The organism is Embleya sp. NPDC025285 (assembly GCF_055558835.1).
The window spans coordinates 1-106,401 of the sequence record NZ_JBVHLU010000023.1 but is presented as its reverse complement, the minus strand read 5'-3'; the positions used below and the strand labels follow the sequence as shown (position 1 = coordinate 106,401).

Here is a 106,401-nt window from a genome sequence, read left to right as displayed (position 1 = left end):
CACGGGGCCCCCGCCCATTCTCCCTCCCCCCCCCCCCCCCCCCCCCCCCCCCCCCCCCCCCCCGGGGCCGCGTGTGGGTGGGCGATGGGCCGCGTCGTCCGCGCGGCGGGCGGCGTTGTCCACAGAGCGGACGGCGTTGTCCACGGAGGGGCCTCGGGTGTCACCGACAGCTCTTAGACTGCTCGGATGACAGCGCTCGACGACGGTCCCCAGATCAGCGAAGCGCTGCAGGTTCTGCATCGCGTCTTCGGTTACGACTCGTTTCGCGGGAGTCAGCAGGAGATCATCGACCACGTGATCCGGGGCGGCGACGCGCTCGTCCTGATGCCGACCGGTGGCGGGAAGTCGCTCTGCTACCAGATCCCGGCCCTGGTGCGAAAAGGCGTCGGGGTGGTGATCTCGCCGCTGATCGCGCTCATGCAGGACCAGGTGGACGCGCTCACCGCACTGGGAGTGCGCGCCGGATTCCTCAACTCGACGCAGAACCCGGACGAGCGGCGCATGGTCGAGTCGGAGTTCCTGGCCGGCGAGCTGGACCTGCTCTACCTCGCGCCGGAGCGGCTCAAGGTCGACGCCACCCTGCGGCTGCTGGACCGGGGCACCGTCTCGCTGTTCGCGATCGACGAGGCACACTGCGTGGCGCAGTGGGGTCACGACTTCCGGCCCGACTACCTCACCCTCTCCCAGCTCCACGAGCGTTGGCCGGACGTGCCCCGTGTCGCGCTCACCGCGACCGCGACCGAGGCCACCCACGCCGAGATCGCGTCCCGGCTGAACCTGCAACAGGCCCGGCACTTCGTGGCCAGCTTCGACCGGCCCAACATCCAGTACCGGATCGTGCACAAGGACAAGCCGCAGAAGCAGCTGCTCGACCTGCTGCGCGCCGAGCAGGCCGGCGACGCGGGCATCGTGTACTGCCTGTCCCGGGCCTCGGTGGAGAAGACCGCCGCGTTCCTGGTCGACAACGGCATCGAGGCGCTGCCGTATCACGCGGGTCTGGATTCGCGGGTGCGCGCCGCCAACCAGTCCCGGTTCCTGCGCGAGGACGGCATGGTGATGGTCGCCACCATCGCCTTCGGGATGGGCATCGACAAGCCCGACGTGCGCTTCGTCGCGCACCTGGACCTGCCCAAGTCGGTCGAGGGCTACTACCAGGAGACCGGCCGCGCCGGTCGCGACGGGCTGCCGTCCACCGCGTGGCTGGCGTACGGCCTCCAGGACGTGGTGCAGCAGCGCAAGATGATCGACGGCTCGGAGGGTGACCTGGCCCACCGCCGCCGGCTCGGCACACACCTGGACGCGATGTTGGCGCTGTGCGAGACGGTGGAGTGTCGACGGGTGCGCCTGCTCGCCTACTTCGGCCAGCAGAGCACCGCGTGCGGCAACTGCGACACGTGCCTGTCGCCGCCCGCGTCCTGGGACGGCACGATCGCGGCGCAGAAGGTGTTGTCGACCGTGTGGCGGCTCAAGCACGAGCGGCGTGGGCAGAAGTTCGGCGCGGGCCAGATCGTGGACATCCTGCTCGGCGCCAAGACGGCCAAGGTGATCCAGTTCGACCACGACACGCTGCGCGTCTTCGGCATCGGCACCGAACTGGGCCGGACCGAATGGATGAGCGTGGTACGGCAGTTGCTCGCGATGAAGCTGATCGCCGTCGAGCCCTCGTACAACGCGCTCGTGCTCACCGAGGAGAGCGAGGAGGTGCTCGGCCGGCGGCGCGAGGTGATGTTGCGCCGGGAGCCGGAGCGGCCCGCCCGTGCGGCGAAGGCCGACAAGGCGGCCAAGGGCGGCAAGGGCAAGGCCGCGCCGGTCGAGCTGCCTGCGGAGGCCGCGCCGATCTTCGAGGAGCTGCGCGCGTGGCGTGCGGCCACCGCGAAGGAGCAGGGCGTGCCCGCGTACGTGATCTTCCACGACGCGACGCTGCGCGAGATCGCCGGCACCCGGCCGAGCACCCTGGCCGAGTTGGGCACGATCAGCGGCATCGGCGAGAACAAGCTCGCCAAGTACGGTCAGCCGATCCTGGACACGCTGGCCGGCTCCACGGCGGCCGGCCCCGCGCCGGCGCCCGCTTCCGTACCGGCGCCCGCGCCCGCGCCCTCGGCCGCGCCCAAGACCGCACGCGCCGCCGAACTCACCCGTGAACCGGTGCCCGAGCTGATCCGCGAACCGCTGCCGGACTACCAGCCCGACTACGAGCCGGACTTCGAACCGGAGCCGGAGTACTACCCGGAGTTCGAGCCGGACCCGGACTACCGGGGCTGACCGGTCGGGCGGCCGGGCCGGCCGGTAGGGGGCGCAAGCCCGTCCCGGCCCTGCTCGGGCCGGCCACCTCCGAACGCGAGAGTGGCCGGCCCCGGAGTCGATCCCCGGGGCCGGCCACTCGCGAAGCCGATGTTCGGTCAGCCCTTGGGCGCCGGACCGTCGCCGCCCTGTCCCGCGTCCAACTCGGCCAGCTCCGCCAGGAAGCGCTCGATCACGTCGCTGTCGGCCACCAGCGTGCCGACCGGCTCGCCGAGCACCTTGCCCGCGAGCTCCGTCCCGATCAGGCCCAGCTCCGCGTGCAGGGACGCACTCGCCAGGGCGATGTCCGCGTCCAGCCGCTCGTGGCCGGAGGTGACCAGCTCGTCCTTGATCCGCTGCCCCTCGGCGCGCGCCTCGGCGATCAGCCGGGCGCCCTCCTCGGAAGCCTGCTGCCGGACCAGCGCGGCCTCCTTACGGGTCTCGACGATCTGCGCGCGCAGTTCGGCGAGCGCCGCCTCGCTCTCCCGCTGGAGTTCCGCCGCCCGGTCGAAACCGCCTTCGAGCGCCGTGTGCCGCTTGGCGATCGTGTCCGCGATGCGCGGCAGCAGGATCTTCGCCAGGATGGCGAAGACCAGCACAAAGGTGATGAATCCAAAGATCAGTTCGGCGATATCCGGCTTGAGAGGTCCCATGCCTCGAAATCCTCGAACACGGCCGAGAACAAATCAAGTTCCGATCACCCTCGTGACCACTCCCGGTGTTCGCCGAACTCCGCCGCGCAGCCGCCGAGCCGGGCCGCGGCCCGAGTACCTCCTGCGTACGGCCTGCGGAATCGGTTCGCCTGATCGCCTCGGCGCACCCGCCCCGGCCCGGTCCACCCGTCACGCCCGCCCGGCCGGGAAGTCGAGCAGCACGATCGGCTCCCCGCTCGGCTCCGCGGATCCGCCCGGCGGCTCCACGGTGACCCCGACCCCCGACGCCCGGTCGATCGCCGACGCGAGCAACGCCGTACCCGGCCGGATCACCCCGATCGAACGCATGTGGCCGTTGTCGTTGTACCAGCCCTGATATACCCGCGCGTTCGGCAACGTCGGAAGGCCGGACATCAGCAACACCGTCCGGTCGAGCGCGCGGGACACGATCATCCGCGCCGTACCGCCACCGGCCACCGGCGCGGACGCCTGGACCGCGTCCGGCGCGGCGAGTACCGCCTCGATCCGCGCGCTGCGCTCGCGCTCCGAACTCACCGCGCGCTCCGCCCTGCGGGCGTCCTGGTACTGGTCGATCGCGACACCGCCGAGCGCACCGAGCGCGGCCAGGCACGCGGCGAGCACGAAGGCCGTGAAGCGCCGGGCCCGACGCCGCGCGGTCCCCACGACCGGCAGTCGCACGGGCACCTCGGGCGGCAGTTGACGTACGGTCACGATGCCGTCCAGCACTCGACGCCTGAGCTCCGCGGCAGGCGTCTCGGCAACCGCCGAGGCCAGCCGCGCGGCGGTCTCCCGGAACTCCCGAACCTCCTGCGCGCAGGCCGGGCACACGGTCAAGTGCCGCTCGAACTCCCGCTGTTCGTCCTCGTCGAGGGCGTGTACGGCGTACGCCCCGGTCATCGTGTGCAGGTCGGCGGGGGTCATGTGCCCACTCCCAGGCAGTCGCGCAGGCGGATCAGGCCGTCCCGCAGGCGGGTCTTGATCGTGCCCAACGGCACGTCCAGGAGGCCGGCCACCTCACGATGGGTACAGCCTCGGTAGTACGCCAGGGTCACCGACTGCCGCTGCAACTCGGTCAGGGTGCGCAGGCAACGCCGCACCTGCTCGCGTTCGAGCCGGGCCTCGACCTCCTCGGTCACTTGGTCGTACTCGGGCGTGTGGTCGCGTACCGCGGTGCGTTGTTCGCGATCGGTGGCCGCCTGCGCCGAGCGCACCCGATCGACCGCGCGGCGGTGCGCCATGGTCAGGATCCAGGCCATCGCGCTGCCCTTGTCGGGCCGGAAACGGGCGGCGGTGCGCCACACGTCGAGCAACACCTCCTGCGCCACCTCCTCCGATTGCGCGGGATCGCGGACCACCCGGCGCGCGACCCCGAGCACCGCGCCGATCACCGCGTCGTACACGGAGGCGAAGGCCTCCTGATCCCCCTGCGCCACACTCGCGAGCCGATCCTCCAGGGTCGGCCCGCGATCATCCGACGAGGCGATGTGCACGACGGTCCTCATCCGTCCTCACCACACATCCCGGCGCCACGGGTCACGAAGCCTCTCGCCGCGTAATCGCACAACCCGGTGCCGCGCATCGCGAATCCGCGCGCCCCGAAACCGCGCTCCCCGAACCCGCGCGTCCCGAAGTCGCGGGCCCCGAGTCCACGCCTCCCGGCACCGCGGCCGGTGCCGCCGTCGCCCCCGAGGCCGGATCCGCTCGCGGCCGCACAGCCGCCCCGGCGGCGGTGCCCATACCGATCACCCATGTCCCACTCCCGCTCGAGCCGCCCCGAGGACGTCACCCGTGGTGGGATTGCCCCAGCACTCCCGAACCACGCGTCCGTCCGGCACCGGATGCGGCTCCGATCGAACCGCGTCGCACCGGCGTCCGCCAGGTATTCGATGCCGAACGTCGAACGGATTGGTGCCCACGCCGGTCGATTTCCGCACCACGGGAGAGGACCCGGCGCACCCACGTCCCTCGATCGGATCGGCCCGACCCGATTCGGGTGAACGACCAATCCGCACGACCGTCGGTCGCGAATGGCCCGACGTGAAGGCAATCGGAACTCGCCGATGGACGCGGGCCGGACTGGGCGCGCTGAGCGGACTGCTGTCCGCCGGCGCCGCACTGGCCGTCGCCGAACTCGGCGCCGCGTTCGTCCGGCCCGAGGCGAGCCCAATCCCGGCCGTCGGGGGAGCGGTCATCGACCGCACTCCCCCGGCCATCAAGGACTGGGCCGTCCGGGAATTCGGCGACAACGACAAGTTGATGCTCCAGTCCGGAATTCTGGCCATCCTCGCGCTGATCGCACTCGGCCTCGGCCTGGTGTCGCTGCGGCTGCGTCGCACGGCGATGGCAGGCGTGTTCGCGTTCGGACTGCTCGGCGCGTTCGCCGCCTACCACCGGGCCGGCGCCGGTTTCGCGGACACCGTGCCGTCCCTGCTCGCCGGGGTCGCCGGGGCTGCCGCGCTGTGCCGGCTGACCAGGCCGGTGGTCGGGGTGTGTGCGGAGGATCGCGCGTTCGACCGCCGCGCCTTCCTGATCACCGCCGGCGCGGTGGCCCTGGGCTCCGCGGTGTCCGGCACCACCGGTCGGATCATCGGCAACGGGAAGCGGGCCTCGATCGCCGCGTTCCGCGACCGGATCCGACTGCCCACGCCCGCCGAACCGGCCCCGGCGCTGTCGGTCGGCACGGATCTGCGGTTGCCCGGCATGTCCTCGTTCACCACCACCAACGCCGACTTCTATCGAGTGGACACCGCTCTCGTGGTGCCGCGTGTGAACGTCGGGAACTGGTCGCTGCGGATTCACGGCAAGGGCGTGCGTACGCCGTTGACCTTCTCCTACGACGACCTGCTCCGGCGCCCACTGATCGAGCGCGACATCACCCTGACCTGTGTGTCGAACGAGGTCGGCGGCCCATACACGGGCACGGCCCGGTGGATCGGCGTACGACTCGCGGACCTGCTGCGGGAGGCGGGCGTACGGCCGCCCTCGCGCGGCGGCCCCGCCGATCAACTCGTCTCCCGCTCCACCGACGGAATGACCATCGGCACGCCGGTCGAGGTCGCCATGGACGGGCGGGACGCGCTGCTCGCGGTCGGCATGAACGGCGAACCGCTGCCGTTCGAGCACGGCTACCCGGTCCGGATGGTGGTGCCCGGGCTGTACGGATACGTGTCCGCGTGCAAGTGGCTCGAGGACCTCGAACTGACCACGTTCGCCGCGTACGACGCCTACTGGGTCAAGCGCACGTGGTCGCGGGAGGCGCCGATCAAGACCCAGTCGCGGATCGATACCCCGAAGCCGTTCGCCCGCCTTCGGATCGGCACGCCGGTACCGGTCGCGGGCATCGCGTGGGCCCAACACCGGGGCGTGTCCGCCGTCGAGGTCGGCGTGGACGGCGGCCCGTGGCAACCCGCCCGGCTCGCCGAGGCGCCGAGCGTCGACACCTGGCGCCAGTGGGTGTGGGAGTGGACGCCGACCACGGCGGGCTCGCACCGGATCGAGGTCCGTGCCACCGACGCCGGCGGCGCCGTACAGACCGACAAGCGGGTCGGCACGGTGCCCAACGGCGCCACCGGCCGGCATTCGGTGGTGGTCACCGTCACCTGACCGACGCCCCGAAGTCCAAGCGCACACCCGAGCCCGAAGCCTCATCGCTCACACCCAGGCTCCGGCGCCTCACGCCTCACACCTCACGCCTCAAAAAAGGAAGTCACCGATGACCACCATCCGTCTCCCCCGCACCATCGCCACCGTCGCGACCGTGGCCGCCCTCGCGATTCCGCTGGCCGCCTGCGGCAGCGACGACAAGGACGACTCGGCCAAGAAGACGGAGACCTCCGCGCCGGCCGCGGCGCCCTCGTCGGCCGGCTCCCCCTCGTCGGCCGCCGGCGCCCCCGGCGGCGCGAACCCGGCCTCGGCGCCGTTCGGCAGCGCGTGTTCGGCGGTGCCCGCCACCGGCGCGGGCAGCTTCACCGGCATGGCCATGGACCCGGTCGCCACCGCCGCGTCGCACAACCCGGTGTTGTCCACCCTGGTGACCGCCGTCCAGACCGCCGGGCTCGTGGACACCCTCAACACGGCGCAGAACATCACCGTGTTCGCGCCGACCAACGACGCGTTCGCCAAACTCCCCAAGGAGACCCTGGACAAGGTCCTGGCCGACAAGGCGATGCTCACCAGGATCCTGACCTACCACGTCGTCGGTCAGCGGCTCGCGCCCGCCAGGCTGGACAACGGCTCGTTCGAGACGCTGGAGAAGCAGTCGCTCACCACCAAGGGCTCGGGCGAGACGTACACCGTCAACGGCACCTCGAAGGTGGTCTGCGGCAACGTGCAGACCGGCAACGCGACCGTGTACCTCGTCGACACCGTGCTGATGCCGCCGGCCTCCTGACCGGCCCTGCCCGACCCACCCGACCCGGCCCGGCCGGGTGGTGACCGACGGGCGGTCGTGTCCCCGCGCGTGGGGACACGACCGCCCGTCGGCGTGCCGAGCGCCCCCGGGCCTCTCCCTCCCAGGTCCGCGGGCGCCGGCCGCCGAGCACCGGTCGGAACCGCCCCCATCGGTCGGCCTGCACGACCCGGCGCCCCGAGTGCGTCTCCACCCACCACGTCACCGAGGTCGGCTGACCTCACCGTCGAAGCTGAAGCCCCTGTCCAGCCCCCCGCGCCGGACAGTCGTCTTCCGCGTCTTGGGCGGGCTCACCGGTTGATCGGTATCCGTGGCGGGTGGACGTTGATATCCGGGCACGTACACCCACGCGGTCTCGTCGACCTCCTTGGCTCGCACGTGCACCTCCCCATAGGCCGCGCTCTCCAGGCCGCCACGCTCCGGGACGACCACCGCCTCGTGCCACGAACCGGACACGATCAGCGCCAGACACGCGCGCTCGGCGGCGGCCAGCACCGCGCGCAGCGGGTCGGCGTTGACCAGGCGGCAGGCGGTGTTGATCGCGCTGCCCGACCAACCGCGGATGTCCTGCACCACGTCGCCCGCGTGCAGGGACACCCGCAGCCGGATCCGCGCCTCGTCGCTGGCATGCCGGTCGTGGTTGCGCAGCCCGGCGTGCAACCGGTCGATGAACAGATCGGTCAGGTCCTCCTTGGGCACGTTCGCCGGGATCAGCAGGATCGCGCCGTCGCCGCGGTCCTCGACCACGCACGCGTCCCACGCGATGCCCGCCGATTCGAGCGCGGAGTGCAGCAGTTCGTACAGCCGCCCGCGCACCCACTCCTGCGTCACGTCCGAACGCCGGCCGAATCGCTCGACGTCGAGCACCAGGATCGACATGTATCGCGACTTGGCTCCCACGGATTCCCCCAACCGCCTACCGCGCCGTGCGCTCGCGCGCCTCGCTACCTGCCCCTCAAGGAGTACTCCGGCGACGGCCGGTTGTACGCGTCAGATGACACACAACGCGTTATCCGTCGGCCCATTCGCGCAACGCGGGCGGATCGGGCACCACGATGCTGCCGCGCCGGGTCCGCACCAGCCCGGACTCGTACAACACGCGCAGCGCCCGGACCACGGATTCGCGCGAGATGCCGATCGCGTCGGCGAGTTCCTGCTGCGTGGTCCGGATCACGTACGGCCCCTCGGCGCTGCCCAGGGTGCGGTCCGCCAACGCCCGGGCCACCCGGCGGCCGGTGGCCAGCGCGCCGTACTCGACCCGCCAGCGGTCCGACTCGCGAATCCGGGAGACCGTGCGGATCAACACCGCGTACACCAACGGAGCGTTCGTGTTGAGCAGTTCGCGAAACCGGGACAGCGGCACCAGGACGGCCACCACCGGGCCCAGCGCGACCACGGTCGCGGACCGGCCCCGCCCGTCGATGCAGGCGAGCTCACCGACCAGCTCGCCCGGTCCGCGGACCGCGATGGTGACCGCCGAACCGTCCGAGGTCGCCCGTTCGATCTTGACCTGCCCGTGCTCGATCAACACCACGTGACGCGGGTGGTCGCCCTCCATGAACAGCGCGTCGCCGCGGTCGTAGCCCAACCGCCGGCCGGACTCGCGCAGGACGTCCCGGAGTTCCTTGGGCAGTGCCCTCTCGTCCTCGGCCACACCCGCTCCTCCGTCGCCCGTGCCGCCAGAGCTTAACCACGCGCATTCCGATCGGTCAGGCGTTCGCGGATCCCGCCGGTGGGCCGGGATCGAGGTCGGCCCGACCGCTCCCGAGCCGTCCGCGTGGCGTGGTCGGCCCTTCGGTGGGTGTACCCATCCGGGCCGACGGACCGACCGGGCGGGAGTGGATCGGCCCGTTCCCGGGGAGGGATAGGACTCGCACGCGGGCGGAGCCCGGCGACCAGGAATCGACGAGTCGAACGGTGGCACGATGGACGCACGGATGCTCTACACCCAGGTCGTACAGGACCTGACCACGGGATCCACGAACCGGTTCGTGGACCGGGCCGAGGCCGGCCAGGTCGAAGCCGAGGCACTGCGCCGGATCGCCGGCGAGGAGTATCGGATCATCCTCAGCGATCGGCGCTCGTTCGCGTTGCTCGCGGCCCGATTCCCGGACGCCGCGCCGCTGTTTCTGGCCCTGGCCGACGGCGAGGGCCGAGCGTTGCAACTGCTGATGCCGTACGCGGAGGCGGTCGGCCTGACCGCCGCCGACCTGCTCGGGTACGCGCCGAACGCCGCCGCCCAGGGCTACCCGCATCACCTGGCCTGGCTCGCCCAGTTCGGCTCGCGCGCCGAGGTGGCCCTCGCGTTGTTGGCCAACTTCGGTTTCTGGGGCGGTTATTGCGAGCGGTTCGCCCGGGCCCTGCGTACCCACCACGAGTTGACCGAGGATCAGGTCGCGTTCTTCACCTTCTTCGCGGAACTGCCCCCGGGCTTCGAGGACGCCGCCCTGACCCTGTTGCAGACCGGACTGGACGCGGGTGACGACCAGGAGGGCGCCAAGACCGCCGCTCGCCTGATGCAGAGCTACGAACTGGCCTTCTGGGACGCCCTCCCGACGTCCTGACGCAACGAGCGCGGCCGGCCCGGCCGACCGCACCGCGCCCGTGCGCCCTACTTCGACTCGGTGAGCCCCGCCCCGGCCGCCCCCTCGGAGAGCACCGCCTCCACCACGCTCGACCGCGCGGCCTCCAGCAGCGTCCGGGTGTCCGCCGGGGTGCCCGGGTCGGCCAGTGCCTTGTTCACGTCCAGGATCCGGAACGGCGGCCCGGGGTGCGAGTACAGCGGGCGGAACCGCGCATCGGTCACGCTCCACGTGCCCGCCGCGTCCCGGGAGAACGTGAACAGCCCGGCCGAGCTGTAGTTGCCCCTCGGCTTGTCCGGGAAGTTGGCGAGTTCGTCGCCCATCCCGTAGATCACCCACGTGCCGTTGACCTTCTCGTAGGCCTGCGGCACGTGGTTGTGCGTGCCGATGATCAGGTCGAAGTCCTTGCTGCCGTTGTCCGTCGAGGCGGTCAACTCCCGTGCCAAGGTGCGCTGTTGCTGGTCCGGCTCGCGCTGCCACTCGGTCCCCCAGTGCACGCTCAGCAGAACCAGCTCGGCGCCGGCGGCCCGAGCGGCCCGGGCCTGGGCGATCATCCGCTGCTTGTCGATCACGTTGACCGACCACGGCTTGCCCTCGGGCAGCGGGATCCCGTTGGTGTCGTACGTCCAGGACAGGTGCGCGACCTTGACGCCCTTGACGTCCATGATGGTCGGCGCGGCCTCCTGCTCGCTGCGCGCGCTGCCCGCGTGCCGCACCCCCGCCGCGTCCAGGGTCTCCAGCGTGCGCTGGACTCCCTTGAAGCCGCCGTCGAGGGTGTGATTGGACGCGGTCGAGCAGCCGTCGTAGCCGGTGTCCGCGAGCGTGCGGGCGATCTGCGGCGGCGCGGCGAAGATCGGATAGCCGGTGAACGGCCCCTCGGGCGGGGCGTATGGGGTCTCCATGTGACACAGCGCCAGATCGGCCTGCTGCACCAGCGGCACCACGTCCGCGAAGATCTTGTGGAAGTCGTTCCCGGAGCCGCCCGCGTCCCGCTCGGACTGGGCGATGATCGTCGGGTAGGCGAGCACGTCGCCCGTGGTGGTCAGGGTGAGGGTCATCGGCTGCCTACCCTGAGCCGCGGGCGTGGGCGCGGGCGCGGTGGGCGCCGAGGCGGCCGAGTCCTTGCGGGCGTGGTTCCCGGTCCGGCCGGAGTCCCAGACCAGGGTGATCAGCCCTGCCAGCAGACCGAGTGCCACCAGCGCGATCGCGGCGCCGTATCTCTTGCGTGACGTATCCATGGCCGCGTATTCCCCCCACGCGAGCGCCGCAGCGAAAGAGCCGCCGATTGGCGGAACTCTGCCGGCCCGCTCGTGACCGGCCAACCCTGATCCGCCCGGCCGTAAGCGGGATGTCGAGGGCTCGCGGCGCACGTCGGATCACTCGCCCGCCCGGGTCCCGAGGCGGGCCGGGGCAACCCGAATCGGCGGCGCATGGCACGGGGGGAGCCATGCGCCGCCTCGCGAGGCGCGCGCGGCCGAATCCCGGGTGGGGACAGGATCGGGGCCTGTCCCGGGGATCTCGGCTTGGTCCGCGCCGCCCGGCATGGGCCCTAGCCGCAGGCCTCCAGGTACTTGTGCAGGACCAGCTTCGCGACCGAGGTGTGCGCACCGATCGGCTCGGCCGCCGTACACCCGGCCTGGGCCGCGACCTCGGCGATCCGACCGGCTTCGACATCGGGACCGAGCACGTGCGGCGCGAGCGCTATCGAGGCCGCGCCCATCTCGCGCAGCCGCTCGGCGGCGACCGACACCGTCTTCGGGTCGCCCAGGTCGGCGGTCATCACCGGCAACGCGAGTCGGGCCGCGAGCAGCACACCGGTCACCTCCGCCGCGGCGACCGCCTCCGGGCCACCGTCGGTGACCAGCACGATCCCCTCGGCGGCGGTGGCGACGCTGAACAAACGGGCCCGGTCGGCCCGGGCCAGGCCGGCTTCGGACAACCGCTCGTGCAGCACCTCGGCCAGCAGCGGGTGCGGACCGAGCACGCCGCAGCGCAGGAACTCGCCTTCCGCGGTGGCGAGAACGGCCTCGGTCCGGGCCGCGGCCTCGGCGTCGGGACCGAGCAGGAGCGGGACGACGACCGCCGACGGCGCGCCGCGCAGGACGGCGGCGAGGTCGGTGCCGCCCTCCTCTATCACCACCGGCCGGATGTCGAGTCCGGGCAGATCCGCGCCGGCCAACAACGCGACCTCGCTCACCAGGGCGAGCAGGTCGGCGTTCGCGGGGCCGGGCACGGCGAGAATCAACGGTTTGGCGGCCTCCGGGAGTTCGTGGGAATCGGGCCGACGGTGCCGTCCGCCCTGACGGGGTTGCGGCACCCGGGTGGGCAGACCTGGAGTGCGGGCGGGCAGCGGGGACGCTGCGTCCGAGGAGGAGCTCATGGGATCGAATTTTATGGAATCCGGCCAAAGCCTTCACAGCAGGACGACAAGAGCAACAGGACTGTTACGGCCATGATCACCGCCGGCGCTGCCGGTGGCCCGGATTTCACGGCTCCGGCGGCGGCCGACCCACCGTCGACCGGGTGCCCGCCCCGCTCAGATTCGGGTGGCCAACTGTGGATAGTCCACCACCAATCCCTCCCGATCCACGAGCAGATCGCTGCGGAAATCACCGGACTCGTAGCGCACCCGAGCCCCGTCGGGTTCCACGCCCAGGTGCGTGTACGTCTGCCAGGACGGTGCCACCACCAACTCCGGCACGGCCACGAAGGCCATCAGGAAGCGGTGCCGGCCGGCCTCCTCGTGCAGCCCGTGACGCAGGATCGGCATCGTGTTGGTGAGCGGACACAGGCCCAGGTCGCAGTCGAGCGCGTCGGCCAGGTCCGGCCGGGGCACGCCGTCCACCGTCCAGCCGTCCGCCGTGCGCCGCAGGTCCAGCCGTCTGGTCTCACCCGCACCCTGCGCGACCACCCGCAATCGGGTGGTCACGTAGTCCTGCCCCGTCTCCAGCTCGTAGGTGAGCCGATACGACCGCGGCGTCGTGCCCAGGGCCTCGCCCCGCGCGGAGAGCCACGACTCCCCCAACTCGACCCACGAGGTCTCCTGCCCGCCGCTCTCGGTCACCTGCCACGTCAGTACGCGCTCATCCGTCACGTGTGCATCGGTACCCCGATTCGGCCATCCGCACCAACGCTTTTCCGACCCCGGCACGGGCCCCGTTCAGCCGGCCGCGGCAGCCGCGGTGGCGAACAACTCGGGCAGTGTCCCGGCGAACGAAGGGGCCATCCGCGCGGCGATCACCCGGGCTTCCAGGCCCTCACCCAGGTATTCGCGGATGTACTCGGCCATCCGCGCGCGCTGCGCGGCGGCCGACTCCGGTTCCGGCGCGTAGCGCTGGATCCGGTCGTACAGCTCCAGCGCCCGCTCGGCGGGCGTGGCGGCGATGAACACCCGCTCGGCCAGATCCGGAATCTTCGTCAGCTCGACACGCAGCCGACGCACCTCCTTCGTGTAGCTGTCGTCGTGCGGGTACACCCGACGCCATCCGCCGCCGACCGGCCACCGCTCGCGCAGCGCCTCGCCGTCGTCGGCGGCCTCGGCGATCGGGGCCGGACAATCCGGAAGCGCGGTCAGGTAGCGCGCGGTCGCGGCCGGCAGCGGCGCCTGGGCGTGCGCGGCCTCCAGGGCCGACCAGGCGGCCCGCGGATCCCAGGGTGCGCCGATCAGGAAGCCCTGCGGCACCCGCGGGGGGTCCGACCGGGGCGACCGCCGGGCGAGGCCGCGCTCGTACTCGGCCCGCAGCCGCGCGCGGCCCTCCTCGCCGGCCTCGAACATCGCGCGCAGCTTCGCCGCCGGCCCCTCCCGCAGCGGCAGGTCCTCGACCAGGCTCGCCGCCCCCGCGACACCGTGCCGATCCCACAGGGCGAGCAACGCGCCGAGCAGGACCGCACGATGCACGGGCACCACGAACGGCTCGTGCTGCCGCCTGTTCCCGAAGGTGTCGCGGAACAGCGGGCGCAATGCCTGCGTCCCGCCCTCCTCCCACGTCCGGATACACGTGGACACGCTCACGTTCGCCTGCCGCACCCGCAGCAGCGCGGCCCGCACGAGCGTCGGATCGCCGGACCACACCCCGGGGCGCCGGTAGCGGATGTTGTCCGACCGGAGCGCCCGCGTCCTCGTGTCCGGGTCGAGCGGGACGGTGCCGGCGGCGGCCATGATCCGGTTCCGCTCGCGGTCGCCCGCCCTGGGGTTGTTGTAGACGGCCGCGTTCACCTCCGGGACGCCCAGATCGATCAGCGCGTCGTGCGCCTCGGCGCGCACCGATCCGGCGGCGGCCAGCGCGAGCCGCTGCTTCGGCGTCGCGCGACGCACCACCTCGGCGACGATCGGCCCCGGCAGCAGGGCGCCGAAGTGCACGAGGTCGAGCACCGTACGCGGGCGCAGGTGCGGCACGAGCGCGGTCAGCAGCTCGGGGCGGGCCGACAACAGCAGTTGCCGCCATTCGGTGGCCACCGTGCGCGGCGGGGTCGGGATCACCTCGGTGCCGCCCGTACCGACGCCGGCCGCCTCGACGAGTTCGGCCACGGTGCCCTGGCAGTCGGGCAGCAGTGCCAACAGCCGTGACCACGCGCGCGGGTCGGCCCCCAGGTGCCGCTCCAGAAGCGCGGTCACCTCGGTGGTCGGCCGCAGGTAGGAGAAGGCGTCGTGCGCGGCGCAGTGCCGGAGAAAGCGCAGTGCCGCGACGGCGGGTCGCGCCTCGGCGAGAACCTCGGTGGTCACCCGGATGTTCGGGTTGCGCGCCGCGGCCCGGATCAGGTCGGCACCGGTGCCGTACCGGATCACCGAGGTGATCAACGCGGCCGGGAGTCCGCGCGCCTCGCCCAGGTGCGGGGCGTAGGTCCCGCGGACTCGGGCGAACACCTCGCCGTCGGCGTTGTCCAGCGCGGCGAGCAGCGCGAAGGCGGAGGCATAGTGCATGTCGGATGCCCTCTCGGGAGTCGTGGCCCACTCGGGGACGAAGGGTGGTGGCACACACGGGAACGAGCGATGGGGTCCGCCGGGGGACCGACGGTGGTGGCCTGCCCGGGGGGACGACGGTAGTGGTCCGCCGGGGGGCGAGCGGTACGAGGACGGATGTACGGGTCAGCCGCGGGCGGCACCGGCCGCGGTGGTGACCAGTTCGGCCAGACTTCCCTCGAAGTGCGGGAGCAGGCGCAGGGCGACCGCCGCGAAGGCCGCACGGTCCGCCGGTTCCACCTGACTGTCGATCAGTTCGCGGAATCCGTCCCGAAGTTCGCAGGCCGTTCGGGTGTCGGGAAGGATCGTCTCGCGCAGCCCGAGCAGTTCCGCGGCCAGGGTGGCCCGTCGACCGGTCAGGACCTCGGCGATCGGCAGTCGGCCGGCGGCGAGGTCGCTCGCGATCCGGAACTCGGCCTCGCCGCGCCGCCGTGACCTCGGGTCCCACCACTGGACGGGGGCCGGCCAGGGCCCGCACCGGCTCATCTGTGCCGAGGGCGGGCCGAATTCGATCTCGCGGCGCAACTCGTCGGGACAGCCGTCCTGTTCGGCCAACAACGCCAACGCCCGAGGCGGGAACGCGCTGCGGCGGTGCGCTCGGCCGATCCGCGCCCAATCGGGGGTACTCGTCTCCAGCATCGGCCACTCGAAGGCGGGCACATACCGGCGCAGGCGCCGGACCAGCGGTGGGTCGCCGATCGACCTGGCGATCCACGCGCGCAGTTCGGTGTCCGCGGCGGGCGAGGTCAGCAGGTCCCGACAACGGTCGGCCAACCGGGGTTCCGGCTCCATTTCGTCCAGCAAGTGCAGCGCGGCGCGGGCTCCGGCGCATTCGTACAGCCGCAGCAGGGCGATCAGCAACAGCGAGCGATAGCGCGGCCTCCGGAACACCCGCGGTCGGGTGCCGTCCCCGCGCGGCGGGAGGGTCCGCAGGTGCGCGCGCAGCCCCTCGATGCCCTTGTCCTGCCAGATGGTCAGGCACTCGGGCAGGGTGATCGCCATCGCTTCGCGGTTGAGCAGCGCGGCGCGCACCAGTAGCGGATCGCCCGACCACAGCGCGGGCAGACGGATCGTGCTCGCCCAGTCGTTGCACACCCGTTCCACCAGAGTCGGGTGCAGCGGCGTCGAGGACGCCATGATCCGGGCCCGGATCGCCTGCCCGGTACGCGGGTTGAGGTAGAGGGCCGCGTTCGTCGCCGGGTCCGCCAGGGCGAGCAGCGCGCCGGCCACCTCGGGCCGGGTCCGCCGGGCGCGGGCCAGCGCCAGGCACTGCGCGGGGGTGGCCCGGGCGATCACGTCGGCGAGCACGGCGTCCGGCACCCGGGCCCCGAACCGAAGCAGGTCGCGCACGATGTACGGAGGCAGCGCGGGCAGGAGCTCGGCCAGGCATGCCGGCGGCGCGAGCAGCAGCAGGTGGCGGAACTCCACCCGCAGTTCGACCGGTACGCGCAGGCCGGGCGCCTCCTCGCCCGCGCCCGCCGCCTCGATCGCCGCGCTCAACGGCCCCGCGAAGGTGGGCAGCGACGCGAGCAGTCGGCCCCACGCGGGTGCCGAACCGCCCAAGTGCCGCGCCATCGATTCGCGGATCCCGCGGGTGGCCTCGGTGTAGGCGCGCGGATTCCCGGGCGCGAGCGAGCGCAGCGCGCGCAGGGTCGGCAGCGCGGGGCCGGTGTACAACTCGGGCAGCGCGCCGCGCGGAAGGCCCAGGTTGCCGGCGATCGCGAACAGCGCGGCGTCGTCGCCCGCCCGCAGTGCGCCGAGCACCACCGAGGGCGGCAGCACCTCGGTGTCGCGAAGCGCCGCCGGCATCTCGTCCCGGATCCGTGCGAAGATCATTCCGTCGGCATCGTTCAATTCGGCCAGCAGCGCGATGATGGCGGTCTTCGACACTCGTGCACCCTCCGTGGCGTCCTCACCTGGACGCTACGGGGTCCGGCCGACAACCACTCGGCCGAGGTGCACCCACGCGCCCGGCGCGCGCGGGTGCACGCCGCCCGGCCCCGGTCACCCGCCGTCGCCGACCGGCCCCGGCCTGCGGGCAGTCGCGCAGGCGCACCGGCGGATGTCGAAGTCGGGGATTGCCGTGGACACATGGCGCGTCGAGCACCCGCCGGTGATCTCCATCGCACCGAAGAACCGGTCCTCGACCGGCGCCGCGCCCGGGGATCGGGTGAGGGCGCGCCGGGCGGGTGAACGACCCCGGTGGCCGACCCGCGAGTCGGATCTGACGCATGGTCAATTCGACGACTCCGTGGTTCCATCGCGCTGTCGATCACCACCTTCGGAGGTCTCGTGGCGGAACGTGTTGCCCTCGTCGTGGGTGCGGCCGATCTCGGCGAGGCGGTCGCGCACCGGCTCGCCGCGGACGGTTGCGAACCGATCCTGTGCGATCCGGGCGATCCCGGCCCGGCCGCCGCCCGCATCGCGGCGGCGCGCGGCGGGGTGGAGCCGGCGACCGTACGCGCCGCGCTAAAGGACCCGGACGAGTTCCGGACCGTCGTCGCGGCGGGCCTGCGCGCGGCCGGACACGACGCGGTGGACGTGCTCGTGTACACGCTGCTGTCGGCCGACGCCTTGTCGCCCCGGCCGCTGGCCACGCTCACCGAGGCCGAGTGGCACCGGCTCGCGGAGGACCCGGTCCGGCACGGCCTGACGGTGCTTCAGGTGGCCCGCGAACTGCTTGCCCCGCGCCGGGGCCGGTTCGTCCTGGTCGTGCCCGCCATCGCCCTGGAGGGCGCCGCCGATCTGGTGCCGGCGGCCACCGCCGCCGAGACGCTGCGCGCGCTGGCCAAGTCGGCGGCCCGGCGCTGGGCGGTCGACGGGATCACCGTCAACATCGTCACCCCGGACGTGTTCGCCTACGGCGCGGAGCACTTGCGCGGCACCGACGTGGACCGGGGCGAGGCGGTACTGCCCGGCCCGAGCACCGCGCGGGACGTCGCGGACGCGGTGTCGTTGCTGCTCACCCCGGCGGCGGCGCGGCTGACCGGGACCACCCTGATCGTCGACGGAGGAGCGCTGATGACGCCGTGACCGAACACGTGGCGTTGGTGACGGGTGCGGCGGCCGGCCTGGGCAAGGGGATCGCGCTGGCCCTGGCTGCGGCCGGTTCCACCGTCGTGGTGACCGCGCGCAGACTGGCTTCCGCCGCCGAGGTGGTCGAGGAGATCACCGCGCGCGGCGGCAGCGGGTGGGCGACCGAGTGCGACGTGACGTCGGCGGAATCGGTACGTGCCGCGGTCGAGGCGAGCGCGGCCCGGTTCGGCGGGCTGCACGCGGTGGTGCACAACGCGACCTCGCGCCGCTCCAGCGAGCCGGTGGACTTCGAGCGGGCGCGTCCGGAACTGTGGCGCGAGCACGCCGACGTCTCGCTCACCGGTTCGTTCACGGTGGCCCACGCGGCCTACCCGCGGCTGTGCGAGACGCGGGGCGCGTTGTTGTTGCTCACCTCGCCCGCCGGCATGCGCGGCAGCGCCAATCTGTCCTTCTACGCGGGCGTCAAGGGCGCACAACGCGGCTTCGTCAAGGCGCTGGCCCGCGAATGGGGTCCGAGCGGCGTCCGGGTCAACGGCCTCGCGCCGCTGGCCGTGACGCCCGCGCTCGCGTCCGCGTTCGAGGCGGACCCGACCATGGAGTCACGGATAGCGGACAAGGTCCCGATGCGCCGAGTCGGCGATCCGGAAACCGACATCGGCGCCCCCGCGGTCTTCCTGTGCGGCCCGGGCTCGCGCTACATCACGGGGCAGACGCTGATCGTCAACGGAGGTCGGGATACTTTTCTGTAGGGCGACTTCGTCGCCGGCTCGCGAGGCACCGCTTTATTGGGCGACTTCGTCGCCGGCTCGCGAGGCACCGCTTTTTCGCTCCCCCGCTTCGCTCCTCCGCGAAAAAGTGGCGCCTCGCTCGTGACTTCGTGTCCCTGCGCTTCGCTCCGGGGCACGAAGTCAATGCTTGCGGCTCCGCCGCTCTCCGCGCTTCGCGCGTCGATCACGAGGTCTCGCCCCCGTCGTGGGCGCTGACGCGCCAAGCCGCAGCCGGCTTCGGCGACCCGGGGAAAGCCCGACGCGTCACCGGAGCCAACCGGCCACGCGCGGAAGCCCAATCCGTCTCCGCAGCCGCCGCAAGCGACCGCGGGCGGCCACGTCGGGGGACGCGGGGTCGGAGCAGGCTCCCTCGCTGCCTGTGAAACCCCAACCTCCGCACCGGAGGCAACGGGTGGAGCGACCCAAGGCAACCCAGGACACGAGTGCGGCATATCGATCGAAACCGGACCGTACGTAGCACGGCGATGCCTATCCCCACAAGGGAGAACACCGTGTGGTAACCGGCCGATCACACGTCTAGCCTGTCCGGATCGCCGAGCGGAACGAGGGGGCGCCCGTTCCATGTCCAGCACCGCGCCGCACCGAAAGCATCGCCCGAAACCACGTCTGCCCTCGACCACGCCGGGCCGCCTCGTGGCGCTGGCGCTGCTCGTGGTCCTCGCCCTGGTCCCCGTGTTAACGCTGTCCGTGCTGATCGCGAACCGCTCCGAGGCGACCACCGCGGACCTCAAGGACCGGCGCATCCCGGGCGCACTGGCCCTGGACCAGGCCGCGTCCGCGCTGACCGAGGCCGACCGGGCGACCGCGACAAGCCTGGTATCGGGCGCGTTCTCGTTGACCGGACCGGGACAGGACTACCAGGACGCGGTCAAGCGGGCGAACCAATTCCTCACCCTGGCCACGGATTTGCACCGGAGCGATACGACCGCGCGGTCGCGGCTGACCGGCGTCAACGCGCTCATGGTCGAGTACACGATCATGGTCGGCCTGGCCCAGACCGGCGGCGACGGGCCGCTGTCCCTGGCCAACGTGTTCTACGCGTCCGACCTGCGGCGCTCGATCGTGACCAGTCTGTACGAGCAGCGCCAGGCGGACCTGGCGGACATCCGCGCGGCCCGCTCGACCTGGTGGGTGGGCGCGTACGTGGCGGTCCCGTTCGGCGCGACCGCGTTCGTGGCGCTGCTGCTGGTCCTGGTCGCACACGCCTATGTGCGGCGCCGCTTCCGGCGCCGGACCAGCCCGCTGCTGCTGCTCGGCGCGGCGGCGTTGGCCGCCCTGATCGCCTGGACCGTGCTGCACGCCCAGACCACGCACGACCGGCTCGCCGAGGGTGCCGGACGCGGGGTCACCGAGCAGTCCGCGCTGTGGCAGGCCCGTACCGCCGTGCACGAGGTGGTCGGCTCCGCGGCGCTGGAGATCGCCTCCGGCGGCGTTCCGCGCGCGACCGACGTGAAGGCGGGCCTGACGTTTCGGGATCTGGCCGACCCGCTGCCGTCGGCGGCCGAGATCGACGGCCTCAAGGCCGGCGCGGATCCCAGGTTCGGCGGTCTGATCGCCACCGCCCTGGCCGAGGACCGCTCGCCGACGCTGCGCGGGGCGGGCGCTCGGGCGCTGACCGCGCTCACCGCGCTGCGCGACGCCGCGGAACGGGCCCGGGCACAGGCACCGCCCGGTGGCACCCGGGACGGCGGGCCCGGGACCACATTGCTGACGGGCCGGGCGTCGGACCGGGTGTCCGGCGCGGCCGACGACGCCGACACGGCGTTGACCGACGCGCTGATCATCGGCCGTGCGGCGGCCGATGAGGCGTTGGCGGAGGCCGCCGACGACGGCGGGCTCGCCCTGGGCGGCCCGGTGGTGTGCGCGGCCGTGCTCGTCCTGACCCTCGCGGGCCTGTCGGTCCGTCGTTTCGAGTACGGGAGGCTGCGGTGACCCGAACCGGCGGGTCCAGGTCGGTGTTCGGCGCCCTGCTGCTGCTCGGCGCCGTGCTGGCACCGGTGGCGTGCGCGGCCGACGATCAGCCCCGAGTGGTGCACGTGCTGGGCACCTGGGAGGGCACGGAACAACAGGCGTTCGAGGACGTGGTGGCGCCTTTCGAGCGGAAAACCGGCATCGACGTGCGCTTCGAGGGCACCCGCGATGTCGCGGCGGTGCTGGCCGGTCGGGTCGACGAGGGCGATCCGCCGGAGATCGCGGTGCTCAGTTCGCCGGGCGATCTCCTGCACTACGACAAGATGAACAAGCTGGCGCCGCTGGACGGGATCCGGCCGGGCTACGCGCCCGAGTGGTTGGCCCCGGGCCGGGTCAACGGTCGGCAGTTGGCGGTCGTACTCAAGGCCGCGCTCAAGAGCACGATCTGGTTCAATCCCGGCAAACTCTCCCGCGCGGGCGAGCCGGTGCCCACCTCGTGGGCACAACTCCAGGCCACCACGGCGCAGTTGCGCGCCGCCGGGATGACCCCGTGGTGCATGGGGCTGGCCTCCAGCACCACCTCGGGTTGGGCCGGCACCGACTGGATCGAGGATCTCGTGTTGGCCCGCTCGGGCCCGGACATCTACGACGCCTGGGCGCGCGGCCAACTCTCCTGGCAGGCACCGGAGATCCGGGCCGCCTGGCAGAGTTGGGGCGAGTTGCTGAACACTCCGGGCAGCGTTCTGGGCGGGCCGATCAACGCCCTGTTGACCGGCTTCGACAAGTCGGCCGAACTGCTCGACGCGCGCGGTGGTTGTGTGTTCGACCACCAGGCCTCGTTCGTGTCCGGCGGCTACGCGGCGCGGACGCCGCCGGGGGCCCCGCGAGACTACGAGGTGTTCGCCTTCCCCGGCTTCGACACGCCCTCCCCGCGCGAGGTGGCGGGCGACGTCGCGGCGATGTTCCACGCGACCCCGGCCGCGCGGGAATTGCTGAACTACCTCACCGGCACGCAAGCACAGGAGCTCTGGGTCCAGTCCGGCACCGCGCTGTCCCCGGACGCCAAGGTGTCGCCGAACGCCTACCGCGACGACGTGACCAGACGACTGGGCACCACGCTGGCCGGCGCGCCCTCGATCCGCTTCGACGCGTCCGACCTGATGCCGACCACGATGCGCAGCGCGTTCCAACGGGCCGTGTTGGCCTACGTGTCCACGCCCGCGGACCTCGGCCGGATTCTGGACGACCTCGATCGGGTGCGGGCCACCGCGTACTGACCGGCGGAACCGGCCGTCCCGGCGCGGGTGTCGGCCGGGCCGTCGATCGGTGGTGGGGTGGTCGGCTCGAGGCGGTGTGTACACGCCCCGGCACTGCCGGGAAGGGACGACGCGGGCCCGCCCCGGCCGGGCCCGCCTCGTCTCAAGGTGTTCGCCACGCTCCCTGGCGAACACCTGCAATCTTGGCCCCTCAACCGGCTACTCATGCGTATCCGGGGTGAAGTTCTTGATAATTTTACCTTTCCCCGCACAACCATTGAGGTATTTGTCCCGATTTTCGGGGTTCGTTCCAGGCGGAACCTCACTCCTTCAGCGTGTCCTGGGCAATGTCTGCCAAACCGGTTACCAGGGACACGATCCGCGCCCGACGCACACCGGACGGATTCGTCCCGCGACGCAGCGCACCCGCGCAGACGATCGCCAGCTTGATCGCCGCGAAGGCTTCCCAGAACGGGATATGACGGCTGTTCAGCTCGATTCCGGCGAATCGTCGGGCGGTCTCGGCGTACTCGGCGACCAGTTCGCCGGCCGAGGGCAACCCGGGATTGGCGTCCGGCAGATGCCCCCCGCGTTCGGCGAACAACAACCGGCCGGCCGGACCCCAGTACGCGCGCAGTTGACCGAGATCCGCCGCCGGCGGCCCGAGCGCGGCCATTTCCCAGTCGAGCACCGCCAGCACCCGATCCGGGCGGTCCCGTTCGTACATCACGTTCGCCAGGTTGTAGTCGCCGTGCACGATCCGCTCCCCGCCCGCATCGGGCAACCGCTCGGACAGCACGCTCAGTACCCGGTCGACCACCGGCACCGGATCCGCGCCGGAGGCCGCCCACTGCCGCCGCCAGCGCCGCAACTGGCGTACCGGATACGGCTCGGGCCGCGCGTACGGGGCCAGTCCCACCGCGAGCGGATCCACCGCGTGCAGCGCGGCCAGGGTGCGCGCCAGCGCGCGGCCCGCCGCCGCGGCGATGTCCGGGGGCAGATCGCGCACGGTCTCCGCCCGCGCGTGCACGACCCCGTCCAGCCGGCCCATCAGGTAGAACGGCACCCCGATCACCGACGGGTCCGCACACGACGCCACCATCGGCGCGACCGGCACCGCGCTGCCCGCCAGCGCGCTCTGGAACCGGTACTCGCGGTCCATGTCGTGCGCGGTGGGCAACCCGCCCCGCACGGGCGGCGTACGCAGCACCAGGTCCGCGTCGCCGCCCCGGACCCGGTAGGTCGGATTGGACGACCCGCCCGCCAGCGGCTCGATCCGCACCTCGACCCCGGGGGCGAGCACACCGCACGCCACCGACCACGCGGTCAGCGCCCGCACGTCCGGCGTCCCGGGCACCCCGGCGCCCACCGCCGTCACGGCAGGTCCAGCCAGGTCGCGTAGCGCTCCTCCGCGGCGGCGCGGCGGGTCGGGATGTGCTCGCTCGGCCAGCCCTCCACCGCGGTGTGGCCGCGCAGTGCGAGCTTGGCGACCTGCGCGACGTGCACCTCGTCCGCGCCGTCGGACAACCGGAAGTTGCGCGCGACGCGGTACATCTCCTCCAACGGCAGGTCGGTCGAGTAGCCCAGCGCGCCGTGCACCTGGATCGCCCGGTCCAGCACGTCGTGCAGCACCTTCGCGCCCCAGTACTTGACCTCGGAGACCGCCTGCCGGGCCGCCTTGGGGCCCTGGTGGTCCCACGTCCACGCGGCCTTGAGGGTCATCAGCCGCAATGCCTCGATCCCGATCGTGGACTCGGTCACCATCTGCTGCACGAGTTGATGCTCGGCCAGCAGTCGACCGTGCGAACGGCGCGACAGGGCCCGCTCGCAGAGCATGTCGAAGGCTCGGCGGCACTGACCGATCCAGCGCATCGTGTGGTGGATGCGGCCGGCGTTGAGCCGCTTCTGCGCCAGCGTGAACGCGTCGCCGGGAGCACCGATCAGGTGCGCGTGCGGCACCCGGCAGCCCTCGAACCGAATCTCCGCGTGACCGCCCAGGTGTGCGGTCTCGGCCCCGTCGTAGGGGTGGTGCATGGTGTGCACGTCGCGCACGATCCGCATCCCGGGCGTGTCCCGTTCGACCACGAACATCGACGCCCGGCGGTGCGGTTCGGCCTCGGGGTCGGTGACCGCGAAGACCAGCACGAAGTCCGCGCGGCGCGCGTTGGAGGCGAACCACTTGTGCCCGTCCAGCACCCACTCGTCCCCGTCCCGCACCGCCCGGGTGCGGATCCCGGTCGGATCGGACCCGGCCGTGTGCGGCTCGGTCAGCGAGAACGAACTGGTCAGCCGGCCCGCCAGGAGCGGCCACAACCAGCGCTCCTTCTGCGCGTCGGTCGCGCCCACCGCGAGCAGTTCACCGTTGCCCGAGTCCGGCGCCTGGTTGCCGAAGATCGCCGGGGCGGACGGCGTACGACCGAGGATCTCGTGCATCAGGGCCAGCCGGACCTGGCCGAAACCGCCGCCGCCGAGCGCCGGGTCCAGGTGCGCGGCCCACAGGCCGCGGTCCTTGACCGCCTGCTTGAGCGGGTCGGTGACCGCCCGCCAGTTCTCCGCGCTCATCCGGGCCCGGACCAGGTCGAGCGGTTCGATCTCCTCGACCACCAGCCGGCGGATCCAGTCGAGCTCGGCCGCGACGTCGGGGTCGGTGCTGAAGTCCCATGCCATGATCGGACGTTAACCCGGTTAATTAACAGGGTCAATCATCTTCTCGGGCGAGGTGGGCGCGGCGTCCTCACTCCTCGTCGAGCGGCCCGCGCAGGTCCGCGACCAACCGCTGCATGCGATCGGCCAGATCGTTGAGTTCCTCGGCCGTCCAGCCGGACAGCTGCCGGGCCAGCATCGTGTCGTTGGCGGCGACGAACATCCGGTACGCCTCCCGCCCGCGCTCGGTGGCCTCCAGCAGCGCGACCCGACCGTCGTCGGGGTCGGTGACCCGGACCGTGTAGGCGCCCTCCTCCAGGATCCGGATCTGCCGGCTCAGCGCGGCCGGTTGGATGTCGGCGCGCTCGGCCAACTCGGTCGGCCGGATCGGCCCGAAGTCGATGATGCGATGCAGCACACCGATCGCGACCAGGCTCAACGGCACGCCGGAGCGCTCCACGTGCAACGCGTCCAGTCGGCGGCTGCTCATCAGTCTGCGGATCGAGCTGATCGCCTCGTTGATCCTGCGTCGGCTCTCCACGTCGGTCATGGGCGCCAGCGTACGGCCGCGCCGCCGGTGACGAACACGCGCCCGAGAAGCCGGTCGAACCGGGCCGCGGGCCACACGTTCGAGCCAATCGACGCCGCACCCCTGTCCGGACCGGGCCTTCGTCCCCAAGACTGATCATCGTGCATGCCGAGGTGGTCGTCGACGACCCGCGAAACGATTCCGGGGCGCGCGCGTTCGCGCTCACCTCGCCCGAGGCCGCCGTGGTCGTGGCCGCCGCGCTGACCGAGCCGGTGGGCGGGTGCGGGCACGGCATGGACTGGTTCCTGCGCCGGCTGGGCGTACATCTGCTGGCCCGGTTGACCGACCGCCCGGACCGGGGCATCGCGGACTGTCTGGCCGACACCATCGCCGAGACCGCCGCACTGCACGGGGCCCGCTGCGACCTCGCGCACGACGCCACCCCGGCCGCCTCGGTGGTCGCCTGTCGGGTGCTCGGGCACGACCTGCAATACCTGATCCTGGGCCCCGGCGTGGTCGAACTGCGCCACGCCGGCGGCCCGCCCAGCCGGATGACCGGCCCCGACGGCCCCCTCGCGGCGGCCCGGGCCCGCCCGAGCGTCGCCGCCCACGCCGGCACCGGCATCGCCCGCCTGCACACCCTCACCGGCGCCGCGCTGACCGCCGACGCCACCGCTCGACCGGGCGCCCGGATCACCCTCACCTTCCGACCCGGCAGCGCGTACCGCCCGGCCTAGCAGGAGGGGCTCGAGGCGCGTGCCCCCGAGCCCCACCACCGCCGAACCGCGCCGCTATCCCGCCGCGGGCAGCTTGTACTCGTGCACGGCCGGCACCTCGAACGCTTCCTTGGCCACCACCAGGTTGCCCGGCGCGGCCTTGCTCGGCTTGAGGATGTACGACTTGTAGCTCGCCGGCTTGGCCGGGTCGGAGAAGTCCTGCGCCACTCCGAGCCCGGTGTCCATCTGCTTCTGCTTGCGGTGCGCGGCGATGATCCCGGCGTGCGAGAGGTCCTTGTCGGCACACGCCGCCTTGAGGTCCTCACCGAAGATCTTCATCGCGTTGTATCCGGAGATCACGCCCTGATCGAGCGTCCCGTCCGGGTACTTGGCCTTGTAGTCCGCGGCCAGCTTCTTCACCGCCGGTGTGTCGGCCCCGATCGCCGGCGCCGCGCTGACCACGTACAGGAGTTGCTCCAGCGCGCCCGCCGCGGCGCTGGCCATCACCTGGGGGTGGAAGCCCGGCGCGCTGGTGAGCACCGGCACCCGCAAACCGGCCACCGCGCCGAAGCCGACCAGGGTCGCGGTCTGGGTCGGCCCGGCGCTGATCAGGATCGCCTTCACCCCGGCGCCGCGCAACGCGGCGATCTGCGCGGTGAGATCGGTGTCGGTCGCCTTGATCTTCTGCTCGACGATCTGCACCCCGGTCTTGCCGGCCGCGAACTTCGCGCCCGCCAACGCGTTCTCGCCGTACTCGCCCTCGAAGTAGACGTGCCCGACCTTGTCCCCGGACTTGAGCTGGGCGGCCTGGCCCAGGAAGTCCATCGCGTTGATCATGTCGACGTCGTACGTTGTCCCGACGATCTGGATCTCGCGCCGATTCAGCAGCGTCGCGGCCCACGCCTGCGGGAAGGTGAGGATCTGATCCTGTTTCAGACTGTCCTGCAACGCGGTGACCACGGCCGAGCCGATCACCTGCGGGAAGCCCGCGACGCCGCCCTTGATCTCGGTGTAGGCGGCCACCGCCTTCTGTACGTCGTAGCTGTGGTCGCGCACCGTCACGGCCAGTTTGCGACCGCAGATCCCACCCTGCGCGTTGATCTCGTCCACGTACAACTGCTGCGCGTTGACGATGCTCTTGCCCAGCGGCGCGTACGGACCGGACAGGTCGGTCAGCGCGCCGAGCGTGATGGTGGTGTCGGTGATCCCGGGTCCGGTCTTGACACCACCGGACTGCTTGTCCTTCTTGTCGTCGTCACCCTTGGTGCTGCACGCCGTCGCGGCCAGCACGAGCGCCGCGAGCGCCGCCCCCACGCGCACGCCATTCCGGAGCCTCACTGTGTTACCCCTTCGAGCCGGTACGGATGGAGCCCTTGGTACGTCCGAGTCGTGCGGTGCGGCGGCCCGCGGGACCGCCGCCGGGCCGGCCGCGCAGCAGGCCCACCAGGCCGCCGGGCGCGAACAGCAGGACGAGCACGATCGCCGCGCCGTACAGGTAGCGCGCGGCCTCCCCGGGTCCCACCCCGGAGTCCGGGCTGCCCGGCGCCACCACCAGCGGCAGCGTGTCGGCGTACTTGCTCAGCACCTGCGGCAGCATGGTCACGAACACCGCGCCCACCACGGCGCCGCTGACCGAGCCGAGACCGCCGATCACGATCATCGCGAGATAGTCGATGGACAGCGCGAGCCCGAAGTAGTCCGGCACCACGCGGTTGAAGATCATCGCGATCAGCGCGCCGGCCAGACCCGCGTACATCGACGACACCACGAACGCCGCCGAGCGGTAGCGGGCCACCGGAACTCCCATGACGGAGGCGGCGATCTCGCTGTCGCGCACCGCGCCCAGCGCCCGGCCCGGACGTCCGCGCAGCAGATTGTGCGCGGTCCACGCGGCGACCAGGACCAGCACCAACGCGAAGTACCAGAGCCGCTCGAGCTGTCCGAACGGGATGCCGAGCACCTCCAGGCCGTCCGGGTCGCCGTCGGTGAGCGTGAAACCGCCGAACTCCATCGGGGTGACCGAGCGTCCGTTGAACCCGCCGGTCACCGACTTCGCGTTGAGCATGACGTGGTGTCCGATGAACACCAGGGCCAGCGTGGCCACGCCGAGGTACATCCCGCGCAGCCGGCCGGAGATCGGGCTGAACAGGCCGCCCACGATGCCCGTCAGCAGGACCGCGAGCACGAGTGCGACCAGCGGCGGCAGCCCCACCCCGCTGAGCTGTTGGATGCCGACCTTGCCCGAGTCGCCCGCGAACCACACGTAGCCGTACGCGCCGCAGGCGAGGAAGAACGCGTGCCCGAGCGAGAGTTGGCCGGTGGTGCCGGACAGCAGGTTCAGGCCGATCGCGCCGATCGCGGCGGCCATCGCGAACAGGCCGGTCTGCAACCAGAACGCGGTCACGTAGAACGGCAGCACCAGCAGGACCAGCACCACCGCAGCCAGGACACCGGGGCGGGCCAGCCGGCGCAGTCCCGAGGCGGCTGTCGAGGTGTGCCGGGTCGGCACCGACTCCGCGGGCCTGGGCACCGTCGGGGACAGGCGGTCAGACACGGGCACGCTCCTTCGAGCCGAGCAGGCCGGTCGGCCGCCAGATCAACACGAGCAGCATCACGACGTACGGGGCGACGTCGCCGAGATTGGCGCCGAGCCAGGTCATGTCGCTCTGGTAGCCGGCCATCAGCGCGGCGGTCAGGCCCACCACGAGGCTGCCCACCAAAGCGCCGGCCGCCGAGTCCATCCCGCCCAGGATCGCCGCCGGGAACGCGGCGAGCGCGATCTGGCCGGTGGAGCGATCCAGGCCGGCCGAGGGGAACGCGGCCAGGAACACCGCCGCGACCGCGGCCAGGGCGCCCGCGACGCACCACGCGATGAGTTGCACCCGGCCCAGCCGGATGCCCATCAGCGCGGCGGCCTCGCGGTCCTCGGCGGCCGCGCGCATCGACAGGCCCCACGCGGTGAACCGGAACGCGGCGAAGAACGCGCCGATCAGCACCACCGCCACCACGATGCACGCCAGTCGGGCGTCGGCGACATGCACGCCGCCCCAGTCGCGCACGCCGGCCTTCCACGGATCACCCGTGCCCAGCACGTCGGAACCGATCCGGCGGGTGAGTTCGGTGGTCAGCAGGATGTCCACGCCGATGGTGAGGATGGTCAGGGTGTGCACCTCGGTACGCCCCAGGCCGCGGATGAACAGCACCTCGACCAGTCCGGCCACCGCGGCCGTCACCAGCACCGCGACCAGCAGCGCGAGGGCGAACCCGAGGTCCTCGTGCAGCTTCGCGACGGTGAACCCGCCGAGCAGCAGCAGCGACGCGTGGGCGAAGTTGATCACCCCGGACGCCTTGAAGACGACCACGAAACCGAGTGCGATCAGGGCGTACACGGACCCGAGGGCGAAGCCGTTGAGGATGATCTCGGCGAGCTTGGTCATGTCGGGACCTCCCGGTCGGTGGGATCCGCGGCGACACCGCCGACGACCTCGTCGTCGGCCTCCTCGCCGGTCCCCAGGTAGGCGCGGATCACCGCCGGGTCGCGCTGGACGTCGGCCGGCGCGCCGCTCGCGATCCGGCGGCCGAAGTCCAGCACGGTCACCTCGTCGGCGATCCGCATCACCAGGCCCATGTCGTGCTCCACCAGCACGATCGAGATGCCGAGCGACTCACGGATCGAGGCGATCGCGTCGGCGGTCTCGGCCCGCTCCTCGGCGTTCATCCCCGCGACCGGCTCGTCCAGCAGCAGCACCTTGGGCTCCATGCACAACGCGCGGGCCATCTCGACCCGTTTGCGCATGCCGTACGGCAACAGCCCCACCGGCGCGTCGAAGACCGCGCCGAGGTGCATGAACTCGGCTATCTCGCGAGCCCGTTCGCGATGCCGCCGCTGCTCGCGGACGGCCCTGGGCAGCCGCAGCGCGGTGGCCGCGAACCCGGAGTCGGTCAACACGTGCCGGCCGAGCAGCAGGTTGTCCGCGACCGTGCCCTGGGTGAGCACGATGTTCTGGAAGGTACGGGCCAGGCCCAGCGCGGCGATCCGATGCGGCGGCAGCCTGGTCAACTCGTGCCCGCCCAGGTGCACGGTGCCGCGGTCGGCCCGATACACCCCCGAAAGCACGTTGAAACAGGTCGACTTGCCCGCACCGTTCGGGCCGATCACCGCGTGGATCGTGCCCGGCGTGACGGTGAAGCCGACCGCGTCCAGCGCGACCAGGCCGGCGAAGCGCACGGTGACCGCGCGTACGGTCAACTCGGGCACGTCGAATTCGCGCCCGTCGGCGGTCACGGTCGTGGCGGCGGTCATCCCACCCACCTCCGAAGCGGCTTGCGCGGGGTCGGACGGGCGGGCGCGGAAGCGGCGTCCGGGGCGGCCGTCTCCTCCTCGCCGAGGTACAGCCGGCGCACCTCGTCGGTACGCGCGAGGTCGGCGGACGAGCCGGCCAGCCGGACCTCGCCGACGTCGAGCACATAGGCCTTCTCGGCGAGATCCAGGGCCACCGTGACGTTCTGCTCGACGAGCAGTACCGCCACGCCCTGCGCGGCGATCTCCCGAATCACGCCCGCGATCCGACCCACCATCCGCGGCGCGAGACCCAGCGAGGGCTCGTCCAGCAGCAACAAGCGCGGCGAGGCCATCAACGCCCGCCCGATCGCCAACATCTGCTGCTCGCCACCGGACAACAGTCCGGCCCGCTGCTCGCGCCGCTCGGCGAGCACCGGGAACAGGTCGAAGACCCGCTCGCGGTTGCTCCGGATCAGTGCCGAGCCGCGGGTGCTCAGCGCCCCGGCCTGGAGGTTCTCGTCCACCGAGAGGTTGGCGAACACCCTTCGCCCCTCCGGTACCTGCACCACGCCGGCGCGCACGATCAGGGCCGGATCACGACCCGCGAGCCGTTCGCCGGCGTAGCGGATGGTGCCCGCGGCGACCGCGCCCCGATGCAGGGCCAACGTCCCGGAGACGGCCCGGAGCAATGTGCTCTTGCCGGCCCCGTTCGCCCCGAGTACCGCCACCACGCCGCTCACCGGCACATCGAGCGATACGCCGCGCAGGGCCCGCACCGACCGCCCGTAGACGACCTCGAGCCCCTCGACGAGGAGCGCTCCCGATTCCATCGCACCCCTCCCCCGCTGTTGGAGTGACCGCGATCACAGCACGGGCCACGATGGGAGTCCAGATCCCGGCCGCACAACGGGGCAACCGACCAACCCGACGGCAACGCTCTTGTGCAGCGGCACAGAACGGGGCCCGGTGCGTGGGTACGGGGTCGGTGCCACGGGTGGGTGCGCCGCTCGGCCCCCCTTCGCGGGGGCCTGGGTCGGGCCGGGGGCTCAGGTGCTCAGGCGGTGCGCGTCCAGGGCCAGGGCCAGTTCCACCAGGTCGCGCGGCAGGCCGAGTTCACGGCCCGTGAGCTGTTCCAGCCGGCGCAGCCGATTGAGCACGGTGTTGCGATGGCAGAACAGCCTGCGGCCCGCGCGGACCGCGGAGCCGCCGGAGTCGAGCCAGGCGCCGAGTGTGCCGAGCAGCAGATCGCGGTCGACCGCGTCCAGCGCGAGAATCGGCCCGAGCACGCGTGCCGCGAGGTCGTGCGCCAGGTCGGGCTGCGAGGCAACCAGCGCGGCGGGCAACCGCTCGTCCAACCGGGCGCACTCACCGTCGGCGGTACAGGTACGCAACGCGATCTCGGCGAGCCGCCGAGCCCGGCCCAACGCGGCGAGCCCGTCGACGATCGGGCTGATGCCGGCGCGGGACCCGGCCGCCGGGCCGAACGTTTCCGCAATCTCGTCCAGCCCCGCCGTGCCGAGCAGGACGACCGCGAACTCCCCCTCCGCGCGGGCCCGCCAGACCACCCGAATCCCGCTCGGCGCCACCCGCCGAGGCGTGTCGTGCACCCCGGTTCCGGGCAGCGGATGGCGCAGCGCGACCACGGCGTACCGGCCGCGCTCCGGCAGATCGAGCACGGCGGCAGCGGCGGCGAGATCGGCCGCCGGCGCCCGGCCGTCCAGGAGGGTGTCCAACAGGGCGTGCACACGCTCGTCATGACGATTCGTCAGTTCGGTCTCGACCCGCCGATACGCGTCGGCGATCGCGCTCGCGTGCCGATCGACGAAGTTCCACACATCCGTGGCCACATGCACCAACAGCCGCACCTCGTCCGGCTCCTGCTCCGCGGCGACCTCGACCAGGCTCTGCCACAACAGCACGCCACCGAGCCGATAGGCGTGCAACAGCGCGTCCAGCGGCACCCCCTGCTCGGCCCGCCGACGCGCGAGCCGCCCGGACGCCCATTGGCTGCCCTCCAACTCGCGCGGCCACACGGCGAGCGCGCCCACCCCGACCCGCAACGCCTCGTGCGCACTCTGCCAAAGCTCGTCCGGCGGCACCCCGCGGTCCAGATAGGCGGGTTCGAGCACCTGCAGCTCCGCCACGAGCCGATCCGTCAACTCCGGCAACCGCTGCGGCAACACCCGAGCGGCCCGACGCAACAATGCGGTATGAGCAGATCTGTCAGACAACTCGGTCTCCCCCTTTTGGGCGACTTCGTCGCCGGCTCGCGAGGGGCCACTTTTCTGCTCCCCCGCTTCGCTCCTCCGCAAAAAAGCGGCCCCTCGCTCGAGGCTTCGCGTCCCTCCGCTTCGCTCCGGGCCACAAAGCCCAAACCCGCGGCTCCGCCGCTCTCCGCGCTCCGCACGTCGATCACAAGGTCTCACCCACATCGTGGGCGCTGACGCGCCAATCCGCAGCGCCCTTGTCGAGCGACTTCGTCGCCGGCTCGCGAGGCACCACTTTTCTGCTCCCCCGCTTCGCTCCTCCGCAAAAAAGCGGCCCCTCACTCGGGGCTTCGCGTCCCTCCGCTTCGCTCCGGGCCACAAAGCCCAAACCCGCGGCTCCGCCGCTCTCCGCGCTCCGCACGTCGATCACAAGGTCTCACCCACATCGTGGGCGCTGACGCGCCAATCCGCAGCGCCCTCGTCGGGCGACTTCGTCGCCGGCTCGCGAGACACCACTTTTCTGCTCCCCCGCTTCGCTCCTCCGCAAAAAAGCGGCCCCTCACTCGGGGCTTCGCGTCCCTCCGCTTCGCTCCGGGCCACAAAGCCCAAACCCGCGGCTCCGCCGCTCTCCGCGCTCCGCACGTCGATCACGAATACCCACCCACATCGTGGGCGCTGACGCGCCAATCCGCAGCGCCCTCGTCAGGCGACTTCGTCGCCGGCTCGCGAGACACCACTTTTCTGCTCCCCCGCTTCGCTCCTCCGCAAAAAAGCGGCCCCTCACTCGGGGCTTCGCGTCCCTCCGCTTCGCTCCGGGCCACAAAGCCCAAACCCGCGGCTCCGCCGCTCTCCGCGCTCCGCACGTCGATCACGAATACCCACCCACATCGTGGGCGCTGACGCGCCAATCCGCAGCCGAACTCGGCGACTCAGGGAAAGCCCGCCTCGTTCTCGTGGCCGACCCACCCACCCGCGAGCAGCCCCACCCGCGCCAGAGAGGCCGACCCAGGCGCCTCAGCCCCAAAACCCCACGCCGGCCACACCAAGCGCCACACCGCCCCGAAATCCCCGACCACACCGGGGATCCACGAAGCCGGGGAGCCGGACCCCCCGCCCCCACACCGCCCCTGACGCCCCAATCCCACCCGCCCGCGACCGGCCACACCGGAGGCCGCGGGGCCGGAGCAGGTCACGCCGCCGCCCGTAAAACCCCAGCCTCCGCACCAAACGCAACGGGTGGAGCGGGTGGGTACACAACCCAAAGCAACCCGAGGCGCAACCGCAGCACCATGCGCCCAAGCCCGCAGCAGCCACACCACATGCTCAACAGGCGGACCGGGCCCACCGGTCACCAAAAACCCGCAGCCATCGAACACACGCAACGGGTGGGCGGGTGGGCACACCATCAAAGCCGAGTGCCTCGCGAGCGCAGCCAAGCGAACCCGAGCCGCATGGACCCATCAGGGCCACGCGGCCACGAGCATGGCTACCGGGGCCAAGCGAAGCGCGGGGCGCGTCGTTCCGTGAAGGCGGCCAGGCCCTCCCGGACGTCGGCCGAGCCGCGGGATTCGCGCTCCCACGTGTCGCGCCACGCGGCGAGCCGTGTCGGGTCCGTGGTGTCCGTCGCCAAAAGGTCCTTGGCGGCCCGGATCGTCAGTTGGGAGCGGGACGCGATCGTGCGGGCGAAGCCGTAGACCTTCTCGTCGGCCTCGGTCGGGTCGAAGACGTCGTCCACCAGCCCGACCCGCAGCGCATGGGCCGCGTCGATCAGTTCGGCCGAGAACAGCAGGTACTTGGCCGTCGAAACGCCCACCAGCCGGGCCAGCCGGGCCGTGGAGCCCGCGTCGTAGACGATCCCGAGCTTGGCCGGCGTCACCCCGAATCGCGCCGTCGTGTCCGCGAAGCGCAGGTCGCAGGCCCCGGCCAACTGGCATCCGCCGCCCACGCACGGGCCCTGCACATACGCGATCGTCGGCTTCGCGAACGCCGCCAACGCCTGCTCCGCGGCCGAGTTCAGCGCGTGGTAGGCGTCCGCCGCCTCGGCCGTCGCGTAGTGACCGCGCAGTTCGCGGATGTCGGCCCCCGCCGAGAACACCCCGTCGGTGCCGGTCAGCACCAGCACGCTCACCTCGGGGTCGGCCTCCAGCGCCGCCAACGTCCCCGGCAGCGCCTCCCACATCGCGGCGGTCAACGCGCCGCGGGCGTGCGGGCGATCGATGCGCAGCGTCGCCACCTCGCCCTCGACCTTGACCACGAGCCCATCGACCCCGGTATCCATCCCGCCGCCCTTTCCTCACCGCCGCACAACCGACGCACATCCGCGGCCACGCTACGGGCCACCGGCCCCCATCCGCCCGGCGCCCCGAACCGACCCGTCCACCCGAGCCGGCCGGACCTCCGGACCCCGGCCGCCGACCCGGGCCCCGGGTCGCCGTGCCATCGGCGATCACCCGACCATGCTCGACCCCACGATGTCGCCCGCCCCCCGATCGGTCTCGCCCGGGCACGGCGTGGTCGGCGACACCGTGACCCCCTCGTCCCGAACCGGATCGCGCAACATCCGCGCGCCGGCGCCCCCACGTCCCTACCGCCCCGTCCCCACCTCCTCGTGCCCCGGATCCAGCGGCGGCCCGGCCATGTCGCAGCCCACGCGCACGCACGGCTTGGCCCGCTCGGCCTCCGGCTCCGTCGGGGCCAGCGATTCGGGCGTGATGGTGAACCAGGCCACCGCCGAGCCCAGCACCAGCAGACCCGCACAGATCCACAGGGCGCGGTCGAAGCCCGTGTCCACCACGCCCGGGTCCCGATAGCCGTCACCGGACAGGCCGACCAGGGCCGGCAGTCCGGCGACCGTGAGCAGGCCCGCCGCGCGGGCCGCCGCGTTGTTGACCCCGCTCGCGATGCCCGCCCGACTGACGTCCACCGACGCCAGCACCGTCGCCGTCAGCGGCGCGACCAGCACGGCGAGCCCCAGGCCGAAGATCAGCACGCCGGGCAGTACGACGGCCGGGTAGTACGCGTCGGGGCCGATCCGCAGCAACGTCAGCAGGCCGCCCGCGCACACCAGCGGGCCCAGCGTCAGTTGCGGGCGCGGGCCGATCCGCCGGGCCAGGTCGCCCGACCGGGCCGAGAGCAGCAGCATGACCATGGTCACCGGCAGCAGCGACAAGCCGGCCTGCTGCGCCGAGTACCCCGCGACCGTCTGGAGTTCGAGCACCAGCAGCAGCATGAACGCGCCCAGCGCGCCGTACACGAACAACGTCACGATGTTGACCGACGTGAACAACCGGACCCGGAAGATGTCCAGCGGCAACATCGGCTCGCGCGTGCGCTTCTCCACGGCGACGAACACCACGGCCGTCGCGACCCCGGCCGCGCCCGCGAGGCCCGCCGCCACCGGAGTGGTCTGTGCCTCGACCAGGGCCCAGGTCACCCCCGCGAGCGCCAGCGCGGCCAGCACCGCGCCGGTCACGTCGAAGCGGCCCCGGGGTTGCGGGTCGAAGGTCTCCGGGACGGTACGCAGCGCCACCACGATGGTCACGGCCGCGAGCGGCAGGTTGATCAGGAAGACCCAGCGCCAACTGACCGCGTCCACGAGCCACCCGCCCAGGAACGGTCCGATCGCGCTCGCCACGCCGCCCAGACCCGACCAGGTGCCCACCGCCCGGGCCCGGTCGTCGGCGTGGAAGGTGGCCTGGATGATCGCCAGCGAACCGGGCGTCAGCAGCGCGCCGCCGATGCCCTGGAGCGCACGGGCGGCGATCAGCATGTCCACGTTCGGCGCGATCCCGCACAACAGCGAGGCCACCGCGAACCAGGCCACGCCGATCACGAACACCCGGCGCCGCCCGTACCGGTCCCCGAGCGCGCCGCCGAGCAGGATCAGTCCGGCCAGCGTGAGGGTGTACGCGTTGATCGTCCATTGCAGCGCCGCGAGCGAGGTGTCGAAGGAGTTCCCGATGCTGGGCAGCGCGACGTTGACCACGGTCGAGTCGAGCATCGCCATGCCTGAGCCGAGCACGGTGGCGAGCAACACCCACCGGCCGGCCGGGGTCTTGGCACGGATGCCCCCGGAGGGGAAGGTGACGGGCATCTGAGCATCATGCCCACCGCGACGGCGGGGAACTCGGACCCACTCGATCGGCCGCAACCGGCGACCCACGGGTTCGACCACGACCGGCGGCGCCCGCCCGCGCCCTCGCGGCCGGGACCTGTCCGGGGAACCGCCCCCAGCCGGCAGTCCGCGGCGCCGAGGTCCGGAAACTGCCCCCGGCCCGCCATCCACGGCGCCGGGATCCGGGGGACTGCCCCTAGCGCGCTATCCGCGGCGCCGGGATCGGCCGGATCAACCCGCGCTGCGTGGCCCGATCCGGCCCGGGCAGTACCGCCAGTGCGAAGATCATCAACAACACCGCCACCACCGCGTCCATCCAGTAGTGGTTCGCGGTCACCACGACCACCAGCAGCGTTATCGCGGGGTGCAGCCAGACCGCCCAACTCGCCACCTTGCGTCCGGAGCCGGCCGTGTGCCACACCGCCGCGACCCCGAGCGCGACCACCACGGCCCAACCCACGTGCAACGACGGCATCGCGGCGAACTGGTTTGCGATCTTGGCGCCCGCGCCGGAGTACGGCGAGTCGCCCGCGTCCATGCCGGTGTCGGTGAAGCCGGGCATCTTCCGCGGCGGCGCGAGCGGGACCAGGATGTGGATGATCAACGCGGCGCCGGTCATCATCGCCAGTATGTTGCGGACCCACTTGTAGTGCTCGCGATGGCGGATCCACAACCACAGCAGGAACGCGACCGTCGCCGGGAAGTGCACGTAGGCGTAGTACTTGTTGCAGAACGTCACCGCGGCGTGCGACTGCATGAACCAGTCCTGGATCGCCGCCTCGTCCGGCAGGCGCAGGTCCTTCTGCATGGTCAGCAACTGCTTGGCGTTGGAGAACGCGGTGCCGGTCTCACCCGAGGCCAGGCCGCGCCCGAGCTTGTAGACGCCGAACAGCAGCGCGACCAGGAACAGTTCGCGCGCCGCGTCCTTGAGCGTGCGCATCCGGCGGGCCTTGGCCGCCGCGGCCTGCGCGGCCGGGTCGGTCGCCGCCCGGTCCGACTTGCCGACCCCCGTCACCGAAGCCGCCTGCGTGGTCGGCGGCGCCTGTTCGCGCCGATCGACCTCGTGGGAGGGGCCCTCCGTGACGTTGCGCCGCACCAGATCCCCCATGCTGTCGGTTGTCTCGGTCTACCGTCGTCGGTCGGCCGCGTTCGATCCGCGCCGTCGCCACCCGGGTCGTGGACCACTGCCCGCACCGCCGCCCCGGATCACGGGTGCGGTGTTCGGCGGCAACGCTTGAGCCAGGGTAGACGGATCAGGTTAGACCGATCCTCCCCCTGAAGTACCAATCGGGGCCGGCTCCCGCGGGGTACTCCGGTCCTGCCTCTCTCCTCTGGACGTCGTAGCGGCCTCCCCGGTTCGAGGGAGCCTCACCAAGTCGTGCGCACGGCCCGCCGACGGTACGTAGGCTGCGGGTATGACCGACCCGACGGGGGAAAAGCGGCTCGTACTCGTGGTCGAGGACGAGCCCATGATCGCCGACGCGGTGGCCGCCCGGCTGCGGGCGGAGGGCTTCGGCGCGATCACCGCACCCGACGGCCCCTCCGCGCTGACCACGGCCACGACCACCCGGCCCGACCTGGTCGTGCTCGACGTGATGCTGCCCGGACTGGACGGCCTGGAGGTGTGCCGTCGGCTCCAGGCGCTGCACCCGGGCCTGCCGGTGATCATGCTGACCGCGCGCGACGACGAGACCGATCTGCTGGTCGGCCTGGCGGTGGGCGCCGACGACTACATGACCAAGCCGTTCTCGATGCGCGAGTTGGTCGCCCGGGTGCACGTACTGCTGCGCCGGATGGAGCGCGCCGAGGCGGCGGCCCGCGCGGTCTCCCCCGAGGCCGCGTTGAACCTGGGCCGGTTGCGGATCGACCGCACCCAGCGCCGGGTCCGGCTCGGCGTGGACGAGGTGCACCTGACCCCGACCGAGTTCGACCTGCTGGTCTGCCTCGCCTCGCGCCCGCGCGCCGTGCTCTCCCGCGAGCAGTTGCTCGCCGAGGTGTGGGACTGGGTGGACGCGTCCGGCACCCGGACCGTGGACAGCCACGTCAAGGCGCTGCGCCGCAAGCTCGGCGCCGAGTGGATCCGGACCGTGCACGGCGTGGGCTACGCGCTGGAGGCACCGTCCTGAACCCCGCCGATTCGCGTCCCACCCGGCCCCGCCCACGGCCCCGGCGCCCGCGCCTGCGCCGCGGCAACCTGCGGCCGCTGGATCGACTGCGCTCGATCAAGGCAAAGCTCGGCGTGCTCGTGATCGCGTCCGTGTTCGTCTCGACGCTGCTGATCATCCTGGGGCTGCGGGCCGAGGTGCGGTTCCGGTACATGCTCGTGTTCACCTCGCTGGCGTGCCTGGCGGTGACCCTGGTGCTCGCCCACGGGATGACCTCGCCGCTGCGCGAGATGACCGCCGCCGCGCAGGCGATGGCGCGCGGCGACTACTCCCGCCGGGTGCGCGCCACTTCGCGCGACGAGGTGGGCACCCTCGCCGGCGCGTTCAATCGCATGGCCGCCGACCTGGAGGCGGTGGACCGGCACCGGCGCGAACTGGTCGCCAACGTCTCGCACGAATTGCGCACGCCCATTTCCGCGCTCCACGCGGTGTTGGAGAATCTCGTGGACGGCGTGCAGAAACCCGATCCCGACACGCTGGGCCTCGCGCTCACCCAGACCGCGCGCCTGGGCCGACTCGTGTCACAACTCCTCGACCTTTCCCGGCTGGATTCGGGGGCCGTGCCGCTCCAGGCGCGCGAGTTCGCGGTGGGGCCGTTCCTGGCCGCGCTGACCGAGGAGACCGGGGCCCTGGGCAGCGACGTTCGCTTCCGGGTCGACGTACGACCGACCGATCTCATCGCGATCGCCGACCCCGAGCGGCTGCATCAGGTTGTTACCAATTTGGTGGCGAATGCCTGCCGGCACAGCCCCGTCGGTGGCACCGTGAGTCTGCACGCACGACGCGACGAGGGCCCCGGAAGCCTGTGCCTGGAAGTCCAGGACGAGGGACCCGGGATCCCGTACGGCGAGCGCGGTCGGGTCTTCGAACGGTTCACCCGCGGCGGCGAGAGCTCGTCCACCGACGGGGGCACCGGACTGGGCCTCGCGATCGCCCGCTGGGCCGTGGACCTGCATGGGGGTGATATTTCCGTAGCCGAGTCGAGCCATGGGTGCCGTATCCGAGTGCTCCTGCCCGGTGACCCGAAGTAATCGGGTGATCGGACACTTACTGCACGGGACGATCCCGACATGACGTTCCGTGACCACCAATACGGCGGGAAGCAACAAACGCGACTAAACGGTCAACCGTTTGTGATCTACGCGACGCGGAGGCCGAGGGGCCTGCGCGACACCGGTCAAAGGGCGTAGCCTTGTTTCCCGCTGTCCACCACCCCAGGAAGCGGAAGAGGGCGGTTGCCGCCGTGTCGTCACAGTCCCCTAGCAACCCGATGGCCAGCTTCGGCCCCAACGAGTGGCTCGTCGACGAGATTTACCAGCAATATTTGCAAGATCCCAACTCGGTGGATCGTGCTTGGTGGGACTTCTTCGCCGATTACAAGCCCAGCGAGCCGTCGACGCCGTCGACGCCCGCCGGCCAAGCCACCGTGGCAAGCCCGAGCGGCCCCACACCAGTGAGCGGTACCACGAACAACTCTGGAAACATCCCCGCGCCGAGCCCGGCGCAACCCCCCGTGACGGCGGCTGTGTCGTCGACCGCGACGGGGACGACGACTCCGGCCCCGGCCCCGAGCCACCCGATAATGACGAGCGGTGTACAGGACGCGGCGCCTTCGCCCACTCCCGTCCCGGCCGCCGATCCGGCTCCGGTCCAGGCCGCGCCCGCCAAGGTCGCCGCACCGACGCCCGCGCAGGCACCCGCCCCCAAGGCGGCCGCCGCGCCCGCGAAGAAGCAGCCCGCCGCGCAGCCGGACGCCGTCCAGCTCAAGGGCCCGGCGGCACGTGTCGCGATCAACATGGACTCGTCGCTCGCCATCCCCACCGCGACCAGCGTGCGGGCCGTGCCGGCCAAGCTGCTGATCGACAACCGGATCGTGATCAACAACCACCTCAAGCGCGCCCGCGGTGGCAAGGTCTCGTTCACCCACCTCATCGGCTACGCGCTCGTCCAGGCGGCCAAGTCGATGCCGTCGATGAACCACTCCTACGAGGAGCGCGAGGGCAAGCCGTTCCTGGTCAAGCCGGCGAACGTCAACCTCGGCCTGGCGATCGACCTGACGAAGGCCAACGGTGACCGCCAGCTCGTGGTGGCGGCCATCAAGAAGGCCGACGAGATGGACTTCTTCGCCTTCTGGCAGGCGTACGAGGACATCGTCCGGCGAGCCCGCTCGAACAAGCTCACGGTGGACGACTTCGCCGGGGTGACGATCTCGCTGACCAACCCGGGCGGCATCGGCACCGTGCACTCGGTGCCGCGGTTGATGCCCGGTCAGGGCACGATCGTCGGCGTGGGTGCGATGGACTACCCGGCGGAGTTCGCGGGTGCGTCCGCGGACACCCTGTCCCGCCTCGCGGTCAGCAAGACACTCACGCTGACCAGCACGTATGACCACCGCATCATCCAGGGCGCCCAGTCGGGCGAGTTCCTGCGCCGGATGAACCAGTTGCTGCTCGGTGAAGACTGCTTCTTCGAGGAGATCTTCCGTTCGCTGCGCATCCCGTACGAACCCGTGCGCTGGGTGCAGGACATCTCCGCGACGCACGAGGACGACGTCAACAAGACGGCACGTGTGCAGGAGCTCATCCACTCGTACCGGGTTCGCGGTCACCTGATGGCCGACACCGACCCGCTCGAGTACAAGCAGCGCCGGCACCCGGACCTCGACGTGGTCGAGCACGGGCTGACGCTGTGGGACCTCGAGCGCGAGTTCGCGGTCGGCGGCTTCGCCGGCCAGGCGCTGATGACCCTGCGCGACGTGCTCGGCGTGCTGCGGGACACCTACTGCCGCACCGTCGGCATCGAGTACATGCACATCCAGGACCCGGACCAGCGCCGCTGGATCCAGGAGCGGGTCGAGGTTCCGCACGCCAAGCCGGACCGCGAGGACCAGCTCCGCATCCTGCGCCGGCTGAACGCGGCCGAGGCGTTCGAGACCTTCCTGGCCACCAAGTACGTCGGCCAGAAGCGCTTCTCGCTGGAAGGCGGCGAGACCACCATCCCGCTGCTCGACGCGATCATCTCGGCCGCGGCCGAGGACGGTCTCGACGAGGTCGCGATCGGCATGGCGCACCGCGGTCGACTGAACGTGCTGACCAACATCGTCGGCAAGTCCTACGCGCAGGTCTTCCGCGAGTTCGAGGGCAACATCGACCCCAAGTCGATGCACGGCTCGGGCGACGTGAAGTACCACCTCGGCGCCGAGGGCACGTTCTCCTCCGAGGACGGCGCGCAGGTCAAGGTCTCCCTGGTGGCGAACCCCTCGCACCTGGAGGCGGTCGACCCGGTCCTGGAAGGCGTCGTGCGCGCCAAGCAGGACATCATCGACATGGAGGGCGCCGACTTCCCGGTGCTCCCCCTGTTGCTGCACGGCGACGCCGCGTTCGCGGGCCAGGGCGTGGTCGCCGAGACGCTGAACATGTCGCAGCTGCGCGGATACCGCACCGGCGGCACGATCCACGTGGTGATCAACAACCAGGTCGGCTTCACCGCCTCCCCGGCCTCGTCGCGCTCGTCCATCTACGCGACCGACGTCGCGCGGATGATCGAGGCGCCGATCTTCCACGTCAACGGCGACGACCCCGAGCAGTGCGTGCGGATCGCGCAACTCGCGTTCGAGTACCGGCAGACGTTCCACAAGGACGTCGTGATCGACCTCATCTGCTACCGGCGCCGGGGTCACAACGAGGCCGACAACCCGTCCTTCACGCAGCCGCTGATGTACGACCTGATCGACAAGAAGCGCTCGGTGCGCAAGCTCTACACCGAGGCCCTCATCGGTCGTGGCGACATCACCGTCGAGGAGGCGGAGCAGGCGCTCAAGGACTACCAGGACCAGCTGGAGAAGGTCTTCTCCGAGGTCCGGCAGGCCACCGCGCCGCAGGCTCCGCAGGCGACCCCGGCCGCGCCCGCGGCGGACATCGCCTTCCCGCGGATCGACCCGACCGGGATCCCGCACGAGACGGTCAAGCGGATCGTCGAGTCGCAGGTCTCGCTGCCCGAGGACTTCGCCGTGCACCCGCGTCTGCAGCCGCAGTTGCAGCGCCGCGCGGCGATGGTCGAGGACGGCACGATCGACTGGGCGATGGGCGAGACGCTCGCGTTCGGCTCGCTCCTGATGGAGGGGCGCCCGGTGCGCCTGGCCGGTCAGGACAGCCGCCGCGGCACCTTCGGCCAGCGGCACTCGGTCCTGGTGGACCGCGCGTCCGGCGCCGAGTACACGCCGCTCGCGCACCTGTCCGACGACCAGGCCAAGTTCACCGTGTACGACTCGCTGCTCAGCGAGTTCGCCGCGATGGGCTTCGAGTACGGCTACTCGCTGGCCCGGCCGCAGTCGCTGGTGTTGTGGGAGGCGCAGTTCGGCGACTTCGCCAACGGCGCACAGTCGATCATGGACGAGTTCATCTCCTCCGCCGAGCAGAAGTGGCACCAGCACTCCGGTGTGGTCCTGCTGCTTCCGCACGGCTACGAGGGCCAGGGCCCGGACCACTCGTCCGCGCGCATCGAGCGCTACCTGCAGATGTGCGCGCAGAACAACATGACGGTGGCCGCGCCGACCCTGCCGAGCAACTACTTCCACCTGTTGCGCTGGCAGGCGCTCAACCCGCACCACAAGCCGCTCGTGGTGTTCACCCCGAAGTCGATGCTGCGGCTGAAGGCCGCCGCGTCGAAGATCGAGGAGTTCACCGGCGGGCAGTTCCAGCCGGTGATCGGCGACACCACGGTGGACCCGAGCAAGGTCAAGCGCGTGGTCATGTCCTCCGGCAAGTTCCACTACGACCTGGCCGCCGGCCGGGCCAAGGCCGGTCGCGACGACGTCGCGCTGGTGCGGGTGGAGCGGCTCTACCCGCTGCCGGTGGCCGAGCTCAAGGCCGAGCTGGAGCGGTACGGTCTGGACCGCTACGGCAAGGACCTGGAGCTGGTCTGGGCCCAGGAGGAGCCGACCAACCAGGGCGCGTGGCCGTTCATCGCGCTCAACCTGGTCGAGTACGGCCTGCCGGCTCCGCGTCGGATCGCGCGTCCGTCGTCCTCGTCGCCCGCGGTCGGTTCGGCCAAGCGGCACGAGGCCGAGCAGCAGGGTCTGGTCGAGGAAGCGATGAGCTGATCCTCGGCTTTCGCTGATCCACCGACTCCGCCCCGGCCGCGTACGATGCGCGCCGGGGCGGAGTCGCGTGCCCCGGGTAGCGCGCACCCGAACACCCACCGGACACACACACCGGAGTCGGAGAACATGTACTTCACGGACCGTGGCATCGAGGAGCTGGAGAAGCGACGCGGCGAGGAGGAGGTGTCCCTCGCGTGGCTCGCCGAGCAGTTGCGCACGTTCGTGGACCTGAACCCCGAGTTCGAGACCCCCGTCGAGCGGCTCGCGACCTGGCTCGCCCGGTTGGACGACGACGAGGACGACGAGTAGCCGAACCCGCCCGCGCGTCGGCGGGCCGGTCCGCGGTCCGCCGGGTCCCGGTCAGGCGTCGCCGGCGCGCCGGAGCGTACGGGTGTGCCACAGGGCCCAGCCGGCGCCGTACAGCACCAGCCCCACCGCCAGGCCGCGGCCGAAGCCGGTCGCGGCGCCGAAGCCGAGCACCTCGAAGGCGGGCACCCGCCCGTCGGGGAACGGCAGCAGCGCCTTGGCCGCGCCGAGCGCGCCGACCAGCACCAGCGCGCCGAGCACCGCCCAGCGCCCGGCCACGGGCATCCGCAGGCCCGTGATCGGCCGTGCCGGCAGCCGGCCCACCCAGCGCCACGTCCACACCGCGCACGTGGTCAGCCCGACCACCGTGCTGACGTGCTGGAGCAGCACGTAGCCCGGCCGCAGGCCGAAGAATTCCCGGCGCAGCTCGGGCAGTACGTGCGCCACGCCCGGGTCGTCGTGGTGCGTCCAGGCGTCCCACGCGATGTGCGAGAGGCCGCCCAGGATCGCGGAGACCACCAACCACACGCCGACCGCGAGGGTTTCCCGCAGGAACGGCCGCCCGGCCCGCGCGGCGGCGTACAGCCGGCCCGGCAGGCGCGGTCTGAGCGGCTCCTCCAGGGCCGCCCGGACCCGATCCGGGCACAGCACCAGCAGCGGTCTCGCGAGCAGGTGGAAGACGAGTACGAGCAACGCGGTGAGCGCGATGTTCAGACCCAGCACGCCCGGCCACAGTTCGTGGGTGGCCTGCCGGTCGGCGCGCATCGGCAGGAAGTCCAGGGACACGAACAGGATCACGTCCGGTGCCATCGCCCCGAAGGCCAGCGCGGAGGCAATCAGCGGCCCGTGTCGGCCCGCCCCGTCCCCGGCCGTGGTTCCGGTACGGGTGGCGCCCTGGAGCGGCAGCACCGCGGCGATGTGGCTGAGCGTGAATGGCATGCGTGGTGCCCCCGTGCTGGATGCCGTAGGCGGGCGCGCCCGCTCGCGCGCACGCGCGCGCCACGGGCACGACGCGCGGATGAGCGAAGTCCCTCGGCTTCGAGAAACGCGGAAAGCAGACCCGATGGTTCCCTTGACGTGCGGGAGACGCGATATATCGTGAATGCCAGAGCTTCGCGATATATCGCGTTCGGCACTCCGACCCGAAGGGGAGGGTCCATGTCCCGATGGATGATCGAGGAACCACAGGACCTCACACTCGACCCCGTGCGCGTGCTCCGCGTACGCACGATCGGCGGCCTGGTCGACGTCGTGGGCACCGACGGACCGCCGCGCCTGGAGGTGCACGCCGTCGAGGGGCCGCCGCTCCAGGTGACCCATGACGAGGTGAGCGGCGAACTGGTCGTCTCCTACCCGGACTTGACCGGGAAGCACCTGATGAACTGGTTCCAGAGCGCCCGGCGGCGGGCCGACTTCAAGGCGTTCATGGCGGACGGGCGCGCGCTCGGGCGCCGGCACGCCGAGGTCTCGCTGGCCGTGCCCTGGGACTGCACGGTGGAGATCGGCGTGGTCTCCGCGCACGCGACCGTCTCCGGCATGCACGGCGACACCACCGTGCGCAGCATCGGCGGCGACGTGACCCTGGTCGGGCTGACCGGCACGGTCGACGCCAACACCGTCTCCGGGTCGGTGGACGCCGAGTCGATGGCCGGCGACCTCGGCGTGGTGACCGTGGCCGGTTCGCTCACCGTGATCGAGGGCACCGGCGGCCGGGTCCGGGCCAACTCGGTCTCCGGCTCGATGACGCTCGACCTGGACGCGGTCGGCCGCAGCCACGTGCAGCTGAGCACCGTCTCCGGCGAATTGACGGTACGACTGCCGCACGAGGGCGACATGCACGTGGACGTGCGCAGCGCGGTGGGCTCGGTCGACTCGGTGTTCGACGAGCTGACCACGAGCGCCAGGTTCGGCGCGAGCCACGTCAGCGGCAAGCTCGGCGAGGGCTCGGGACGGCTCCGGATCAACTCGGTATCGGGCCCTGTGACGTTGTTGCGTCGCGCCCCGGAGGGAAAGGTGATCGCATGACCCCGGTCTTCGGGCACGGCCGCCTGCGGCTGTACCTGCTCAAGCTGCTCGACGAGAGCCCCCGACACGGCTACGAGGTCATCCGGCTGCTGCACGACCGCTTCCTGGGCCTGTACGCCCCCTCGGCGGGCACGGTCTACCCGCGCCTGGCCAAGCTCGAACAGGAGGGCCTGGTCGAGCACGACGTGGAGGGCGGCCGGAAGGTCTACCGGATCACCGCTGCCGGCCGGGACGAGTTGGCGGCTCGCCAGGAGGAATTGGCCCAACTGGAGGCGCAGATCCGGGAGTCGGTCTACGAGCGGGCCCGGGAGATCCGGGACGAGGTGCGCACGTCCGCGCAGAACCTGCGCGAGGAACTGGGCCGGGCAGCCCGCGAGGTCCGCAAGACGCCCCGCACCACGACCGAGGAACGCACCGAGCCCAAGGGTTGGGAGCCGATCTTCTCGCAACGCATGGCCGATCTCGCCGAGGGCCTGGCGCACAACCTGGTCGACCTGGCCGGCAAGCCTGGCCTGCACGACCTGGAGCGCGAACTACGCCGCCGCTTCGGCGCCACCGACCCGGAACCCACCACCGCCCGCGCCCGAGCCGAAGACGCCTGGTCCAAGGAAACCGACCGCCCCACCCGCGACACGGACTCCTTCGACCTCGAAGCGATCCTCGACACCATCCGCACCGAACTGACCCCCCTGGCCCACCGAGCCGGCATCACCCCCGACCAATTCGACCGAGCCCGCACGGTAGTGATCACCGCGCTAAACGACCTCCGCCAAATCTTCACCGAAGACCCCCCACCCTGACCCCACCCCCAGGCCATCACGCAAGTCCACCCAGCCCGGCCGGCGCATGAGGCCACTCAGCCCGGCCCGGGCGCCCGAGGTCAGCCGAACCCAATCCAGCCCGGCCGGCGCATGAGGCCACCCAGCCCGGCCGGCGCTTGAGGCCAACCCAGCCAAACCACGCCCGAGGTCAGCCGAACTCCCCTCAGCCCGGCCGGCGCTTGAGGCCAACCCAGCCCGACCGAGCACATGAGGTCAGCCGAACCCAATCCAGCCCGGCCGACGCGCATGAGGCCAACCCAGCCCGCCCAACCGAGTTCAGCCACGCCGATGGAGCGTCGCCAACTCCACCCGCCCCAAGCCCATTTGCCGCACGTCCACCGACTCGACTCGCCCGCTCCGCCCGACCGCGACCTTCGGATACACCGGCGGCAACACCACCGCGTCGCGCGCCACGATCTCCCCCGCCACCCGCGTGAGTGTCGCCCGCCGAGAGGTATCCGCCGTCCCCCAGGCCCGCTCGACCAAGCGATCCAACTCGGGATTCACATACCCCGTGCTCTCCGGACTCGTCGACACCGCCGCCGACAACACCGCGAACCCCGTCCGCCCCACCGCGTACGCGGACCCCCGCAGGTCGACCAGCGCGACATCGAAGTCCCCGACCCGCCGCCGCGCGACCCACGTCGCCGGATCCACCCGCTCGACCGTGACGGTGAACCCGACCCGGTTCCACCCCTCGGCCAGCACCCGCGCCACGTCCGGCAGTTCCGCCGCCTCCCCGACCACCGCGAGCAGCGTGAACCGCACCCCGGGCGGCACCGGCGCCTCGCCGAACATCGCGGTGACCCGCTCCGGCTCCACGGTCGGCCCGGCGGTCGCGCTCGGACTCGGCTTCGGGGACGCGGTCGGACTCACCCCGCGGCCGTACGGCGTGTACTCCGGGTCCCACCCCTCGTTGCCCGGCCCCAACGGCCCTTGCCCGATCACCGCGTCGCCCCGGTACACCTCCTGCGACACCCGGGTGCGATCCATCCCGAACGCCAGCGCCCGCCGCACCGCGACGTTGTCGAACGGGGGCCGGCGCAGATTGGGCAGCACCACCAGGTCGGCCGGCCCGCTCGCGGTCTGCACGTACGTGTCGTCCGAGCGCCGCAACCGCCGCACCTGGTCCGGTGTCGGACGCGGGTACACCGCGAGCCGACGCGCCTTCAGGTCGGCCACCGCGTCGGTCGAGGCACGGAAGTCGATGCCCTCCAACGGCACCGCCTTGCCGCGGTGGTCCGGATCGCGCCGCAGCGCCACCACCGCCCCGTCCGCACCCGCCAACCGGAACGGCCCGGTGCCGACCAGCGCCCGCGGATCGCCCAGCGTCGCCTGGTGCGGGATCGGCAGGCAGGCCAGCAGGGCGCGCAGCGCGCCGAACGGCCGCGGCAGCTCGATCCGTACGGTCCGCGCGTCCGGCGCCTCGATCGCGCCGAACCGGCCCGCCAGCCACGGCGCCCAGTCGCCCGCCGTCGCCGGATCGCCCACCCGGCGCAGACAGGCCACCACGTGCTCGGCGGTGAACGGGTCCCCGCCGTGGAAGCGCACGTCCGGCCGCAGCCGGATGGTCCAGCTCAGCCCGTCCGGCGCGATCTGCGGATCGGCCCCGGCGAGCACCGGCCCGATCGTGGTGTCGTCCCGGTAGGTATAGAGCGCCTCGACCACGGGGTCGGCGATCCAGCGCACCGGCTCGGCCGTCGCGTACACGGGGTTGAGCACATCCGGCAGGCGGGACACGCCGACCGTGAGCGTGCCCCCGGAACGCAGTTCCCGGCCCGTGCAGGAGGCGAGCAGGCCGGCGGACACCGCGGCCACCCCCGTACCGGCCCCGAGGGCTAGTACGCGGCGACGGGACAACGGCATCCGGCGGTCCTTCCGAGACGACCCGGGCACGTGCGGACCGGCGTGATGATCAAGGGGTGAGGACGATCTTGCCGAACAGATCGCCCCGGGCCAACCGTCGGAACCCCTCGTGCGCCTCGGTGAGCGGCAGCACGGTGTCGATCACCGGCCGCACCCCGCCGTGCGCGCACAGCCGGAGCAGGCCCGCCAACTCGTCCCGGTCGCCCATCGTGGAGCCGACCACGCGCAGTTCCTGGAAGAAGATCCGGGTCAGTTCCGCGGCCGCCGGCCGGTCGCCCGAGGTGGCGCCGGAGATCACGATCGTGCCGCCGGGCTTGAGGCTCTTGACCGAGTGCGACCAGGTCGCCGCGCCGACGGTCTCCATCACCGCGTCGACCCGCTCGGGCAGTCGGGCACCGGACGCGAAGGCCGCGTCGGCGCCGAGTTCGATCGCCCGGGCGTTCTTCGCCTCGTCCCGGCCGGTCACCCACATCCGGTAGCCGGCCGCCTTGCCGAGCACCACGAGGGCCGTGGACACACCGCCGCCGGCGCCCTGGACCAGCACCGTGCCGCCCGGGCGCACGCCCGAGTTGGTGAACAACATCCGATACGCGGTCAGCCAGGCGGTGGGCAGACAGCAGGCCTGCTCGAAGGACAGTTCGGCGGGCTTGGGCAGCAGGTTCCAGCGCGGTACGGCGACCTTCTCGGCGAAGGTGCCCTGGTAGCGCTCGGTCAGGATGGAGCGGGGCTCGTCGGTGCCCGGGCCGCCGATCACCGAGTGCACGACGACCTCGTTGCCGTCCTCGTCGATCCCGGCCGCGTCGCAGCCCAGGATCATCGGCAGTCGGTCCTCGGTGATGCCCACGCCCTTGAGGGTCCACAGGTCGTGGTGGTTGAGCGAGGCGGCCTTGACGGTCACGGTCGTCCACCCCGGCGGCAGCCCGCCGTCGTGGCCGGGCTCGGGGTGCTCCCCGAGCCGGAGGCCGGACAGGGGGTCCTGGGCATCGATGCTCACGGCACTCACGGCAAACATGGGAGGCACCCTACTGACGACGTGTGCGGTCCGCCCGGTCGGGCGGACCGCACACGTCCACGGGTCGCCGTGGATGCGATCGCGTCGTCGAACGGTCGGCGAGGAGCCGTCGGACGATCACCGATCCACGGACCGCGGCTCAGATACGCGCGACGCCGTCCTGACGGGCGGCCTCGGCCACGGCCTTGGTCACCGCCGGTGCCACCCGCTCGTCGAACGGCGACGGGATCACCTTGTCGGGCGAGAGTTCGTCGGCGACGACCGCGGCCAGCGCCTCGGCTGCGGCCACCTTCATCCCCTCGGTGATGCGCTTGGCACGCACCGACAGGGCGCCGGCGAACACACCCGGGAAGGCGAGCACGTTGTTGATCTGGTTCGGGTAATCGCTGCGCCCGGTGGCCACCACGGCCGCGTACTTGTGCGCCAGGTCCGGGTCGATCTCCGGGTTCGGGTTGGCCATCGCGAAGATGATCGCCTGCGGCGCCATGGTCGCCACGACCTCCTCGGGCACCTTGCCCGCGGACACGCCGAGGAAGACGTCGGCGCCGCGCATGGCCTCCTCGATGCCGCCCTTGAGCTTGGCCTTGTTGGTCAGCTCGGCGATGATCCGCTTGATCTGCGTGAGGTCGTCCCGACCCTCGTGCACGATGCCCCGGCTGTCCACCACGCACAGGTCGCCGATGCCCGCCTCGATCAGGATCTTGGCGATCGCGATGCCCGCCGCGCCCGCGCCGGAGATGACCGCGCGCAGGTCGGAGAGCCGGCGCCCGGTCACCGTGGCCGCGTTGCGCAGCGCGGCCAACGCGACGATCGCCGTGCCGTGCTGGTCGTCGTGGAAGACCGGGATGTCCAGCCGCTCCTGGAGCCGGCGCTCCACCTCGAAGCAGCGCGGCGCGCTGATGTCCTCCAGGTTGATGCCGCCGAAGGACGGCGCGAGCCGGGCGATGGTGTCCACCAGCTCGTCCACGTCGGTGCAGGAGAGCGCGAGCGGCACGGCGTCGATGCCGGCGAACTCCTTGAACAGGATCGCCTTGCCCTCCATCACCGGCAGGGACGCGGCGGGCCCGATGTCGCCCAGGCCGAGCACCGCGGTGCCGTCGGTGACCACGGCGACCGTGTTGGAGACCCACGTGTAGTCGTGGACGAGTTCCGGGTTCTCGGCGATGGCCGTGCACACACGTGCCACACCGGGCGTATAGGCGAGGGACAGATCGTCCCGATTGCGCACCGGGACGGTCGAGCGAACTTCCATTTTCCCGCCCCGGTGCAGGGCGAAGACCGGATCGAGTTCGTCCGTCGCCGTGCTGTCCGTGGGGATGATCTCCGCTGCCACAGTGACCCCTTTGTAGACATTGTCAGTAGAAGTGCAGCTCTCGGAGCGCGATCGCAGGCTGCATGCCTCAGCGACATCGGCGCTTCGTGCAGCGCACATGATCCGGCTGAGGTTACGGGGGTCACCCGTGACGCCGATTTTGGCATACCCCCCGAATGGCGGAGCGCCGGGGCGATGAGCCGATTACCACCTTTTTGTGATGGCGCGTCAGACCCCTTCTCGCAACTGGCCAAGACGCTAGTGCCACGCGCAGTAGGCTGACAGTAACCGCCGCCACATCCGACCCCGTCGACCCGTGCGAACCTCGGGCGCGACAGCGCGCGGAAAGCACGCGCCCGAAGCGAAGGCGGCGACCGCGACCGAAGGGCAGTCGTTGGATCTCTCCTCCTACGCCGAGCACGCGGTCCGCCTGGTCAACACCGAACAACCGGCGCGCGGCGAGGATCTGCTGCGCTCCCCCGAGGACGTGCTCGCGCTGATCGCACCCGTTCGGCGGATCCCGCCACGGGTGACCGACGCCGACGTGACCCGGCTGCGTTCGGTCCGCACCCGCCTGCGCGCGGTCTTCGTGGACGCCGCCGCCGGACGCGAGGCGGACGCGGTCGCCACCCTCAACGGCCTGCTCGCCGAGTTCCCCGTACATCCGCGCCTGACCGGCCACGACGCCAGCGCGTGGCACCTGCACCTGGCGGGCGACGCGGTGGGCGCGGCCGAGGGTTTCGCCGCGATAGCCGGCATGGGTCTGGCGGTACAGCTCACCGCGCACGGCATCGACCGCCTGGGTGTGTGCCAGGCACCTCCGTGCCGGAACGTGTTCCTGGACCTGTCCGCAAACCGCTCCCGCCGGCACTGCTCGGACCGCTGTACCTCGCGCACGAACGTCGCGCTGTATCGGGCCAGACGCCGGGCCCGCGAGCCCGAGCCCGACCGACATACCTGACATTGGCGGGTTGGCGAGTCGCGGACTGTGGCACATGTACATGGACGGCGTGATCTCGCGGTGCGAAATTACCAAACTCAGGTACACTACGTACTCGTCAAATCACATATCGTGACGTACCGTCGTGTACACAGCAGCCTCGGTCGTTCCCGCACCCGTTCCCGCATCGGTGACGACAGTTCTCGGCCGGCGCGGTAGCGTCGCTGGGGTTCCCCCGACATCGGTGGTGACCGCCCGCGGCGGCGGCCACCCACAGCAGCACCTTGGAGGTGAGGGTGTCCCAGCGATCCGCACACACGGCGGACGAAGCCGGCACCGGACAGCGGGACTTCGTCGAGGTCCGACTGCCTGCCGAAGGTGCCTATCTCTCCGTCCTGCGCACCGCGACGGCGGGCCTCGCGGCCCGGCTCGACTTCACTCTGGACGAGATCGAGGATCTGCGCATCGCGGTCGACGAGGCGTGCGCGATGCTGCTCGACCAGGCGGTGGCCGGCGGAGTCCTCTCCTGCGTGTTCAACCTGGTGGGCGACGCGCTGCACGTCACCGTGTCCGCGCCGACCACCGACGGCAGAACACCCGCGCGCGACACGTTCGCCTGGACCGTCCTGTCGGCACTCGCCGGCGAGGTGGACGCGACGGTGGACCAGGACAAGGTGGTCAGCATCAGCCTGCACAAGAAGCGCGGTGGCGGGCCGGAGCAGACGTGAGCAGTGGTGTTGAAGGCGCGGCCAACGAACCGCAGCCGAGCGCGGCCTCACCCGACGAGGCCGCCGGGCGCGGCCGAGGGGAGGGTGAGGGCATGGTGAGCGACGCGAGCATGACGATGGACGGTGGCGTCGAGGCGGCGGGGCCGGACGGACCGGCTCGACCTGCCGGATCCGCCGGGCCCACGGGTCCGGCGGTGCCGAACCGGCGGCGTGCCGGTTCCGAACGCCACGCTCACGACCGGGAGATCGCGCGCGGGCTGTTCGCGCAACTCGCGGTGCTCGAATCGGATCCGCCCGCGCGGGCCGCGGTGCGCGATCGGCTGGTGGAGATGCATCTACCGCTGGTGGAGCACCTCGCCCGCCGGTTCCGCAATCGCGGCGAGCCGTTGGACGACCTGATCCAGGTGGCCACCATCGGCCTGATCAAGTCGGTGGACCGATTCGATTCGGATCGCGGGGTGGAGTTCTCCACGTACGCGACCCCGACCATCGTCGGCGAGATCAAGCGGCACTTCCGGGACAAGGGCTGGGCGGTCCGGGTGCCGCGCCGGCTCCAGGAACTGCGGCTCGCGCTGACCTCGGCCACCGCCGAGCTCTCCCAGCGCAACGGTCGGTCCCCCACGGTCGCCGAGCTCGCCGTGCAACTCGGGATCTCCGAGGAGGAGGTGCTCGAGGGCCTCGAGTCGGCCAACGCCTACAGCACACTGTCCCTGGACGTACCGGACACCGACGACGATTCCCCGGCCGTCGCCGACACATTGGGCGCCGAGGACGACGCGCTCGAAGGTGTCGAATACCGCGAGTCGCTCAAGCCGCTCCTGGAGCAGTTGCCGCCGCGCGAGAAAAAGATCCTGCTGCTGCGCTTCTTCGGCAACATGACGCAGTCCCAGATCGCGCAGGAGGTCGGCATCTCGCAGATGCACGTCTCGCGGCTGCTCGCGCGCACCCTCGCGCAGCTGCGCGAGCGCCTGCTCGTCGAGGAGTAGTTTGCTTGTTTGGGCGACTTCGTCGCCGGCTCGCGAGGGGTCGCTCTATTGGGCGACTTCGTCGCCGGCTCGCGAGGCGCCGCTTTTTCTTTCCCCCGCTTCGCTCCTCCAAGAAAAAGCGGTGCCTCGCTCGGGACGGTGTGTCCCTCCGCTTCGCTCCGGGCCACACCGTCCACATTTGCGGCTCCGCCGCTCTCCGCGCTTCGCGCGTCGATCACTGGGGTGGGGGTGGGTCGGGGGCGCTGACGCGCCGGGGGGGGGCGTGGGGCCGGCGGCGGGTGTTCAGGCTCGGCGGGCCTGGTGGCGTGCTTCGAGCGCGTTGTACATGCCGGGTGTCGCGAGTGCGCCGATGGTGATCACACCCGCGATCATGGTCAGGATGCCGATCACCAGTTGATCGGCCTTGATCAGATACCAACCCATGCCGACCACGATCAGGTTGGCGGTGATCGCCGGCGATCGGCTCCAGCGTCGGCCGCGCAGCATGCCCACGAACGCGGCGACTATCCCGGCGGCGAGGATCAGCAGGTAGATGCCGATCGCGACGCCCTCGGACGCGTTGGTCGGATGGCCGAACTCGCTCCGGAAGGTCAGATAGAGGGAGTATCCGAGGAGTGCGAACGCCTCGACGCCGACCACTGCGGTGCAGATGCGCCAAGTGAGGGGGAGGGCCCCGGCGGGGTCCGACTGGTCCTGGGCGGAAGGGCTCTCGGTCACCACACGACTGTAACCGGGGCGGGCGACCGTCCGGCCCATGGGAGCCCTACCCACCGGTAGATACGCTGGGGGTATGCGCGCCCTTCTCGTCGTGAACCCCAAGGCCACGACCACCAGTGAGCGAACCAGGGACGTCCTGGCGCACGCGCTCGCCGGCGACCTCAAGCTCGACGTGGTGAGCACCGAGCACCGGGGCCACGCGGCGGAACTGGCCCGGCAGGCGGCCGACGACGGTCTGGACCTGGTGATCGCGCTGGGCGGCGACGGCACGGTCAACGAGGTGGCCAACGGCCTGCTCGTGGCCGGACCCGCCCCCTCGCTGCCCGCGGTCGCGGTGGTCCCGGGCGGCAGCACCAACGTCTTCGCGCGTTCGCTCGGCATGCCCAACGATCCGGTCGAGGCGACCGGTTTCCTGCTGGAGGCGTTGCGTGCCGGCCGCAGCCGGGAGATCGGCCTGGGCCTGGCCGACGAGCGCTGGTTCCTGTTCTGCGCGGGCCTGGGTTTCGACGCCGAGGTGGTCGGCCGGGTCGAGGAGCGCCGGGCCGACGGGCGGCGGGCGACGCCCGGCCTGTACGTACGGTCCGCGCTGCGCCGGTTCTACGGCGGGCGGGACACCCGCAAGCACGGGCCGCTGACGCTGGAGGTGCCGGGCCGGGACCCGATCGAGGGAATCTGCCTGGGGATAGTGCAGAACACGGTGCCGTGGACGTTTTTGCGCGACCGGCCGCTGAATCCGTGTCCACAAGCGTCATATGACACCGGATTGGACCTCTTCGCGCTCACCCGGATGTCAACACTGCCCACATTGCGCCATCTGGCCCAGATGCTGGGCTCCACGGGTAATGCTCCACATGGGCGTCACGTCGTGTCCCTGCACGACTGCGATGCGTTCACTCTTCGGACTGAAGAACCTGTTTCCCTTCAGGTCGATGGGGACCATCTGGGAGAACATCGGAGTGTGACCTTCCGGGGGGTTCCCCGTGCACTGCGTGTGATTGTGTGAGTGGAAGGGCCTTTTGGCCTTTCACTCGAACGCCAATCCCGGGTTCATCCCTTCGATGTAGTGGTGTGACCTAGTCGACACCGATGATTTAAAAAATCCTGGCCCAAGGGGGTTGTATCGGCGGCCGAGGTTTGTAAGGCTCTACGAGGCGGCAGGGACGTGGCCGAAAGGTCATCTTCACCGCCCGAATCCACTGCCAAACCTGGGGACCGACTTCGTCGGCCCCTTGCTTGTCGGGGGGTTCGTGAAAGCGTTCACATTCACAAGCCACAGCGGGGCCGGAAGCCCCCGCTGACCCACGAGGAGTTGGACCGCATGGACTGGCGCCACGTTGCTGCCTGCCGTGACGAAGACCCGGAGCTGTTCTTCCCGATCGGCAACACCGGTCCCGCTCTGCTTCAGATCGAGGAGGCGAAGGCGGTCTGCCGCCGTTGCCCCGTGATGGAGCAGTGCCTGGGCTGGGCTCTCGAGTCCGGTCAGGACGCGGGTGTGTGGGGCGGTCTGAGCGAGGACGAGCGTCGCGCTCTCAAGCGCCGCGCCGCCCGCAACCGCGCACGCGCCTCCGCCTGATCAGTACGACAGGCTGAACACTCCGGAGACTCAATCACCGGAACACCAAAGCATTGCCCGCAGTTGCCCCGCCAGGGTCCGATCGGACCAGGGCGGGGCAACTGCTTTCCCGGGTTCGGGTGTTCGTCGGCGCGGCGCGATCCCGTCGGTGGGTGACCGCGGCGTCGGTGCGTCGGCGGCGTCGGCGGGCTCGGCTCCGGGAGGCTCAGCGGCGTTGGCGGATCTGTAGGTCCAGCGTGACGATCGTGCCGCCGGCCGGATTGGGCACCATGTCGAAACGGCCCGCGAGTTCGCTGCCGACCAGGGTGCGCACGATCTGCAGGCCCAGGTTGCCGGAGACCTGCGGATCGAAGTCGGCCGGCAGGCCGATCCCGTCGTCGGTGACGGTGATCAGCAGGCGTTCCGCGCGGCGTTCGGCGTGCACCTCCAGCGTGCCGGACCGGTCGGTGAAGCCGGGATCCTCGAAGGCGTGCTCCAGGGCGTTCTGCAACAGCTCGGTCAGCACCATCGCCAGCGGCGTCGCGGTCTCCGCGATCAGTTCGCCGAAGTTGCCGTGCCGGGCGGTGCGGACTCGCACCGAGGACGCGGCCACCTCGGTGACCATGGACAACACCCGGTCGGCGATCTCGTCGAAGTCCACCCGCTCGTCCAGCGTCTGGGACAACGTCTCGTGCACGATCGCGATCGAGCCGACCCGGCGGACCGCCTCCTCCAGCGCGGCCCGGGCCTGTGGCGCGTCCATCCGCCGGGCCTGCAGCCGCAACAGCGCGGCCACCGTCTGGAGATTGTTCTTCACCCGGTGGTGGATCTCCCGGATGGTCGCGTCCTTGGTGATCAGCTCGCGCTCGCGCCGGCGCAGTTCGGTCACGTCGCGCAGGAGCATGATCGCGCCGATCCGCTGGCCACGCGGCTTGAGCGGGATCGCGCGCAGTTGCACCACCGCCGCGGGCGTCTCCACCTCGGTCTCGCGCGGGGCCCACCCGCTGGCGACCGCGGAGATCGCCTCGTCCACCGGTCCCTCGTGCGGCGCGAGTTCGGCGGTGATCCGGCCGAGGTGGCAACCGACCAGGTCGGTGGTCAGGCCGAGCCGGTGGTAGGCGGAGAGCGCGTTCGGGCTGGCGTACTGCACGACGCCGTCCGCGTCGAGGCGGATCAGCCCGTCGCCCACGCGCGGCGACGCGTCCATGTCGAGCAGCTCACCCGCGTGCGGAAACGTCCCTGCGGCGATCATCTGCGCGAGGTCCGCGGCGCTCTGGAGGTAGGTCAATTCCAGCCGGCTGGGAGTGCGCGCCGTGAGCAGGTTGGTGTTGCGCGCGATCACGCCGATCACCCGGCCCTCCCGGGAGACCGGGATCGCCTCGACCCGCACCGGTACGTCGTCGCGCCACTCCGGATCGCCCTCGCGCACGATCCGGCCCTCGTCCAGCGCCGCGTCCAACATCGGCCGCCGCCCGCGCGGCACGAAGTCGCCGACCAGGTCGTCCTGGTGCGAGGTGGCCCCGGTGTTCGGCCGCATCTGCGCGACCGCGACGTACTGCCCGTCCCCGGTGGGTACCCACAACACCAGGTCGGCGAAGGACAGGTCGGCGAGCAGTTGCCACTCGGACACCAACAGGTGCAGCCACTCCAGGTCGGCGGCGGGCAGCGCGGCGTGGCGGCGGACGAGATCGTTCATCGAGGGCACACCGGCAGCGTACTTTCCGACCGGCCTGCGATCCTGGGCGCCCCACTCCGCCGCACCTGTGAGGTCTCGATGTCCACCGAATCGCCCACGTCCCGGCAGTCCATCGGCGGCGGCGGTCACCCGCTGGACTGGCTCGACGTACGGGAGAAGGAGCGGGTCGAGGCGGGGCTGCGCCGCCGGCTGCGACCGCGCGCGGCGACGGCGGGCGGGTTGGATCTGGCCGGAAACGACTACCTGGGGCTGTGCCGTGACGACCGGGTGCTGGAGGCGACGGTCCGCGCGGTGCGCACCTGGGGCGGCGGCTCGACCGGGTCGCGGCTGGTGACCGGGTCCACCACGCTGCACGCCGAGTTGGAGACCGCGTTGGCCGAGCACATGGGCGCCGAGGCGGCGCTGGTGTTCTCCTCCGGCTACCTGGCCAACCTCGGGGTGATCGCCGCACTGGTCGGCAAGGGCGGCCTGGTCGTGTCCGACGCGATCAACCACGCGTCGATCGTCGACGCGTGCCGGCTCTCCCGGGCCCGGGTGGCGATCACCGGGCACCGCGACGTCGAGGCGGTGGCCCGGGTGCTGGCGGAACGGGCCGAGGAACGCGCCCTGGTGGTCGTGGACGCGGTTTTCTCGGTCGACGGGGACATCGCCCCCCTCGCGGAGCTCGCGGCCGTCACACGGCGATATGGCGCCGTGTTGCTCGTGGACGAGGCGCACGGCCTGGGTGTGGTCGGTCCGGGCGGCCGGGGCGCGGTGCACGCGGCGGGGCTGGCGGGGGCCGACGACGTGGTGCTGACCGCGACCCTGTCCAAGGCGCTGGGCTCGCAGGGCGGCGCGGTGCTCGGGCCGGCCCGGGTGATCGAGCATCTGGTGGACGCGGCGCGGCCGTTCATCTTCGACACGGGGTTGGCGCCGGCGTGCGCGGCGGCGGCCCTGGAGGCGTTGCGGATCCTGCGTGCGCAGCCGCGTCTGGCCGACGCGGTCCGGGCGAACGCGCGCGCGCTGTCGGCGGGCGCCCGTCAGGCGGGTCTGCGGGTGACCGAACCCGAGGGTGCGGTGGCGTCGGTGCTGATCGGCGACGCGCAACTCGCCTTCGACACCGCCGCGCGCTGCGCGGAGGCCGGCGTCCTGGTCGGCTGCTTCCGCCCGCCGTCGGTGCCGGACGGCATCTCCCGACTGAGGCTCGCGGCCCGCGCGGACCTGACGGCGGCCGACATCGCTCGGGCGGTGACGGCGCTGGAGGCGGCTACTTCGGCGTGAGCGCGCCGGGAGGCCGGGCGCCGTGGTTCGAGTGCCGCGTCTTCGGCGTGAGCGCGCCGCGAGGCCGGGCGCCGTGGTTTTGCGCCGCGTCGGGGTCTCGGGTCGTCACTTGTGGGCCCCGCGCCGGTGAGCCCTGCACTTGTGCGCCCTGCGGTTCGTCGATGTATGGCCCGATATCAGCCGGTATACGTGGCATTTCCCTCGACATTGGTCTAGACAACTAGGATTGGTCTGAACCAAAATGGGCGGCGGCCTCCCGGCCCGCACCGGGAGGCCGCCGAACGTTCGGCCGCGTAGCGGTCCCGCAGGGAAGGAAGGGCACGCGTGGCCGGCATTGGGGCACCTCGCGTGCTTGTGGACGGGACGCTTGTCGGCCCGGCCGAGGTGGGTGTGGAGCAGGGCCGGATCACCGGCGTCATCGAGGGCCCGGGCGGGCCCGACGGCCTGCGACTGCCACACGGCGTGCTCACCCCCGGCCTGATCGACCTCCAGCTCAACGGCGCGTTCGGACACGACTTCGTGGCGGCCGACGCGACCGCGTGGCGCGAGGTCGCCGCGAAGCTCCCCTCGACCGGGGTCACCGCGTTCTGCCCGACCTTCATCACCGGCGACCTGGACACGCTCACCGCGGCCCTCGTGCGGGCCGCGGAGCTGCGCGCCAAGTTCGCCCAGGAGCCGATCGCCCGCGACCTGGGCGTGCACCTGGAGGGGCCGTTCCTGTCCCCGGTCCGGGCCGGTACGCACCCACCGCAATACCTGCGCGAGCCCACCGCCGAACTGGTCGACCGCCTGCTGCTCGACGACGTGGTCCGGGACGCGCTGACACTGATCACCCTGGCGCCCGAACTTCCCGGTGCGCTCGAGGCCATTCGACGCATCGTCGCCACGGGGATCCGAGTCTCGGCCGGACACACGGACGCGACCGCCGCCGAGATGTCCGCCGCCGCGGACGCGGGCGCGACCATGGTCACCCACCTGTTCAACGCGCAGCGCGGCCTGGGCCACCGCGAACCGGGCGTGGTCGGCGCGGCGCTGAGCGACCCGCGCCTGACCCCCGGCCTGATCGCCGACCTGCACCACGTGGTGGGCCCGGTCTGCTCACTGGTCCTGCGAGTCGCCGGCGAGCGCACCGCGCTGGTCACCGACGCGATGGCCGCCGCCGGCATGCCACCGGGCCGCTACCGCCTCGGCGACGTCGACGTGACCCTGGTCGAGGGCGACGTTCCGCGCAACCCGGACGGCACCATCGCCGGCTCCGCCCTCACCCTCGACGTCGCCGTGCGCAACCTGGTCGGCCTGGGCAACCCCCCGGCCCGCGTCCTCACCTCCGCCACCCGGGTGCCCGCCGACGCCCTCGGCCGCACCGACCTGGGCCGGCTCACCCCGGGCGCCGCCGCCGACCTGGTCTGGTGGAGCGACGACTGGACGGTGCTCAAGACGTGGGTCGGCGGCGTGGTGGCCTACGAAGCGGGCATCTGACCGCCGCCGCCACACCCCACGCCGGCGGCTCGGCCGGCGTGGACCCGCCCTCCCGGGGCAGCCGCAGGACATGAACACGACTGCCAAGGCACTGCCCTATCGCCCGATCGGCCTGCTCGCCGGCATCGGCGCGGGCATGCTCGCCGGAAAGCTCGCCGACCACACCTGGACGACCCTCACCGGCCGCGACGACGCAGCCGACGCGTGGGACCGCGACCGGGGTTGGACCGAAATCCTGCTCACCGCCGCGATCGAGGGCGCGATCTTCGCCGTCACCCGCACCGCGGTCGAACGCGCGGGCGCTCTGGGGGTGAAGCGGGCCACGGGGTCGTGGCCTGGGGCGTGAGGGGGAGGGGGTAGTGGGGAGCGGGGAGCGGGGAGCGGGGAGCGGGGGATGGGGGGAGTCGCGGGCGTGGGGAACGGGCACGGCCGGAGTCGCAGGCACGGCGTTGCTGCTTGTTGGGCGACTTCGTCGCCGGCTCGCGAGGCACCGCCTTTTTTCTCTCCCCCGCTTCGCTCCTCCGAGAAAAAAGGCGGCCCCTCGCTCGTGACTTCGTGTCCCTCCGCTTCGCTCCGGGGCACGAAGTCAAAGTTCTGCGGCTCCGCCGCTCTCCGCGCTTCGCGCGTCGATCACGAGGTCTCAACCGCGTCGTGGGCGCTGACGCGCCGGACCGCAGCCAAGCTCGGGGGCCCAGGGGAAGCCGATTCCTCGCCGCGGCCAGCCCACCCGACCCAGGCAGCCACCCCGGGGTCACAGGGACGGGCCAAGTCGCCTCGGCGCTCCAAGCCCTGCGCCCGACCTCGTGCTTCTCGCATCGGTCACGAGGTCTTGCCGGGCCAGGCCAACCCGCCCATGTGCGAGCAACCACTCCGGAACCCCCAATCCCACCCGCCCGCGGCCGGCCACGCCGGAGGCCGCGGGGCCGCGGGGCCGGAGCAGGTCACGCCGCCGCCCGTAAAACCCCAACCTCCGCGGCAAACGCAACGGGTGGAGCGGGTGGGTACACAACCAAAGCAACCCGAGGCGCAACCGCAGCACCGTGCGCCCGGCCCCGGAACCATCAGGACATGGTCACCGGGCCGGACCGGGCCCACCCCCAAGGAACCGCAGCCTCGAACGGACACGCAACGGGTGGGCGGGTGGGCACAGCAGCAGAACCGAGTGCCTCGCGAGCGCGGCCAAGCGGACCCGAGCCGCATGGACCCATCAGGGCCACACGGCCACGAGGTCAGTGGGTCTCCGTGACCTTCGCGAGTGCGCGAGGCGCGTCCGGGTCGAGGCCGCGGGCCATGGTGACCTCGTAGGCCAGGAGTTGCAGCGGAATGATCTCCAGGATGGGCTGGACCTCCTCGGCGACGCCTTCGGGGAGGGCAAAGCCCGCCGAGGCGCGGGCGACCTGGTCGGCGGTACCGATCACCATCAGGTCCGCGCCGCGGCCGCGGAGGCGTTCCAGGACGGGCTGGAGGGCGTCACCGCCCTTGCCGTCGGGGACCACCGCGATCACCGGGCTGACGTTGTCGACCATGGCCAGCGGACCGTGCAGCAGGTCGGCGCCGGAGAACGGCTGGGCCGGGATGTAGCTGGTCTCCATGATCTTGAGCGCGGCCTCGCGCGCCGTCGGGTAGCCGTAGCCGCGCGAGGTGATCACCAGGCGCTGCGCGAAGCGGTACCGCTGGGCGAGTTCGGCCACCTCGTCCCGGCGGTCCAGGACGTCCTGGGCCAGCGCGGGCAGCAGGTCGGCCGGCGAGGTGTCGCCGGCGCGCAGCCCCTCGACGAACAGGTACAGCGCGAGCAGTTCCGCCGTGTACGTCTTGGTCGCCGGCAGCGCCTTCTCCGGGCCGGCCAGCACGTCGATGTGGAACTCGGAGACGGCGGCCAGCGCCGATTCCGGGTTGTTGGTCACCGCGAGGGTGATCGCGCCGGCCTTGCGGGCCGCCTCGGTGGAGGCCACCAGGTCGGGCGAACCGCCCGACTGGGAAACCGTGATCACCAGGCAGTCGGACAGGTCCGGCTTCGCGCCGTACGCGGTGGTCGTGGACATCGAGGTCAGTCCCGCGGGCTTGCCCAGCAGCACCTCGATCAGGTACTTCGCGTACAGCGCGGCGTTGTCGCTGGTGCCGCGCGCCGTCAGCAGCACGAAGCGCGGGTTTCGCGCGGCGATCTCGGCCGCGATGGCCCGGATCGCCGGCGCGCCCTCGGTCAGGATCCGGCGCAGGACGGCAGGCTGCTCCGCCATCTCGGCGGACATGATGGTGCCCCGGTCGGGTCCCAGGGCGTCACGGTCGTCGGTGGCGGACATGGTGCGGCCTTCCGTTGATTCCACTTGCTGAATTTGTTCGGTGTCGGTGGTTGTCGCCGGTCGGGCGTTCGGTGCGGCGGGTCGAGGGCCGGGTGATCGGTTGGTGTTACCGGCGGGCACGAGGGAATCCCGGCGCCGGTCACGCTGGCGGCCGGAGCCACGGTTTTGGGCCGACCACCGTTCCCAGTGTCCGCCGGCAGCGTGTCCGACCGGTTCACAGCGTCCGGACGCTTCGTGGCCGATCGGCGTGCCGAGCGTGTGTCGGCGCGCTCAGCCCAGCCGCCGCGCCGTCAGGATCTCCGTCGCCGCGATCCCGCAGACCGTGGCGGCGCCGTGCGTGGCGAGGTGGGCGGCGCCCGGAGTGGCAGCTCCGGGGATGCCCATCTCGACCACGACGGCGTCCGGCCGGGCGGCGAGCAGGCTCGCCACGATTTCGGTCGCCCAGTCGTGGTGGTCCAGATTGCGGACCACCAGGACCAGGGGGCGGTCGGTCGCCGAGCGCAGCGCGTCCTCGACCAGTTGCGGGTCGGCGGTGCGGGCGCGGGTGACCGTGGTGCCGGGCAGGGCCTCGGTCAGGACCGGGGCGATGCCCCACGGGGTCTGCTCGCCGACCGCGATGTTGGCGGTGGGCGACAGCTCGACCACGTGTGCGGGGGTGGTGATCGGGACCACCGTGCCGGTCACCCGAATCGCGCGGCGGGCCGCGTCCAGGCCGAGTGCGTAGTCGACCGGTTCGGCCGCGCCGACCTTGGCCCACGTGGCCAGCGCGTGCACCCGGCCGGCCGCGTCCACCAGGCGTTCCTCGGCGAGCCGGCCCTCGCGGACCGCGGTCACCAACGCGTCGCGCAGGTGCAGCACGGTGTCCTCGTCGCACAGTCCGCCGCCCACGCACACCGCGTCGACGCCGGCCGCGATCGCGCGCACCGTGCCGTCGGCGATGCCGTAGGTGTCGGCTATCGCGCCCATCTCGATCGCGTCGGTGACGATCAGGCCGGTGTAGCCCAGTTCCCCGCGCAGCAGGCCGGTCATGATCTTGTGCGACAGCGTCGCCGGGAACTCGGTGTCGTAGGCCGGCAGCAGGATGTGCGCGCTCATGATCGCCTTGCTGCCCGCCGCGATGCTCGCGTGGAACGGGACCAGCTCGCGCGTGGCCAGCGTTTCGCGCGAGACGTCCACGAGCGGCATCCCGTGGTGCGAGTCCATCGCGGTGTCGCCGTGGCCGGGGAAGTGCTTGACGCACGCGGCCACACCGGCCGCCTGCAGGCCGGTCACGTACGCGGCGGTGTGCCGCGCGACCAGTTCGGGGTCGGACCCGAAGGAGCGCACACCGATGATCGGGTTGTCCGGGTTGGAGTTCACATCGGCGGACGGCGCCCAGTTGAGGTTGACGCCGCACGCGGCCAGCTCGCGCCCGAGCCCGCGTGCGACCGCCTCGGTGGTCGCGATGTCGTCGACCACGCCCAGCGCCAGGTTGCCCGGCCAGTGGCTGCCCGTGTTCACATGGATGCGGGTGACGTCACCACCCTCCTCGTCGATCGCGACGATGAGGTCGGGGTTCTCCCGGCGCAGTTCCTCGGTCAGCGCGGTGACCTGCTCGGTGGTCGCGATGTTGCGACCGAACAGACCCACCGAGCCCAGCCCGCCGGCGATGTGTCGGCGCAGCCACTCGGGCGCGGTCAGACCGTCGAAACCGGGCTGCAGGACGGCGAGCGCGAGGCGCTCGAGACGTTCGGACATGGTCGATCAGCCCTTTACCGCGCCGGAGGTGAGACCGCCGGTGACCTTGCCCTGCAACACCAGGAAGATCGCAAGCACCGGAAGCATGAACAGGGTGGAGGCGGCCATGATGGCGCCCCAGTCGGTGGTCAGACCGTTGCTGAACGAGTTGAGCCAGGTCGGCAGCGTGCGCTGGTTCGGGTTGTTGATCAGCAGCGCGTTGGCGAACGCGAACTCGTTCCACGCGGTGATGAAGCCGAACAGCGACGTGGACAGCAGGCCCGGGGCCAGCAGCGGGAAGACGATCTTGCGGAACGCGGTGAACCGCGAACAGCCGTCCACCCGGGCGGCCTCCTCCAACTCGACCGGGATGCCGCCGAGGAAGCCGCGCAGGGTCACGATCGAGAAGGGCAGTGTCATCACGAAGTAGATCGCGGTGAGCATCGGCAGCGAGTCGAGCAGGTCGTTGTCCCGCGCGATCAGGTACATCGGGATCATCAGCGCTTCCCACGGCGCCATCTGCGCGATGAACACCATCAGGATGAAGGGCGCCCGGCCCTTCCACTGCATGCGGGCCACCGCGAACGCGGCGAAGCACGCGACGACCAGGGCCAGCAGTACGCCGACGCCGGCCACGATCAGGCTGTTGCGCCAGTAGTCCCAGAAGAACGGCTGGTTTGTCGCGGTGTCGAAGTTCTTGAACGAGATCGAGCTCGGCCAGAATTTCGGGGTCGGCGACTGCACGTCCTTGGCCGGCTTGAACGCGGTCAGGACCATCCAGTAGACCGGGAAGATCGACACGGCGAAGACCAACAGCGCCGCGACGTTGAGCGGAATCCGCTTCAGGGTGCGCGCCTTCACTTGTCGGCCTCCCGCTCCTGCTTGAACATCTGACGGAAGTAGAAGACGAGCATCACCACGAGGATCAGCACGGTGATCGTCGAGATCGCCCCGGCCATGTCGAACAACTTGAGCGACATGCCCTGCTGATACGCGTACACGGGCAGCGTGCGCACGTCGTTGATCGGTCCGTTCTCGCCCGCGATCGCCCAGATCTGGGCGAAGCACTTGAAGATCCAGATCACTTCGAGCGAGGCCACCAGCGCGAAGATCGGGCGCAGGATCGGGAAGGTGATCGAGCTGAAGATCCGCACCGGACCCGCGCCGTCGAGCCGCGCCGACTCGTACACGTCGGTGGACACGGTGGTCAGGCCGGCGTAGATGGTCAGTGTCGCGAACGGGATCGACTGCCACACGATCAGCAGGGTCACCACCACCAGCGTGGAGGTGCCGTGCGCGAACCATGTGTAGTTCTCGTAGTCGAAGCCGAGCTTGACCAGCGCCCAGTTGACCACGCCGTTGTCCGAGCGGAAGAGCCACTTGAAGATCGTGGTGGCCGCGATCACCGGGGTCGCCCACGCGGCGACCAGGCCGATCAGCACGAGGATGCGCATGAACTTGCCGAGCTTCATCAGCATCAGCGCGCACAGCGTCGAGATCACCATGATCGCCACGACGTTGACCGCGGTGAAGTAGAACGAGCGCCGGGTGACTTCCCAGAACTCGCTGTCCTTGAAGACGGCGTCGTAGTTCTCCCAGCCGACGTACTCGGCCGACCGCGAGATGAGCTGCTTGAAGCGGTAGTGCTGGAACGACAGCATGACGTTCCGGACCACCGGATAGAACAGCAGGAAGGCGATCCCGAGGATCGCGGGCGCGACAAGCAGGTAGGGGGTGACCAGCTTGGCGATCCCCGACGGCTTGCGCGGGGGCTTCGTTGCGCGTCTGGCACCGGTCGGTGCCGCTTTGCGCGGGGGCTGCGTAGGTGTCGCGACCACCGCATCTGCCTTGGAGGCTGACACAGCTGCCTTCCCGTTGTTCGGTGTCGGGGGTCTGCGGCCCGTCCGGCCCGATGGCGGGACGTGGCGAGAGCGCGGAGCCGGCGGCGGGGAACCGCCGGCGGGCCGCGCCGAGTGGGCCGAGCCGGTCCCGCCGCGAGGGTGTACCCCGCGACGGGAGCCGGTCGTTCGGCCCGGTTGCGCTTCACCCGAGGCGCTCAGCGGTTCGGGTGCACGCGCCGGGTCAGTTCTTGGTGTTCAGCGTCTTCTCGATCGACGCGTTGGCTTCCTTGCCGGCCGCGGCCGGGTCGCCACCGGTCAGCGCCTTGGTGAGGTACGCCTTGATCGGGTTGTTCTCCTCGACGGAGGCCCAGTTCGGCGAGTTGGGGGTGGCGAAGCCGTTCTTCGCGCCCTCCATCATCGCGGCGCCACCCGGGTCGGCCGTGACGGCGCTGGCGAGCGTGGTCTTGTTCGGGAGCTGCTTGGTGGCCTGCGCGAGCTTGGTCTGCCACTCGTCGCTGTTGATCAGCTTGATGAAGTCGTAGGCCAGGTCCTGGTTCTTCGACGCCTCCGGGACCATCAGGTCGGAACCGCCGGTGAGCACCGCGCCGGCCTTGCTCGCGTCCTTGCCCGGGATCGGGAAGAAGCCGAACTTGTCCTTCAGGGCCGGGTTGGCCTTGGCGATGGTCTCCGCCTCGGCCGGCACCGCGACGAACTGGGCGATCTTGCCGCCGTCCGCCGCGAGGACCTCGGGCTGCGTCTTCTCGTCGCTGTCCTTGGGGCCCTTGCCGAGGGCCTGGAGCTCCTTGTAGAAGTTCGCGGCGGCCACGGCCGGGGCGGCGTCCAGGTTGGCCTTCCAGGCGCTGCCGGACTTGGTGGCGATGTCGGCGCCCTCGTCCTTGAGCAGGCCCGCGTAGAAGTACCAGTTCTGACCGGGCAGGTAGATGCCCTGCTGGTCGCCGGTGTTGAGCTTCTTGGTGTTCTCGATCCACTCGGCGCGCGTCTTCGGCGGCTGGACGCCGGCCTTGGCGAAGAGCTCCTTGTTGTAGATCACGACACGGTTGGCGGCGTAGAACGGGATGCCGTACGTCTTGCCGTCGACCTTGCCCGGGTCGGACAGGCCGGTCAGCCAGTCCTTGCCGGCGAGCTCGGTGACCTTGGAGCTGAGGTCCTTGAGGCCGCCCGAGGCGCCGTACTGGGCGATCTGGGTGTTGCCGGCCTCGATCACGTCGGGCGCGTCGTTGCTGGCCAGCGCACCGGTGACCTTCTGGCCGATGCCGTTCCACTGCTGGATCTGCACGTCCAGCTTGGCGCCGGGGTGGTCCGCCTCGAACTTCGCCTTGAGCGCGGCGATGTAGTCGTCGGGCGCGGAGCCCTTCATCAGCCAGACGCGGACGGTCTTGCCGTTGCCCGCGGCCGGCGCGTTGGACGCCGCCGCCGGCTTGTTGTCCTTGTTGTCATCGCTGCTGTCGGATCCACAGGCGGCAACACCGGTCAGCGCCGCCGCGACACCGGCCGCGACGAGAAGACGACGCTTCACTACATCCTCCTCAGGATGTCGGGCACCGCAGTTCGGTTTGGAGTTGCCGATGTCCCCCGTCGGATCCGTGAGGTGCGCGGACCGACCGAGTCCCCCACTGGGGAGGGGACTCGAATGGGAAAACACTGACGCACCAGGGACGAGGGTTGCGCGGTGACCATCAATGGTTTAGACCATTTCGGAGGTTGGCATAGACCAATTGGGGTGTCAAGGTTCCGTAGACGGCGAACCCGCGCTGTTATCGGACCGACATCCGCACTCCTGGTCCTGGGGGGATCGGTGGTCGTGCCACGATGGGGACCGAACGTGTCAGGAGGGCACCGGTGACGGCGGAACACGCGACCACGACCGCGGCGGACAGTGCGATGGCAGGAGGCGACGCCGGCCTCGAGTCGAGCGCGCGCGTGCCCAAGTACTACCGCCTCAAGCGCCATCTTCAGGAGCTGACCAACACCCAGCCACCGGGTACGCCCGTGCCGCCCGAGCGAACCCTCGCGGCGCAATTCGACATCTCGCGCACCACCGTGCGCCAGGCGCTCCAGGAACTGGTCATCGAGGGCCGGCTCGAGCGTGCCCAGGGCCGGGGCACCTTCGTCGCCAAGCCCAAGGTCGCGCAGAGTCTCCAGCTCACCTCGTACACCGAGGACATGCAGGCACAGGGCCTGGAGCCGACCTCGCGACTGATCGAGATCGGCTACATCACCTGCGACGACCACCTCGCGGAACGGCTCGCGATCCGGCCCGGCAACCGGGTGCTGCGGATAGAGCGCCTGCGGCTGGCCAACTCCGAGCCGATGGCGATCGAGACCACACATCTGTCCACCAAACGATTCCCGGGCCTGCGCAAGCACCTGGCCAAGCACAACTCGCTCTACCGGGCCCTGTCGGCCGGCTTCGACGTACACCTGGCCGAGGCCGAGGAGACGATCGAGACCGCGATGGCCACCCCGCGCGAGGCGGGCCTGCTGGGCACCGACGTGGGCCTGCCGCTGTTGCTGCTGTCCCGACACAGCTTCGACACCGAGGGTGAACCGGTCGAGTGGGTCCGGTCCGTGTACCGGGGGGATCGATACAAGTTCGTCGCCCGCCTGCGCCGCCCCCAGGAGTGAACCCGGCGGCGATCGGCCCCGCCGCATGCCATCGGCCGGGCGATCCGGGTCCGCCCGGGTCGCCCGGCCGATCGCCGGAGCAATGCCGTTCGCTCCCACAGCCCCGTGCAGCGGGCCGCCGAATCGGCGAGTGAGGCGGCTCCGCCGAGCCGCACACCCACCACCTCGATCATGCACCCGCACCCGGGTCGCCCACCGGGGCCACAGGTCCACGAACCGCAGGCCCAAGGTCCCTCTAGGCTGAACCGCCATGAGCGTTCTCGTGGTGACCGGTACCGACACCGGGGTGGGCAAGACGATCGTCACGGCGGCCGTCGCCGCGATCGCGGCCGTGCGCGGTGGCACGGTAGCGGTGGTCAAGGCCTCGCAGACGGGCGTGGCACCGGACGAGCCGGGGGACCTCGCGGACGTGCGGCGCCTGGCCGGGGTGACCGACCTGCACGAGTACTCCCGCTACCCGGACCCGCTCTCCCCCGCCGCCGCGTCCCGGGTCTCCGGCCTGCCGCCGGTGGATCTGTACGGCGTCGCCGACCGGGTGCGCAGGCTCGCCAAGGAGACCGACCTGGTCGTCATCGAGGGCGCGGGCGGCCTGCTCGTGCGCTTCGACGACGACGGCACCACGATCGCCGACCTCGCGCACGAGCTCAAAGCGGGCGCGCTCGTGGTGGCCAGGCCCGACCTGGGCACCCTCAACCACACCGCGCTCACCCTGGAGTCGATGGCGCACCGGGGCGTGGACCTGGTCGGCGTGGTGATCGGCTCCTGGCCCGCCGAACCCGACCTGGCGATGCGCTGCAACGTCCGGGATCTGGAGACCCTGGCCGCCCGCCCGCTGGCCGGTGTCCTGCCCGCCGGCGCGGGCTCGCTGCACCCCGCCGACTTCCTGCTCACCGCCCGCGCGAGTTTGTCCCCCGCCCTGGGCGGTACCTTCGATCCGGCCGCGTTCCGCGCCATACAGGATCCGACCGCGAGGTGAGCGACATGACGGAAACCCTCGACAGTGACCGTACGCAGACCGTGAACGACGACATCCTGGCGGTGGCCCGGCACCAAGTCCTCGACGAGGGGCGCGGCTTGGACGCCGATCAGGTGCTCGCCGTGCTGAACCTCCCGGACGACCGCCTGGAAGAGCTGCTCCAGCTCGCGCACGAGGTCCGGGTCCGGCACTGCGGCCCCGAGGTCGAGGTCGAGGGCATCGTGTCGGTCAAGACCGGCGGCTGCCCCGAGGACTGCCACTTCTGCTCGCAGTCGGGCCTGTTCCCGTCCCCCGTACGGGCCGCGTGGCTGGACATCCCCTCGCTGGTGCAGGCCGCCCGGGAGACCGCCGCGACCGGCGCCACCGAGTTCTGCATCGTGGCCGCCGTACGCGGCCCGGACGAGCGGCTGATGAAGCAGATGCGCGAGGGCGTCGCGGCCATCCGCGAGGCCGTCGACATCAACATCGCCGCGTCGCTGGGCATGCTCACCCAGGAGCAGGTCGACGAACTCGCGGACATGGGCATCCACCGCTACAACCACAACCTGGAGACGGCCAAGTCGTACTTCACCAACGTGGTCACCACCCACACGTGGGAGGAGCGCTGGGACACCCTGCGGATGGTGCGCGCGGCGGGCATGGAGGTGTGCTGCGGCGGCATCGTCGGCATGGGCGAGTCCGCCGAGCAGCGCGCCGAGTTCGCCGGTCAGCTCGCCGAGCTGGAGCCGGACGAGGTACCGCTGAACTTCCTCAACCCGCGCCCGGGCACCCCGTTCGCCGACCAGGAGGTGCTGGAGCCGCGCGAGGCGCTCAAGATCATCGGCGCCTTCCGGCTCGCCCTCCCCCGGACCATCCTGCGCTACGCGGGCGGCCGGGAGATCGCGCTCGGCGACCTGGGCACGCGTGAGGGCCTGCTCGGCGGGATCAACGCGGTGATCGTCGGCAACTACCTCACCACCCTGGGCCGCGCCGCGGACGCCGACCTGCAACTGCTCGAGGAACTGAGCATGCCGGTCAAGGCGCTCAACCAGACCCTGTAGGGCGCCCCTGCCCGAGCCGCCGACGGCCCCGCCCCGGGGCCGTCGGCGGTCGCCCCCTACTGCCCGGTAGCGCACGCGGATAGGTTTCCCTCCGGCACGACGGTGGCGGCGTCTACGGCGACGGAGGCCGGACATGCGCGCACGACGAGGGGACCAAGAACGCGAAACCGGCGACGGGCGGGTCGAGGGACACGGTGGCACGCTGGCCGTCGCGGCCGCCCGGGCGCACGGGATCGACACGATGTTCACGCTGTCGGGAGGCCACGTCTTCCCGCTCTACGACGCCGCGGTCGACACCGAGCCGCCGCTGCGGGTGGTGGACGTACGGCACGAGCAGACCGCCGTGTTCGCCGCCGAGGCGACCGCCAAGCTCACCCGCCGACCGGGACTGGCGGTCCTGACCGCGGGGCCCGGCGTCACCAACGGGATCAGCGCGGTGGCCACCGCCTGGTTCAACGGCTCGCCGATGCTGGTGCTGGGCGGCCGGGCACCCGCGTTCCGCTGGGGCTCGGGGGCGCTCCAGGAACTGGACCACCCGCCATTGCTCGCGCCGGTCACCAAGCGCGCGGCCACCGTGCACGACACCGACCGGATCGCCGCCGAGGTGAACGCCGCGCTCACCCTGGCGAACAGCCCGCACCGGGGTCCGGTCTTCCTGGACGTGCCGATGGACGTGCTCTACGACCGGGCCGAGGTGGCGCTGCCACCCGTCGAGCCGCCCGCGCCGGTGCCTCCCGACCCGGACGTGGTCGCCGAGATCGCCGACCTGCTCGCCCGCGCGCTGCGACCGGTCCTGGTGCTCGGCCAGGACGTGTGGATCGGCGGCGCCGAGCAGGCCGCGCGCCGCGCCGCCGAGACGATCGGCCTGCCGGTGGTGGCCAACGGCATGGGCCGCGGTGTACTGCCCACCGGCCACCCGCTGCTCGCCGGCCGGGCCCGGGCGGCCGCGCTCGGCGGCGCCGACCTGGTCCTGGTTGCGGGCGCGCCGCTGGACTTCCGCCTCGGCTACGGCAGCTTCGGCGGCCGGGCCGGCGGCCCGCCCGCCCGCGTCGTGCACCTGACCGACTCCGCGCCGGGGACCGGCCCGCACGCGCACTGCGGGATCACCGCCGCCGCCGACCTCAGCGCCCTGTTCGACGCGCTCACCGTCGCATGGGCACGGGTCGGCCGGGTCGGCATGTACCGGACCTGGTCCACACACGTGCGCGCCGCGGCGCACACCGCCGCCCAGTCCGACGCCCCGCTCCTGGGCAGCGCCGGCCGGCCGATCCACCCGGCCCGCGTGCACGGCGAACTGCTCCGCGTCCTCGACGAGGACGCGGTGGTGATCGGCGACGGCGGCGACTTCGTGTCCTTCGCGGGCAAGTACATCGAGCCCGCGCGCCCGGGCGGCTGGCTCGACGCCGGCCCGTACGGCTGCCTGGGCACCGGCCTGGGCTACGCCCTGGGCGCCCGGCTGGCCCGGCCCTCGGCCCAGGTGGTGCTGCTGCTGGGGGACGGCGCGGCGGGCTTCTCGCTGATGGACGTGGACACCCTGGTCCGGCACCGCCTCCCGGTGGTGCTGATCGTGGGCAACAACGGCTGCTGGGCGCTGGAGAAGCATCCGATGCGGATGTTGTACGGCCACGACGTGGCCGCCGACCTGGCCCCGGCGACCCGCTACGACGACGTGGTGCGGGCGTTGGGCGGCGCGGGCGAGACGATCACCCGGCCCGAGCGGATCGCCCCCGCGCTGCGCCGCGCGTTCGCCTCCGGCGTGCCGTACCTGCTGAACGTGCTCACCGATCCGGAGGCGATCTACCCGCGCGCGACCATCGGGGTGTGATCCGCAGCGTAAACTGGACGGCTATGAATCCTCCTGTCTCCGCCGCCGCGGCCCGACCCCACGATCGGCACCCCGCTCCCGCCGGCGTCCACATTCGCCAGGCCCGTCCGGAGGAGTACGAGGCGGTGGGGGAAGTGACCGTCGCGGGCTACGCGGGTCTGCTCGCCGCCGACCGGGACTACGTCGAGGATCTGCGCAAGGCCGCGCACCGCGCGGAGAACTCCGAGCTGCTCGTGGCCGTGGACGAGGCCGACGGCAAGATCCTGGGCACCGTCGCGTTCGTGCTGCCCGGCAGCGCGTACGCGGAGGTCTCCCGGGAGGGCGAGGGCGAGTTCCGGATGCTCGCGGTCGACCCGGACGTGCGGGGGCGTGGCATCGGCGAGGCGCTGGTCGAGGCCTGCCTGGAGCGGGCCCGCAAGCACCACTTCACCGCCGTCGCGATCTCCACCGTGTGGGACATGCGCGCCGCACACCGCCTCTACGCGCGGATGGGCTTCCACCGGGCGCCCGAGCGCGACTGGTGGCCGGTGCCCGAGGTGGAACTGATCTGCTACCTCAAGGACCTGCGCGAGACCCCGCGGACCTGACCCGGCACGCGTGCCGCGGCCGCCGGGAGGGCCGGTCCGGCGTTGGGGACGCAGGCCGTAATCTACGGCCGTGACCACCATTGCAGCCTTCTGCGACCACTGCGGCGAACAGCTTGCCGGCGCCGCGCACGACGACTGTGTGCGGCGCCGCGAACTCGAACCGCCGCGCTACTGCGGACAGTGCCGGCGGCGGATGACCGTACAGGTGACCCCGCGCGGCTGGACCGCCAAGTGCGTCGAGCACGGAGTGCTCACGTCGGCCTGACCGGCACGAGGGGCCCGGTGCGCGCGGCTCGACCCGGCGCGCTCGACCCGGGCGCGAGCGGTCGGCCCGACCCGGCCGGGGCGCCCCCCGCAGGACACCTCGGCGGGGGCGGCTACTCGATCACCGCGATCGGGTCACCCTCCTGGATCACGTCGCCCTCGGCCACGGTGATGCGGGCGATGGTGCCCGGGAACTCGTTGAGGACCGGGATCTCCATCTTCATCGACTCCAGAATGACCAGGGTGCTGCCGGCCTCGACCGTGTCCCCCTCGTGGGCGACGACCTTGGCCACGTTGGCCACCATCTCCGCCAGGACCTGCTCGGCCATCGTCGTTCCTCCTTCGGGCCCGGGTCGGGCCGTTGTGAAGCGCGTGTCGGGCGGGGCGCGATCGCGCCCCGCCCGAAATCCAACCACGGGAAGCCGCCTGCGGCGGGCGTCATCGACGACAAGGCCGGCCCGCATCGGCAGCCGGCCTCCCGCTCAGTCGGCCCGCTCCAGCACCTGCGCCAGCGCCTCGACCACCCGCGGGTCGTACGCCCCGGCCGCGTCGGCGCGCAGCCGCGCGAACACCTCGCGCCGCGCCCGCGGGTCGTCGGTCGGCGCGATCAGGTCGTCGTAGGCGTTGACGACCTTGATGATCCGGCTGGCCAGCGGTGGCGGCGGCCCGGCCGCGTCGTCGTGGTAGGGGTCGGCCTGCGCGGCCACGATGGTGGCGACCCGGTCCAGCACGCCGCTCTCCCGGATCACGTCCGCGCCCAGTCGGGCGATCCGGCGCTGTTCGGCCTCGGGCAGATCCAGCGTGGTGCCGCCGGGCACCGGGTCGACGAGCGCGAGTTGCCCGATGTCGTGCATCTTCGCCGCGTACGCCAGCTCGCGCAGCTCCACCTCGCCGAGCCCGAGGTCCACCCCGACCGCGTGCGCGAGTTCGCCCACCCGGGCCGCGTGCCCCGGCGACCCGCACCCGGCCGCCTCCGGCAGCCGGGACAGCGCGTCGACGGTCTGCCGATGCACCATCCGGATCGCCGTGTAGCGCCGGAAGGACAGCAGCACCAGCAGTGACGGGACGCAGAACACCGGCACCGCCCACAGCCCCAACGCGCTGGTGGACAGCGCGATCAGCATCCCGGTCGCGCCCACGGCGGTACCGATCCCGGTCAGCCCGCAGGCCCTGTTCCCGGTGCCCTCGCCATCCGGCCCGATCCGCTCGGTGGGGCTCAACCCCGCGCACAGCGCCCGCAGTTCGGCCAGCAGCACGGGGCAGAACGGGCCGCCCACCCGCACTATCGCGGCCGCCACCGCGTCGCACAGCGACGTCAACAGCACCACCAGGACCAGGAACGTGCCATAGGCCCACCCGCGCGCCATCACCGGATCGAGCCCGCCGGTCGCGTACAGCGGCCGAAACAGCGTCGCCGCGAAGCCCGCCGCCAGCAACCGGCGCGCGACGTACCCCGGCGCCGGCGCCCGACCGCGCGCGACGTGCGGCAACGTCCCGGCGAGCAGCGCGACCCCGACCACCGCGACCACCTGGAGCACACCGTGCCGCGACACGGTGCCGTGCACGTCCGGGAGCAGCGCGTACGCGAGCGCGCCGGCCGCGCCCAGCGGAGCGGTCTCCCGACCGTCCGGCAGGCTCACCCGGGCCATCTCGCCGACGGCGATCACCGTGCCGAACACCAGGGCGTAGGACGGCTGCACGACGCCTCGGGCCGCGGTGGCGGCCAGCGCGGCGACGGCGGCGAGCGCACCGAGCACGAGCACCGCGGTACCGGTGTGCGCGCGCAGTCGCCCGGTCGTACCGCCCCGTTCGGGCCGGACCTCGGTCGCCGTCACGAGTCGCCACCGACCCGTCCGCGGGCCACCGAGTGGGTGTCGACGGGCGATTCCCCGCGTGGCCCGGGCACCCGGTCGCGCAGCTCGCCCGTCGGCTTCGGCGTCCGGGCCGGCTCGCCGCCCTCGGCCGGCTCGCCCTCCGGCCAGCCGTGCCGGTCCAATGCCTGGGCGAGTGCCTCGACCATCCTGGGGTCGAACTGGCTCCCGCTGCACCGCCGCAGTTCGGCCATTGCCGCGTCCGCGCCGCGCGCGGGCCGGTAGGAGCGGGTCGAGGTCATCGAGTCGAACGCGTCCGCGACCGCGATCACCCGGGCGAACTCGGGGATCTCGGCGCCGACCAGGCCCGCCGGATAACCGCGCCCGTCCATGCGTTCGTGGTGGTGCAGGATGCCGCCGTGCGCCTCGCCGAGGAAGGTCAGGTCGGCCACCATCTCGGCGCCGCTGACCGGGTGTCGCTGCATCTCGCGCAGTTCGTCCGCATCCAGCCGCCCCGGCTTGGTCAACACCCGGGTGGACACGCTCAGCTTGCCGACGTCGTGCAGGATCCCCGCGTAGCGCAGCCGGACCACGCGGTCCTCCCGCATGCCCAGCCGTCGGGCGATCAACACCGAGGCCCGGGCCACCCGTTCGCTGTGGCCCCGGGTGTAGCCGTCCTTGATCTCCACCGCGCGCACCAGGGTGCGCACGGTCGCCTCGTGCGCCGCCCGCTCGCGCGCCTGCTGGGCGTAGGCCCAGAAGGCCACGTACAGCGGGAGCAGTACGAGCACGGCCGCGAACACGCCCAGCCGCTGCTGCCACAACACGGCCATCATCAGCGCGATCGGCACCGAGCCCAGCCGCCAGCCGGCCGAGCGCACGAACACCTCGCGCAACACCGGGAGTCGGGCGGCGCCCTGGGTCGCGGTGCACAACCCGGCGTCCAGCAGCCCGCTCACCACGTACAGCGCCACTCCCGCCACGGCCGTCGGCACCAGCTTGGCGGGTAACTCGGAAGCGGTCGGATATCGCGACCCGTCCAGGAGTTCGTACACCCGGGAGGCGACCGCGACGGACAACACCAGATGCGCGGCGTTGACCACGGGAGTGACCGGGTCGGCGGCACGGGCCCGCGCGATCAGTACGCCGGGCACCACGATCGCCGCCGCCGCGCCGCCGGGCAACAGCGGCACGGCCGCGCACACCAACGGAAAAAGCGCCCCGTCGGGGGCGCCGCTCAGGCCGGTGAGTCGGGCTCGGGCCACCGCCCCGAAGGCGATGAACAACACCGCCAAAGCGCCCAGTCGATCGATGTCCACGCCCGACCACGGCAGCAGGATCAGCGCGGGCACGGACCCGCCCACCACGATCCCGACGTGGATCCGGGCGCTCGGCGGCAGCGTGCGCATGCGACTCCTCGGCTGGTCGCTCGGACCACCGAGAATAGGGCGCCCCACCAACGGCCGAAGGGCGCATGCCCGGTTTATCCCGGCCATGCGCCCTGTTTTAGCTCGTTCGGGTCAGCCACCCGCGCGGGTCGGCCACTCGATCGGGTCGAGGACCCGACGGCGCCGGCGCGTCGGCCGGGTCAGGACCGACCCGGTCGCTCTATCTCGACCACGGTCTCCTCGACGGAGACCCGCTGCGCGTCCACCTCGACCCGCACCAGCTTGATCCGCTCCAGCACCTTGTTGCGCAGCTCCGAGGGGACCTCGTCGCGCCCGCAGCAGCGGTGCACCAGCTCCTTCACCTGCTGCTCGAGCCCGTACTTGTCCAGACACGGCGAGCACTCGTCGAGATGGGTGCGGATGCTGGTGCAGTCCGCGTCCGCCAACTCGTTGTCGATGTACTCGTACAGGTGCCCGAGGATCTCGGAGCAATCCACCTCGTGGTGGTCACCGCAGCTCATGAGTCCGAGCCTTTCCGGTCGGTGCCTGCGGGGACGAGGCCGCGCTCACGTGCGTAGTCGGCCAGCAGATCGCGAAGCTGGCGCCGCCCGCGGTGCAGGCGCGACATCACGGTCCCGATGGGAGTACCCATGATGTCCGCGATCTCCTTGTACGCGAAGCCCTCGACATCGGCGAGGTACACCGCGATCCGGAACTCCTCCGGAATGGCCTGCAGGGCCGTCTTCACGTCGGAGTCCGGCAGGTGGTCGAGCGCCTGCGCCTCGGCCGAGCGCAGTCCGGTGGACATGTGCGACTCGGCGCGGTGTAGCTGCCAGTCCTCGATCTCCTCCGCATGCGATTCCAGCGGCTGCCGCTGCTTCTTGCGGTAGGAGTTGATGAAGGTGTTGGTCAGGATGCGGTACAGCCAGGCCTTGAGGTTGGTGCCCTCTTTGAACTGGTGGAACGACGCGTACGCCTTGGCGAACGTCTCCTGGACCAGGTCCTCGGCATCCGCCGGGTTGCGGGTCATCCGCAGGGCCGCCGAATACAACTGATCGAGGAACGGCAGGGCGTCCCGCTCGAACCGCGCGTCTTGCTGCTCCAAGGTCTCCGGTACGAGACCCACCTCCTTCAAGCCAGGAGTCGACGATATCGCCCGAGGCTGATCGGTGCCCGCACCCCACTCGGGCCAGGCGAGAAACGGTGCCTCGTTTCGGACAACCGAACCTGCGGCCTTGAGCATGGGAGCGACCTCCACTCGTCGACGCTTGACAGTTGGGGGAACACGTCGCCGACACGGATCATTCCCGCCCGCTCGCGGCCACCAGCCAATCGCCGACACCCGCTGTGATCAGGGCCAATGCCGCTTCCTGGGTGATCTCGGCACGCTTGGGCACGGCAAATCCGTGGTCCGCGAAGGGCACCGCGAGCACGCTCGGACCCTCCTTTGGGAACTCCGTCGGACCCCCGAACGAGTCGCGTTCGCCCTGGACGACGAGGGTCGGCACGCCGGCGCCGAGCAGTTCAGCCAAGCGCGAACGCTCCGGCCGACCGGGTGGATGCAGCGGGAAGGCCAGCGCGACCACACCCGCCACACCGGTCTCGCCCGCCATCCGGCACGCGACCCGCGCACCGGCACTGCGGCTGGCCCCGAACACCGGCAGCCCCTCGACCCGGTTGCGCCGGGAGATCTCGGTCAGCACCGGTCGCCAGCCCGCGTCCAGGGTCTTGGGCGCGGGAGCCAGTCGGCGGCCGGCGACCCGCCACGGCTGTTCCACCAGGGCCACGTGCATGCCGCGCGCGGGCAGCGCCGCCGCGAGCGCGACCAGGTCGCGCGCCTCGATCCCGCCGCCGGCGCCGTGGCTCGCCACGAACCACGCCCGGGCCGGGCCGCCCGTCGCGCGGTGCACGCTCACCCGCGCGGCGCCGACCGGCGTGTCCACCTCGAACACCTCGGGCGCCGCGGGCCCCCGGGTCGCCTCGGGCGCGACGGCGTCCGCCTCGACGCCGACGTTCTCCACGCGGACGGGCCCGGTCGGATCAGAAGAGCGTCGCGTCAACGGTGACCTCGTCCTCGGGAATCGCGTCGAGCAGGTGGGGCGCGTTGTTGCGCACGTTGTTCACGTCCGTCGAGACCGGGCGGGCGGTCATGAACCCGGTGGGCGGCGGCACCAACAGGCCGCGGACCTCCTCGGGCTCGGTCCACGCCGGGTCCAGCCACTCGTCCCACTTGTCCCGGATCAGCACCAGCGGCATCCGGTGGTGGATCCGGGACAGCTCGGGATCGGCGTCCAGGGTCAGGATCGTGCACGTCCACAACCACGCGAGCGGGTCGTCGTCCGCGCGCCCCCGGTCCCGCCACCACTCGTACAGCCCGGCGAAGGCCACCTCGGAGCCGTCCGCCGCGTGGATCCAGTACGGCTGCTTGCGGGACGCGCCCTTGGGGCCGTCCGGCGCGGTCTCCGGGGTGTGCCACTCGAAGTAGCCGTCGGCCGGGAGCAGGCACCGCCGCGCGGCGAACGCCTTGCGGTAGGCCGGCTTCTCGTGCACGGTCTCGGACCGGGCGTTGATCATCTTGGCGCCCATGCCGGGGTCCTTGGCCCAGGACGGCACCAGGCCCCACTTGACCGTGCGGAGTTGCCGGGCGGGCGGGCCACCGGACTCGACCGCGCGCTCCAGGACCGCGTAGACCTGTTTGGTCGGCGCGATGTTCCAGTCGGGTGGGAGTTCGTCCGCGGGGTCGAAGCGATCGACCTCGAACATCTCGACGAGGTCGTCGGGGCTCTTGCTGGACGCGTACCGGCCACACATGGCGTCCAGGGTGCCACGTACCGAATCGAAATCGGGGGCGGGCCCGCAAACGACTAGGCTTGGACCGTGATGTCTGCGTTGTGGTCTGCCCCTGTCGCCTCCGCTCCCGTGACCGCCACCGTCGAGGTGCCCGGGTCCAAGTCGGTGACCAACCGCGCCCTCGTGCTGGCCGCGCTGGCCGACGGTCCCGGCTATGTCCGCCGCCCGCTGCGCAGTCGCGACACGCTGCTGATGGTGGCCGGCCTGCGCGCGCTCGGCGTGGTGATCGAGGACCGCGGTCAGGACTGGTACGTGCTGCCCGGCGGGCTCACCGGCCCCGCGACCGTGGACTGCGGCAACGCGGGCACGGTGATGCGCTTCCTGCCGCCGGTGGCCGCGCTCGCCGACGGGCCGGTGCGCTTCGACGGCGACCCGCGCTCGTACGAGCGCCCCCTGGGCGGCGTGATCAACGCGCTGCGCGACCTGGGCACCCGGATCGACGACGAGGGCGAGGCCCGGCTGCCGATGACCGTGCTCGGCGGCGGCGGGGTCGAGGGCGGCGTGGTGCGCATCGACGCGTCCTCGTCGTCGCAGTTCGTCAGCGCGCTGCTGCTGTCCGGGCCGCGCTTCAACCTGGGTGTCGAGGTTCGGCACACCGGCAGCTCGGTGCCGTCGATGACGCACATCGCGATGACCGTGGACATGCTGCGCGCGGCCGGCGCGCGGGTCGACGACGCCGAGCCGAACGTGTGGCGGGTCGCCCCGGGCGCGCTGCTGGGCCGCGACATGGTGGTCGAGCCGGACCTGTCCAACGCCGGGCCGTTCCTGGCCGCCGCGCTGGTCACCGGCGGTTCGGTGACCGTACGGGACTGGCCGGAGTACACCACGCAGCCCGGTGACCGGCTGCGTTCGATCTTCACCGCGATGGGCGGCTCGTGCGTGCCGACCTCGGCGGGCCTGACCCTGACCGGCGGCACCGCGGTGCACGGCATCGAGGCCGATCTGCACGACGTCGGCGAACTGACCCCGGTGATCGCGGCGGTCGCGGCGCTGGCCGACGGCCCCAGCCGGCTCACCGGCGTGGCCCACCTGCGCCTGCACGAGACCGACCGGCTGGCCGCGCTGGTCAAGGAGATCAACGACCTCGGCGGCGACGTGAACGAGATCGAGGACGGCCTGGAGATCCGGCCGCGCCCGCTGCACGGCGGCGTCTTCCACACCTACGACGATCACCGGCTCGCCACCGCGGCCGCCGTGCTGGGCCTGGTGGTCCCGGGCGTGGAAGTGGAGAACGTGGAGACCACCGCGAAGACGCTGCCCGACTTCACCGGCCTGTGGACGCGCATGCTGAGCGCGCGACGCGGCTGAGGGGCTCGGGACGATGGCGGGACTCGGCTCCAACCGACGCAAGGACCTCGACGAGGACGACATCCGGATCCGCCCGGGCAAGCGCGGCTCGCGCCCGCGCACCCGGACCCGGCCCAAGCACGAGGACGCCCGCGAGGGGCGGGTGCTGACCGTCGACCGGGGTCGGTACACCTGCCTGCTGGAGGACGAGGACGCGCCGGACCGCTCGATCACCGCGATGAAGGCCCGCGAGCTGGGCCGCAAGGGCGTCGTGGTCGGCGACCGGGTCGGCATCGTCGGCGACCTCAGCGGCGAGGACGGCTCGTTGGCCCGGATCGTCCGGGTCGAGGAGCGCCGCTCCACCCTGCGCCGCACCGCGGACGACGACGACCCGTACGAGCGGATCATCGTGGCCAACGCCGACCAGCTCGCGATCGTCACCGCGCTGGCCGACCCGGAGCCGCGCCCGCGCCTGATCGACCGCTGCCTGGTCGCGGCCTACGACGCGGGCCTGGAACCGCTGCTGGTGTTGACCAAGGCCGATCTCGCCTCTCCCGACGACCTGTTGGAGATGTACGGCGCACTCGGCGTCGAGCACGTGGTCACCAGGAGCGCGTCCGACTGGGACCTGAACCCGATCCGCGCGCGCCTGGCCGGCAAGATCACCGTCTTCGTCGGTCACAGCGGAGTCGGCAAGACCACCCTGGTCAACGAGCTGGTCCCGGATCACCAGCGCGCGGTCGGACACGTTAACGAGGTGACCGGTCGCGGCCGACACACCACCACGTCGGCGCTGACCCTGCGGCTGCCCCCCTTCGCGGGCGAGGCGGCCGAGCCCGGCGAGGTCCGCGGCTGGGTCGTGGACACCCCGGGTGTGCGCTCGTTCGGCCTCAACCACGTCGACCTCGGCCGGGTGATCAACGCCTTCCCCGACCTCGCGGCGGGCACCGAGGACTGTCCGCGGGCGTGCTCGCACGACGAGCGGGACTGCGCGCTGGACGCGTGGGTCGAGGCCGGGCACGCGGACCCGGCCCGGTTGTACTCGCTGCGCCGGCTGCTGAGCACGCGCGAGCGCGACGAGGGCGACTGACTCCGGGTGTCACCCCGGGTGTCCGCGCGGGTCAGCGCGGCGCCGCGAGGCTGTTCTGCACCGTGGGTTCCCAGACCGCCTTCGAACCGGACTCGCCCACCCGCACCACCTGGACGACCGCGAGCACCGCGGCGACCACGGTCAACGCGGCCACGATGGGGACCACGATCGGCGGTATCGTCCGCGGCCGGAAGGTCGCGGCGGCCCGATGCCGGGCGACCAGCAGCAGCACCAGCGTGACGCCGAGCAGGCCGAGCGCGTACCAGAGCATGTCCGCGCCCCGGTCCACGTGCGTCTGCACGGCGGCGTTGCGCGTGCCGTCGCCGAGTCGGTCCAGCCGGGCGAGCAGCTTCTCGCCGCTCTCCTTGGCGACGAAGGTGGTCAGCGCGGCGGCGGCGTCCAGGCCGACCACCCACCACCCGACGCGCAGCAGCCAGGGCCGGCGGACCGCCACGAGCACGCTCGCGATCGCCGCCACCGGCACGATGACCACCGCCAAGTGCACGACCAGGACGTGGAGGGGCAGGCCGGAGACGGTGTCGAACATGAAACGGCACTCCTAAGCGGTCGGGACCCGAGGGCGGGAACGACCCTCGCACAGACCAACGGCTCCCAGAGTGCCCGGGTTCAGCGGGTGTCGAACACTCGTCCCGCCCGATCCGTCACGGTCCGCTCAGGGGGGCCAGCCCTACCCCCGGTTCGGGTGACCGCCGGATGCCGGGCCCGGGCCCGCCGCTCATACAGTTTGGACAGCTTCGGATCACCTGTCGGGGAGAGTGTCATGAAAAGGCCGCTACGGACGTCATTGATCTTCTTCGGTGGGGTGTTCGCCATCGGGGGGATCCTGCTGGCGGCGTGGACCGGGATCACCGTGCTCTCCAGCCACGACGTGCGCGACCAGAGGGCCTTCACGCTGAGCAGCGGCAATCTGGTCATCGATACGGACAACGGCGGGGTCACCCTCGAAGCGGGTGAGCCCGGGAAGATCACCGTGGACCGCAAGGTCACCCACAGCATCAACGGCCCCGACCCGAGCTGGACCCTGGTGGGCAACCGGCTCGAGCTCCGACTGCACTGCCCGGGCTTCGTCAACGTCAACTGCGGGGGGTCGTACCGGATCAAGGTCCCGCTCGACGTGCCGCTGCACGTCTCCACCAACAACGGCCGGATCAGCGCGAACGGGCTGCGGCAGGACATGCGCTTCGATACCGACAACGGCGGCATCGATATCAGCGACAGCACCGGCGACCTGACCCTGGGCACCGACAACGGCGGCGTCTCCGTGGCTCGGGTGAACGCCGGCCGGATCTCGGTGGACACGGACAACGGCGGCGTCCGCCTGCGCCTGGACACCGCGCCCACGAACGTGAAGGTGCGCACCGACAACGGCGGCGTCCGGATCAGCGTGCCCGACGACCAGAACACCTACCGGGTCTCCACCAAGACCGACAACGGCGGGGTGCGCAACGACGTCGACAACGACCCGCGCTCGAACCGGGTGATCGACGTGGCCACGGACAACGGCGGGATCGACATCGAGCGGGTTCCGGCCCGCTAGGCACATCGCGCGAACCCCGGCCCGCCGGACACATCGCGCGGGCGGGCCGTTCAGACCACGAACGACCCGCCCGTGCGCCAGTAGACCCCGCCCTCGCGGCCGAGGAAGCCCTCGTCCACGAGGTGCCTGCGCAGCGCGGCGTGGTCGTCCATGAACCGGTGCAGCGTCTCCTCGATCTCGGCCTCGTCGTAGCGCACACCGGGTTCGAAACTGCTCGCGACGTGGTCGAGGACCACCAGCCGCTTGGCCCGCTGCACGGGCAACTGGCGGACCCGACCCCGGGCGAGGTAGGTGCGCAGCACCGCCGCCTCGGCGGGGCCCCGGTCGGCGAACGCGTCGTCCGGTTCCTCGCCCATCCCGGCCGCGGCCTGGGCGAGCGCCTCGGGACACGCGTGCCAACCGTCCCCGGAACGCGCGACCAGCCCCGCCGATTCCAGTCGGGCCAGCGCCTTGATCGCCTCCCGGAGCGAGAGCCCCGTCCGCTCGGCGATATCGGAGCTGAGACGGGCCTCCAGCACCAGCGCGGCGAACACCTTCAATCGGGTGTCGTCGGCGAGGAGACGGAGCAGTTCCGCAGGTTCGTCGGCCGGACCCATGTCTCCAGGGTAGGACGTCGGGCTCCGGCCGGGACGCGTTGGCGGACAGGATCACCCGGATGCCCGGGGCACGGTCAGTCGCCGCGTACGCCCAGCTCGTCGATGTGCGCGAGCAGGTCGCCCGGCTCGTCGTAGACCCGGAAGGCGTGCGCGCGTTCGAGCTCGTCCGCGCCGTAGCCGCCGGAGAGCAGCCCCACGCCCAGTGAACCCGCTCGGCGCGCGGCCAGCAGGTCCCAGATGCTGTCCCCGACCACGACGCACTGTGCCGGGTCGACCCCGAGCTTGGCGGCGCCGGCCAGGAACAGGTCGGGGTCCGGCTTGGCTCGGGCCACCTCGTCGCGGGTGACCATCGCCAGGTCGGCCGGCGCGCCGAGCTTGGCCAGCATCGGTTCGGCGCCGGCCCGCCGCCCGCTGGTGGCGATGGTCCACGGGATGCCCACCCTGGTGAGGTGGCGCAGCAGCTCCGGGGCACCGGGCAGGGGCTCCACGAACGGCACCCGGGCGGCGTAGTTGCGCCCGTGCGCGTCGGTCAACGCCTCGACCTGCTCGGGAGACAGGTCGATGCCCGTCTCGCGCTGGATGCCCTTGACGAACAGCCCGCCGCTCATCCCGACCTTGCGGTGGATCCGCCACATCGCCAGGTCGATGCCGGCCTCGCTGAGCGCCTCCTGCCACGACATGACGTGGTGGTAGACGCTGTCGACGAGGGTGCCGTCGAGGTCGAAGACGAAGGCGGGCGGGCGGGAACGCACAAGATCGGTCATACCGAAAATCTAGCCCGCTCTAGTCCTGAGCGCCCAGGTCCACCATGTCGGTGACCTCGGCGGCCCGGGCCCGTTCCTCCGCGCGGATGCGCCGGTCCCGGTCCAGCGCCTCGGCCTGGTCCTCGTCGTCGCGCATCATCCGCTCGACGTTGGAATCGCCCATGTCCAGCACCCCCATCTCGGCGAAGGTCTCCCGCGCCCTGGGCCCCCACAGGCCGATGTCCTTGATGCACGGCACGATCCGGCTGAACAACAACCGGCGGAACTCGCGCAGGTATTCGGAGTTCTCGGTGGCCTCGCGCGCCTCGACCTTGTCGATCTGGAAGTTCTCCCACACCTCCTCGTCGCGCAGCCGGTCGCGCATCAGGTAGCAGCCCTCGACCACGAACTCCTCGCGCTCGCCGCGCTCGGCGTCGGTCAACTCGCGGTAGTAGTCGCGCAGCGCCATCCGGCCGAACGCGACGTGCCGGGCCTCGTCCTGCATCACGTAGGCCAGGATCTGCTTGGGCAGCGCGACCGTGGTCAGGTCGCGCAACATCCCGAAGGCGGCCAGCGCCAGCCCCTCGATCAGCACCTGCATTCCCAGGTAGGGCATGTCCCAGCGAGCGTCCGACAGCGTGTCGTCGAGCAGCGACTTCAGGCTCGGGTTGATCGGGTAGTACAGCCCGACCTTGTCCTTGAGGAAGCGCGCGTACACCTCGGCGTGCCGGGCCTCGTCCATCACCTGGGTGGCCGCGTAGAACTTCGCGTCCAGGTCCGGGACCGACTCGGCGATCCGCGCGCTACAGATCAACGCGCCCTGTTCGCCGTGCAGGAACTGGCTGAACTGCCAGGCGATGGCATGCCGACCCAACTCGTCGCGCTCGCCCTGGGACATCATGTTCCAGCTTCGGGTGCCGTACAGCGTGTGCAGTTCCTCGGGCATGCCCAGCGGGTTCATCGGGTCCACCGGCAGATCCCACTCGATCCGCCGGGCGGCGTCCCACTGCTTGTCCTTGCCCTTGGCGTACAACGACAGGAGCCGGTCGCGGCCCTCGTCGTACTCCCAGTTGAAGCGGGCGGCCCCCGACGCGGGGACCTCCCAGACGGTCATGTCGGCGGGCAGCGCGTACAGGTCGTGCGTCGACACGGGCGTTCTCCTCGCGGCAGACGTGTGACGTGCGGGCGGCGGTAGCCGTGTACCGCTGTCCTACGCCCTCATCGCGCGGACCGGAACCCCTTCGGGACGATCGATTACCAGCGAGTAGCCTGACCGGTCCGCGATCCGCCCTTCGACTCGGCCCCGGGCGCCGCCCCGGCCCCTTCCCCGCCCGGCACCGGGGGCGGCGTGCCCGGCTTGGCCGGTATCGACAACGCGGTCCTGGCCTGCGCCGGGATGGCCGCGGCGGGTCCGGCCGCGGCGCCCAACCGACTGCGCAGCCGCTGCCGGCGCCGGCCCAGCGATCGGGTCGCGGCGGGATTGGCTCGGCGCACCTCCTCGGGCAGCGCGAACCACACCTCGACGACGGCCAACGCCTGCGGCCGCTCGCCCGCGCGCTCCAGCAGGTCGGCCGCGCGCTCGTAGGTCCACGGGGTGCGCATCTCGGCCCCGACACCGTGCAGCAGGGTGCCCAGTTCGCGCAGATCCTCGCGCTCGAAACGGTCCGCGAGCGGGGTGCCCTCCAGTGTCCAACCGTCCAGACTTCGACGCGGTTGGACGAGACCGGGTCCCGGTACGGCCTCTTTGCCGTGTGTCGCTCTGCGCCCGACCCCGAACAGTGCCATCGCGGTCCCGCACCCCCTCCGCCATCGACTCGTACTCGTAACACGCGCACCACCGACGAACGGTTGTCGACTCTCGCCGGCCGCGCTTGCTTGTCTGCCTAACGAGCGTACGAGGCCCCGGCGACGGCGCGTAAGTGTGTCCCTGCGCGCGGGGCGCGCGGACACCCGCGCGAGCCGCCGGTACTGTTCGGTCATGCCCGGCTATGACGACGACCTGCGCTTCGCCCACGTTCTCGCGGACGCCGCCGACGCGACCACCATGGACCGCTTCAAGGCGCTCGACCTGCGGGTCGAGACGAAGCCGGACATGACCCCGGTCAGCGACGCGGACAAGGCCGCCGAGGAGATCATCCGGCATCAACTCGGGCGCGGTCGGCCGCGGGACGCGGTGCTGGGCGAGGAATTCGGCTCGAGCGGCCACGGCCCCCGGCGCTGGGTGATCGACCCGATCGACGGCACCAAGAACTTCGTCCGCGGCGTTCCCGTGTGGGCGACGCTGATCGCGCTGATGGACGGCGACGAGTCGGTGATGGGCGTGGTCTCCGCGCCCGCGCTGGGTCGCCGCTGGTGGGCCGCGAAGGGCGCGGGCGCGTGGACCGGCCGCAGTCTGTCCCAGGCCTCGCGCTGCCGGGTGTCGAAGGTGGCCGCGATCGAGGACGCGTCGTTCGCGTACTCGAGCATGGGCGGTTGGGAGGAGCGCGGCCGGATGGACGACTTCCTGGACCTGACCCGGGCCTGCTGGCGCACCCGCGCCTACGGTGACTTCTGGTCGTACATGCTGGTCGCCGAGGGCGCGGTGGACATCTGCGCGGAGCCCGAGGTCAACCTGTGGGACCTCGCGCCGCTCTCGGTGATCGTCGAGGAGGCGGGCGGGCGGTTCACCTCGCTCGGCGGCGCTCCGGGCCCGGCCGGCGGCACCGCGGCCGCGTCCAACGGCCTGTTGCACGACGAGTTGTTGGATCGGCTCGGCGACCCGCACGGGCACGCTTGAGCGGATTCCGACGAATCGTCGGGTCCCACCCGAGCTACTCCCTTCGAGCGAGTTGCCCGCTATACCTTCCCTTGACCTTCCCGGGCATGTGACCATGTGAAAACAGGGCTTGTGAACTTGTGAATTCTTTCTCGAGCACACCCCCGCCCTGACATCCACGCCCCGACGGAGGTGGTGTCACATGTTCGTCCGCGACGGCATGAGCACGATCGTTCTGACCATCGGCCCCGCCCACACACTCCGCGCCGCGGCGCGCCTGATGTCCGCCCGCCAGATCGGCGCGGCGGTGGTGATCGACCCGGACACATCCGGTCTGGGCATCCTGACCGAGCGGGACATCCTGATGTCGATCGGCGCGGGCCAGGATCCCGACACCGAGTTCGCCGGCGACCACCTCACCTCGAACGTGGTCTTCGCGACCCCGTCGTGGACCCTGGCGGACGCGGCGGCGGCGATGACGCGCGGCGGCTTCCGCCACCTCATCGTGCTCGACGGTTGCGACGTGCTCGGCATCATCTCGGTCCGCGACATCGTGCGCTGCCAGATACACGAGGCCCAGCGGACCCAGGAGTTGGTGGGCTGAGCGCGGCGGGCGACCGGAGGCGGCCCGGTCGCCCGCGTCGGCCTCAGCCGACTCGCTCCCCGACGGCGCCCTCCCGGGTCCGGAACAGCCGGGCGGGCAAAGCCCGTTCGAACGTGCGCGAGTGGGTCGCGGCGAGCGGCCCGAGCACCGCCATCACCAGCACATAGCCGGCGATGAACGGCGCGAGTCGCGCGTCCAGACCGCCGGCTCCCGCCGCGAGCGCGGCCAGGACCAACGCGAACTCGCCTCGGGACAAGATCGTGAACACCACGTTCGATGCCTGCGACCGGTCGAGTTCGCAGATCCGCGCGGCGGCCACACCGGCGATGCCGTTGAGCACGATGGTCAGCAACACCGCGAGCGCCACCGGTCCGGCCACCCTCGCCAGGTCGCCCGGGTCGATCGAGAGCCCGAACGAGAAGAAGAAGATCGCCGCGAAGGCGTCCCGCAGTGGGTGCACCAGCGCGCGGATCCGCGGCGCGCTCTTGGTGGCGCCCAGGATCAGGCCGATCATGAACGCGCCCATCGCGTCCGAGACGCCGAGTTCCTCGGCCACCCCCGCGGTCAGGATCGCCAGGCCGGTGAAGATCACCACGAGCAGTTCGTCGTCCCTGGTCGAGATCAACCGGCCGACGATCCGGGTGCCCCAGCGCGCGATCGAGGCGAGCAGCAGCAGGAAGCCGAACGCCTTGCCGACGTCGAGCGCCGCCGCGCCCAGGCCCTCGGCCTCACCGAGCACCGGGGTGAGCACCGCGAGGTAGAGCGCGAGGAAGACGTCCTCGATCACGATCACGCCCAGGATCAACCGGGTCTCGGGATTGCCCAGTCGGCCCAGGTCGACGAGCACCTTGGTGACGATCGCCGACGAGGAGATGCCCAGCACCCCCGCGAGCACCATCGCCTCGCGCCATCCCCAGCCGAGCGCGAGCCCGAACAGGAAGCCGCCGCCGACGTTGAGCAGGAGGTAGAGCGCGCCCACGCCGACCAACCGGCGGCCACCGGCCACCAGGTCGTCGGTGTGGAATTCGAGCCCGAGGTAGAACAGCAGGAAGACCAGGCCGAGCGCACCGAGCAGTTGCAGGTCGGCCGGGTTGTCGACGAGGGCGATGCCGGGGGTGTTGGGGCCGAACAGGATGCCGGCCAGCATGAACAGCGGGATGGTCGGCAGCCCGATGCGGGCGCCGGTGCGGGCGAGGATTCCGGCGGCGAGGAATGCGCCGCCGAGCGCGATCAGGGCCTCCGCGAGATGCACGAAGATCACCGTCCTTCCGGGGCGGTGGTCGGGTCCGGGCGTCGTCGGGGACGGCTGGCGTCGGCTACGCCCTGTCCGGCGGTTCGTGGTGGATCAGCCGGACAGGGCCTGGGGCCGAGCGTCAGGTCCCGGCGCGGACCGGTGGTGCTCGTGCGGGAGGCGGGCGCGGGCCGCGGCCGGCGGGTGGATCGGTGCGCGTCCCGGCGACGGGCGGCACGGGTGTCGCCCGCGGCAGGCACGCGCCGGCGGCGACGAGGGTCGCGAGGTCGGGGTGCGGGTACGGGTCCGCCTCGGGCCGATCGAGTTCGCTCGCCGCGGGCAGCGCGGGGGTCGCCGAGGCGGGCCGGCAGTCCTGGGGTCGTTCGGGGCCGTGCGGGCCCCCGGGCACCGGGGTCGCGTGCACGTTGGCCGCGGCCACAGGCAGCGACCCGCCGGCTCCCTCGCCCCGGGCGAACCCGGCGCCGAAGGCGGCCACCAGGGAGAGCACGAAGAGCAACGCGACGACCGGCGCCGACCGGCGGTTCGGCCGCTGCGGCACACGTGCTCCCCTCCGCCCGGCGGGGCGCGTTCGATCGACTTGGCGAAAACTTTACCATCCGACGATCCGTGGGCCGGATCCGCGTGCACACCGGATCCGCGTACACATGAGCGCCGCCCGGTACCGATTCGCGGCTCAGGTACCGGGCGGCGGTTCCGGGGGGCGATCAGGCGCGCAGGTCCTTCACGGCAGCCGCGATCCGATCGCCGTAGGCCTGGTCGGCGGCCCGGAAGTGGCCGACGACGCGGTCGATGATGTCCTCTCGCGAGACCTGCGCCAGGAAGCCGGAGATGTTGGCCACCAGGCGGGCCTGCTCGTCCGCCGACATCAGCCGATACAGGTCGCCCGCCTGCACGTAGTCGTCATCCTGGGCGTGCGCCGGGGCCTCGTGGGTTCCGGTCGCGCCGGCCACCCCGGTCGGCGCCCACAGCGGCACACCGCTCTCGTACGGGCCGCCGAAGCTGTTCGGCTCGTAGTTCTTGGCCCGACCACCGGGGTTGGTCGCCATCTGCCCGTCCCGCCCGTGGTTGCGGGCGACCGTCGCGTGCGGCGCGTTGACCGGGAGCTGGGTGTGGTTGACGCCCACCCGGTAGCGGTGCGCGTCCGCGTAGGCGAACAGCCGGCCCTGGAGCATCTTGTCCGGGCTGGGGCCGATCCCCGGCACGAAATTGGCCGGGTTGAACGCCGCCTGCTCGACGTCGGCGAACACGTTCTCCGGATTGCGGTCCAGAACGAGCCGACCGACCTCGATCAGCGGGTAGTCGGCGTGCGGCCACACCTTGGTCAGGTCGAACGGGTTGAACCGGTAGGTCGCGGCCTCCGCGACCGGCATGATCTGCACCTTCAGCGTCCACGACGGTGCGACGCCGGCGTCGATCGCGTTGAGCAGGTCGCGCTGGTGCGAGTCGGCGTCGGCACCCGCGAGCGCGGCGGCGGCCTCGACGGTCAGGTTCCTGATGCCCTGGTCGGTCTTGAAGTGGTACTTCACCCAGAACGCCGCGCCCTCGGCGTTGACCCACTGGTAGGTGTGCGAGGAGAAGCCGTCCATGTGCCGGTACGACGCGGGGATGCCTCGGTCGCCGAACAGCCACGTGACCTGGTGGATGGCCTCGGGCGAATGCGACCAGAAGTCCCAGACGTTGTCCGCCTCCTGGCTGCCGGTGTACGGGTCGCGCTTCTGGGTGTGGATGAAGTCCGGGAACTTCAGCGGGTCCTTGATGAAGAAGATCGGGGTGTTGTTGCCGACGAGGTCGTAATTGCCCTCCTCGGTGTAGAACTTCACCGCGAACCCACGCGGATCGCGCACCGCGTCCGCCGAGCCGAGGTTGCCGGCGACGGTGGAGAAGCGGGCGAACACCTCGGTACGACGGCCCGGTTCGGCGAGGAAGTGCGCCCGGGTGAACCGGGACACGTCCGCGGTGACCTCGAAGTGGCCGAAGGCGCCCGAGCCCCGCGCGTGCACCACGCGCTCCGGGATGCGCTCGCGGTTGAACCGGGCCAACTTCTCGATCAGGTACTGGTCCTGGAGCAACAACGGCCCGCCGGGGCCCGCGGCCTGGCTGTTCTGGTTGTCGGCCACCGGTGCGCCGGATTCGGTGGTCAGCGTGTTCGGCTGCTGCGACATGGTCTGCGTCTCCCCTGGCGTTGCTCGTGCTGTGATCCGACGCCCAACCTAGAGCCAAGTTTGGACTTTGTCCAGAATAGTATTTAGACCAGTTCCAATCATGGACGTGTATCTTCGTTCCCATGAGCGACCTTCTGGAGCGACTGCGCGCGCGGGGATGGCGCCTGACCGCGCAACGTCGTGTGGTGGCCGAGGTCCTGAACGGGGACCACGTGCATCTGACCGCCGACGAGGTGCACGCGCGGGCCGGCGAACGGCTGCCGGAGATCAGCCGGGCGACCGTCTACAACACGCTGGGCGAACTCGTCCTGCTCGGCGAAGTGCTGGAGGTGGGCACCGACAAACGCGCGAAGCGGTACGACCCCAACGCCCACACCGCGCACCAGCATCTGGTGTGCGGCGCGTGCGGGACGATCCGCGATGTGCACCCGGACTGCGACCCGGTCGCCGGCCTCCCCGAGGCGGAGCGCTTCGGCTTCGACATCTCCGGCGCCGAGATCACCTTCCGCGGCATCTGCCCGGACTGCAAGCGCCCCTGAAGTGGCAACACCCGCGCCGGGGCACGGGTCAGGGGGACGCGGTCCGCCGGACCAGGTGGACCGCGCCGGCCCGGGCCGCCCGGCGCAGCGCGGACCGCTCCGCGTCCAGGTGCGCGTGCAGGATGTCCAGGTCCTCGTCGCCGCCGCACTCGGCGAGACCGAGCAACATCCCCGGCGACGCCTGGGCGCGCAGGAAGTCCCGGTAGGCGGCGGCCGGATCGGTACCCCCGGCCCGCAGTCTGCGCCGCGCGGCGTCACGCACCTTGGGCGAACGATCCGCCAGGGCGCCCGCGAGCGCGGCCGGTTCCGTCCCGGCCGGCAGTACCTCGACCGCCCGCTCACGCACCCGCGGGTCGGGCACCCGCAGCAGCCGCAACGCGACGTGATGCCGGTCCCGACCGCGCAGGCGGGCCAGCAGCGCATGCCCGGCGGCGGTCCGGCACGCGTGGTCCGCGTCCCGCAGCGCGATCGCCAACAGGGCCGCCTCGTCCAGGAGTTCGACCCCCAGGCGACGCACGCTGGGCTCCTTCTCGGCGGCCAACGCACGCCCCACGGCGTCCTGACGCGGATGTGCGAGCAGCGCCTGGCGATAGGCGTCCAGCACACCCTTGGACCGGGCCCGCCCGCTGAGGGCGTCGAGCACGGGCACCACCGCCCGCACCTCGTCCGGCTCGTCGTGCCAGCGCAGCGCGGCCAACGCCCGATCGCGCACCGAGTCCACCCAGTCGTCGGTGCGCAACGCCAGGAAGACCGCGGCCAACGGCCCTGGCTCGGCCGCCAGCCGAACCACCGCCTCCTCGCGCAGCCCACCGTTCTCGTCCATGCTCGACACCGCGGCCACCAACGGATGCGGACGCGTACGCAACAACACCCGGGCCGGCCCCAATCCGCCGAGCACCCCCACCGCCGACCTCGGGCGAGCGGCCCGATCCACCCGCACGAGGGTGCCTGCGGACAACCCGACCACCCGCGCCACCACCGCGTCCAGGTCCCCGTCCCCCGTCAGCGCCACCCCCCGCAAATACGCCACCAACTCCGCCGGCCCGCCACCCCCGGGCCACTCCCCCACAACAATCCCCGCGTCCCCGACCCCCCGGCCCCGCCACAACCGCCCACGCCCCATAACCCGCCTCCCGTCCATCCCTCAGCCCACCACACCCCCACCCCCGACAACCCACCGCCCCACCGGATCCACCCCACCCGACACCCAAGAACCCTCAACCACCACAACACCGAGCCCGCCCAGCCAACCCGGCGCTCGAAGACACCAAATACGCCCAACACCCACCCGCAGCCAACCCACCCGACCACACCAAATCAGCCCGTCCGGCGCCTGAGAACCCCCGACCCCACCACCCCACCCGACCGCAAAATCAGCCCGTCCGGCGCTTGAGGACCCCAAAGCCGCCCAACACCCGCCCGCAGCCAACCCACCCAACCGCACCACATCCAGCCCGTCCGGCGCTTGAGGACCCCAAATCCGCCCAACACCCACCCGCAGCCAACCCACCCAACCGCACCAAAATCAGCCCGTCCGGCGCCTGAGGACACCCGACCCGGCAACACCCAGCACGGCAACCCACCCCGACCGCAGCACATCCAGCCCGTCCGGCGCTTGAGGACCCCAAATCCGCCCAACACCCACCCGCAGCCGACCCACCCGAGCGCACCAAAATCAGCCCGTCCGGCGCTTGAGGACACCAAAGCCGCGCAACACCGAACCGCGTCGCGGAGCCAACCTCAACTCGCCAGCGACTCCGCACGAAACGCGTCGAGCAGCCGCTGCGCCTTCGCCGCGACCTCCGCGGGACCGTGCTCCACCGCTGGCCCACACCAGTGCTCCGCGTCGGCCAGATCCCCACGCCGCAGCGCCAACACCACCAGCCGCAACGCCGCCCGCCCGTGCCCTCCGCGCGCCGCCACCGTCAGCCACGGCTCCGCGCCCTCCGGGTCCCCGTGCCGCAGGTGCAGCAGCGCCAGGTTCCACGCGCCCGAGACACTGCCCGCCTCGGCCGCGACCTTGAACCGCCGCGCCGCCGACTTGTCCTCGCCGCGTCGCGCACACAGCACCCCGCAGCGCAGCGCCGCCGTCACGTGCCCCGCGTCCGCGGCCACCCCGTACCAGCGCTCCGCCTGCTCTCCCGCCCCCGCGTCCGCGAGCATCGCACCGAGCCGAAACGCCGCCGTCGGCCGATCCGCCCGCGCCGCCGTCTCATACGCGCGCGCCGCCCCCTCGGCATCGCCACGACGCTCCAGCAACAGCCCCAACTGGAGCGCCGCGTCCGCGTGTCCGGCCTCCGCCGCCCGCTGCCAGCACGTCTCGGCGGCGTCGTCGAGACCGTTGCGCGAGTGCAGGATGCCCAGGTTGTACGAGCCGTCCACGCTGCCCGCCTCGGCGGCCCGCGCGAACCATATCCGCGCCTCCTCGTCGTCCCCGCGCTCCAGCAGCAGCCCGGCCAGCGCGTTGGCCGCGTCCCCGTGCCCGGCGTACGCGGCCATCCGGAACCAGCGCTCGGCGCCCGCCACATCCTCGTGCTCGGCGTGCAACAGGCCCAGGTTGAAGGCCCCGTTGCACTCACCCGCCGCCGCGGCCCGCTCGTACCACCGGGCCGCCTCACCGGCGCGCCCACCGGCGGCGAACCACGCGCCGAGCGCGTTGGCCGCCGTACCGTCGCCGGACTCCGCGGCGACCTGCCACCACCGCACCGCGCCCTCGACGTCGCCCGAGTCCTGCAACAGGAACCCGAGCGCCCGGGCGCCCTCGGCATCGCCCTCCTCGGCGGCGAGCCGGTACCACCCAATCGCCTCGGCGGTGTCCCCCGCGCGCTCCAGCGAGGTCGCCAGCCGCACCGCGGCCCGCACATGGCCGCACGAGGCCGCGCGCAGGAACCACGTCGACGCCGCGCGCTCGTCGTCGCGCTCCTGCCCCATCCGGCCGAGCCGATAGGCCGCCTCGGGATGCCCCGCCTCGGCCGCCCGGCGATACCACCGCTCGGCCCCGGCCCGCCCGGTCAGCTCGAAGAACTCGCCCAGCGTGAGCGCGGCCCGCACATGCCCCGACTCGGCCGCGTTGCGCAGCCAATAGACGCCCTGCCCGGACAGATCGTGGTACTCGCCCACACCCGCGCCCCCGCCCGCGCCGGCACCCGCCCGCGCCGCGTCGGCCTGATCCAGCAGCAGCGCGCCGAGCGAGAACGCCGCGATCCGGCTGCCCGCCTCGGCCGCCCGGTGCCACCACAACGACGCCGCGTCATCCCGCCCCTGACGGTGCATCAACACGCCGAGGTTGGTCGCCGCGCCCCGGTGTCCCGCCTCGGCGGCCCGGCGCAACAACTCGGCGGCCTCGTCCTGTTCGCCCCGCTCGAGCAACATCAGCGCGAGGGTGTTCGCGGCGGAGGGGCTGCGGCCGGCCCGCTCGCGATAGCGTCGCTCGAGTTCGGCCGACTCGTGTCGATCCAGCGCCTCCTGCCCCTCGACGCTGCCGCCGGGACTACGCCGGCGCGGTCGGAACGGAACCAGGACCGCGTAGTCGTCGGGATGTGCGGGAGCGGTCGCGGCAGCGGCCCGACCGCGGTCCAGGACCACGGTGTCGGGGCCCTCCGGCACCGCTTCGAAGACGTCCGGATCCGGCGGTGGGTGCTCCCCCCGCCGTCCGCGATGTCCCTTCCACGCCCCCATGAGTCCATCGTGGCATCTCGGGCCACATCCATGCAGTCGCGATTCGGCAACGACCCACCCGACTCGGACCGAATTGTGGCGGAACACACCTTGTCGGCGCACGCACGAAGGGCCCGGTCGTGAGACCGGGCCCTTCGATGTGGTAGCGGGGACAGGATTTGAACCTGCGACCTCTGGGTTATGAGCCCAGCGAGCTACCGAGCTGCTCCACCCCGCGTCGGTAGACCCAACTGTACGACAGCGCCCCGGGGCAGGCAAATCCGCTCCGAGGCCGCCCCGGGCGCCCGACACGGCGCCCTCGCCCCGCGCGCATCGGCGTGTCCGCCGGGAGAGCGGCCGGATTCAGACCATGGGGTGAACATGCGCGCACCCGCGGCGCGCCCCACGCACTTCCCCTTTGGCGGCAATTACCCCTGGTTGCCCAGGAGTTCGATTGCGCCACAACCGGGTTGCCGGCCAATCCGAAACACGATCGGGTCTCGACATGGGGCCGGAAGCCGTCATGGCGTCCCCCCGATGGGGTACGGTCTGCGTCGTGGTCATATCAGGATTGGACCATCCGAGCATGCCGCGCCGAGTCCCGGTTCCGCCGATGGACGTAGGCCGAAGCGGCGTGGGCGAGCGCCTCGAGCGGCACCTCGCCCTCATCGGCCATGCCACGACGCAGGAGACGGCGAACAGCCTCGAATCGGCCGCCATCATCCAGAGCCTGGCTCCGCGCAACGATCAGCGCGGCACCCATCGGCTGGCACGCGTGACGTTGATGGCTCCGCTGCGCGCCAAGCGCCGCCGCCAGATCGCGCTCTAGTCCGACACCCTCAGGTCCGTGCGCCTCCGCCCGACTCTCCGAGTCGGGTCATGCCCCGAACCGGATCGCGGCCGACCCGACCGATCCTGCCGGCGGACATCGAGCAACGCGGCAGGACACGTGACTCACAGCACAAAAGAGTGAGAGGCCCGGTTCCCCAGGGAACCGGGCCTCTCACGTTTCACCAAGTAGCGGGGACAGGATTTGAACCTGCGACCTCTGGGTTATGAGCCCAGCGAGCTACCGAACTGCTCCACCCCGCGATGTGTTGTGCCTTGAGCTTACGTGACCCGAGGCCGCACACCAAATCGATAACGCGACGGGCCCGCCCCCCGAGGAGGACGGGCCTGCGTCACGCGTCACGCACCGGTGGTCACGGCTTGGGCGCCGTGGAGGCCGGTGGCGTCCCGCTCGCGGGCGGCGTCGACGCCGGCGGGGTGCCCGCCGGTGGCTGCGCCGCCTGCTCGGCCGCGATGGCCTTGTTCACGGCGGCCTGGAGCCGCTTCTGCGCCTCGCCGTACTTGGCGAAGTCACCGGCCTTCATGGCCGCGTCCGCGTCCTTGAGTGCCTGGTTGGCCTCCTCCAGCGCCTGCTTGACCGTCGGGTTCTCGGTCGTCGGCGGCGGCGTGGTGCCGGTGCCCGGCGGGGTGCCGGTGGACGGCGGCGTACCGGTGTCGGTCGGTGGCACCGTCGTGGTCGGCGAACCGCTGAACACCTTGCTCAGGGCCTGATCCAGCGTGTCCTCGAAGGCGATGCTGCCGCCGTAGGAGACCAGCACCTTCTGCAGCACCGGATACGACCCGGCGGCGTTCGCCTGGACGTACACCGGCTCCACGTACAACATGCCGCCGCCCACGGGCAGGCTCAGCAGGTTGCCGTAGACCACCACCGAGTCACCGCGCTGCAGGATGTTGATCACCTGGGCGACCGCGGCGTTCGACTTGAACTGGTTCTGCATCTGATCCGGACCCAGGATCGCCGTGTTCGGCGGCAGACTCAGGAGTCTGATCTTCCCGTAGCCCGGTGACCCCGGTTCGGAGTTCACCGCCATGAAGGCCGCCAGGTTCTGCCGTTCCTTCGGCACGAACGTGCTGGTCAACTGGAACGACTGCTGCGCGTCGGGCGCACCGCCCGGCGTCGCGGACGGCATCTTCATCGACAGGTAGTACGGCGGCTGGTCGCCCGAGCCCGGCACCCGGCCCGTCGGGTCCTTGGGGACCTTCCAGAAGTCGGAGCCGTTGAAGAACGTGCGCGGGTCGGTCACGTGGTACCGGGTGAGCAGATCGCGCTGCACCTTGAACAGGTCCTGCGGGTAGCGCAGGTGCTCCATCAGGGTGGGCGGGATCGTGTTCTTCTTCTTGATCGTGTTCGGGAAGGCCTTCATCCAGGTCTTCAGGACCGGGTCCTTCTCGTCCCACTGGTAGAGCTTGACCGAGCCGTCGTACGAGTCGACCGTCGCCTTCACCGAGTTGCGGATGTAGTTGACGTTGCCGGTGTTGCCGACCGCCCCCCGGGCCCGGTCCTCCGCGTTCAGCGAGTCCGCGGTGGCGTCGCCCAGCGTGGTGCGGGTCGCGTACGGATAACCGTTGCTGGTCGTGTACGCGTCGACGATCCACTGCACCTTGCCGTCTATCACCGCCGGGTACGGGTCACCGTCGATGGTCAGCCACGGCGCGACCGCCTCGACCCGCTCCTTGGGCGTGCGGTTGTACAGGATCCGGGAATCCTTGTTGATCGTGTCGGAGAGCAGGATGTTGCCCTCCTGGAACTTCGTCGCGTACAGCAGCTTGTTGAACATGCCGCCGATCGGGACGCCGCCCTTGCCGTTGTACGTGTAGGTGGCCTGGCCGGACGCGGTGTCGGTCGGGTAGTCCACCTCCGTCGGCGTGGTGTTCTTCGGCGCGCCCACGATCGAGTACTCGGTGGTCGACTCGCCGAAGTAGATCCGCGGCTGGTACGGACCGAGCGGGCTGGGCGTCTCCGCCTCCTGCGCGTCCGTACGGATGTTGCCCTCGATGTAGACGGGCTTGCCCTCGCGGTCCACCCGGGTGCCCTCGGCCGCGACGACGCCGTAGCCGTGGGTGTACTTGGTGTGGTCGTTGACCCAGTTGTGGCTCTGACCACCCTTCGGGTTGAGCTCGCGCAGCGCGATCACGGTGTCCTGCATCTTGCCGTCGATCATGTAGCGGTCGACGTCGAGCGTGGTCTGGAAGCCGTAGTACTGCCGCAGCTGCTGCATCTGATTGAACGTCGGCGAGACGATGTTCGGGTCGAGCAGGCGGATGCTGGCCGTGTTCGCGGCCTGGTCCTTGAGCTCGGGCTTGGCCTCGACGTTGCCGTCGTACCGCTCCGGCTCCACCTTGTCGATGCCGTACGCGTCGCGCGTCGCCTGGATGTTGCGCTCGATGTACTTGGCTTCCTTGGCCTGCTGGTTCGGCTTGACCTGGAAGCGCTCGACGATGGCCGGGTACAGCCCGCCGATGAGCACGGCGGAGAGCACCATCAGGCCGAAGCCGATGATCGGCAGCGCCCACGTGCGGCGGAAGACGTTGACGAAGAACAGCGTCGCGCAGATCAGCGCGACGATGAACAGGATCGTCTTGGCCGGCAATACCGCGTGCGCGTCGGTGTACCGCAGGCCGGTGAATTGCGAGGCCTGCTTGAAATCACCGGACGAGACCGCGAGCGAATAGCGGTCGAGCCAGTACGCGACGGCCTTGAACAGCACGAAAAGGCCGAGCAGCAGCGAAAGATGCGCCTGCGCGGCCGGTGTCGCCCGCGACCCCGGGCTCTGCACCCGAAGTCCGCCGTAGAGGTAGTGCGTGATCACCGCGAGGACGAGGCCGACGACGACCGCGACGAACGCGAAATTGATCAGGAACCGATAGAACGGCAGGTCGAACGCGTAGAACGAGACGTCCTTGTGGAACTGCGGGTCCTTGGTCCCGAACGAGACCCCGTTCACGAACTGGAGCCACGTCTTCCACTGTCCCGACGCCGACGTGCCGGCGATGATGCCGATGATGACCGACAGGCCGATCAGCAACCACGTGCGGAACGGGGTGATGGCCGACCGGTATCGGTCGAGACTCTGTTGCTCCAGCGACATCCCGCGAAAGGCCGGGCGCAGTCGATAGGCGACATACACGTTGGCGCCGACGGCCCCGGCCATGAGCAGACCGAACACCAGGAACAACCCGATGCGCGTCCACAGCTTGGTCGTGAATACGTTTCCGTAGCCGACCGACTTGTACCAGAGCCAATCCGTCCAGAAATTCGCGAACAGCACCCATGCGACAACGATCACCACGAGGATCGCCAGCGTCAGGAGCAGGGTTCTGGACCTGCGGGACGGAGCTCCCATTCTGATCCGACGGCCACCTGAGCCGCCTCGTTCGGGCATCTGAAAAACCAAGGGTGCGCACCTCGATCATTACCTGGACGCGCCCGGTCGGCGCTCGATGGGTCAACTTACCGAGACAGGACGTGGTTCCCCACAGACACGGCCGATACAGGCTCGTGATCCGCCGTGGGGCGAAGACGGGAAGATGGGGTCATGACCGTTGCACTCACCCAGGCCCTCGTCGAGATCGAACGCCACGTGGCGGCGTACGGCTGGGACCAGCAGGCCCGCCTCTACGCGCTCGTGGACACCGCGGAATTGGCCCGTACCGAACCCGACCTCGCCGCACAGCTCGGCTTGTCCGCCGACCGTGACGCGCCCATCGACACCCTTACTCCGATCGAGCAGGAGGAAGTCCCCGAGAACGTCGCGATCGACGAGTTCCTGGCCAGTATCGCGTGGCCGGACGCGGTGCTCGGCTGCGCGCTGGTGGTCGAGCGGCTGATGTTGCCGCCGTCCGCCGAGGCGACCATGCCCGCGGTGGGCAGCGATCGGGAGATCCACGAGTGGGTGGCGTCGCACCCGCAGCGGCAGGAGGTGCGGCTCGCGGTCGGCGTGCTGCGCGACGGATCGCGCGAGTCGGCGGTTCGGCTGCGGGACAAGGACGACGACTCCGAGGTGCTCTCCGGCGCGGATCTGGTGCCGGGGCTGGCCGAGGCGCTGCTGGCCACGTTCGGCGAGGGAGACGAGGACGAGGACCGATAGTCCCCGAGGGGGTCCGCACCGGTCACGCATGACATTCCGTCAGCGTGCCCTGGCCGGTGCGGATCGTCTCCAGGGCCTTGAGCGCGTCGTCCAGGGTCTCCACCTGGATCAGGGTCAGCCCGCCCGGCTTGGTCTGCGCGGCGGCGGTGCAGTTGGCCTTGGGCGTCAGGAAGTACTTCGCGCCCTGCCGGCGGGCCCCGATGGTCTTCATCTGGATGCCGCCGATCGCGCCGACCTTGCCCGCGTCGTCGATGGTGCCGGTGCCGGCCACGAACTTGCCGCCGGTCAGGTCGCCGGGGCTGAGCTTGTCCACGATGCCGAGCGCGAACATCATCCCCGCGCTCGGGCCGCCGACGTCCTCGAGGTGGATCTCCACCTTGAACGGGAACTTGGGCAGGATGCCCGGCGTGATGCCGACCAGGGCCCGACCGTCGTCCTCGGCCTTGCGGGTCACCACCTGCACGTCGCGCCGGGTGCCCCGGGCGTCCGCGGGGTCCACGGTGAGCGTGACGCTCTCGCCGGCCTGGTGCCTGGTGATCGCCGCGGCGACATCCTCGGGCTTGCCGATCGGCGTCCCGTCCACGGCCAGGATGATGTCGCCGGCGTGCAGCTTGCCGAGCGCGGGCGCGTCCTTGGCCACCGTGGACACGATCACCTGCTTCTCGATCGGGATGTTCAGCGCCGCGAACGCCGCGACCTTGGCGTGCTCCTGCGACGAGCTGAACTCCTCGGCGTTCTCCCGCTCGACCTCGGCCGCGGACTTGTCGTCGGGGTACAGCGACTTCTTGAGCACGACGTCCGAGTCGCCCTTGACCCAGCCGGCGAGCGCGTCGAGCAGCGGCATGTCGTAGGACTTGTTGGTCACCGACACCGTGGTCATGTTCAGGTGGCCGCTGGTGGGATACGTCTCGTGGCCCGAGATCTCGATGACCGGCTTGCCGCCTTCGTCACCGAGCGTGTTGTACGTGGGCCCGGGGCTCAGCTCGGCGTAGGGCACCGGCGCGAACAGGACGGCGCAGGCCAGGGCCAGCAGCAACAGCCCCGAGACGACCAGTGTGGCGGTGCGGCGCGACATGCGCCCGACCCTACGGCACCCGGGTTTTCCCGGTGTGGCCCGGGCCGTCACGGGGTTTCGCAGCCCGGTTCCGGGGCCGGTCCGGCGACGTCGTCGGGGGTGGGTTCGGATTGCACCGGGGTCGCCGTGCGGACCCGGTCCAGGGCCGCGCTCCATTCCGCGAAGTCGGACATCGAGTCGTGCATGCTCGGCGTCCGGAAGGACCGACAGGTCCACGCCGCCCAGCAGACCGCGAGCACGAGCGCGACCCCCGGAATTGCCCACCACCACGCGACAGACGCCATGACGTACTCCGTCCACAGGAGGGGGGAGGGTGACGGCTTAAATCATATGTATGTGGTGGAGATGGTGCATTTCCGCTGCTCCGAGGTGGGTGTGACCTCGGGGACGGGTGGGATCGGAGTGGGTTCCCGGGCCGGGTTCAGCAGGCGCCGACCCAGTCCGAGTCGCCGTCCACGAAGTGCTGGAGCTTCCAGATCGGCACCTCGTGCTTGAGCTCGTCGATCAGCCGCCGGCACGCGGTGAACGCCTCCGCGCGATGCGGGCAGGAGACGCCGACCACGACCGCGAGGTCGCCGATCTCCAGCCGGCCGACCCGGTGCACCGCGGCCATCGCGCGCACCGGCAGGTCGGCGGCGATCTTCTCCATCACCCGACGCAGCTCGGCCTGGGCCGAGGGGTGCGCGGAGTACTCCAGCGCGGTGACCGAGCGTCCACTGTCGGCGTTACGGACCGTACCGACGAACAGGCTCGTGCCACCGGCCGACGGGTCGCCGAGCGCGGCAAAAACCTCGTCGACGGACAACGGCGTGTCGCGGATCTCGGCGATGCGGATGACGTCCATACCGGGCAGTATCGCGCGCGACCGGTCGAGCGCGATCATCCCGGTCCCCTCGTGCACGTGTGCGCGTCGTCCGCGGGTGCCGGGCCCGTCCGCCCGGCACTCGCGGACGGGCCGCTCGTGGACGGCGGGGTCGGCGAAGGTCAGAAGCCGCGACGCCGGCGCCGGACCTTGCGCACGATCGCGGCCGTGCCCACCAAAGCCACGGTCGCGCCCGCCGCGCCGAGCGTGGTGGCGTCCTTGCGGCCCAGTCGGCGGGCCACCAGCGCGTGCCGCCCGTCGACGTCCTCCAGCAGCACCGCGAAGGCCGCCTCGTTGGTCCACACCGGGCGCCAGCCCGCCGCGCGCAGTCGCTCGGAGGGCACCACCCAGCCGTGCATCGTGTACGCGAGGTCGCCCGCCGGCGCGGGCGTGATGCCCAGCCGGTGCAGCCGTTCGGCGGTGCCCAGGGCCAGGGACGCGGGCAGCTCCATCCGGCGCATGCCGGACAGTTCCTCGATCTCCTCCTGTTCGAGCCAGCCCTCGGAGCCGACGGTGACCACACCCTCGACCCGGCCCAGCGCGGCGAACTCCAGCGCGGAGGCCAGGTCGTCGAGGTGGCAGAACTGCCAGCGCGGCTGCCCGCCGGAGACCACCAGCAGGCGCGGCGCCTCGAAGTGCCGGGTCATCACGCTGTCCGCCTCGGGCCCGCCGACCAGCGTCGCCGGGCGCACCACGGTGACCTTGACGTGCGGGTGGGCGCGGGGGGTGCGCTCGGCCAGTTCCTCGATCTCCAGCAGATCGCCGACCAGCGACGCGTCCGCCGTGGCGCGCAGCGGCGCGTCCTCGGCCAGTGGTACGGCGTTGTCCGGCAGCGCGCCGTAGACCATCGCCGAGGTGCACAGCACCACCCGGGGCACCCGGGCCGCGGCGGCGGCGGTCAGCACGGTCTGGGTGCCGCGCACGTTGCGGGCGCCGCGGGCGCGGGGTTCGGAGTCGAGCGACATGTCGAGCGCGAGGTGCACCACCACGTCCACGCCCTCCAGCCGACCGGCCAGGGCGGGGTCGCGGACGTCCATGATCCGCCACTGTGCGCCGGGAATCTCACCGCGCCGCTCGTCGATCGCGATCAGACGTTTGACCTGGTCGTTCGCGGCCAGGAGGGACGCGACGCGATGACCGAGGCCGGCCGCGGCACCGGTGACCGCGATGACCGGGCGCACCCGGGGCACACTCTTGTCCGAGGGCTGGTCCGAGGCCGAGGGAATGGGCTCCGGAGCGGTCTCCGAGGCATCGGTCCCGGTGCCATCGCTCGTGCTCTCCCGCCCGCTCCGCCCAGAGCGAACGCGTGGGGGCTGGGAACTCACTGGCGGTCTCCCGTGGTTAGTTTGGTACGAGCGGTTCGTCAAGAAAGGTACGCGCGACTGCTTGCCTTTCCTGTCAGTGTCCGCGATCCATCCTGCCGGAGGTGTTGTTGTGATCTTCACGCCAGGCGCGTTTCGGCCTTTGCGCGGCGTCGCCTCCGACCGGGACGGCGGACCGGCCGAGCGAGACGAGGTAACCGTGAGTCAGCATCGAGTGGTCGGGCCCGAGGGCGCCGCACACCTGGACAACGTAGAGGGGCCCAACCATGGCTGACTTCCCCTTCGGCTTCGGCAAGCCCTCGGGCGACGACGATCCCGATCGCCCCGGCGGCGGTTCCGGCGGCTCGAATCCGAACGACCCGTTCGGCTTCGGCGCGGCCGGCGGTGACCCGAACAACCCGTTCGGCGCGCTGTTCGGGCAGATGAACCAGGCCGACCTGGGCGCGGCCTTCCAGCAACTGGGCAAGCTGCTGTCCTACGAGGGCGGCCCGGTCAACTGGGACCTGGCCCGCGACATCGCCCGGCAGACCGTGGCCCAGCAGGGTGACGCGTCGATCGGCGCGGTCGAGCGGTCGGGGGTCGAGGAGTCGGTGCGGCTGGCCGAGCTGTGGCTGGACGAGGCCACCTCGCTGCCCTCCGGTGTGCACACCACGGCCGCCTGGAGCCGCTCCGAGTGGATCGAGGCGACGCTGCCCCAGTGGCGCGCGCTGGTGGAGCCGCTGGCCACCCGGGTGGTCGCGGCCATGGGCGAGATGATGCCCGAGGAGATGCAGAGCATGGCCGGGCCGCTGCTCGGCATGATGCGCGGGATGGGCGGCGCGATGTTCGGCGCCCAGGTCGGGCAGGCGCTGGGCGCGCTGGCCGGCGAGGTGGTCGGCTCGACCGACATCGGGCTGCCGATCGGGCCCGCGGGCAAGGCCGCGCTGTTGCCGGCCAACCTGACCGCGTTCGGTGAGGGCCTGTCGGTGCCGCAGGACGAGGTGCGGCTGTACCTGGCTCTGCGCGAGGCCGCGCACCAGCGACTGTTCGCGCACGTGCCGTGGCTGCGGCAGCACCTGTTCGGCGCGGTCGAGGCGTACGCGCGGGGCATCAAGGTGGACATGAGCAGGCTGGAGGAGGCCGCGGGGCGGATCGACCCGAGCAACCCCGAGGCGCTCCAGGAAGCCTTCTCGCAGGGTCTGTTCGAGCCCGAGGAGACGCCGGAGCAAAAGACCGCGCTGTCGCGTCTGGAGACGGCGCTGGCGCTCGTGGAGGGCTGGGTGGACGCGGTCGTGCACAGCGCGGCCGCACCCCGGCTGCCCTCGGCGGGCGCGCTGCGCGAGACGCTGCGTCGGCGGCGCGCGACCGGCGGTCCGGCCGAGCAGACCTTCGCCACCCTGGTCGGCCTGGAACTGCGCCCGCGCCGGTTGCGCGACGCGGCCCGGCTGTGGGCCTCGCTCGCGGACGCGCGCGGCGTCGACGGCCGGGACGCGGTGTGGCAGCACCCCGACCTGCTGCCGACCGCCGACGACCTGGACGATCCGGACGGCTTCGTGCACCACGCCGAGCTCGACCTGTCCGGCCTGGACGCCGAGCTGGACGCGGACCTGGACAAGCTGGAGTCGACCAAGCCCGAGGGCGACCGGCCCGGCGACGAGCAGGCCGGCGACGACAAGCCGGCCGGCGAGCCGGGTCGCGGCGAGGACTCGACGGGCGAGGACGACGGGAAGAAGGGGCCCGGCGCGTGAGCCTACGGCTCGACGCGGTCGACGTGCTGTCGAAGTGGGACGCGCCCGACGACCGTGCGGACCGACTGCGCGGGGCGTACCTGGAGCACTTGGCGGCGCACGAGGACGGCATGCTCAAGGCCTGTCGGGACGGGCACGTGACGGCGAGCGCGGTGATCGTGGACGCGGCCCGGGCCCGGGTGCTGCTCACCCTGCACGCGAAGATCCGCAGGTGGTTGCAGACCGGCGGGCACTGCGAACCGGTGGACCGCACGCTGGCCGACGCGGCGCTGCGCGAGGCGCGCGAGGAGTCCGGGATCGCCGGGCTGACCCTGCTCGCGGGCGGTGCGCCGGTGGGCCTGGACCGGCATCACACGCCGTGCGCGGTGCACCTGGACGTGCAGTACGTCGCGCTGGCCCCGCCCGGCGCGACCGAGCTGATCAGCGAGGAGTCGCTGGATCTGCGCTGGTTCGCGTTCGACGCGCTGCCCGCCGACACGGACGACTCGGTGCGTGCGCTGGTGGCCCGGGCCCGCGAGGCGGTCTGAGCCGCGCAAGCGCCACGAGGGGGGGGGGGGGGGGGGGGGGGGGGGGGGGGGGGGGGGGGGGGGGGGGGGGGGTGGGGGGGGGGGGGGGGGGGGGGGGGGGGCGGGGGAGGAT

Annotated in this window: 94 protein-coding genes and 2 tRNA genes; 39 read left to right on the top strand and 57 right to left on the bottom strand. The window is 71.7% G+C overall.

Annotated features, from left to right (window positions below; translation table 11 throughout):
* The first annotated feature begins 186 nt into the window (after positions 1–186).
* Complete coding sequence (gene recQ / locus ACZ4FV_RS18015; RefSeq protein WP_465322881.1) at positions 187–2,262, top strand: DNA helicase RecQ; 2,076 nt, start codon at positions 187–189, stop codon at positions 2,260–2,262.
* 137 nt (positions 2,263–2,399) lie between these two features.
* Here the strand turns inward: recQ and ACZ4FV_RS18010 are convergent, their stop codons facing one another.
* The 3 genes from ACZ4FV_RS18010 to ACZ4FV_RS18000 all read right to left on the bottom strand — a co-directional run bounded on the left by ACZ4FV_RS18010 (position 2,400) and on the right by ACZ4FV_RS18000 (position 4,456).
* Positions 2,400–2,933 carry a F0F1 ATP synthase subunit B family protein gene (locus ACZ4FV_RS18010; RefSeq protein WP_395866113.1) on the bottom strand — a complete coding sequence of 178 codons (534 nt, stop codon included), beginning with the start codon at positions 2,931–2,933 and terminating at the stop codon, positions 2,400–2,402.
* Positions 2,934–3,122: 189 nt separating this feature from the next.
* Positions 3,123–3,875 carry an anti-sigma factor gene (locus tag ACZ4FV_RS18005; protein ID WP_402230571.1) on the bottom strand — a complete coding sequence of 251 codons (753 nt, stop codon included), beginning with the start codon at positions 3,873–3,875 and terminating at the stop codon, positions 3,123–3,125.
* The gene (locus ACZ4FV_RS18000) at positions 3,872–4,456 is read right to left on the bottom strand and encodes a sigma-70 family RNA polymerase sigma factor (RefSeq protein ID WP_395866117.1); all 585 of its coding nucleotides are present in this window, start codon (positions 4,454–4,456) and stop codon (positions 3,872–3,874) included. The genes ACZ4FV_RS18005 and ACZ4FV_RS18000 overlap by 4 nt, the downstream gene beginning before the upstream one ends.
* A 535-nt stretch (positions 4,457–4,991) precedes the next feature.
* Here ACZ4FV_RS18000 and ACZ4FV_RS17995 point away from each other — a divergent pair.
* Positions 4,992–6,557, top strand: coding sequence for a molybdopterin-dependent oxidoreductase (locus tag ACZ4FV_RS17995; protein ID WP_402230568.1), 1,566 nt, complete (start codon positions 4,992–4,994; stop codon positions 6,555–6,557).
* Positions 6,558–6,666: 109 nt separating this feature from the next.
* Positions 6,667–7,344 carry a fasciclin domain-containing protein gene (locus ACZ4FV_RS17990; RefSeq protein WP_402230566.1) on the top strand — a complete coding sequence of 226 codons (678 nt, stop codon included), beginning with the start codon at positions 6,667–6,669 and terminating at the stop codon, positions 7,342–7,344.
* 219 nt (positions 7,345–7,563) lie between these two features.
* On the opposite strand, the gene ACZ4FV_RS17985 is transcribed toward ACZ4FV_RS17990, so the two are convergent.
* Positions 7,564–8,262, bottom strand: a complete 699-nt coding sequence (locus ACZ4FV_RS17985) for a hypothetical protein (protein ID WP_395866123.1) — start codon at positions 8,260–8,262, stop codon at positions 7,564–7,566.
* Positions 8,263–8,371: 109 nt separating this feature from the next.
* Positions 8,372–9,016 (bottom strand): Crp/Fnr family transcriptional regulator, encoded by a 645-nt coding sequence (locus ACZ4FV_RS17980; RefSeq protein WP_395866125.1) that lies wholly within the window; start codon positions 9,014–9,016, stop codon positions 8,372–8,374.
* A gap of 271 nt (positions 9,017–9,287) precedes the next feature.
* Here ACZ4FV_RS17980 and ACZ4FV_RS17975 point away from each other — a divergent pair, with 271 nt between their 5' ends.
* Entirely contained in the window at positions 9,288–9,926 is a 639-nt protein-coding gene (locus ACZ4FV_RS17975; RefSeq protein WP_395866127.1) for a thiaminase II/PqqC family protein, read from the top strand.
* Positions 9,927–9,973: 47 nt separating this feature from the next.
* On the opposite strand, the gene ACZ4FV_RS17970 is transcribed toward ACZ4FV_RS17975, so the two are convergent.
* The 5 genes from ACZ4FV_RS17970 to ACZ4FV_RS17950 form a co-directional block, all read right to left on the bottom strand.
* The gene (locus ACZ4FV_RS17970; RefSeq protein ID WP_395866129.1) at positions 9,974–11,182 is read right to left on the bottom strand and encodes a CapA family protein; all 1,209 of its coding nucleotides are present in this window, start codon (positions 11,180–11,182) and stop codon (positions 9,974–9,976) included.
* 311 nt (positions 11,183–11,493) lie between these two features.
* On the bottom strand, positions 11,494–12,324 hold the full coding sequence (locus ACZ4FV_RS17965) for a sirohydrochlorin chelatase (RefSeq protein WP_395866131.1): 831 nt from the start codon (positions 12,322–12,324) through the stop codon (positions 11,494–11,496).
* Between the two features lie 156 nt (positions 12,325–12,480).
* Complete coding sequence (locus ACZ4FV_RS17960) at positions 12,481–13,038, bottom strand: putative glycolipid-binding domain-containing protein (RefSeq protein WP_395866133.1); 558 nt, start codon at positions 13,036–13,038, stop codon at positions 12,481–12,483.
* A 66-nt stretch (positions 13,039–13,104) separates the two neighbouring features.
* Positions 13,105–14,865, bottom strand: a complete 1,761-nt coding sequence (locus ACZ4FV_RS17955; RefSeq protein ID WP_465322880.1) for a hypothetical protein — start codon at positions 14,863–14,865, stop codon at positions 13,105–13,107.
* Positions 14,866–15,030: 165 nt separating this feature from the next.
* Positions 15,031–16,794, bottom strand: coding sequence for a hypothetical protein (locus tag ACZ4FV_RS17950; RefSeq protein ID WP_402230559.1), 1,764 nt, complete (start codon positions 16,792–16,794; stop codon positions 15,031–15,033).
* Between the two features lie 402 nt (positions 16,795–17,196).
* Here ACZ4FV_RS17950 and ACZ4FV_RS17945 point away from each other — a divergent pair, with 402 nt between their 5' ends.
* The 4 genes from ACZ4FV_RS17945 (at position 17,197) to ACZ4FV_RS17930 (ending at position 21,916) form a co-directional block, all read left to right on the top strand.
* A complete protein-coding gene (locus ACZ4FV_RS17945) occupies positions 17,197–17,937 on the top strand; it encodes an SDR family NAD(P)-dependent oxidoreductase (RefSeq protein ID WP_402230557.1) in 741 nt (246 codons plus the stop codon).
* The gene (locus ACZ4FV_RS17940; protein ID WP_395866140.1) at positions 17,934–18,689 is read left to right on the top strand and encodes an SDR family NAD(P)-dependent oxidoreductase; all 756 of its coding nucleotides are present in this window, start codon (positions 17,934–17,936) and stop codon (positions 18,687–18,689) included. The genes ACZ4FV_RS17945 and ACZ4FV_RS17940 overlap by 4 nt, the downstream gene beginning before the upstream one ends.
* A 600-nt stretch (positions 18,690–19,289) precedes the next feature.
* A complete protein-coding gene (locus tag ACZ4FV_RS17935; protein ID WP_465322879.1) occupies positions 19,290–20,660 on the top strand; it encodes a hypothetical protein in 1,371 nt (456 codons plus the stop codon).
* Positions 20,657–21,916, top strand: coding sequence for an ABC transporter substrate-binding protein (locus tag ACZ4FV_RS17930; protein WP_395866144.1), 1,260 nt, complete (start codon positions 20,657–20,659; stop codon positions 21,914–21,916). Before ACZ4FV_RS17935 ends, ACZ4FV_RS17930 begins: the two co-directional genes overlap by 4 nt.
* 301 nt (positions 21,917–22,217) lie before the next feature.
* On the opposite strand, the gene ACZ4FV_RS17925 is transcribed toward ACZ4FV_RS17930, so the two are convergent.
* The 3 genes from ACZ4FV_RS17925 to ACZ4FV_RS17915 form a co-directional block, all read right to left on the bottom strand.
* On the bottom strand, positions 22,218–23,273 hold the full coding sequence (locus ACZ4FV_RS17925; protein ID WP_465322878.1) for a phosphotransferase family protein: 1,056 nt from the start codon (positions 23,271–23,273) through the stop codon (positions 22,218–22,220).
* Positions 23,270–24,562 carry an acyl-CoA dehydrogenase family protein gene (locus tag ACZ4FV_RS17920; protein WP_395866148.1) on the bottom strand — a complete coding sequence of 431 codons (1,293 nt, stop codon included), beginning with the start codon at positions 24,560–24,562 and terminating at the stop codon, positions 23,270–23,272. The genes ACZ4FV_RS17925 and ACZ4FV_RS17920 overlap by 4 nt, the downstream gene beginning before the upstream one ends.
* Positions 24,563–24,629: 67 nt before the next feature.
* On the bottom strand, positions 24,630–25,088 hold the full coding sequence (locus ACZ4FV_RS17915; RefSeq protein ID WP_465322877.1) for a MarR family winged helix-turn-helix transcriptional regulator: 459 nt from the start codon (positions 25,086–25,088) through the stop codon (positions 24,630–24,632).
* Between the two features lie 140 nt (positions 25,089–25,228).
* On the opposite strand from ACZ4FV_RS17915, the gene ACZ4FV_RS17910 reads away from it, so the two are divergent.
* Positions 25,229–25,804: a hypothetical protein gene (locus ACZ4FV_RS17910; RefSeq protein WP_395866152.1), complete on the top strand. Its 576-nt coding sequence runs from the start codon at positions 25,229–25,231 to the stop codon at positions 25,802–25,804.
* 54 nt (positions 25,805–25,858) lie between these two features.
* On the opposite strand, the gene ACZ4FV_RS17905 is transcribed toward ACZ4FV_RS17910, so the two are convergent.
* From ACZ4FV_RS17905 to ACZ4FV_RS17865, 9 genes are all read right to left on the bottom strand, one after another.
* Complete coding sequence (locus tag ACZ4FV_RS17905; RefSeq protein ID WP_395866154.1) at positions 25,859–27,121, bottom strand: ABC transporter substrate-binding protein; 1,263 nt, start codon at positions 27,119–27,121, stop codon at positions 25,859–25,861.
* 4 nt (positions 27,122–27,125) lie between these two features.
* Positions 27,126–28,292: a branched-chain amino acid ABC transporter permease gene (locus tag ACZ4FV_RS17900; RefSeq protein WP_395866510.1), complete on the bottom strand. Its 1,167-nt coding sequence runs from the start codon at positions 28,290–28,292 to the stop codon at positions 27,126–27,128.
* Between the two features lie 37 nt (positions 28,293–28,329).
* Complete coding sequence (locus ACZ4FV_RS17895; RefSeq protein WP_395866156.1) at positions 28,330–29,220, bottom strand: branched-chain amino acid ABC transporter permease; 891 nt, start codon at positions 29,218–29,220, stop codon at positions 28,330–28,332.
* On the bottom strand, positions 29,217–30,086 hold the full coding sequence (locus ACZ4FV_RS17890; protein WP_395866158.1) for an ABC transporter ATP-binding protein: 870 nt from the start codon (positions 30,084–30,086) through the stop codon (positions 29,217–29,219). The genes ACZ4FV_RS17895 and ACZ4FV_RS17890 overlap by 4 nt, the downstream gene beginning before the upstream one ends.
* A complete protein-coding gene (locus ACZ4FV_RS17885) occupies positions 30,083–30,895 on the bottom strand; it encodes an ABC transporter ATP-binding protein (protein ID WP_402230546.1) in 813 nt (270 codons plus the stop codon). Before ACZ4FV_RS17885 ends, ACZ4FV_RS17890 begins: the two co-directional genes overlap by 4 nt.
* Before the next feature lie 216 nt (positions 30,896–31,111).
* Positions 31,112–32,296, bottom strand: a complete 1,185-nt coding sequence (locus ACZ4FV_RS17880) for a PucR family transcriptional regulator (protein ID WP_402230543.1) — start codon at positions 32,294–32,296, stop codon at positions 31,112–31,114.
* Between the two features lie 1,462 nt (positions 32,297–33,758).
* Positions 33,759–34,550: an enoyl-CoA hydratase/isomerase family protein gene (locus ACZ4FV_RS17875; RefSeq protein ID WP_402230541.1), complete on the bottom strand. Its 792-nt coding sequence runs from the start codon at positions 34,548–34,550 to the stop codon at positions 33,759–33,761.
* A gap of 306 nt (positions 34,551–34,856) precedes the next feature.
* A complete protein-coding gene (locus tag ACZ4FV_RS17870; protein ID WP_395866166.1) occupies positions 34,857–36,365 on the bottom strand; it encodes an MFS transporter in 1,509 nt (502 codons plus the stop codon).
* A 217-nt stretch (positions 36,366–36,582) separates the two neighbouring features.
* Complete coding sequence (locus ACZ4FV_RS17865; protein ID WP_402230539.1) at positions 36,583–37,494, bottom strand: phosphatase PAP2 family protein; 912 nt, start codon at positions 37,492–37,494, stop codon at positions 36,583–36,585.
* 307 nt (positions 37,495–37,801) lie between these two features.
* On the opposite strand from ACZ4FV_RS17865, the gene ACZ4FV_RS17860 reads away from it, so the two are divergent.
* The 4 genes from ACZ4FV_RS17860 to ACZ4FV_RS17845 all read left to right on the top strand — a co-directional run bounded on the left by ACZ4FV_RS17860 (position 37,802) and on the right by ACZ4FV_RS17845 (position 43,961).
* Positions 37,802–38,512: a response regulator transcription factor gene (locus tag ACZ4FV_RS17860; protein ID WP_395866170.1), complete on the top strand. Its 711-nt coding sequence runs from the start codon at positions 37,802–37,804 to the stop codon at positions 38,510–38,512.
* Complete coding sequence (locus ACZ4FV_RS17855; protein ID WP_395866512.1) at positions 38,509–39,582, top strand: HAMP domain-containing sensor histidine kinase; 1,074 nt, start codon at positions 38,509–38,511, stop codon at positions 39,580–39,582. The genes ACZ4FV_RS17860 and ACZ4FV_RS17855 overlap by 4 nt, the downstream gene beginning before the upstream one ends.
* Before the next feature lie 239 nt (positions 39,583–39,821).
* A complete protein-coding gene (locus ACZ4FV_RS17850; RefSeq protein WP_402230537.1) occupies positions 39,822–43,652 on the top strand; it encodes a multifunctional oxoglutarate decarboxylase/oxoglutarate dehydrogenase thiamine pyrophosphate-binding subunit/dihydrolipoyllysine-residue succinyltransferase subunit in 3,831 nt (1,276 codons plus the stop codon).
* 126 nt (positions 43,653–43,778) lie between these two features.
* Positions 43,779–43,961: a DUF6104 family protein gene (locus ACZ4FV_RS17845; protein WP_020557400.1), complete on the top strand. Its 183-nt coding sequence runs from the start codon at positions 43,779–43,781 to the stop codon at positions 43,959–43,961.
* Positions 43,962–44,012: 51 nt separating this feature from the next.
* Here the strand turns inward: ACZ4FV_RS17845 and ACZ4FV_RS17840 are convergent, their stop codons facing one another.
* Positions 44,013–44,897 (bottom strand): DUF4184 family protein, encoded by an 885-nt coding sequence (locus tag ACZ4FV_RS17840; protein ID WP_395866174.1) that lies wholly within the window; start codon positions 44,895–44,897, stop codon positions 44,013–44,015.
* A gap of 219 nt (positions 44,898–45,116) precedes the next feature.
* Between ACZ4FV_RS17840 and ACZ4FV_RS17835 the strand changes: the two genes are divergently transcribed.
* Both ACZ4FV_RS17835 and ACZ4FV_RS17830 read left to right on the top strand, forming a co-directional pair.
* On the top strand, positions 45,117–45,983 hold the full coding sequence (locus ACZ4FV_RS17835) for a DUF4097 family beta strand repeat-containing protein (protein ID WP_395866176.1): 867 nt from the start codon (positions 45,117–45,119) through the stop codon (positions 45,981–45,983).
* Positions 45,980–46,783 (top strand): PadR family transcriptional regulator, encoded by an 804-nt coding sequence (locus ACZ4FV_RS17830; protein ID WP_402230531.1) that lies wholly within the window; start codon positions 45,980–45,982, stop codon positions 46,781–46,783. The genes ACZ4FV_RS17835 and ACZ4FV_RS17830 overlap by 4 nt, the downstream gene beginning before the upstream one ends.
* Before the next feature lie 297 nt (positions 46,784–47,080).
* Here ACZ4FV_RS17830 and ACZ4FV_RS17825 read toward each other — a convergent pair whose 3' ends face one another.
* The 3 genes from ACZ4FV_RS17825 to ACZ4FV_RS17815 form a co-directional block, all read right to left on the bottom strand.
* Positions 47,081–48,670, bottom strand: a complete 1,590-nt coding sequence (locus ACZ4FV_RS17825; protein ID WP_465322876.1) for an ABC transporter substrate-binding protein — start codon at positions 48,668–48,670, stop codon at positions 47,081–47,083.
* 49 nt (positions 48,671–48,719) lie between these two features.
* Positions 48,720–49,682: a zinc-binding dehydrogenase gene (locus ACZ4FV_RS17820; protein WP_395866182.1), complete on the bottom strand. Its 963-nt coding sequence runs from the start codon at positions 49,680–49,682 to the stop codon at positions 48,720–48,722.
* 139 nt (positions 49,683–49,821) lie between these two features.
* Positions 49,822–51,015, bottom strand: coding sequence for an NAD(P)-dependent malic enzyme (locus ACZ4FV_RS17815; protein ID WP_395866184.1), 1,194 nt, complete (start codon positions 51,013–51,015; stop codon positions 49,822–49,824).
* Positions 51,016–51,310: 295 nt separating this feature from the next.
* On the opposite strand from ACZ4FV_RS17815, the gene ACZ4FV_RS17810 reads away from it, so the two are divergent.
* From ACZ4FV_RS17810 to ACZ4FV_RS17800, 3 genes are all read left to right on the top strand, one after another.
* Positions 51,311–51,955 (top strand): CGNR zinc finger domain-containing protein, encoded by a 645-nt coding sequence (locus ACZ4FV_RS17810; protein WP_402230525.1) that lies wholly within the window; start codon positions 51,311–51,313, stop codon positions 51,953–51,955.
* Between the two features lie 263 nt (positions 51,956–52,218).
* Positions 52,219–52,662, top strand: a complete 444-nt coding sequence (locus ACZ4FV_RS17805) for an ATP-binding protein (RefSeq protein WP_395866188.1) — start codon at positions 52,219–52,221, stop codon at positions 52,660–52,662.
* A 92-nt stretch (positions 52,663–52,754) separates the two neighbouring features.
* Positions 52,755–53,648 carry an RNA polymerase sigma factor SigF gene (locus ACZ4FV_RS17800; protein WP_395866514.1) on the top strand — a complete coding sequence of 298 codons (894 nt, stop codon included), beginning with the start codon at positions 52,755–52,757 and terminating at the stop codon, positions 53,646–53,648.
* 282 nt (positions 53,649–53,930) lie between these two features.
* On the opposite strand, the gene ACZ4FV_RS17795 is transcribed toward ACZ4FV_RS17800, so the two are convergent.
* Complete coding sequence (locus tag ACZ4FV_RS17795) at positions 53,931–54,365, bottom strand: hypothetical protein (protein WP_395866190.1); 435 nt, start codon at positions 54,363–54,365, stop codon at positions 53,931–53,933.
* Between the two features lie 73 nt (positions 54,366–54,438).
* Between ACZ4FV_RS17795 and ACZ4FV_RS17790 the strand changes: the two genes are divergently transcribed.
* The gene (locus ACZ4FV_RS17790) at positions 54,439–55,368 is read left to right on the top strand and encodes a diacylglycerol/lipid kinase family protein (protein ID WP_395866192.1); all 930 of its coding nucleotides are present in this window, start codon (positions 54,439–54,441) and stop codon (positions 55,366–55,368) included.
* 315 nt (positions 55,369–55,683) lie between these two features.
* Positions 55,684–55,938, top strand: coding sequence for a WhiB family transcriptional regulator (locus ACZ4FV_RS17785; RefSeq protein WP_020557388.1), 255 nt, complete (start codon positions 55,684–55,686; stop codon positions 55,936–55,938).
* A 205-nt stretch (positions 55,939–56,143) separates the two neighbouring features.
* On the opposite strand, the gene ACZ4FV_RS17780 is transcribed toward ACZ4FV_RS17785, so the two are convergent.
* The gene (locus tag ACZ4FV_RS17780; RefSeq protein WP_395866516.1) at positions 56,144–57,613 is read right to left on the bottom strand and encodes a sensor histidine kinase; all 1,470 of its coding nucleotides are present in this window, start codon (positions 57,611–57,613) and stop codon (positions 56,144–56,146) included.
* 78 nt (positions 57,614–57,691) lie between these two features.
* Between ACZ4FV_RS17780 and ACZ4FV_RS17775 the strand changes: the two genes are divergently transcribed.
* The 3 genes from ACZ4FV_RS17775 to ACZ4FV_RS17765 all read left to right on the top strand — a co-directional run bounded on the left by ACZ4FV_RS17775 (position 57,692) and on the right by ACZ4FV_RS17765 (position 60,698).
* A complete protein-coding gene (locus ACZ4FV_RS17775; RefSeq protein ID WP_395866194.1) occupies positions 57,692–58,873 on the top strand; it encodes an 8-amino-7-oxononanoate synthase in 1,182 nt (393 codons plus the stop codon).
* Positions 58,874–59,197: 324 nt separating this feature from the next.
* Positions 59,198–60,352 carry an N-acetylglucosamine-6-phosphate deacetylase gene (gene nagA / locus ACZ4FV_RS17770; RefSeq protein ID WP_395866196.1) on the top strand — a complete coding sequence of 385 codons (1,155 nt, stop codon included), beginning with the start codon at positions 59,198–59,200 and terminating at the stop codon, positions 60,350–60,352.
* A gap of 70 nt (positions 60,353–60,422) precedes the next feature.
* A complete protein-coding gene (locus ACZ4FV_RS17765; RefSeq protein ID WP_395866198.1) occupies positions 60,423–60,698 on the top strand; it encodes a DUF4235 domain-containing protein in 276 nt (91 codons plus the stop codon).
* 883 nt (positions 60,699–61,581) lie between these two features.
* Here the strand turns inward: ACZ4FV_RS17765 and ACZ4FV_RS17760 are convergent.
* The 5 genes from ACZ4FV_RS17760 to ACZ4FV_RS17740 all read right to left on the bottom strand — a co-directional run bounded on the left by ACZ4FV_RS17760 (position 61,582) and on the right by ACZ4FV_RS17740 (position 67,746).
* Positions 61,582–62,652, bottom strand: coding sequence for an SIS domain-containing protein (locus ACZ4FV_RS17760; RefSeq protein ID WP_395866200.1), 1,071 nt, complete (start codon positions 62,650–62,652; stop codon positions 61,582–61,584).
* A gap of 270 nt (positions 62,653–62,922) precedes the next feature.
* Positions 62,923–64,389 carry a glycoside hydrolase family 3 protein gene (locus ACZ4FV_RS17755; protein ID WP_395866201.1) on the bottom strand — a complete coding sequence of 489 codons (1,467 nt, stop codon included), beginning with the start codon at positions 64,387–64,389 and terminating at the stop codon, positions 62,923–62,925.
* A 6-nt stretch (positions 64,390–64,395) separates the two neighbouring features.
* Positions 64,396–65,229, bottom strand: coding sequence for a carbohydrate ABC transporter permease (locus ACZ4FV_RS17750; protein WP_395866203.1), 834 nt, complete (start codon positions 65,227–65,229; stop codon positions 64,396–64,398).
* On the bottom strand, positions 65,226–66,206 hold the full coding sequence (locus tag ACZ4FV_RS17745) for a carbohydrate ABC transporter permease (RefSeq protein WP_402230513.1): 981 nt from the start codon (positions 66,204–66,206) through the stop codon (positions 65,226–65,228). Before ACZ4FV_RS17745 ends, ACZ4FV_RS17750 begins: the two co-directional genes overlap by 4 nt.
* 244 nt (positions 66,207–66,450) lie before the next feature.
* Complete coding sequence (locus tag ACZ4FV_RS17740) at positions 66,451–67,746, bottom strand: extracellular solute-binding protein (protein WP_395866207.1); 1,296 nt, start codon at positions 67,744–67,746, stop codon at positions 66,451–66,453.
* 365 nt (positions 67,747–68,111) lie between these two features.
* On the opposite strand from ACZ4FV_RS17740, the gene ACZ4FV_RS17735 reads away from it, so the two are divergent.
* From ACZ4FV_RS17735 to bsaP, 6 genes are all read left to right on the top strand, one after another.
* Positions 68,112–68,855 (top strand): GntR family transcriptional regulator, encoded by a 744-nt coding sequence (locus tag ACZ4FV_RS17735; protein WP_395866518.1) that lies wholly within the window; start codon positions 68,112–68,114, stop codon positions 68,853–68,855.
* Positions 68,856–69,105: 250 nt separating this feature from the next.
* Positions 69,106–69,831 carry a dethiobiotin synthase gene (bioD, locus tag ACZ4FV_RS17730; RefSeq protein ID WP_395866209.1) on the top strand — a complete coding sequence of 242 codons (726 nt, stop codon included), beginning with the start codon at positions 69,106–69,108 and terminating at the stop codon, positions 69,829–69,831.
* Positions 69,832–69,836: 5 nt separating this feature from the next.
* Positions 69,837–70,871, top strand: coding sequence for a biotin synthase BioB (gene bioB / locus ACZ4FV_RS17725; protein ID WP_395866211.1), 1,035 nt, complete (start codon positions 69,837–69,839; stop codon positions 70,869–70,871).
* A gap of 133 nt (positions 70,872–71,004) precedes the next feature.
* Entirely contained in the window at positions 71,005–72,696 is a 1,692-nt protein-coding gene (locus tag ACZ4FV_RS17720; RefSeq protein ID WP_465322875.1) for an acetolactate synthase, read from the top strand.
* A gap of 23 nt (positions 72,697–72,719) precedes the next feature.
* The gene (locus tag ACZ4FV_RS17715) at positions 72,720–73,283 is read left to right on the top strand and encodes a GNAT family N-acetyltransferase (protein WP_465322874.1); all 564 of its coding nucleotides are present in this window, start codon (positions 72,720–72,722) and stop codon (positions 73,281–73,283) included.
* A 70-nt stretch (positions 73,284–73,353) separates the two neighbouring features.
* Positions 73,354–73,548 carry a biotin synthase auxiliary protein BsaP gene (gene bsaP / locus ACZ4FV_RS17710; RefSeq protein ID WP_395866217.1) on the top strand — a complete coding sequence of 65 codons (195 nt, stop codon included), beginning with the start codon at positions 73,354–73,356 and terminating at the stop codon, positions 73,546–73,548.
* Between the two features lie 112 nt (positions 73,549–73,660).
* Here bsaP and ACZ4FV_RS17705 read toward each other — a convergent pair whose 3' ends face one another.
* The 7 genes from ACZ4FV_RS17705 to ACZ4FV_RS17675 form a co-directional block, all read right to left on the bottom strand.
* Positions 73,661–73,876, bottom strand: coding sequence for a biotin/lipoyl-binding carrier protein (locus ACZ4FV_RS17705; protein WP_355535427.1), 216 nt, complete (start codon positions 73,874–73,876; stop codon positions 73,661–73,663).
* Between the two features lie 153 nt (positions 73,877–74,029).
* Positions 74,030–75,382, bottom strand: coding sequence for an HD-GYP domain-containing protein (locus ACZ4FV_RS17700; protein ID WP_395866219.1), 1,353 nt, complete (start codon positions 75,380–75,382; stop codon positions 74,030–74,032).
* Positions 75,379–76,767, bottom strand: a complete 1,389-nt coding sequence (locus ACZ4FV_RS17695) for an HD domain-containing phosphohydrolase (RefSeq protein WP_465322873.1) — start codon at positions 76,765–76,767, stop codon at positions 75,379–75,381. Before ACZ4FV_RS17695 ends, ACZ4FV_RS17700 begins: the two co-directional genes overlap by 4 nt.
* A 179-nt stretch (positions 76,768–76,946) precedes the next feature.
* Positions 76,947–77,267 (bottom strand): mycothiol system anti-sigma-R factor, encoded by a 321-nt coding sequence (rsrA, locus tag ACZ4FV_RS17690; RefSeq protein WP_395866222.1) that lies wholly within the window; start codon positions 77,265–77,267, stop codon positions 76,947–76,949.
* The gene (locus ACZ4FV_RS17685) at positions 77,264–77,899 is read right to left on the bottom strand and encodes a sigma-70 family RNA polymerase sigma factor (protein ID WP_063744985.1); all 636 of its coding nucleotides are present in this window, start codon (positions 77,897–77,899) and stop codon (positions 77,264–77,266) included. Before ACZ4FV_RS17685 ends, rsrA begins: the two co-directional genes overlap by 4 nt.
* Before the next feature lie 148 nt (positions 77,900–78,047).
* Positions 78,048–78,698: an alpha/beta hydrolase family protein gene (locus ACZ4FV_RS17680; protein WP_465322895.1), complete on the bottom strand. Its 651-nt coding sequence runs from the start codon at positions 78,696–78,698 to the stop codon at positions 78,048–78,050.
* A gap of 88 nt (positions 78,699–78,786) precedes the next feature.
* Complete coding sequence (locus tag ACZ4FV_RS17675) at positions 78,787–79,557, bottom strand: SOS response-associated peptidase (RefSeq protein ID WP_465322872.1); 771 nt, start codon at positions 79,555–79,557, stop codon at positions 78,787–78,789.
* A 69-nt stretch (positions 79,558–79,626) separates the two neighbouring features.
* Between ACZ4FV_RS17675 and aroA the strand changes: the two genes are divergently transcribed.
* Both aroA and rsgA read left to right on the top strand, forming a co-directional pair.
* A complete protein-coding gene (gene aroA / locus ACZ4FV_RS17670; protein WP_402230850.1) occupies positions 79,627–80,904 on the top strand; it encodes a 3-phosphoshikimate 1-carboxyvinyltransferase in 1,278 nt (425 codons plus the stop codon).
* A 13-nt stretch (positions 80,905–80,917) separates the two neighbouring features.
* The gene (gene rsgA, locus ACZ4FV_RS17665) at positions 80,918–81,973 is read left to right on the top strand and encodes a ribosome small subunit-dependent GTPase A (RefSeq protein ID WP_395866226.1); all 1,056 of its coding nucleotides are present in this window, start codon (positions 80,918–80,920) and stop codon (positions 81,971–81,973) included.
* A 31-nt stretch (positions 81,974–82,004) separates the two neighbouring features.
* Here rsgA and ACZ4FV_RS17660 read toward each other — a convergent pair whose 3' ends face one another.
* Positions 82,005–82,520 carry a DUF2231 domain-containing protein gene (locus ACZ4FV_RS17660; protein WP_395866228.1) on the bottom strand — a complete coding sequence of 172 codons (516 nt, stop codon included), beginning with the start codon at positions 82,518–82,520 and terminating at the stop codon, positions 82,005–82,007.
* Positions 82,521–82,754: 234 nt separating this feature from the next.
* Between ACZ4FV_RS17660 and ACZ4FV_RS17655 the strand changes: the two genes are divergently transcribed.
* Positions 82,755–83,531, top strand: coding sequence for a DUF4097 family beta strand repeat-containing protein (locus ACZ4FV_RS17655; protein ID WP_465322871.1), 777 nt, complete (start codon positions 82,755–82,757; stop codon positions 83,529–83,531).
* A 50-nt stretch (positions 83,532–83,581) separates the two neighbouring features.
* Here the strand turns inward: ACZ4FV_RS17655 and ACZ4FV_RS17650 are convergent, their stop codons facing one another.
* From ACZ4FV_RS17650 to ACZ4FV_RS17635, 4 genes are all read right to left on the bottom strand, one after another.
* On the bottom strand, positions 83,582–84,127 hold the full coding sequence (locus tag ACZ4FV_RS17650) for a DUF2087 domain-containing protein (protein WP_395866232.1): 546 nt from the start codon (positions 84,125–84,127) through the stop codon (positions 83,582–83,584).
* 74 nt (positions 84,128–84,201) lie between these two features.
* Positions 84,202–84,891 carry an HAD family hydrolase gene (locus tag ACZ4FV_RS17645; RefSeq protein ID WP_395866234.1) on the bottom strand — a complete coding sequence of 230 codons (690 nt, stop codon included), beginning with the start codon at positions 84,889–84,891 and terminating at the stop codon, positions 84,202–84,204.
* Between the two features lie 19 nt (positions 84,892–84,910).
* Positions 84,911–86,020 (bottom strand): ferritin-like domain-containing protein, encoded by a 1,110-nt coding sequence (locus ACZ4FV_RS17640; RefSeq protein WP_465322870.1) that lies wholly within the window; start codon positions 86,018–86,020, stop codon positions 84,911–84,913.
* A 104-nt stretch (positions 86,021–86,124) separates the two neighbouring features.
* A complete protein-coding gene (locus tag ACZ4FV_RS17635) occupies positions 86,125–86,655 on the bottom strand; it encodes a hypothetical protein (protein ID WP_465322869.1) in 531 nt (176 codons plus the stop codon).
* A 193-nt stretch (positions 86,656–86,848) separates the two neighbouring features.
* Between ACZ4FV_RS17635 and hisN the strand changes: the two genes are divergently transcribed.
* On the top strand, positions 86,849–87,646 hold the full coding sequence (gene hisN / locus ACZ4FV_RS17630) for a histidinol-phosphatase (RefSeq protein WP_395866239.1): 798 nt from the start codon (positions 86,849–86,851) through the stop codon (positions 87,644–87,646).
* A 181-nt stretch (positions 87,647–87,827) separates the two neighbouring features.
* Complete coding sequence (locus ACZ4FV_RS17625; protein WP_395866241.1) at positions 87,828–88,229, top strand: CBS domain-containing protein; 402 nt, start codon at positions 87,828–87,830, stop codon at positions 88,227–88,229.
* 43 nt (positions 88,230–88,272) lie between these two features.
* On the opposite strand, the gene ACZ4FV_RS17620 is transcribed toward ACZ4FV_RS17625, so the two are convergent.
* The 3 genes from ACZ4FV_RS17620 to ACZ4FV_RS17610 form a co-directional block, all read right to left on the bottom strand.
* Positions 88,273–89,490, bottom strand: coding sequence for a cation:proton antiporter (locus ACZ4FV_RS17620; RefSeq protein ID WP_465322868.1), 1,218 nt, complete (start codon positions 89,488–89,490; stop codon positions 88,273–88,275).
* Between the two features lie 112 nt (positions 89,491–89,602).
* Entirely contained in the window at positions 89,603–90,019 is a 417-nt protein-coding gene (locus ACZ4FV_RS17615) for a hypothetical protein (RefSeq protein ID WP_395866245.1), read from the bottom strand.
* Positions 90,020–90,185: 166 nt separating this feature from the next.
* Positions 90,186–91,643 (bottom strand): catalase, encoded by a 1,458-nt coding sequence (locus tag ACZ4FV_RS17610; RefSeq protein WP_465322867.1) that lies wholly within the window; start codon positions 91,641–91,643, stop codon positions 90,186–90,188.
* A gap of 122 nt (positions 91,644–91,765) precedes the next feature.
* Here ACZ4FV_RS17610 and ACZ4FV_RS17605 point away from each other — a divergent pair, with 122 nt between their 5' ends.
* Entirely contained in the window at positions 91,766–92,182 is a 417-nt protein-coding gene (locus tag ACZ4FV_RS17605; RefSeq protein ID WP_395866248.1) for a Fur family transcriptional regulator, read from the top strand.
* Positions 92,183–92,210: 28 nt separating this feature from the next.
* Here ACZ4FV_RS17605 and ACZ4FV_RS17600 read toward each other — a convergent pair whose 3' ends face one another.
* From ACZ4FV_RS17600 to ACZ4FV_RS17590, 3 genes are all read right to left on the bottom strand, one after another.
* Positions 92,211–93,212: a hypothetical protein gene (locus tag ACZ4FV_RS17600; RefSeq protein ID WP_395866250.1), complete on the bottom strand. Its 1,002-nt coding sequence runs from the start codon at positions 93,210–93,212 to the stop codon at positions 92,211–92,213.
* Positions 93,213–93,922: 710 nt separating this feature from the next.
* Positions 93,923–95,860, bottom strand: a complete 1,938-nt coding sequence (locus tag ACZ4FV_RS17595) for a tetratricopeptide repeat protein (RefSeq protein WP_402230494.1) — start codon at positions 95,858–95,860, stop codon at positions 93,923–93,925.
* 140 nt (positions 95,861–96,000) lie between these two features.
* Positions 96,001–96,077 (bottom strand) — tRNA-Met (locus ACZ4FV_RS17590).
* A gap of 396 nt (positions 96,078–96,473) precedes the next feature.
* Here ACZ4FV_RS17590 and ACZ4FV_RS17585 point away from each other — a divergent pair.
* Positions 96,474–96,668 (top strand): hypothetical protein, encoded by a 195-nt coding sequence (locus tag ACZ4FV_RS17585; RefSeq protein ID WP_395866254.1) that lies wholly within the window; start codon positions 96,474–96,476, stop codon positions 96,666–96,668.
* 189 nt (positions 96,669–96,857) lie between these two features.
* Here ACZ4FV_RS17585 and ACZ4FV_RS17580 read toward each other — a convergent pair.
* Together ACZ4FV_RS17580 and ACZ4FV_RS17575 are read right to left on the bottom strand one after the other, a co-directional pair.
* Positions 96,858–96,931 (bottom strand) — tRNA-Met (locus ACZ4FV_RS17580).
* Between the two features lie 110 nt (positions 96,932–97,041).
* A complete protein-coding gene (locus ACZ4FV_RS17575) occupies positions 97,042–100,071 on the bottom strand; it encodes a UPF0182 family membrane protein (RefSeq protein WP_395866256.1) in 3,030 nt (1,009 codons plus the stop codon).
* A 153-nt stretch (positions 100,072–100,224) separates the two neighbouring features.
* Between ACZ4FV_RS17575 and ACZ4FV_RS17570 the strand changes: the two genes are divergently transcribed.
* The gene (locus ACZ4FV_RS17570; protein WP_395866258.1) at positions 100,225–100,776 is read left to right on the top strand and encodes a PPA1309 family protein; all 552 of its coding nucleotides are present in this window, start codon (positions 100,225–100,227) and stop codon (positions 100,774–100,776) included.
* Positions 100,777–100,798: 22 nt separating this feature from the next.
* Here the strand turns inward: ACZ4FV_RS17570 and ACZ4FV_RS17565 are convergent, their stop codons facing one another.
* The 4 genes from ACZ4FV_RS17565 to ACZ4FV_RS17550 all read right to left on the bottom strand — a co-directional run bounded on the left by ACZ4FV_RS17565 (position 100,799) and on the right by ACZ4FV_RS17550 (position 104,038).
* Positions 100,799–101,851 (bottom strand): YlbL family protein, encoded by a 1,053-nt coding sequence (locus ACZ4FV_RS17565; protein WP_395866260.1) that lies wholly within the window; start codon positions 101,849–101,851, stop codon positions 100,799–100,801.
* A gap of 47 nt (positions 101,852–101,898) precedes the next feature.
* The gene (locus tag ACZ4FV_RS17560) at positions 101,899–102,135 is read right to left on the bottom strand and encodes a hypothetical protein (RefSeq protein ID WP_402230486.1); all 237 of its coding nucleotides are present in this window, start codon (positions 102,133–102,135) and stop codon (positions 101,899–101,901) included.
* A 137-nt stretch (positions 102,136–102,272) separates the two neighbouring features.
* The gene (locus tag ACZ4FV_RS17555; RefSeq protein WP_395866264.1) at positions 102,273–102,695 is read right to left on the bottom strand and encodes a molybdenum cofactor biosynthesis protein MoaE; all 423 of its coding nucleotides are present in this window, start codon (positions 102,693–102,695) and stop codon (positions 102,273–102,275) included.
* Positions 102,696–102,835: 140 nt separating this feature from the next.
* A complete protein-coding gene (locus ACZ4FV_RS17550) occupies positions 102,836–104,038 on the bottom strand; it encodes an NAD-dependent epimerase/dehydratase family protein (RefSeq protein ID WP_395866266.1) in 1,203 nt (400 codons plus the stop codon).
* A 263-nt stretch (positions 104,039–104,301) separates the two neighbouring features.
* Here ACZ4FV_RS17550 and ACZ4FV_RS17545 point away from each other — a divergent pair, with 263 nt between their 5' ends.
* The gene (locus ACZ4FV_RS17545; protein ID WP_395866268.1) at positions 104,302–105,762 is read left to right on the top strand and encodes a zinc-dependent metalloprotease; all 1,461 of its coding nucleotides are present in this window, start codon (positions 104,302–104,304) and stop codon (positions 105,760–105,762) included.
* Positions 105,759–106,289 (top strand): NUDIX hydrolase, encoded by a 531-nt coding sequence (locus tag ACZ4FV_RS17540; RefSeq protein ID WP_402230483.1) that lies wholly within the window; start codon positions 105,759–105,761, stop codon positions 106,287–106,289. The genes ACZ4FV_RS17545 and ACZ4FV_RS17540 overlap by 4 nt, the downstream gene beginning before the upstream one ends.
* Positions 106,290–106,401: the final 112 nt, after the last annotated feature.

Coding starts and splice junctions, on each gene's coding strand:
- recQ (WP_465322881.1), top strand. CDS start 187: ATGACAGCGCTCGACGACGGTCCCCAGATCAGCGAAGCGCTGCAGGTT.
- ACZ4FV_RS18010 (WP_395866113.1), bottom strand. CDS start 2,933: ATGGGACCTCTCAAGCCGGATATCGCCGAACTGATCTTTGGATTCATC.
- ACZ4FV_RS18005 (WP_402230571.1), bottom strand. CDS start 3,875: ATGACCCCCGCCGACCTGCACACGATGACCGGGGCGTACGCCGTACAC.
- ACZ4FV_RS18000 (WP_395866117.1), bottom strand. CDS start 4,456: ATGAGGACCGTCGTGCACATCGCCTCGTCGGATGATCGCGGGCCGACC.
- ACZ4FV_RS17990 (WP_402230566.1), top strand. CDS start 6,667: ATGACCACCATCCGTCTCCCCCGCACCATCGCCACCGTCGCGACCGTG.
- ACZ4FV_RS17975 (WP_395866127.1), top strand. CDS start 9,288: ATGGACGCACGGATGCTCTACACCCAGGTCGTACAGGACCTGACCACG.
- ACZ4FV_RS17970 (WP_395866129.1), bottom strand. CDS start 11,182: ATGGATACGTCACGCAAGAGATACGGCGCCGCGATCGCGCTGGTGGCA.
- ACZ4FV_RS17965 (WP_395866131.1), bottom strand. CDS start 12,324: ATGAGCTCCTCCTCGGACGCAGCGTCCCCGCTGCCCGCCCGCACTCCA.
- ACZ4FV_RS17955 (WP_465322880.1), bottom strand. CDS start 14,865: ATGCACTATGCCTCCGCCTTCGCGCTGCTCGCCGCGCTGGACAACGCC.
- ACZ4FV_RS17935 (WP_465322879.1), top strand. CDS start 19,290: ATGTCCAGCACCGCGCCGCACCGAAAGCATCGCCCGAAACCACGTCTG.
- ACZ4FV_RS17920 (WP_395866148.1), bottom strand. CDS start 24,562: ATGGCATGGGACTTCAGCACCGACCCCGACGTCGCGGCCGAGCTCGAC.
- ACZ4FV_RS17915 (WP_465322877.1), bottom strand. CDS start 25,088: ATGACCGACGTGGAGAGCCGACGCAGGATCAACGAGGCGATCAGCTCG.
- ACZ4FV_RS17895 (WP_395866156.1), bottom strand. CDS start 29,220: ATGACCAAGCTCGCCGAGATCATCCTCAACGGCTTCGCCCTCGGGTCC.
- ACZ4FV_RS17890 (WP_395866158.1), bottom strand. CDS start 30,086: ATGACCGCCGCCACGACCGTGACCGCCGACGGGCGCGAATTCGACGTG.
- ACZ4FV_RS17885 (WP_402230546.1), bottom strand. CDS start 30,895: ATGGAATCGGGAGCGCTCCTCGTCGAGGGGCTCGAGGTCGTCTACGGG.
- ACZ4FV_RS17875 (WP_402230541.1), bottom strand. CDS start 34,550: ATGGATACCGGGGTCGATGGGCTCGTGGTCAAGGTCGAGGGCGAGGTG.
- ACZ4FV_RS17870 (WP_395866166.1), bottom strand. CDS start 36,365: ATGCCCGTCACCTTCCCCTCCGGGGGCATCCGTGCCAAGACCCCGGCC.
- ACZ4FV_RS17865 (WP_402230539.1), bottom strand. CDS start 37,494: ATGGGGGATCTGGTGCGGCGCAACGTCACGGAGGGCCCCTCCCACGAG.
- ACZ4FV_RS17860 (WP_395866170.1), top strand. CDS start 37,802: ATGACCGACCCGACGGGGGAAAAGCGGCTCGTACTCGTGGTCGAGGAC.
- ACZ4FV_RS17850 (WP_402230537.1), top strand. CDS start 39,822: ATGGCCAGCTTCGGCCCCAACGAGTGGCTCGTCGACGAGATTTACCAG.
- ACZ4FV_RS17845 (WP_020557400.1), top strand. CDS start 43,779: ATGTACTTCACGGACCGTGGCATCGAGGAGCTGGAGAAGCGACGCGGC.
- ACZ4FV_RS17840 (WP_395866174.1), bottom strand. CDS start 44,897: ATGCCATTCACGCTCAGCCACATCGCCGCGGTGCTGCCGCTCCAGGGC.
- ACZ4FV_RS17835 (WP_395866176.1), top strand. CDS start 45,117: ATGTCCCGATGGATGATCGAGGAACCACAGGACCTCACACTCGACCCC.
- ACZ4FV_RS17830 (WP_402230531.1), top strand. CDS start 45,980: ATGACCCCGGTCTTCGGGCACGGCCGCCTGCGGCTGTACCTGCTCAAG.
- ACZ4FV_RS17825 (WP_465322876.1), bottom strand. CDS start 48,670: ATGCCGTTGTCCCGTCGCCGCGTACTAGCCCTCGGGGCCGGTACGGGG.
- ACZ4FV_RS17820 (WP_395866182.1), bottom strand. CDS start 49,682: ATGTTTGCCGTGAGTGCCGTGAGCATCGATGCCCAGGACCCCCTGTCC.
- ACZ4FV_RS17800 (WP_395866514.1), top strand. CDS start 52,755: ATGGTGAGCGACGCGAGCATGACGATGGACGGTGGCGTCGAGGCGGCG.
- ACZ4FV_RS17790 (WP_395866192.1), top strand. CDS start 54,439: ATGCGCGCCCTTCTCGTCGTGAACCCCAAGGCCACGACCACCAGTGAG.
- ACZ4FV_RS17785 (WP_020557388.1), top strand. CDS start 55,684: ATGGACTGGCGCCACGTTGCTGCCTGCCGTGACGAAGACCCGGAGCTG.
- ACZ4FV_RS17780 (WP_395866516.1), bottom strand. CDS start 57,613: ATGAACGATCTCGTCCGCCGCCACGCCGCGCTGCCCGCCGCCGACCTG.
- ACZ4FV_RS17775 (WP_395866194.1), top strand. CDS start 57,692: ATGTCCACCGAATCGCCCACGTCCCGGCAGTCCATCGGCGGCGGCGGT.
- ACZ4FV_RS17765 (WP_395866198.1), top strand. CDS start 60,423: ATGAACACGACTGCCAAGGCACTGCCCTATCGCCCGATCGGCCTGCTC.
- ACZ4FV_RS17760 (WP_395866200.1), bottom strand. CDS start 62,652: ATGTCCGCCACCGACGACCGTGACGCCCTGGGACCCGACCGGGGCACC.
- ACZ4FV_RS17755 (WP_395866201.1), bottom strand. CDS start 64,389: ATGTCCGAACGTCTCGAGCGCCTCGCGCTCGCCGTCCTGCAGCCCGGT.
- ACZ4FV_RS17735 (WP_395866518.1), top strand. CDS start 68,112: ATGGCAGGAGGCGACGCCGGCCTCGAGTCGAGCGCGCGCGTGCCCAAG.
- bioD (WP_395866209.1), top strand. CDS start 69,106: ATGAGCGTTCTCGTGGTGACCGGTACCGACACCGGGGTGGGCAAGACG.
- bioB (WP_395866211.1), top strand. CDS start 69,837: ATGACGGAAACCCTCGACAGTGACCGTACGCAGACCGTGAACGACGAC.
- ACZ4FV_RS17720 (WP_465322875.1), top strand. CDS start 71,005: ATGCGCGCACGACGAGGGGACCAAGAACGCGAAACCGGCGACGGGCGG.
- ACZ4FV_RS17715 (WP_465322874.1), top strand. CDS start 72,720: ATGAATCCTCCTGTCTCCGCCGCCGCGGCCCGACCCCACGATCGGCAC.
- ACZ4FV_RS17705 (WP_355535427.1), bottom strand. CDS start 73,876: ATGGCCGAGCAGGTCCTGGCGGAGATGGTGGCCAACGTGGCCAAGGTC.
- ACZ4FV_RS17695 (WP_465322873.1), bottom strand. CDS start 76,767: ATGCGCACGCTGCCGCCGAGCGCCCGGATCCACGTCGGGATCGTGGTG.
- rsrA (WP_395866222.1), bottom strand. CDS start 77,267: ATGAGCTGCGGTGACCACCACGAGGTGGATTGCTCCGAGATCCTCGGG.
- ACZ4FV_RS17675 (WP_465322872.1), bottom strand. CDS start 79,557: ATGTGTGGCCGGTACGCGTCCAGCAAGAGCCCCGACGACCTCGTCGAG.
- aroA (WP_402230850.1), top strand. CDS start 79,627: ATGTCTGCGTTGTGGTCTGCCCCTGTCGCCTCCGCTCCCGTGACCGCC.
- rsgA (WP_395866226.1), top strand. CDS start 80,918: ATGGCGGGACTCGGCTCCAACCGACGCAAGGACCTCGACGAGGACGAC.
- ACZ4FV_RS17660 (WP_395866228.1), bottom strand. CDS start 82,520: ATGTTCGACACCGTCTCCGGCCTGCCCCTCCACGTCCTGGTCGTGCAC.
- ACZ4FV_RS17655 (WP_465322871.1), top strand. CDS start 82,755: ATGAAAAGGCCGCTACGGACGTCATTGATCTTCTTCGGTGGGGTGTTC.
- ACZ4FV_RS17650 (WP_395866232.1), bottom strand. CDS start 84,127: ATGGGTCCGGCCGACGAACCTGCGGAACTGCTCCGTCTCCTCGCCGAC.
- ACZ4FV_RS17645 (WP_395866234.1), bottom strand. CDS start 84,891: ATGACCGATCTTGTGCGTTCCCGCCCGCCCGCCTTCGTCTTCGACCTC.
- ACZ4FV_RS17635 (WP_465322869.1), bottom strand. CDS start 86,655: ATGGCACTGTTCGGGGTCGGGCGCAGAGCGACACACGGCAAAGAGGCC.
- hisN (WP_395866239.1), top strand. CDS start 86,849: ATGCCCGGCTATGACGACGACCTGCGCTTCGCCCACGTTCTCGCGGAC.
- ACZ4FV_RS17625 (WP_395866241.1), top strand. CDS start 87,828: ATGTTCGTCCGCGACGGCATGAGCACGATCGTTCTGACCATCGGCCCC.
- ACZ4FV_RS17610 (WP_465322867.1), bottom strand. CDS start 91,643: ATGTCGCAGCAGCCGAACACGCTGACCACCGAATCCGGCGCACCGGTG.
- ACZ4FV_RS17605 (WP_395866248.1), top strand. CDS start 91,766: ATGAGCGACCTTCTGGAGCGACTGCGCGCGCGGGGATGGCGCCTGACC.
- ACZ4FV_RS17595 (WP_402230494.1), bottom strand. CDS start 95,860: ATGGGGGCGTGGAAGGGACATCGCGGACGGCGGGGGGAGCACCCACCG.
- ACZ4FV_RS17575 (WP_395866256.1), bottom strand. CDS start 100,071: ATGCCCGAACGAGGCGGCTCAGGTGGCCGTCGGATCAGAATGGGAGCT.
- ACZ4FV_RS17570 (WP_395866258.1), top strand. CDS start 100,225: ATGACCGTTGCACTCACCCAGGCCCTCGTCGAGATCGAACGCCACGTG.
- ACZ4FV_RS17565 (WP_395866260.1), bottom strand. CDS start 101,851: ATGTCGCGCCGCACCGCCACACTGGTCGTCTCGGGGCTGTTGCTGCTG.
- ACZ4FV_RS17560 (WP_402230486.1), bottom strand. CDS start 102,135: ATGGCGTCTGTCGCGTGGTGGTGGGCAATTCCGGGGGTCGCGCTCGTG.
- ACZ4FV_RS17555 (WP_395866264.1), bottom strand. CDS start 102,695: ATGGACGTCATCCGCATCGCCGAGATCCGCGACACGCCGTTGTCCGTC.
- ACZ4FV_RS17545 (WP_395866268.1), top strand. CDS start 104,302: ATGGCTGACTTCCCCTTCGGCTTCGGCAAGCCCTCGGGCGACGACGAT.